58 protein-coding genes (2 of these 58 cut by a window edge) are annotated in these 115,343 nt (G+C 45.9%); 40 read left to right on the top strand and 18 right to left on the bottom strand.

Going from position 1 to position 115,343, the window contains the following annotated elements:
• Positions 1-938 carry the start of a PSD1 and planctomycete cytochrome C domain-containing protein gene (locus tag CLV59_RS23485; RefSeq protein ID WP_111594510.1) on the bottom strand. The gene continues 1,381 nt to the left of window position 1, outside the view, so only the first 938 of its 2,319 coding nucleotides appear in the window; it begins with the start codon at positions 936-938; the stop codon falls past the left edge of the window.
• A 1,393-nt stretch (positions 939-2,331) separates the two neighbouring features.
• Here CLV59_RS23485 and CLV59_RS23480 point away from each other — a divergent pair.
• The 15 genes from CLV59_RS23480 (at position 2,332) to CLV59_RS23410 (ending at position 59,469) form a co-directional block, all read left to right on the top strand.
• Positions 2,332-2,847: a UpxY family transcription antiterminator gene (locus tag CLV59_RS23480; protein WP_111594509.1), complete on the top strand. Its 516-nt coding sequence runs from the start codon at positions 2,332-2,334 to the stop codon at positions 2,845-2,847.
• Positions 2,848-2,910: 63 nt separating this feature from the next.
• The gene (locus CLV59_RS23475; protein ID WP_111594508.1) at positions 2,911-17,532 is read left to right on the top strand and encodes a non-ribosomal peptide synthetase; all 14,622 of its coding nucleotides are present in this window, start codon (positions 2,911-2,913) and stop codon (positions 17,530-17,532) included.
• A 3-nt stretch (positions 17,533-17,535) separates the two neighbouring features.
• Positions 17,536-20,907 (top strand): non-ribosomal peptide synthetase, encoded by a 3,372-nt coding sequence (locus CLV59_RS23470; protein WP_111594507.1) that lies wholly within the window; start codon positions 17,536-17,538, stop codon positions 20,905-20,907.
• A gap of 2 nt (positions 20,908-20,909) precedes the next feature.
• Entirely contained in the window at positions 20,910-25,379 is a 4,470-nt protein-coding gene (locus CLV59_RS23465) for a MupA/Atu3671 family FMN-dependent luciferase-like monooxygenase (RefSeq protein ID WP_111594506.1), read from the top strand.
• A gap of 14 nt (positions 25,380-25,393) precedes the next feature.
• Positions 25,394-29,698 carry a type I polyketide synthase gene (locus tag CLV59_RS23460; RefSeq protein ID WP_111594505.1) on the top strand — a complete coding sequence of 1,435 codons (4,305 nt, stop codon included), beginning with the start codon at positions 25,394-25,396 and terminating at the stop codon, positions 29,696-29,698.
• A 3-nt stretch (positions 29,699-29,701) separates the two neighbouring features.
• Entirely contained in the window at positions 29,702-33,082 is a 3,381-nt protein-coding gene (locus CLV59_RS23455) for a non-ribosomal peptide synthetase (protein WP_111594504.1), read from the top strand.
• 17 nt (positions 33,083-33,099) lie between these two features.
• Positions 33,100-33,816 (top strand): thioesterase II family protein, encoded by a 717-nt coding sequence (locus tag CLV59_RS23450; RefSeq protein ID WP_111594503.1) that lies wholly within the window; start codon positions 33,100-33,102, stop codon positions 33,814-33,816.
• A gap of 15 nt (positions 33,817-33,831) precedes the next feature.
• Positions 33,832-35,466 (top strand): cyclic peptide export ABC transporter, encoded by a 1,635-nt coding sequence (locus CLV59_RS23445; RefSeq protein WP_111594502.1) that lies wholly within the window; start codon positions 33,832-33,834, stop codon positions 35,464-35,466.
• 38 nt (positions 35,467-35,504) lie between these two features.
• Positions 35,505-39,887 (top strand): non-ribosomal peptide synthetase, encoded by a 4,383-nt coding sequence (locus CLV59_RS23440; protein ID WP_111594501.1) that lies wholly within the window; start codon positions 35,505-35,507, stop codon positions 39,885-39,887.
• 131 nt (positions 39,888-40,018) lie between these two features.
• Positions 40,019-42,415 carry an outer membrane beta-barrel family protein gene (locus CLV59_RS23435; protein ID WP_111594500.1) on the top strand — a complete coding sequence of 799 codons (2,397 nt, stop codon included), beginning with the start codon at positions 40,019-40,021 and terminating at the stop codon, positions 42,413-42,415.
• 118 nt (positions 42,416-42,533) lie between these two features.
• Positions 42,534-45,569, top strand: a complete 3,036-nt coding sequence (locus tag CLV59_RS23430; RefSeq protein ID WP_111594499.1) for a type I polyketide synthase — start codon at positions 42,534-42,536, stop codon at positions 45,567-45,569.
• A gap of 2 nt (positions 45,570-45,571) precedes the next feature.
• Positions 45,572-52,093, top strand: coding sequence for a non-ribosomal peptide synthetase (locus CLV59_RS23425; protein ID WP_111594498.1), 6,522 nt, complete (start codon positions 45,572-45,574; stop codon positions 52,091-52,093).
• 9 nt (positions 52,094-52,102) lie between these two features.
• Entirely contained in the window at positions 52,103-55,246 is a 3,144-nt protein-coding gene (locus CLV59_RS23420; RefSeq protein WP_111594497.1) for a non-ribosomal peptide synthetase, read from the top strand.
• 4 nt (positions 55,247-55,250) lie between these two features.
• On the top strand, positions 55,251-58,880 hold the full coding sequence (locus CLV59_RS23415) for a beta-ketoacyl synthase N-terminal-like domain-containing protein (protein ID WP_111594496.1): 3,630 nt from the start codon (positions 55,251-55,253) through the stop codon (positions 58,878-58,880).
• 19 nt (positions 58,881-58,899) lie between these two features.
• Positions 58,900-59,469: an NUDIX hydrolase gene (locus CLV59_RS23410; protein ID WP_111594495.1), complete on the top strand. Its 570-nt coding sequence runs from the start codon at positions 58,900-58,902 to the stop codon at positions 59,467-59,469.
• Between the two features lie 92 nt (positions 59,470-59,561).
• Here the strand turns inward: CLV59_RS23410 and CLV59_RS23405 are convergent, their stop codons facing one another.
• Together CLV59_RS23405 and CLV59_RS23400 are read right to left on the bottom strand one after the other, a co-directional pair.
• Positions 59,562-59,906, bottom strand: a complete 345-nt coding sequence (locus CLV59_RS23405; protein WP_111594494.1) for a YrdB family protein — start codon at positions 59,904-59,906, stop codon at positions 59,562-59,564.
• Positions 59,907-60,069: 163 nt separating this feature from the next.
• Complete coding sequence (locus tag CLV59_RS23400; protein ID WP_146616287.1) at positions 60,070-60,426, bottom strand: hypothetical protein; 357 nt, start codon at positions 60,424-60,426, stop codon at positions 60,070-60,072.
• Between the two features lie 283 nt (positions 60,427-60,709).
• Here CLV59_RS23400 and CLV59_RS23395 point away from each other — a divergent pair, with 283 nt between their 5' ends.
• Positions 60,710-61,006: a sigma factor-like helix-turn-helix DNA-binding protein gene (locus CLV59_RS23395; protein WP_111594492.1), complete on the top strand. Its 297-nt coding sequence runs from the start codon at positions 60,710-60,712 to the stop codon at positions 61,004-61,006.
• A gap of 165 nt (positions 61,007-61,171) precedes the next feature.
• Here CLV59_RS23395 and bglX read toward each other — a convergent pair whose 3' ends face one another.
• The 4 genes from bglX to CLV59_RS23375 form a co-directional block, all read right to left on the bottom strand.
• Complete coding sequence (bglX, locus tag CLV59_RS23390) at positions 61,172-63,454, bottom strand: beta-glucosidase BglX (RefSeq protein ID WP_111594491.1); 2,283 nt, start codon at positions 63,452-63,454, stop codon at positions 61,172-61,174.
• Between the two features lie 11 nt (positions 63,455-63,465).
• The gene (locus tag CLV59_RS23385; protein ID WP_111594490.1) at positions 63,466-64,911 is read right to left on the bottom strand and encodes an endonuclease/exonuclease/phosphatase family protein; all 1,446 of its coding nucleotides are present in this window, start codon (positions 64,909-64,911) and stop codon (positions 63,466-63,468) included.
• A 79-nt stretch (positions 64,912-64,990) separates the two neighbouring features.
• On the bottom strand, positions 64,991-66,073 hold the full coding sequence (locus tag CLV59_RS23380) for a FecR domain-containing protein (protein ID WP_111594489.1): 1,083 nt from the start codon (positions 66,071-66,073) through the stop codon (positions 64,991-64,993).
• A 58-nt stretch (positions 66,074-66,131) separates the two neighbouring features.
• Entirely contained in the window at positions 66,132-66,698 is a 567-nt protein-coding gene (locus CLV59_RS23375) for an RNA polymerase sigma factor (protein ID WP_111594488.1), read from the bottom strand.
• A gap of 333 nt (positions 66,699-67,031) precedes the next feature.
• On the opposite strand from CLV59_RS23375, the gene CLV59_RS23370 reads away from it, so the two are divergent.
• Together CLV59_RS23370 and CLV59_RS23365 are read left to right on the top strand one after the other, a co-directional pair.
• Positions 67,032-70,403, top strand: a complete 3,372-nt coding sequence (locus CLV59_RS23370) for a SusC/RagA family TonB-linked outer membrane protein (protein WP_111594487.1) — start codon at positions 67,032-67,034, stop codon at positions 70,401-70,403.
• Between the two features lie 11 nt (positions 70,404-70,414).
• Positions 70,415-71,956, top strand: coding sequence for a SusD/RagB family nutrient-binding outer membrane lipoprotein (locus CLV59_RS23365; RefSeq protein WP_111594486.1), 1,542 nt, complete (start codon positions 70,415-70,417; stop codon positions 71,954-71,956).
• Between the two features lie 159 nt (positions 71,957-72,115).
• Here CLV59_RS23365 and CLV59_RS23360 read toward each other — a convergent pair whose 3' ends face one another.
• Complete coding sequence (locus CLV59_RS23360) at positions 72,116-72,937, bottom strand: universal stress protein (protein ID WP_111594485.1); 822 nt, start codon at positions 72,935-72,937, stop codon at positions 72,116-72,118.
• Between the two features lie 192 nt (positions 72,938-73,129).
• Here CLV59_RS23360 and CLV59_RS23355 point away from each other — a divergent pair, with 192 nt between their 5' ends.
• A complete protein-coding gene (locus CLV59_RS23355; protein WP_111594484.1) occupies positions 73,130-74,071 on the top strand; it encodes a 1-phosphofructokinase family hexose kinase in 942 nt (313 codons plus the stop codon).
• Between the two features lie 10 nt (positions 74,072-74,081).
• On the opposite strand, the gene CLV59_RS23350 is transcribed toward CLV59_RS23355, so the two are convergent.
• Together CLV59_RS23350 and CLV59_RS23345 are read right to left on the bottom strand one after the other, a co-directional pair.
• A complete protein-coding gene (locus CLV59_RS23350) occupies positions 74,082-74,780 on the bottom strand; it encodes a LytR/AlgR family response regulator transcription factor (RefSeq protein WP_111594483.1) in 699 nt (232 codons plus the stop codon).
• Entirely contained in the window at positions 74,777-75,805 is a 1,029-nt protein-coding gene (locus CLV59_RS23345; RefSeq protein WP_111594555.1) for a sensor histidine kinase, read from the bottom strand. Before CLV59_RS23345 ends, CLV59_RS23350 begins: the two co-directional genes overlap by 4 nt.
• 138 nt (positions 75,806-75,943) lie before the next feature.
• On the opposite strand from CLV59_RS23345, the gene CLV59_RS23340 reads away from it, so the two are divergent.
• The 13 genes from CLV59_RS23340 to CLV59_RS23280 all read left to right on the top strand — a co-directional run bounded on the left by CLV59_RS23340 (position 75,944) and on the right by CLV59_RS23280 (position 95,904).
• Complete coding sequence (locus tag CLV59_RS23340) at positions 75,944-78,325, top strand: TonB-dependent receptor domain-containing protein (RefSeq protein ID WP_111594482.1); 2,382 nt, start codon at positions 75,944-75,946, stop codon at positions 78,323-78,325.
• Between the two features lie 97 nt (positions 78,326-78,422).
• Positions 78,423-79,838: an aldehyde dehydrogenase family protein gene (locus CLV59_RS23335; RefSeq protein ID WP_111594481.1), complete on the top strand. Its 1,416-nt coding sequence runs from the start codon at positions 78,423-78,425 to the stop codon at positions 79,836-79,838.
• Positions 79,839-79,919: 81 nt separating this feature from the next.
• Positions 79,920-80,720, top strand: coding sequence for a helix-turn-helix domain-containing protein (locus tag CLV59_RS23330; protein WP_111594480.1), 801 nt, complete (start codon positions 79,920-79,922; stop codon positions 80,718-80,720).
• A 114-nt stretch (positions 80,721-80,834) separates the two neighbouring features.
• Positions 80,835-81,413 (top strand): RNA polymerase sigma factor, encoded by a 579-nt coding sequence (locus CLV59_RS23325; RefSeq protein WP_170137898.1) that lies wholly within the window; start codon positions 80,835-80,837, stop codon positions 81,411-81,413.
• Positions 81,414-81,475: 62 nt separating this feature from the next.
• Positions 81,476-82,627: a FecR family protein gene (locus CLV59_RS23320; RefSeq protein WP_111594478.1), complete on the top strand. Its 1,152-nt coding sequence runs from the start codon at positions 81,476-81,478 to the stop codon at positions 82,625-82,627.
• 225 nt (positions 82,628-82,852) lie between these two features.
• Positions 82,853-86,215 (top strand): SusC/RagA family TonB-linked outer membrane protein, encoded by a 3,363-nt coding sequence (locus CLV59_RS23315; RefSeq protein ID WP_111594477.1) that lies wholly within the window; start codon positions 82,853-82,855, stop codon positions 86,213-86,215.
• An 11-nt stretch (positions 86,216-86,226) separates the two neighbouring features.
• A complete protein-coding gene (locus tag CLV59_RS23310; protein WP_170137897.1) occupies positions 86,227-87,723 on the top strand; it encodes a RagB/SusD family nutrient uptake outer membrane protein in 1,497 nt (498 codons plus the stop codon).
• Between the two features lies 1 nt (position 87,724).
• Complete coding sequence (locus tag CLV59_RS23305; RefSeq protein WP_111594475.1) at positions 87,725-88,480, top strand: DUF4397 domain-containing protein; 756 nt, start codon at positions 87,725-87,727, stop codon at positions 88,478-88,480.
• Between the two features lie 21 nt (positions 88,481-88,501).
• Positions 88,502-89,428: an ABC transporter ATP-binding protein gene (locus tag CLV59_RS23300; RefSeq protein WP_111594474.1), complete on the top strand. Its 927-nt coding sequence runs from the start codon at positions 88,502-88,504 to the stop codon at positions 89,426-89,428.
• A 9-nt stretch (positions 89,429-89,437) separates the two neighbouring features.
• Positions 89,438-91,765, top strand: a complete 2,328-nt coding sequence (locus CLV59_RS23295) for a Gldg family protein (protein ID WP_111594473.1) — start codon at positions 89,438-89,440, stop codon at positions 91,763-91,765.
• A gap of 1 nt (position 91,766) precedes the next feature.
• On the top strand, positions 91,767-93,071 hold the full coding sequence (locus CLV59_RS23290; protein ID WP_111594472.1) for a MutS-related protein: 1,305 nt from the start codon (positions 91,767-91,769) through the stop codon (positions 93,069-93,071).
• A gap of 10 nt (positions 93,072-93,081) precedes the next feature.
• Complete coding sequence (locus CLV59_RS23285) at positions 93,082-94,398, top strand: MutS-related protein (RefSeq protein WP_111594554.1); 1,317 nt, start codon at positions 93,082-93,084, stop codon at positions 94,396-94,398.
• Positions 94,399-94,428: 30 nt separating this feature from the next.
• Positions 94,429-95,904 (top strand): S41 family peptidase, encoded by a 1,476-nt coding sequence (locus tag CLV59_RS23280; protein ID WP_170137896.1) that lies wholly within the window; start codon positions 94,429-94,431, stop codon positions 95,902-95,904.
• A 72-nt stretch (positions 95,905-95,976) separates the two neighbouring features.
• Here the strand turns inward: CLV59_RS23280 and CLV59_RS23275 are convergent, their stop codons facing one another.
• The gene (locus CLV59_RS23275; RefSeq protein WP_146616286.1) at positions 95,977-96,384 is read right to left on the bottom strand and encodes a hypothetical protein; all 408 of its coding nucleotides are present in this window, start codon (positions 96,382-96,384) and stop codon (positions 95,977-95,979) included.
• Between the two features lie 167 nt (positions 96,385-96,551).
• On the opposite strand from CLV59_RS23275, the gene CLV59_RS23270 reads away from it, so the two are divergent.
• Entirely contained in the window at positions 96,552-96,896 is a 345-nt protein-coding gene (locus CLV59_RS23270) for a hypothetical protein (protein ID WP_111594469.1), read from the top strand.
• Between the two features lie 139 nt (positions 96,897-97,035).
• Here the strand turns inward: CLV59_RS23270 and CLV59_RS23265 are convergent, their stop codons facing one another.
• From CLV59_RS23265 to CLV59_RS23255, 3 genes are read right to left on the bottom strand one after another with little or no spacing between them, the layout of a single operon-like run.
• Positions 97,036-97,908: an alpha/beta fold hydrolase gene (locus CLV59_RS23265; RefSeq protein ID WP_111594468.1), complete on the bottom strand. Its 873-nt coding sequence runs from the start codon at positions 97,906-97,908 to the stop codon at positions 97,036-97,038.
• Positions 97,909-97,918: 10 nt separating this feature from the next.
• Entirely contained in the window at positions 97,919-98,398 is a 480-nt protein-coding gene (locus CLV59_RS23260; protein WP_111594467.1) for an SRPBCC family protein, read from the bottom strand.
• Positions 98,399-98,402: 4 nt separating this feature from the next.
• Positions 98,403-98,759, bottom strand: a complete 357-nt coding sequence (locus CLV59_RS23255; protein WP_170137895.1) for an ArsR/SmtB family transcription factor — start codon at positions 98,757-98,759, stop codon at positions 98,403-98,405.
• 153 nt (positions 98,760-98,912) lie between these two features.
• Between CLV59_RS23255 and CLV59_RS23250 the strand changes: the two genes are divergently transcribed.
• The 3 genes from CLV59_RS23250 (at position 98,913) to CLV59_RS29010 (ending at position 101,052) form a co-directional block, all read left to right on the top strand.
• A complete protein-coding gene (locus CLV59_RS23250; RefSeq protein WP_170137894.1) occupies positions 98,913-100,199 on the top strand; it encodes a M24 family metallopeptidase in 1,287 nt (428 codons plus the stop codon).
• Positions 100,200-100,212: 13 nt separating this feature from the next.
• On the top strand, positions 100,213-100,776 hold the full coding sequence (locus CLV59_RS23245) for a hypothetical protein (RefSeq protein ID WP_111594465.1): 564 nt from the start codon (positions 100,213-100,215) through the stop codon (positions 100,774-100,776).
• A 105-nt stretch (positions 100,777-100,881) separates the two neighbouring features.
• Positions 100,882-101,052, top strand: a complete 171-nt coding sequence (locus CLV59_RS29010; protein WP_170137893.1) for a class I lanthipeptide — start codon at positions 100,882-100,884, stop codon at positions 101,050-101,052.
• Positions 101,053-101,103: 51 nt separating this feature from the next.
• On the opposite strand, the gene CLV59_RS23240 is transcribed toward CLV59_RS29010, so the two are convergent.
• Positions 101,104-105,828, bottom strand: coding sequence for an MBG domain-containing protein (locus CLV59_RS23240; RefSeq protein WP_111594464.1), 4,725 nt, complete (start codon positions 105,826-105,828; stop codon positions 101,104-101,106).
• Between the two features lie 284 nt (positions 105,829-106,112).
• Between CLV59_RS23240 and CLV59_RS23235 the strand changes: the two genes are divergently transcribed.
• The 3 genes from CLV59_RS23235 (at position 106,113) to CLV59_RS23225 (ending at position 108,559) form a co-directional block, all read left to right on the top strand.
• A complete protein-coding gene (locus tag CLV59_RS23235; RefSeq protein WP_111594463.1) occupies positions 106,113-106,526 on the top strand; it encodes a (R)-mandelonitrile lyase in 414 nt (137 codons plus the stop codon).
• A gap of 127 nt (positions 106,527-106,653) precedes the next feature.
• Complete coding sequence (locus CLV59_RS23230; RefSeq protein WP_111594462.1) at positions 106,654-107,598, top strand: SDR family NAD(P)-dependent oxidoreductase; 945 nt, start codon at positions 106,654-106,656, stop codon at positions 107,596-107,598.
• A gap of 139 nt (positions 107,599-107,737) precedes the next feature.
• Entirely contained in the window at positions 107,738-108,559 is an 822-nt protein-coding gene (locus CLV59_RS23225) for an alpha/beta fold hydrolase (RefSeq protein WP_111594461.1), read from the top strand.
• 94 nt (positions 108,560-108,653) lie between these two features.
• Here CLV59_RS23225 and CLV59_RS23220 read toward each other — a convergent pair whose 3' ends face one another.
• On the bottom strand, positions 108,654-110,087 hold the full coding sequence (locus CLV59_RS23220; protein ID WP_245950938.1) for an RtcB family protein: 1,434 nt from the start codon (positions 110,085-110,087) through the stop codon (positions 108,654-108,656).
• A gap of 10 nt (positions 110,088-110,097) precedes the next feature.
• A complete protein-coding gene (locus tag CLV59_RS23215; RefSeq protein WP_111594460.1) occupies positions 110,098-112,320 on the bottom strand; it encodes a TerD family protein in 2,223 nt (740 codons plus the stop codon).
• A 489-nt stretch (positions 112,321-112,809) separates the two neighbouring features.
• Between CLV59_RS23215 and CLV59_RS23210 the strand changes: the two genes are divergently transcribed.
• The gene (locus tag CLV59_RS23210) at positions 112,810-115,116 is read left to right on the top strand and encodes a serine hydrolase (protein WP_111594459.1); all 2,307 of its coding nucleotides are present in this window, start codon (positions 112,810-112,812) and stop codon (positions 115,114-115,116) included.
• Positions 115,117-115,120: 4 nt separating this feature from the next.
• On the opposite strand, the gene CLV59_RS23205 is transcribed toward CLV59_RS23210, so the two are convergent.
• Positions 115,121-115,343 carry the 3' portion of an MGMT family protein gene (locus tag CLV59_RS23205; RefSeq protein ID WP_111594458.1) on the bottom strand. Its footprint extends 113 nt past the window's final position, so only the last 223 of its 336 coding nucleotides appear in the window; its start codon lies off the right edge, out of view; the stop codon is at positions 115,121-115,123.

Below are 115,343 nucleotides of genomic sequence, written 5' to 3'. Positions count from 1 at the left end.
ACGCCGCCTTCTTCGGTGATTTTGTGGTTACGGTTGAAGCCTGATGCCAGTAGTTGTTCACGGGTGGCGTTGGGGATCATGTCGCCGGCGATTTGCCAGGTTACAAAATCTTTATAGGAAAGGTTGGTGTTGAAAGCGTGAATGACCCAGTCGCGCCAGGGCCACATACTGCGGTAGTTATCGTCCTGGTATCCGTGGGAATCTGCATAGCGGGCTACATCCATCCAGTGAACGGCCATTTTCTCGCCATAGGCGCTGTCTTGCAGCAGTTCGTCTACCATTCGCTCATACCCTTTATCGCTGGTATCTTTAGCGAAGCGTTCCATTCGTTCAAGGGTAGGGGGCAGTCCGGTGAGATCAAGACTAAGACGTTTCAGTAGTCGTTCATGGTCTGCTACAGGATTGGGAGCAAGACCTTTCTCCGTCATTTTTGCCAGGGTGAAAAAGTCGATGGCATTACGTGTCCATTGGCGGTTTGTTACCGCAGGTATTGCGGGAGACACGGGTACAACGAAAGCCCAGTGTGGTTTATATTTCGCTCCCTGTTTAATCCATTTTTCAATGAGTTTAACTTCAAAATTGCTGAGGGCCAGGTTACTGGCGGGAGGCGGCATGCGCATGGAAGTATCCGTAGTGCTGATGCGTTGGTATACTGCTGATGCCATAGGATTTCCAGGCACGAGGGCGTGCATATTGGGCGCATCTTTCAATGCTTTGAGGGCGCTGTCGCCGATATCCAGGCGTAGTCCGGCCTCGCGTTTGTTGGCGTCGGGACCATGACAGGCAAAGCATTTGTCGGACAATATGGGCCGGATGTGGAAGTTATAGTCCACTATTTCCGGCATTTTTTCGGCCGACTGGTCCTGTGTATCCTGGTGGTTACAGGCCGTGAAAATGGTCAGGATGCACGCGGCAGTTTTTACATAACGTTGGAACATAATATAATTTCAGGTATACAATTGTTCACTTAAGTCCTGAGTGGCATTCGTCTCCCCATACTATACTACCATTGACACCCTTCGGTTGGGGGAATGCTTTTCTGATGCTGGCTGATGTTTTCTTTACTATTCTAGCTAACCAATAATATATCCATATGTATGAACATATTCAAATATACAGTTTCTATTTACAAATCCAGCGTAAGTGCCGTTTTTTTTGAAGAACGGTAAAAATGGAAGCGGGTATTGGGGCAAAACAGAATGACCTCCCATTGGGAGAGAGGATTTGTTGGCTGTGTTACAAAATTGAGATAACAGTAGAACTAAAATTGCAGTTTGAAATAGCACAACACTAAACAATATTATGTTTGTAATAATATGGTAATGATTGCTGCGAAAAAATCACAGTCATTGTATTTTATTATTAATAAGAAGACTTAAAAAAAATGAGTGCATCACGAATTTTGTGGGGCGGGTGTTGATGGATAATAATTCATGCAAGAAAACGTACAATGTGAACCGCTGGAAGAGATATTTTTATACTTGTTATTTTCAGGGGGCTATACATATTTTTATTTGGTATTTAAATGTCTCTTTAATACCACAAGGAGTTACAGGTTAACTAAAAGAGAATTTTCTTATTTAATTTTTTTAATTCTAAACAAAAAACTAATTTAGTTTCAAAGAACAACAGTTAGATGTTTGTTAGCGAATAGTAAAATGCCAGTGGATTCCCTACTTTAGTGTAGTTACCCAGTTTGGATTCCTAAAAGTGGATGTATAGCCCAACAATTTTTATTATTCCATTAAAACTTATGTTGTGATAAGCTTCATTTGTTAATGTATTTGTTGTAGTGTCCCTATTTTCCACCTAGCACAAGACAAATATGTGAGTGAAGGTAGCGATAGCTGTACCCGCGCGGGTTTCAGACTATGGCCATTAAAAGCATGCGATGTGCTGAATGAGTTGTGTTTAACCGGAAAACGCAAGAGTAAGACACCAAAATCTGTTTTAGTTGAAGCATTATAATTTTCAATTTATTACCATTTTATAGGCATTGTGGAATTACGTTTTGTACAATACAGAACGAATTTAACTGTCGCCAGTTACATAATACCGCAGGGAACCAGTATAAACTGTAGCATACTTGTTTGTCCGTCATGCCCCTTGGTGGATAAACATACTGATACCCTCTATTTACTTCGTTTTCAAAGAGCCCTTTGAAAATATTGCAGCGTTCCTGAAACTCATTTCAGTGAAATGCATTGATCGCTTTATTCAGAGCCGATCTGCGATATTTTTGTTTCCAGTTTTGATACATAATTACTATTAGCACTCAAATAACCAGTTATTAACACATATGTTACCTCATAATAAACCAAGCAGCAGCCTATGTCCCAGTTTTTACCTTCTTGGTACTTGATCTATACCAGGTCCAGGCAAGAAAGAAAAGTAGCTGAACAACTGTCCAGATGCAGTATAGTTAATTATTTGCCCCTCAAAAAAGAAAGACGTAAATGGAAGGACCGGGTTAAAACACTGGAAATGCCATTATTTCCTTCTTATGTTTTTGTATTCCTGGAAGATCCTCTGCAGTATACCATTAGTATGCAAGTAGAAGGCCTATGTCATTACGTAAAATTTAATAACAGAATTGCCCCCATTAGCCAACAGGAAATAGATAATATCCGTGTACTCACTGTTGCCGGTTCCGAACTGGAAGTTTGTTACGATCACATCAAACCAGGTGAAAAATACGCTATTCAGGAAGGCCCACTCAATGGCCTGTCTTGCGAAATTGTCCATTTTAAAGGTCATCATAAATTTCTTGTAAGGGTAGAAATCCTAAGAAGAGCTATCCTAATGGATGTTCCAGCGGTTTATATTGGAGAAGCATTGTCACATTAATCGGGTCATTACCTGATTCCCACCACCACACCACCAGCATTTTAGAATCAGTCAGTCATTGCTATGGAAACAATCAAGAGAAAACTCATTGATAACTACTGGCAGGAACTATTGAAAAACAGCAGCGCGACTAACCGTCTACAGTTAGCCTCCGTGGCCAGTTCCCGTATTACTATCAGTACCAGTTCAATTCCTTATTTCAGAAAAATTTCTGCCGGTAAACCATTAACAGAATTCACTGTTTTAATGACGGTGTATGCTGTGCTATTACACAGGTATTTTGGAGAACAACCTTTTATTTTCTCCAAAGGTTTACCGCAGCATGAACAGACCCCTTTATTATACAATATTACCTGCAAGCGCCAAACATTGCAGGAACAACTGCAATCTGCGAAAGCAGTAGTGCAGGACGCATTTCGCTATGCCGCGCATTCAATTGCCCCTGGCACTTTCGAGCGTCATGCAAACGCCGGTTTCTTCTTCTGCCAGGAAAGCGAAGGTGAAATATTTCCTTTTTCCCTCACGGTACTGCAAGAAACTAATGCATCCTGGACCCTACACGCGTCTTTCGATGAAAATTTTACTACGCCCGCTATTGCTACTCATTTTCTACATTGCTTCCATCACTGGTTGCAATCCCTGGAGAATTACCTGCCACTAACGGTAACGGATATATCCATCATCAATGATCTGGATCGCGAACTATTATTACGCATATATACTGCGGATCATAAAAGCTGGCAGCATAAAGGACTACTCGTATCACAGGTAGAAGATACAGTGCTTGCATACCCGGATAAAGTGGCCGTTATCTGCGAGCATACGCTGCTTACTTATACCCAACTTAATGAAGCTGCTAACCAACTGGCATGGTGGCTCATGAAGCGTCATCAGGCCGGCCCTGGAGATATCGTGGCTGTAAAACTGCCTCGCAATGAAAACCTCTTGATCGCCCTCCTGGCAGTGCTGAAATGCGGCGCCGCCTATGTGCCGGTAGATGTAAATTACCCGGAAGAAAGACAAGCCTATATTGAACAGGATTCCCGCGCCAGGTTAGTATTGGATACTGCGATGCTGCAATCATTTGCAGAAACGCAACACGAAATGCCGGCTACTAACCCGGAAACGCCCATCCAGCCTGAAAATCTGGCTTATATCATTTATACTTCCGGCTCAACGGGTCAGCCTAAAGGCGTGATGATCGCGCATAAAAATGCAGCAGCTTTCCTCGACTGGTGTGCCTCAGAATTCGCAACATCTCCCTTTGATATCGTATATGCGGCTACTTCTCATTGCTTCGATCTGTCCATCTTTGAGATGTTCTATACACTCATTGCCGGCAAAAAGATCAGGATCTTACAGAATGCATTGGAGAGCCCACAATACTTGCAAACAGATAGTAATATCCTGCTAAATACGGTGCCGTCAGTAATGCGCGCTTTATTGGACGAAGAACAGGATTTACGCAATGTATCCGTGATCAATCTCGCTGGAGAACCATTCCCTCCTGATGTGGCAAGGAAACTGGTACAACTGGATGTGGAAGTCAGAAACCTGTATGGTCCTTCTGAAGATACTACCTACAGTACCTGCTACCGCTTGCAGCAGCCAGAATACCGCAATGTACCCATCGGAAGACCGATTGCATATACACAGGTATATATCCTCGATGAGGCCCTGCAGTTGCTGCCTCCGGGCATTTATGGAAGGATATTCATTGCCGGCGACGGCCTGTCTCATGGATATCTCCATAAACCTGCACTCACGGCAGAAAAATTTATAGCCAACCCTTTCCATGAAGGGAAATTGATGTATGATACGGGAGACATAGGTCGCTGGCTGCCGGACGGTAACCTTGAATACTACGGACGTAAAGACCAGCAAGTGAAATTGAACGGCTTCCGTATTGAACTGGGAGAGATAGAACATAATATCTTACAATTCTCTGCGGATATACAACGTGCGGTGGCAGATGTGAGGAATGCCGGAAATGATAAGATGCTGGTTGGCTATTATGTTGCTGAAACAGCAATAGATACTGCATCTTTGAAACAATATCTGGCCGAAAGGTTACCTGCATATATGGTGCCGGTACAGTTTTTTCCACTCTCTGAAATTCCTTTAAACATAAATGGTAAGGTCGACAGAAAAGCACTGGCTGCCTTGTCTTTAGATGATATACAGGAACGCGCATTTGTGGCGCCACGTACTGTTACAGAAACCCGCCTGACTGCTTTGTGGTCCAGGCTATTGAACAGAGACGCCATCAGTGTGATGGATAACTTCTTTGAACAAGGTGGGCATAGTTTGAAATTATCCCGCCTCGCTGCACAACTCCACCAGGAGTTTGATGTACGCATTCCATTGAGAGATTTGTTCAGTCATCCGGTACTGGAAGACCAGGCCAGACTGATTGAAAGCTTTGATAAATCGGACTACAAAGGCATCCCTTTATTAGCTTTGCAGGAAGACTATGCACTGTCATCGTCGCAGCGTCGTATGTGGTTGTTAAGTCAGCTAGAAGAAGGCAGTGCGGCCTATCACATGTCCGCTTTCCTTCAGTTGGAAGGGAAGATCGATACCGCTTTGCTGGAGAACAGTTTCCGGCAACTTATCGCACGACATGAAATACTGCGTACTGTATTTATAGAAAACAACAGCGGAGATGTGCGGCAGGTGATCCTTTCATCTGAGCAACAAACATTCCGCCTGGAAATACGACATACTGATTCATTGCAACAGGCATTGCAGCAGGATATGTCGGCCCCCTTTGATCTATCTGCCGGCCCATTATTGAGGGCTGTGCTTTATACCCAGGATACAGACAATTACATCCTGAGTTTTGTGATGCACCATATCATCAGTGATGGTTGGTCTGTAGACATGCTGGTGAGAGAGGTATTAGCTCATTACAATGGTCATTCGCAGCAGTTATTACCGCTTACTGTTCAATATAAGGATTATGCTGCCTGGCAGCAGCAGGAGCTGCAATCTCCTGAAATGCTGGATAGCAGGAAGTATTGGATGGAGCAATTGTCGGGCGAGTTGCCTGTGCTGGAAATGCCGCTGGATGCGGTACGTCCGGCAGTGAAAACTTTCCGCGGTAATGCCATCACCCTGGATCTGCCTTCGGCAGCTTTCAAACAGTTGTTGCGGCAACATGATGCTACATTATTTATGGGCGTGTTGTCGCTCGTGAAAATATTACTGCACCGATACAGCGGCCAGGAGGATATTATTGTAGGAAGTCCCGTGGCAGGCCGTGTGCATGCAGATCTTGCACAGCAGATAGGCTTTTATGTAAATACCCTGGCTTTGCGTAGCCGCGTGAATGCCAGACACAGTTTTTTACAATTGCTGGCGCATGTGAAATCAGTGGCGATGGGTGCTTATGAGCATCAGGCATACCCATTTGATGAACTGGTGGAATCGCTGGAACTATCCCGCGATCTCGGACGTAATGCGCTCTTCGATGTGCTGGTGGTATTACAGAATAACGATAGTACGGCTATCTCCACAGATCATTTTTCTGCCACTCCTTATGAAGGCGTAGATAGCGCTATCAGCAAATTTGATCTCTCGTTTAACTTCACTGAACTGACGGAGGAGGTTATCCGCCTTCGATTGGAATATAATACAGATTTGTATCGGGGAGACACGGCCACTCGTATGGCGGCACATCTGAAAGGGATTTTACTGGCAACTGTTGCTGATGCTGGCATTCCTGTCGGGCGACTGGCATTTATGGCAGCAGAAGAAAGACAACAAATACTGGAAGTCTTCAACCATACATTCCGTCCGTTCCCATTGGATAAAACGCTTACTGATCTTTGGTCGGCACAGGTGAAGCGTACTCCCGCTCATACTGCGCTGGTATTCGGCGACCAACTACTCACATATGAAAAGCTGGATCAACGCTCCAGTCAGTTATCGCATTTCCTCCGGGAACAATATGACGTTCAGGCCCGGACTATTGTAGGGCTGAAGTTAGAGCGTAGTGAATGGATGATCATTACACTACTGGCTATTTGGAAAGCTGGTGCGGCCTATCTGCCCATAGATCCTGGATATCCGGAAGAACGTGTCCAGTATATGATTGCGGACAGCGGTTGTAAAGTGGTAGTAGATGAGAACACAATCGCTGCGTTCCTGCAAGTACAAAAGGATTACCTGGCCAGCTGGCCGATTAATCACCATGAGCCGGAAGATCTGGCCTATGTTATTTATACCTCCGGTTCTACCGGTAAACCTAAAGGGGTGATGGTTTCGCATGGCAATCTGGTCAATTATCTCTTTGCTATCAATGAACACTATCAGGTAGATGAACAGGATCGTATTATACAGATTTCCAATATCGCTTTTGATGCTTCTGCCGAGCAGGTATTGCTGGGATTATTACTGGGGGCTTCTCTGCATATTATCAGCAGGGAAGACGCATTAGATCCTGTATTGCTGAATCAGTTCCTCCAGGAGCATCGTATCACGCATATACATACGGTGCCAGCCTTGTTGGAGGGGGTAGATAGCAGGGCCGACTTACCTCTGAAAAGAATGGTTTCTGCCGGAGAAGCTTGTCCGCCTGCACTGGCTAACAGATGGTCGGGACGACTGAAATTCTATAATAAGTATGGCCCTACAGAAGCCACTATTTCCAGTAATATTTACCTGGTATCAGGAGTGGAAGAAAGTAGCATTCCGGTAGGACGCCCGTTGAATAACACACAGGTATATATCCTGGATGGACAGATGCAATTACTGCCTGTAGGCGTGGATGGAGAGTTGTGCATTGCAGGGGCAGGACTAGCCCGCGGCTATTTGAATAATCCCGCACTCACAGCGGAACGATTCATCCCGCATCCTTTCGCTCCGGGTGAAAAGTTATATCGCACAGGAGATGTAGCCAGGTGGCTGCCGGATGGGAATGTGGTGGTATCAGGCCGTGCGGATGACCAGGTGAAAGTACGTGGTTACAGGATAGAATTAGGAGAAATTACCCATGCCATTCAGGGGTATGAAGGTATACAGCAGGCAGTGGTCATCGCTGCTGCAATACAACCTGGAGAAAAAGAATTAATCGCTTACACTGTAAGCGCCACGGAAATTGATATTGCCTTACTCCGTAACTGGCTAGCAGCGCGAATTCCGAGCTACATGGTACCGGGTTATTTCGTGGCATTGGATAGCTTACCATTAACTGCCAATGGTAAAGTAGACAAACGTCGTTTGCCATTGCCTGCTGATAACGGACAAAGGCAAACTACTGTTATTGCGCCACGAAATACTACAGAAGCACGGTTGGCAGACTTATGGCAGCAACTTCTTTCGCGGGAAGTAAGCGTGACAGATAATTTCTTTGAACTGGGAGGTCATAGTTTAAAGTTATCGCGACTGGCAACCGCTATCCATCAACAGTTTGGAGTGCGTGCGCCATTGAAGGAACTCTTTCTGCGGCCTGTACTGGAAGAACAAGCGGCATGGATTACAGGATTAGAACAGCATACCTATCAACGTATACCCGTACTCGACATACAGGAAGACTATGCGCTGTCTTCCTCTCAGCGCCGTATGTGGCTGCTGAGTCAATTAGGCGATGCTAGTGCGGCTTATCATATGCCGGCAGTACTGGAGCTGGAAGGTGCACTGGATAGAGATTTGCTGGAAAACAGCTTCCGTGAAGTTATCCGTCGGCATGAAATATTAAGAACCGTATTTAAAGAGAATATGGCTGGAGAGGTGAGACAACATATTCTTCCGTCACAAGCAATACACTTCGAATTATTGACAGGTGACGATCTTTATACCGATCTCTCCGCACCATTTGATTTATCCACTGGGCCGCTGTTGCGGGCTAACTTGTATAACATCAGTGGAAACCGCTATCTGCTGGGGTTTGTAATGCATCACATCATCAGCGATGGTTGGTCCATAGACGTGCTTATTAAGGAAGTCCTGCATCACTATAACGGTCAGGGGCAAACGCAGTTGCCGGCATTGCCTATACAATATAAGGACTATGCGGCTTGGCAGCAATCCCGTTTGTTGTCGCCGGAAATGGCTGCCAGTAAAGCTTACTGGCTGGAACAGTTCTCTGGATCATTGCCAGTGTTGGAGCTACCCACAGATGGTCTTCGTCCGGCGATAAAAACTTACAAAGGAGATTTTGTGACGATGGAATTGCCAGCGGCTGCATTTAAGTCGCTACTGCGCTCGCAGGATGCTACTTTATTCATGGGCTTATTATCACTGGTAAATATCCTGTTGTATCGTTACAGCAGTCAGGAAGATATCATCATAGGCAGTCCTGTGGCTGGTCGTGACCATTCGGATCTGACAGATCAGTTGGGTTTCTATGTGAATACGCTGGCATTACGCACACAATTGGGTGATGGACACAGTTTCATGGAATTGTTGAAACAAGTGAAAACTGTGTCCATGGGTGCTTATGAGCATCAGGCTTATCCATTTGATGAGCTGATAGAGGCACTCGACTTACCTCGGGATCTGAGTCGCAGCGCTCTTTTTGACGTGATGGTAGTGTTGCAGAACAATGACCGGTCGGCGATAGACAGTCAGGGATTGCATATACAACCATATGCGGGAGCTGAGGGAGGGATTAGTAAATTTGATCTGCTGTTTAACTTTAGTGAGGGCGCGGCGGACACGATCAGCATGCGTCTGGAATACAATACAGACCTGTATCATCGAGATACGGTGGTACGCATGGCTACTCATCTGGAAGGTTTATTACAGGCCGTAGTGGCCACTCCTAATACATCGCTAAGTCGTTTAGCTTATCTCTCCGTAACAGAACAAAATACTTTACTACATACATTTAATGACACCGCGGTAGCCTATCCTTCGGATAAGTCGCTGGCGGCCCTATTCGTAGAACAGGCAAAACGTACGCCCGATAAGATTGCCTTGGTGTATGAAGATGTACGCCTGAGTTACGAAGCGCTGGATCTGCTGTCGAATCGGCTGGCGCAATATTTACGTCAGCGTTACCAGGTGCAGCGTGATGAGCTGGTAGGTATACAACTGGAACGAAGTGAATGGACCGTTATCACGTTAATGGCTATACTGAAATCCGGCGGCGCTTATTTACCGCTGGATAGCAGCTATCCGCAGGAACGTATCGATTATATGATCGCCGACAGCGGATGCCGCGTAGTGATTACCTCAGCGGAATTGGCCTACTTCCAGGAACATATCACTGCTTATAGCGATCAGTTGCCCGAACAGGTAAATCAATCGACAGACCTGGCCTATGTGATGTATACCTCTGGTTCCACTGGTCGGCCTAAAGGCGTGATGATTGAGCAACGCGGTGTTGTGAGACTGGTGATGGGATGTAATTATGTGCAGCTGAAAGGAGATGAAGTGCTGTTGTCGACAGGCGCGGTATCCTTTGATGCTACCACATTTGAATACTGGAGTATGTTGCTGCATGGCGGTACCCTGGTGATGAGCTCACTGGATGTGTTGCTGGACGATGAACAATTATTACGACTGATCAACCGGGAACGTGTAACGATGATGTGGTTTACTGCCGGATGGTTCCATCAGTTGATAGATAAATCGCCGAATATCTTTGCATCACTGCGAACCGTACTAGCGGGTGGGGACAAACTATCAGCAACGCATATACGTTTACTACAGTCATCTTATCCACAGCTAACTATCGTTAACGGTTACGGACCTACGGAAAATACTACTTTCTCTCTCTGCCATGTGGTGGAGGCTTCTGCTGAAGAAATTCCTATTGGAATACCTGTTAGTAATAGCACCGCTTTTGTGTTGGATAAGGAAGGGCAACTTTGCCCTGTTGGAGTGATGGGGGAAATCTGTGTAGGAGGTGATGGACTGGCGCGTGGCTACCTGAATAACCCCGATCTGACAGCCAGTAAATTTATCGCACATCCGTTTATCCCAGGAGAACGCCTGTATAAAACCGGCGATCTGGGCCGATGGACAGCAACAGGTACTTTATTGTTTGGTGGTCGTGCGGATGATCAGGTGAAAGTGCGTGGTTACAGAATAGAGCTAGGAGAGATTACCCATACGATTCAAGGGTATGAAGGTATACAACAGGCGGTGGTAATCGCTGCTGAAATACAACCTGGAGAAAAGGAGTTAGTCGCTTATACGGTAGGCGCTACTGATGTGGATGTTGCCTTACTCCGCAACTGGCTCTCTGCACAACTTCCGGGCTACATGGTGCCGGGCTATTTCGTGGCATTGGAGAGCTTACCATTAACGGCCAATGGTAAAGTGGACAAACGTCGTTTGCCATTGCCTGCTGTTAGCGGACAAAGACATGGGGCTGTTATTGCGCCACGGAATACTACAGAGGCGCGGTTGGCAGACTTATGGCAGCAACTTCTTTCGCGGGAAGTAAGTGTGACAGATAATTTCTTTGAGCTGGGAGGTCATAGTTTAAAATTATCGCGACTGGCAGCATCTATCCATCAACAGCTTGGGGTGCGTGCGCCATTGAAGGAATTATTTCTGCGGCCTGTGCTGGAAGAACAAGCAATGTGGATTGCTGGATTAGAACAGCATACTTATCAACGTATACCCGTACTCGATATACAAGAAGACTATGCGCTGTCTTCCTCTCAACGCCGTATGTGGCTGCTGAGTCAGTTAGGCGACGCAAGTGCGGCTTATCATATGCCAGCAGTGCTGGAGCTGATAGGTACACTGGACAGCGCCTTGCTGGAAGAGAGTTTTCAAGCAGTGATTGAAAGACATGAAATATTAAGAACCGTATTTAAAGAGAATATAGCAGGAGAGGTGAGACAAGTTGTTCTCCCGATAGCAGATGTACGCTTTGCATTGTTGAAAGGCGAAGATCTTTACACGGATTTATCTGCTCCATTTGATTTATCTGCGGGACCACTGCTGCGGGCTCACTTATATGAGATCAGTGAAAACCATTGCCTGCTGGGGTTTGTAATGCATCATATCATCAGTGATGGTTGGTCAGTGGAGGTGCTCATCAAAGAGGTATTGCATTACTATAACAGTAAGGGACAAACGCCGTTGCCAGTATTGTCTTTGCAATACAAAGATTATGCAGCCTGGCAGCAATCTCATTTATTATCGCCAGAAATGGCTACCAGCAAAGCCTATTGGCTGGAACAGTTCTCCGGATCATTGCCAGTGTTGGAACTGCCCACAGATAGTGTTCGTCCGGCAGTGAAAACCTACAAAGGCGATTTTGTGACGATAGAAGTGCCATCGGGAGCATTTAAATCGCTGCTGCTGACCCAGGACGCTACCTTGTTCATGGGCTTATTATCGCTGGTAAATATTCTTTTGTATCGTTACAGCGGTCAGGAAGATATAATTATCGGTAGTCCGGTTGCGGGTCGGGAACATGCAGATCTGGCGGACCAGCTGGGCTTCTATGTGAATACGCTGGCATTACGTACGCAACTGGTGGATGGACACAGTTTCCTGCAATTATTGGAACTAGTGAAAACTGTGTCCATGGGTGCTTATGAGCATCAATCCTATCCCTTTGATGAACTGGTGGATGCCCTCAGCCTGCCGCGGGATCTGAGTCGCAGCGCCCTTTTTGACGTAATGGTTGTATTGCAGAACAATGACCGTACGGCCATAGCCAGCCATGGACTAGAGGTACGGCCTTATGCAGGCGCTAATGGCGGCATCAGTAAATTTGACCTGTTGTTTAACTTTAGTGAAAGCACGGCGGATACGATGAGCCTGCGTCTGGAATACAATACAGACCTATATCAGCGAGAAACGGCGATGCGTATGGCTACTCATCTGGAAGGTTTATTACAGGCGGTAGTTGCTACTCCTGATACATCGCTAAGTCATTTATCTTATCTCTCTGCAACAGAACAACACACCTTACTACAGACTTTCAATGATACGGCAGTAGCCTATCCTGTAGATAAATCGCTGGCAACGTTGTTCGTAGAGCAGGTACAGCGTACCCCAGGCAATATAGCCCTGCTGTATGAGGAAGTGCGTCTGAGTTACGAACAAGTAGATCATCTCTCTAATCGTCTGGCGCAGTATTTACGTAATCGTTACCAGATTCAGCGGGATGAACTGGTAGGCATACAGCTAGAGCGCGGCGAATGGATGTTTATCACCTTAATGGCTATACTGAAATCCGGAGGAGCTTATCTGCCGCTGGACCTCAACTATCCGCAAGAACGTATCGATTACATGATAGCCGACAGTGGCTGCCGTGTAGTCATCACTGCCGCAGAATTGGCCTACTTCCAGGAACATGCCGCTGCATACAGCGATGAGCTGCCGGAGCAAATCCATTCATCCACTGATCTCGCTTATGTAATTTATACTTCTGGTTCTACAGGTAAGCCTAAAGGTGTGATGATTGAGCAGCACAGCGTTGTGAACCTGATTGCCAGTCAAACTAAAAGCTTCCAGGTACAGGCTACAGATAAGATACTACAGTTCTCTGCATTGAGTTTTGATGCCTCCGTAGAACAGATCTTCCTGGCCTTATTTAATGGGGCCACCTTGGTGATAGCGCCAGAAGCTACCCGCCAGGACCCCGCTGCAATGATGCAATTACTATCTGGAGCAGAGATCACCCACTTCCATGCAACGCCGAGTTACCTGGAAATGATTACCCCTGGTGCCTATAAAGGCTTGCAACGGGTGATCGCCGGAGGAGAGCCATGCAAGCAGGAACTGGCGGAATCCTGGAGTGGCTACGCGGCTTTCTATAACGAATACGGGCCTACGGAAACTACGGTAACGAATACACTCTTGCGGTATACGGGTCGGATGAACATTGGCCGTCCGTTGGAGAATACACGGATCTATATATTGGATGCGCAGCAACAATTGCAGCCAGTAGGGGTAGATGGAGAGTTGTGTATCGCGGGTGCAGGACTGGCTCGCGGTTATTTGAATAACCCGGTACTCACCGCAGAACGCTTCGTTCCGCATCCATACTGTGCGGGTGAAAAACTGTACCGCACCGGCGATGTGGCCAGATGGCTGCCGGATGGAAACATTGCTGTATCCGGCCGTGCGGACGACCAGGTGAAAGTGCGTGGTTACAGAATAGAGCTAGGCGAAATTACCCATGCCATTCAAGGGTACGAAGGTATACAGCAGGCGGTGGTAATCGCGGCTGAATTACAACCTGGAGAAAAAGAGTTAGTCGCTTATACGGTAAGCGCTACTGATATGGATGTTGCCTCACTCCGCAACTGGCTCTCTGCACAACTTCCGGGCTACATGGTGCCGGGCTATTTCGTGGCATTGGAGAGCTTACCATTAACGGCCAATGGTAAAGTAGACAAACGTCGTTTGCCATTGCCTGCTGCTAGCGAACAAAGACATACGGCTGTTATTGCGCCACGTAATACTACAGAGGCGCGGTTGGCAGACTTATGGCAGCAGCTGCTATCACGGGAAGTAAGTGTGACCGATAATTTCTTTGAGCTGGGAGGTCATAGTTTAAAGTTATCGCGACTGGCAGCATCTATCCATCAACAGTTTGGAGTGCGTGCGCCATTGAAGGAACTCTTTATACGGCCTGTACTGGAAGAACAAGCGAGATGGATTGCCGGATTAGAACAGCATACTTATCAACGTATACCCGTACTCGATATACAAGAAGACTATGCGCTGTCTTCCTCTCAACGCCGTATGTGGCTGCTGAGTCAGTTAGGCGATGCAAGTGCCGCTTATCATATGCCAGCAGTGCTGGAGCTGGAAGGTACACTGGATATAACCTTGCTGGAAGCGAGTTTTCAGGTAGTGATTGAAAGACATGAAATATTAAGAACCGTATTTAAAGAGAATATAGCAGGAGAAGTGAGACAAGTTGTTCTCCCGATAGCAGATGTTCACTTTGCATTGTTGAAAGGCGAAGATCTTTACACGGATCTCTCTGCTCCATTTGATTTATCTGCGGGGCCACTGCTGCGAGCTCACTTATATGAGATCAGTGAAAACCGTTGCCTGCTGGGTTTTGTAATGCATCATATCATCAGTGACGGTTGGTCAGTGGAGGTGCTCATCAAAGAAGTATTGCATTACTATAACAGTAAGGGACAAACGCCGTTGCCTGCATTGCCTTTACAATACAAAGATTATGCAGCCTGGCAGCAATCTCATTTATTATCGCCAGAAATGGCTGCCAGCAAAGCCTATTGGTTGGACCAGTTCTCCGGATCATTGCCAGTGCTGGAACTACCCACAGATAGTGTTCGTCCGGCAGTGAAAACCTACAAAGGAGATTTTGTGACGATAGAAGTGCCATCAGGGGCATTTAAATCGCTGCTGCTGACCCAGGACGCTACCTTGTTCATGGGCTTATTATCGCTGGTAAATATTCTTTTGTATCGTTACAGCGGTCAGGAAGATATAATTATTGGTAGTCCGGTTGCTGGTCGGGAACATGCAGATCTGGCGGACCAACTGGGCTTCTATGTGAATACGCTGGCATTACGTACGCAACTGGTGGATGGACACAGTTTCCTGCAATTGTTGGAACAAGTGAAAACTGTGTCCATGGGTGCTTATGAGCATCAATCCTATCCCTTTGATGAACTGGTGGATGCCCTCAACCTGCCGCGGGATCTGAGTCGCAGCGCCCTTTTTGACGTAATGGTTGTATTGCAGAACAATGATCGTACAGCCATTGACAGCCAGGGACTAGAGGTACGGCCTTATGCTGGCGCTAATGGCGGCATCAGTAAATTTGACCTGTTGTTTAACTTTAGTGAAAGCACGGCGGAAACGATGAGCCTGCGTCTGGAATACAATACAGACCTATATCAGCGAGAAACGGCGATGCGCATGGCTACTCATCTGGAAGGTTTATTACAGGCAGTAGTTGCCACTCCTGATACATCGTTAAGTCATTTATCTTATCTCTCTGCAACAGAGCAACACACCTTACTACATACTTTCAATGATACGGCAGTAGCCTATCGAGTAGATAAATCGCTGGCAACGCTGTTCGTAGAGCAGGCGCAGCGTACCCCAGGCAATATAGCCCTGGTGTATGAGGAAGTGCGTCTGAGCTACGAAGAAGTGGATCATCTCTCCAATCATCTGGCGCAGTATTTACGTAATCGTTACCAGATTCAGCGGGATGAACTGGTAGGCATACAGTTGGAACGCAGCGAATGGATGTTTATCACGTTAATGGCTATACTGAAATCCGGAGGAGCTTATCTGCCGCTGGACCTCAACTATCCGCAAGAACGTATCGATTACATGATAGCCGACAGTGGCTGCCGCGTAGTGATCACTGCTACAGAATTGGCCTACTTCCAGGAACATGCTACTGCATACAGCGACCAGTTGCCGGAACAAATCCATTCATCCACTGATCTCGCTTATGTAATCTATACCTCCGGTTCTACAGGTAAGCCTAAAGGCGTGATGATTGAACAACACAGCGTTGTGAACCTGATTGCCAGTCAGACTAAAAGCTTCCAGGTACAGGCTACAGATAAGATATTACAGTTCTCTGCATTGAGTTTTGATGCCTCCGTAGAGCAGATCTTCCTGGCCTTATTGAATGGGGCCACCTTGGTGATAGCGCCAGAAGCTACCCGCCAGGACCCCGCTGCAATGATGCAGTTACTATCTGCTGCAGAAATCACCCACTTCCATGCAACGCCGAGTTACCTGGAAATGATTACCCCTGGCGCCTATAAAGGCTTGCAACGGGTGATCGCCGGAGGAGAGCCATGTAAGCAAGAACTGGCGGAATCCTGGAGTGGCTACGCGGCTTTCTATAACGAATACGGGCCTACGGAAACTACGGTAACGAATACACTCTTGCAGTATACCGATCAGATGAACATTGGCCGTCCGCTGGAGAATACACGGATCTATATATTGGATACGCAGCAAAAATTGCAGCCAGTTGGAGTGGATGGAGAGTTATGTATTGCAGGTGCAGGACTGGCTCGCGGTTATTTGAATAACCCGGTACTCACCGCAGAACGCTTCGTTCCGCATCCCTACTGTGCGGGTGAAAAACTGTACCGCACCGGCGATGTGGCCAGATGGTTGCCGGATGGAAACATTGCTGTATCCGGCCGTGCAGATGACCAGGTGAAAGTACGCGGATACAGAATAGAGCTAGGAGAGATCGAACAAGCAATCCTAAAACAACCATCAGTTAAGCAGGTGGCAGTAGTAGTACAGCAACTGGATGGCGATAAAATCATTGCCGCCTTTGTGGTAGCCTCTTCCGTAATAGATAAGCAACAACTGAAAGACAGCCTGACACAGGTGTTACCCGCCTATATGGTGCCGTCTCATTATGTGCAGCTAGAGCATATCCCACTTAGCTCCAATGGTAAAACAGACAGGCGTTTGCTGCCTGCGGTAACAACAGCGGATATCATCCGGAATGAATACTGTCCGCCAACAAATGAAACAGAATCAAGATTAGCGGAGATATGGCAGGAAGTGCTAGGTATCGATAAGATCGGTATAAGAGATAACTTTTTTGAACTGGGAGGACATAGTCTGAAAGCGACTGCCATGCTATCCCGCGTGTTGAAAGAGTTTGATGTATCGCTCGATCTGCAATTGCTCTTCCAGCAACCCACCATCATGTACCTCGCTGAAAATATTAACAATGCACAATGGCTGCGTCAACAGGATGCAGACAGATTTGCTGATAAGATAATTATTTGATCCATGGAAATCGTATCTGTTATTAAAGCAATCAGGGAAAAAGGAATTGCAATCCGACTAGTAGAAGGCCAACTGGAGGTAGATATTCCTGTGGCTCATCGTAACGAAGAAACTATCAGTCTCCTGAAAAATAACAAGCCGGAGATTGTCGCCTATCTGCAAGCAATAGCCGGCAAAGAGAAGTATACGCCAATTCCCCGTATACCAGACGCGGCGTATTATCCGGTGTCTGGCGCTCAATTGCGATTATGGCTGGAATCCCAGCAGGAAGAGGCTTCACGCGCTTACTATACCGGATTTCAAATGCTGTTACCTGATGTAACACCTGATATACTGGAAAAAACTATTGATGATATTGTAGGGAGACACGAAGTCCTCCGTACTGTTTTTGTATCAGATGAGCAGCAGGATATTTTTCAGCGGGTAGTGTCTGCGAACGATTTCAAAGTAACACTACGCACGGTGGATTGCACGAGTGCTAATAATTTACAGGAAGAGGTAAAAGCGCTGATCAGAGAAGATGCACAATTACTCTTTGATCTGGAACAGGGTCCTTTGTTCCGTGTGATCATCTTTCAATTACCGGAGAACCGGTTACTATTGCATTGGGCGATGCATCATATTATTTCGGATGCCTGGTCGCTGCCTATATTACAACAGGAGATCGCAGCTATATTGCAGGCATACCAAGCGGGTACCACATCCGGCTTACAGCCGCTTAGAATACAATACCGTGATTATACTGCCTGGGCCCTTCAGCAGCTGGAAAACGGGCAGTTGGCTGCACAGCAACAATATTGGTTGCAGCAATTACATGGAGAACTTCCCGTACTGGCATTCCCTTTAAAAGGAGTCCGCCCTCCTGTGAAAACCTATCAGGGTGAAACGATCACCACGCATATATCGGAACAAGTAGGCAGGATGATGACCCAATACGCGCTTAGCCACAACAGCACCCTCTTTACTGTTGTACTAGCGTCGCTCCATATTATCCTCAACAAATATACTGGCGCTAATGATATCATTATTGGTAGCCCTTTTGCAGCAAGAGAACATCCGGATCTGAAGGAACAGATCGGATTTTATACGAATACAGTTGCGTTGCGTAATGAAATGAAAGACACGGATACTTTCCATACGTTTTTTAGTCAGGTAAAACAGACGGTAGAAGCAGCCCACCAGCATCAGCAATATCCGTTTGAAGAAGTAGTGAAAGCGCTGCGACTGAAAAAGGACGCTTCCCGGAATCCTGTTTTTGATGTGATGCTGGTAGTATTGCCAGACAATCATCCCGCCCCGTCTACATCTAACAATTATGAATTGACGGAGCATACAGGCAGTAAATTCGACCTGCTCATCAGTGTGTCGGGCAACAAAGGCCCACTTACGCTGAGCGCAGAATATAATACAGACCTGTACGACAGACAACTGATACTACAATTCCTGCAACACTTCCAACAGTTGCTGGAAGCCGTTTTCAGCCAGCCGGGAATACCTCTCGCTGGTATCGGCTATTTGTCGGCCGCAGATTATGCTTTCACTGCGGGTGAAGTAAAACCTGCCTATGTAACGGAAAGTGTAATTTCCCTGATGGAATCACAAGTGGAGAAAACGCCTGATGATATTGCACTTGTATTTAAAGAAGAATCGCTCACTTACCGCCAACTCAATGACCAGACAAACCAGCTGGCCGACTACCTGCGAAAGGTACATGGGGCAAAGCCTGGAGTGAATATTGGGGTACTGTTGGAACGCTCTCATCTCAGTGCCCTGGCCATGATTGCCATCATCAAATCAGGCGCTTGTTATGTGCCGGTTGATCATAAATATCAGAAAGACCGTATCCGCTACATCATGGAGGATGCTGATCTTGCCCTGGTGTTGGGTAGTAAAGATATTGTGGAAGAATCGATACTGGAAGGAATCGAATTCATAGATCTCGAAGGTTTCAATTATTCCGATTGGAGCAGCCAGCATCTGGTACTGACCAACCAACCTTCGGATGCTGCTTTCCTGATTTATACATCTGGTTCTACCGGCAAACCCAAAGGCGTGCTGCAAACGCATAGTATGCTCAATAATCTCATCCATTGGAATATTAATGAATCTGGTGTAGACGCGGGTTTACGGTTCCTGCAATACAATTCTTTCAGCTTCGATGTATCGGTACAGGATTGCTGGTTCGTGTTTAGCAGCGGCGGTACGATCTATATAACGCCGGAAGAGATGAAAGCGGATTTTGAGTCTTTGTCTGACTACATCATCAAAAATAGCATCGAAACGCTGTGTTTCCCTTTTTCTGCCTTGTCTAACTTCTTCGACAAGCTGGAACCTTCCTTCATCGAACAACAGCAGATTAAACATATTCTATGTGCAGGCGAGCAGCTGACGGTGAACAAGACGCTGGAGAATTTCTTACATCAGTATCCATCATTACGATTGCATAATCACTATGGTCCTTCAGAAACCCACGTGGTGACGAGTTATACCATGAGTGCCGCACTACAGAATTACCGGGCATATGTGCCTATTGGCAAGCCATTGCCTAATACGGATGTTTATTTGCTGGATTCGCACCGCCAACCGGTGCCGCTGTATGTTACCGGCGAAGTGTATATCGGAGGAGCCAATGTGGCTGCGGGTTATCAGCATCTGCCTGAACTCACGTCAGAAAGATTCCGGCAATTGCCCTGGTCTGATACGGTTACCTATAAAACCGGGGATCTCGCTTACCTCGCAAAAGATGGTAACCTGGTATACCTCGGTAGGAATGATAATCAAGTGAAAATTCGCGGTTACAGGATAGAACTGGGGGAAATCAAAAGTCACCTGCTTGGATCAGACAGCATTTTACAGGCACATGTAGATGTAGTGATGAAGAATGGAGAAAAACAATTAGTTGCCTATGTGGTGCCTGATGGGAATGTAACAGCAACGGATATACGTCGTAAACTTGCCAGCGTGCTGCCAGACTATATGGTGCCTGCACATGTGGTAATCATGGAAACATTGCCTGTAACGCTGAATGGTAAGATAGACAAAACTGCATTGCCGGATATCAGCCAGTATGCAGCCTTGCATACTGCCTATGTGGCGCCGGAAACACCTGTTGAAAAGCGTCTGGCCGAGTTATGGATGCAGGTGCTAGCATTGGATAAAGTAGGTACTACGGATAATTTCTTTGAATTAGGAGGACATAGTCTCAGTATGTACAAAATGCTGAATCTTGTTAAGAAAGAGTACAGTATTGATTTCCGGCTGGACCTGTTTATCACAGATCCGTGCATTTCCGTTTTTGCGCTTCACATAGAACAACTCCTGACACAGCAATTGCAACCGCAGGTATCTGTAAATCAGAAAAAAATCCTCATCTAAGTATGAATATCCCATTTTTGTTAAAACAGCTTCGGGAGCAGGGTATATTGGTCACTCTCTCCGGAGCCAACCTCGAACTGTCTTTTGAAAAGGAAGAAATTCCAGCGGCCCTGTTGGCATCTCTTAAAGAACATAAGCAGGATATCATTGCATACTTGTCTTCGCTCCAGCAGGGTAATGGTACTGTGCATATTCCGGTGGCAGCATCGGCGGACACTTACCCGATTACTACGGCGCAATGGCGGTTCTGGATATTATGCCAGATGGAGGAGATCAACAGCGCTTATAATCTGCCTGTGATATTGCAACTGGAAGGCGACCTGCAGGTGCCGGCTTTACAGGAGGCGTTGGCAAGGTTGGTAACCAGACACGAAATACTCCGTACACATTTTACAGAATCAGAGAATGGCGAGATCGTACATCGTATACTGGAGCCTGCTGCCAGTCTCCCGGATCTCCACCTGATCGTCCTGGACGACGAACAGGCCGTGAAAGAGGCCGTGACTACTTTTAGCAATACGCCGTTTCTGCTCAAAGATAATTTCCTATGGCGGGTATGTCTGATCCGTCAGTCGGCCACCCATCATATACTGGGACTGAATATCCATCATATCATTGCGGATGCAGCCTCCCTGGAAATTATTGTACAGGAGCTGATGCAGTTCTATAATGCGATCGTCAGCGATGTAGATGCCACTTTACCTGCATTGAGCATTCAGTTCAAGGATTATGCTGTATGGGAATCTTCGGGGTACGATCGGTCCGCAGAAGAAAAATACTGGTTATCGCATTTTGAAGGAGAGCTGCCGGTACTTAATATGCCAACATATCAAACGCGTCCTGCCCTTAAAACATATGCAGGGGCGGCCTTTGTACATCATTATCCGGCAGACCTGGTAAAAAAGCTCAAAGCATTTTCAAGAGAGCAGAAAGGCACCACCTTCACTACACTGATGGCGGCTTTGAATGGTTTGCTGTATCGCTATACTGGTCAAACAGATATTATCCTTGGTACGCCGGTTTCAGGCAGAAACACGCCGGACCTGCAAGGGCAGGTGGGTTTATACATTAATACATTGCCGGTACGCCTGCAATTTCAGGCGGAAGACAACTTCCGGAAAATATACGAATTACAAAAGTCGGTATTGGATGGGGCATACGCACATGCCAGTTACTCTTTCGGAGATCTGGTGAATAAGCTGAACATTGCCAGAGATGTGAGTCGTTCTCCATTGTTTGACGTACTGGTAGCGCACCAATGGAATGCTGCAGGCAACGCTGCCAGCGGCGGATTTCAGTCATTGAAAACATCGTTTTATAATGAGCTCACTGCTAAAGTGAGTAAATATGATCTGACGTTTACCTTCTCTGAAGATGAGGAACGTTTGTCTGCTGTGATTGACTACAACACAGATCTTTTTCAACCGGAATTTGTGGCGCAGATGGCCGCCAATTTTGAATCCTTCCTTCGCGAGGCCATTACTGCCCCGGAGAAGGAAGTGCAACGCATCGCCTACCTGGATGCGGCGCAAATAGCGCAACTGGTATCCGGTTTCAACGATACAGCGCATCCTTACGATACCGCTACTACGTTTGTAGCGCTCTTTGAAAAACAGGCTGCTGCAACGCCGGAAGCTATTGCACTGGTGTGCGAAGAAAAGACACTGAGCTATGCCGCATTGAATGCACAGTCTGCCGCACTTGCTGCCTACCTTTCCAATGCCGGCATTGGCGTAGGCGAATGCGTAGGGGTATGTATGAGCAGATCTGTAGATCTGGTAGTAGCTATCCTTGCGGTGCTCCGAACAGGAGCGGCCTATCTGCCAATAGATCCGTTCTATCCGCTGGACAGAATCGACTACGTGGCTACTTATAGTCGGACGCAATTTATGCTGGCAGATAATGACACTAGCGCTATCATCGCTGCAGGGTTTACTGTCATCAATGTTTCCAATCATGCATTATGGCAGGATACTGCCGCCCGGCAAATGCCATACCCCGACAGCGCTTCGGCTGCATATGTGATATTCACTTCAGGGTCTTCCGGAAAGCCCAAAGGGGTGCAGGTTTCGCATCGTAACCTGGTGAATTTCATGGAAGGAATGGCGTTGCATTTTCCCCAGGAGCAACAAGCGAGTACCTGGTTGGCTGTAACGAGCATCAGCTTTGATATCTCTATACTGGAACTCTTATGGACGATCACGAGAGGAGATAAGGTAGTCATACAGCTGGAAACGCCCGTAGCCGTACAACAAAGGCCGCATCTCGATTTCAGTCTTTTCTATTTTCCTACCGGCTCACAATCTGATACCAATAAATATCGGCTATTACTGGAAGGGGCCACCTTCGCGGACCAGAACGGGTTCAAAGCGATCTGGGTGCCGGAGCGACATTTCCATAATTTCGGAGACCAGTTCCCGAATCCTTCTGTAGCCGCTGCCGCGGTATCTACGATCACCCGCAACATTACCATTCGTTCTGGTAGTGTGGTACTGCCATTGCACGATCCTGTGAGAGTAGCGGAAGAATGGTCGATGATTGATAATTTATCCAACGGAAGAGTGGAGCTCTCTATCGCTTCTGGTTGGCATCCAAACGATTTTGTGCTGGCGCCCACAGAATACCAGAACAGACATCAGTCGATGCGCGATAAAATTACTACGCTCACCCATCTCTGGGAGGGTCAGTCGCTCACCCGTAAAAATGGCGTAGGGAAAGATTTTGAATTCTGGCTGCATCCCAAGCCAGTACAGGAAAAGCTGCAGCTCTGGATCACCGCTGCCGGCAGCCCGGAAACCTTCCGCTATGCAGGAAGCATCGGCGCAAATGTATTGACGCACCTGCTGGGCCAAAGCATAGAAGATCTGGCAGATAAAGTACGTATCTACCAGGAGGCATTAAAAGAACATGGCTTCCACCCCTCACAGGGAAAAGTGGCGCTGATGGTACACACATTTGTAGATGCCGACGCAGCAAATATCAGAGCTACTGTAGAAGAGCCATTTAAAAATTATCTCCGGAATTCGCTGGGCTTACTGAAACCTATCGCGGAAGAAAATGGCCTGGATGTAGAACAGGATATGGATACGCTCCTGGAAATGGGATTCCTGCGATTTTATAGTACCAGCGGACTTTTTGGTACTCCTGAAGATTGCCTGGATATCATCAACAGAATATATGCATCTGGCGTCAATGAGATTGCCTGTCTGATTGATTTCGGTATTCCGGATGATCAGGTGATCAATAGTCTGCAACATCTGCACCGATTGAAAGAGCTGGTGGCGAGAAAGAAAGCCCAGGCAGACCTGGTAGTGCAAAGGATGGAAAGACTGACCGGCGATCAGGAAACGGCCGCTTTGATAACGCGTTATCATGTAACGCATATGCAGTCGACCCCTTCCCTCTATGAAGAATTGTTACTGCATCCTCGTAGCTATGAAGCCTTACAGCAGATCAATACGTTGTTGGTAGGAGGAGAGGCATTGAAGAGATCCCTGGCGGAAAAACTTTCCACACATACAGGACGGAATATATTCAATATGTACGGTCCTACGGAAACTACCATCTGGTCTGCTGTAAAGGAGTTGAATGCCACTGGCGCTGTTACAATAGGTAAACCTATTGCCAATACCAGCATATACATTTTGGATCATCTGCAACAGCTTTGCCCGGTTGGGGTAAATGGAGAAATATGCATCGGTGGAGATGGTGTGGCCCTGGGTTATCTTTTTAACCAGGAGTTGACTGATAGTTGCTTCCTTCCTGATCCGTACAAGCCGGGCGCCCGTATCTACAGAACCGGAGATTTAGGTCGCTGGCTGCCTAACGGAGAATTGGAATGCCTTGGTCGCCTCGACAGGCAAGTGAAGCTGAAAGGTTATCGGATAGAGCTGGAAGAGATAGAAAGCGTACTGTTATCGCACCCTGCAGTGCAGCAATGTGTGGTAGCGGCGATGAAAGTAAAAGATCAACCTCAGTTGGTGGCTTATTTCCGTGGAGACGCGGATGCACATGCACTCACTGCATTTGTGAAGCAACAGTTGCCAGCCTTTATGGTGCCAGCGTTTATGGTAAGAGTGGAAGAATTCCCGCACACTGCTAATGGTAAAATTGATCATCTGCGGCTGCCAATGCCCGATAACAGCGGCGTAGTGGCAAGGGTAGCAGCACCTCCGCGTACCCCGCTACAGAAACAACTGGTAGTACTCTGGGGAGAATATCTTAAAACAGAAGACCTGGGTATAGATGATAACTTCTTTGAGATCGGTGGCAACTCTATGAAAGCATTCCAGCTTTTAAACATCATGAACAATGCCCTGCAACGGGAATTAAAGATCATCGTATTATTCCAGTATCCTACCGTGCGCGCATTGTCTGATTACCTGGAGCAACATAAGACCGAGAAAATGCAGGTGCAGGAAAATGAATTGGAGGATGTGGATGATCTGCTGGATTTTATGAATAATGTTTAATACCCCCATTCAATATGAAGAAAGATATTGCCATCATCGGCATGTCCGGCAGGTTCCCGAAATCAGCTTCCATCAAGGAGTTGTGGGATAACTTGTATAACGGCGAGGAATTGATCCACTTCTTCACAGAGAAGGAACTGGAAGAAAAAGGCGTGTCTTTAAGCGACCGTCAGCAGCCCAATTTCGTAGGTGCGGGATCGTTTGTATCGGATACCGAAAAATTTGATTATCCATTATTCCGTTACACCGTGCATGAAGCAGGTATTATGGACCCGCAAACAAGGCTGATGCACCAGTTGGTATGGGAAGCATTGGAAGATGCGGGTTGTACGCCTGAAACCTATCACAAAAAAACGGGCATCTTCATGGGAGCCAATAAAAACCTGCCATGGAGTGTATACGCTACCGTTACACCTGTTCCGCATGTGGATGACATGACCAAAAGGAAGCTCTCCAATCCTAATTTCATGGCGTCCCTGATTGCTTATAAATTCAATTTCAAAGGGCCTTGTTATTTTATTGATACCGCCTGCTCCACTTCTCTCAGTACAGCGCATCTGGCTTGCAGAAGTCTGCTCCTGAATGAATGCGGCATTGCAGTGGTAGGAGGGGCGCGCCTTTCCAGCGATGAAGAAAAAGGGTACTTTCACCAGGAAGGCGGTATTACTTCCCGGGATGGTCACAATAAAACATTCGACAGCACTTCCTCCGGCACTATTGCCTGCGATGCCGCAGGGGTAGTAATCCTGAAGCGACTGGAAGATGCGCTGCTGGATGGAGATGATATCTACGCCGTCATCAAAGGCTCTGCCATGAATAATGATGGCAGTGAAAAAGGCGGATATACCATGCCCAGCATACAAGGGCAGGCAGAATGTATCCGACTGGCACATAAAATCTCCGGCGTATCTCCCACAGATGTTACCTATGTGGAAGCACATGGAACGGCTACCAGGATCGGCGATCCCATCGAAGTAGAGGCGCTTAATATCGCTTTCAATAACGATACTACACATAAATGCGCATTGAGTACCATCAAATCCAATATGGGCCATGCGGACGAAGCAGCCGGCGTATCTGGATTGATTAAGACCGCACTTGCCATACATCATCGGACTATACCAGGAAGTCTGCATTTTAATCAGGCTAATCCTGCTGTGAACTTCTCTGGTGGACCTTTTTATGTAAATGCCAGCACTGCTCCCTGGAAGGGAACGTTGCTGACAGCGGGGGTGAGCTCTTTTGGAATAGGTGGCACAAATGTACACATGGTGTTACAGGAAGTACCCACGGTAAGTACTAAGGCGTTGGACAGAGGACACCAGGTATTTCGTATATCCGCCGCCTCACCGGAGGCATTGGAACGTTATGAAATTCGCTTACAGGATTTTCTACGGGAAAACCCTGCTGCGGATATTAACAGTATCGCCTGCACGCTGCAAACGGGGCGTCGGTCATTGGATTACCGCAAGTGCCTGGTGGCCGCATCTGTGGAAGGGTTGATCCAACAGCTGACAGCCAGTACTCCAACACATACTGTGATGCCTGGTCATCATATGGTGTTTATGTTTTCTGGTCAGGGAGCGCAATATGTAAATATGGGCCGCGAACTGTATGAAAAATATCCGGGTTTCCGGGAGCAGTTGGATAAAGGCCTTGCGTTATTGCAACAGCATAATAATATTGATTTTAAATCGATCCTTTTTAACGAGTCGGATGACAAACGACTGCATGACACATTATATACCCAGCCTTTATTGTTTGTGCTGGAATATGCGCTGGCAATGTGGTTGATACAGTTGGGTATCCGCCCGGATTATATGATAGGTCATAGTCTGGGTGAATATGTTGCGGCTACTATCAGCGGTGTTTTCAGTTTTGAAGATGCGGTGCGGCTGATCAGTCAGCGTGCTGCGCTGATGTTCGCTGCGGAAACTGGAGAAATGCTGAGCGTGGCGGCGCCCCTTAGTAGATTGGATAAAGACTTGTTGACACAGGTAGCAGTAGCTGCGGTCAATACGCAAGACTCCTGTGTATTGAGCGGTACCCATAGCAATATGGCGCTTGTAAAAGAAAAGCTGGCCCAGCTGGGTATTTCAGCGATCAGCTTACAAACCTCCCACGCATTTCATTCGCCGATGATGGAGCCGGTAATAGCTCCATTTAAAGCGGCTTTGTCACAGGTAAAGCTACATGCCCCTGCAATCCCGTTTGTTTCCAATGTTAGCGGAAAGCTTATCACCGCTGAACAAGCGCAGGCTCCGGATTATTGGTGCGAACATCTGCTGTCCACCGTTTATTTCGAGAAGGGGTTACAAACCTTACTGGAACTGGATCGCCCTGTATTTGTAGAGATTGGCCCTGGCCGTACGCTGGCTTCTTTTATCAACAGGGTGAAAGGACCGGCTAACGAAGCGGCGGTACTGACTACTATTCGCCATCAACGGGATCAGGTGGCAGATACGCAACATTTTGCCAGCTTCCTGGGCAATGTATGGGTAAACGGATATGATATTGACTGGAATGTTTTTTATGGAGACACGAAGCCGTCGAAATTGCATCTGCCTACTTATTCATTCGATCCATTGGTGATTACCGCTAAGGTAACCCTGTCGGATAGCCTGTTGCAGCATCAAAGTACTGCTACCAAAACATTGACGGAGGCATACTATATACCGGCCTGGAAACACAGTCCACTGCCCGTTTCCAGTGATACGTTAAAGAACATCCTGTTCTTTAACGATGGCTCTGCTGCTGCCAGTCAGTTGTTGGAAGCTTTGGTAGCCGCTGGGCATGAAGTCACTGAAGTACTGAAATCTACCAGTTTTGATACCAGCATACCGGGTCGCATATTCCTGGATACAGCCTCCGAATATTGCATGGACCGCCTGTTGGAGTGCCTGCAATCTACAACAACAGATACCGTACATATCGTATATGCCTGGGCGTTATCTTCCCATGCAGACAGTAGTGAGGATTACCAAATGCTGCTGGAATTACTGAAAGCATGCCGGGATGTAAACATGCGCTTTACCTTCCTCTGCGACCGGAACTTCCAGGTGAGCGGCAATGAGACCGCTGGGAGTCTGCAACAGCATACTGCGGCATTGTTACAGGTAGCCGCCCAGGAGAACGCTGCGTTTAATGCCACTGTACTTGATTTAGATACCACCACATTAACGGAGAAGGATATACGCCTTATTCAACAGGAAATAGCCCGTGGTACGCAGACCGACAAGGTAGCCATACGCTATGGCCGGAGATGGGAGCAGCGGTTTGATGTGCTGCAAAAAACTGCCAGTATGCTACCAATATTGCCACAGGAAGGCGTTTGCGTAATTACTGGTAACCTTGATGAACTAGTCTGGTCCCTCGCAGAGATGCTCCAAAAGGATTATGCAGCGAAAGTGGTGATTTGTACAGACAGTCATACCAGCATCCCGAAATCGTTTGATCAACTCGGCCTCTTGCCCGGTATTTCACAGATCAGGCAATTCGATCTCACAGATACAGATAGTTGGTTGTCTGCAATTGAAGCGATAGAAAGCGAGTTCGGCACTATCAATGGCGTTATTCATGCTGCAAAGTATAACGGCGATATAGCGTTGATAAACGATATTACGCTGACGGCCATGGTGCATCATTTTGAAGCAAGGGTAGATGTGTTGCAAACATTGCTGCACGTTTTTGCAAACAGAGGTCTTGATTTCTTCCGGGTGTTCTCTACGCTCTCTGCGTTTGTAGGAGGTATTTCCTACGGCCTATATGCTTCTGCTGCCGCTTTGATGGATGCCCTGGCACTTCGGGAATATCCTGGATTGCCGCAACCGGTAGTCATCAATCCGGACCGCCTCCACAAAGATGCGCCATGGATACAGTATACAGACCTGCGGGAGATATTGCATCTTTCTTTTGCCTATCCTGAAATTCGCCAGATAGTAGTGTCGAAAAGGGAGGTGAATCACCTGGCTTCAAAACCGGTGGAAGAAACAACACCAAAGGTACATACTGAGATCAACCGGCGTCATCTGGCAAACGGTTTCAAAGCGCCAGAGTCGCCCACTGAATTGAAGATCGCAGGAATGATGGAGGATATCTTCGGGGCCAAGGGAATAGGGGCAGACGACGATTTCTTCGAGATGGGCGGCGATAGCCTCAAAGCGCTGATGCTGATCAATCGTATCCGCAAAGAAACAGGGGCCGATATTGCTATCCAGGAGATGTTTGAAAATAAAACCACAGCCAAACTGGCATTTCTCACAGACGAACGCCTCTGGCTGACCCAGGAAAATAACGCTATTAATGAATTAATCATCTGACCTATGGAGATAAGAGAACTATTGAAAGAACTGAGAGACAACGGTATCCATATCGGCTTGGACGGAAGTAACCTCAAACTCGGATTTGATCAGCCGGAAGTGCCACAGGGATTGCTTTCCAGGCTGCGGCTACAAAAAGCAGACATCATAGAGTACCTGCGGAATGTTACTGCCACCGCAACAGAAGATACTTTAATTCCGGTGTTACCAACCAGCGATGAAGGTTATCCTTTGTCCAGCTCTCAATATCGCCTCTGGATGATGGATCAGCTGGAAAACGGACTGGCGGCCTATAACATCCACCGGCAGGTAGAACTGAATGGAGACTACGACGTAAAAGCGTTTACCCGCGCTGTATATGCGTTGCTGGAAAGACATGAGATATTACGTACTTCTTTTCGCAAAGATGCCACGCATCAGGTGAGGCAATGGATTACCCCTACGGAGGAACTGGATTTTCATATCATGACCACAGATCTTCGTGGAGAAAGTGATCCTATGGCTGCTGCCCGCGCATTGATTGCGGCAGACGTAAACCAGCCCTTCAACCTGGAAGCCGCGCCACTACTGCGTACGGCACTGCTGCAAATAGAAGATCATCGTTACATCTTCCATTACAATATGCATCACATCATTAGCGACGGCTGGTCGCTGGGAGTGATTGCAAATGATGTGAATACTTTTTACCAGGCATTTGTCCGGGGCGTTGAAGCGGAATTAAAACCCTTGCGTGTACAGTACCGCGATTACGCTTCCTGGCAACTGGGAGAGTTAGATAGCAGCAAAGCCGCCACAGCACAAATGTACTGGAAATCCTTGCTGCAAGGGGAACTGCCATTGGTGGATTTTCCCACATCTCTGACAAGACCCGCTATCAAAGCGCAACGCGGACATACGATAGAATGTTATCTCCCTGCTGCTCTCACACAACAGCTGAAATCTTTTGCGAGAGAACATGACGGCAGCCTTTTCATTGTGCTCCTGGCCTTATGGGAAACGCTGGTGTATCGCTACACCGGGCAGGAAGATATTATCACCGGGTCTGCAGTTTCCGGCCGCAACCATGCGGATATGGAAGATCAGATCGGGTTCTTCGTGAATACCATCGTATTCAGAAATCAAGTGGATACGCATGCCGGCTTTCTCCATCACTTCCGGCAGGTAAAGGCGCAGGCGCTGCAAAGCTATGCGCACCAGTCGTATCCATTCGACAGACTGGTAGAGGATATCCATCCGAAAAGACATCTGAACAGAAATGCCATCTTCGATACGTTGCTTGTATTGCAGAATACAGGAAAGAAACAAGAACTGTCCCAATTTGTACCAGATACGGAACAGTTTTACGACAGAGGGAATACTCCGGCCAAACTGGATATGGAATTGAATTTCGGAGAGATAGGCGACTATCTGTCCTTCAGTATCAACTATCATCCGGATGTTTATGATGCAACCCTGATACAAGGCATCATGCGCCATTTCAGCGTACTCGCCGCGTCCTGCCTGCAAATGCCGGAATTGCCTGTAGGACAGCTACCGATGATCACTCCGGCTGAAACAACTTTGCTGGAAAGCTTTAACAATACTGCTGTAGCTTATCCTCAGACTGGTGACGTAGTAGAACTGTTCCTGCAACAGGTGCAGCGTCTCCCCGAAAATATAGCGGTACGTTTTAAAGATCATGCACTCACATATCAACAGCTGGATCAATATAGCAACCAATTTGCGACCTGTTTACAGAAATATTTTCAGGTGCAGCGGGGCGATTTGATTGGATTATGTCTGCATAGAAGCGAATGGATGCTGGTGGCCATTTTAGGCATACTAAAAGCAGGAGGCGCCTATGTGCCTTTTGATCCGGATCAGCCGGCAGAGCGACTGGCATTTCTGAAAGAGGACAGCGGTATCAAAGTATGCATCGATCAGCAGCAACTGGAGCTTTTCCAAAGTTTGCTGGATGAGCTGTCGATAACGTTTACGTATACACGTGCGGGAGATAACGATAACGCCTATGCGATTTATACTTCTGGTTCTACCGGCCAACCCAAAGGAGTGGTGAATCATCACGGCGGCCTTCGGAACAGACTGTTATGGATGCAGGAAAACCTGCAATTAACGCCTGCTGACGTGATTCTTCAAAAGACGCCTTATACCTTTGATGTGTCTGTATGGGAACTATTGCTACCCGTTATTTCAGGGGCTACGTTGGTATTTGCCATACCGGATGGGCATAAAGACCCTTACTATTTGCAGGAGACCATTGGGCAATACGGTATTACCGTCCTGCATTTTGTACCGTCCATGTTACATCTGTTTGTGGCGAGCCTTGGCGACCGTCCGCTGCCTTCTGTCAAGCATGTCGTTTGCAGTGGAGAAGCCTTGCCAGGTAAGGTGGTAGCTGAATTCAAAAAGAAGGTAAATGCGCGCATTCATAACTATTACGGCCCTACGGAAGCTGCTATTGATGTAACGGCGATCGATCTTACGGCCATAGATACCACAAACCAGGTGTCTATTGGTTTTCCAATTGCGAATACCCGCATTTATATCGTGAATGAAGCGATGCAGCAACAAGCGCCGGGCATCGCCGGAGAGCTGTTGATAGGCGGCGTACAAGTAGCTAAAGGCTATCTCAACAGGCCGGAGCTAACCGCAGCCAGATTCATCGATGATCCGTTTGTACCTGGCGGACGCCTCTACAAAACCGGCGATATCGCCCGCTGGAACAACGATGGCAGCATCGCCTACCTCGGAAGGGCAGACGGACAAGTTAAAATTCGCGGCCATCGTATTGAGCTGGGTGAAATCACAGCGCAGTTGCTGAATAATCCATCCATTACAGACGCTATCGTTAGCGTATATACGAAAGATGGAATGGAAAAAGAACTCGTAGCATATGTGGTATCGCCTGAAGAACAGAATGCTACTGCCTTGCGGAAATATCTTCAGTCAAAATTACCGGAGTACGAAATACCCGCCTGGTTCATACAACTGGATGCACTGCCATTATCAGCCAATGGAAAGATTGATTTTAAACAACTGCCACCACCCGTTCATACTTTAAAAACGGCTACTGCCTATGTGGCTCCGGAGAATGAAACGGAAAGTCGCCTCGTAGAAATATTCGCAGCAGTGCTGGACCGTCCTGTGGGCGAGATCGGTACGCACGACAACTTCTTCGACCTCGGTGCGAATTCCATGAAACTCATTCGTATCCTGGAACGCATCCGGCAAGAGATGAACGTTGATATCAAACCAGTATACCTCTTTCAATACACCACTATTCACGACCTGGTAACCAGTTTGTTCCAGGACACTACAGCTGCTGATGAGATGGAGGACGCTCTGATCTCCGACGACATTGACAGCATGATAGACCTCATGTAAAATAAAAGGCTTTGGATATGATGCAGGTTTTTATGTTACACTTTGCAGGAGGCAATTGTTACTCCTATGATTTTTTAAGACGCTTGCTACCGGCAGGATACCAGGGAATTACCCTGGAACTGCCAGGCAGAGGAAGACGGATTGGAGAAAGACTACTCCGCTCCAGAGCCGCTGCAGTAGCAGATTATATCCGTCAGATCACCGCATTGCGAAATCCGGGGTGCGACTATATGATTTACGGACATAGCATGGGCGCAGGTCTTGGCCTCCATGTGGCCCGCCATTTTGAATTACAGAACGATCCGCCAGCGGCATTGGTAGTAACCGGTAACGCTGGCCCGCGGATAATAGAAGAGGAACCAGCAGCCCCTAAAAGATACCTGCTGGGATACGAAGAATTTAAAGAAGAACTGCGACAACTCGGAGGCGTGTCGGAAGAATTAATGACCCACAAAGAACTGTACGATTTCTTTGAACCCATTATCAGAGCGGATTTCCAGATTGTAGAAGAGGAAGATGATCCCGATGAAGATTTGACCGTACACCTTCCGCTGATCGCCGCTATGGGCAGTGAGGAAAAGAATGCCGATCAGATCGATAACTGGAAGAACTACGCCCATGGCTATTTTAATAGTAAGATATTTTCTGGGAATCATTTCTTTATCTATGATCACGCACCGGAACTAAAGAATACCATTGTTAACTCCAGCAAGTTTTTACTCCACGGCTTTTAAACATTATCAAGGACTATGTTGCAACTTAAAACAAGAAATGCCCTGTTTCTTTTGATGTACGCTATTCCCAATACGATCCTGAGTTTTGGTATTGTATACATCATCAACAATGCCCTGGCGGGAAAGAAAGGATTGCTGGGGGCAGATACCGGATGGTTGTTCCTTGGACTGATCATCTGCACCTATGCATTGAACATTTTCTTTCAACGGCAGCTAAACCGTTATTCTTTCCATTTATTATATGAAAATGAAAAGCGTGTTTTTGGGAAGATCCTGCAAAGTTCACTTCCGAAGCTGGAGAAATTTGGCGCTAAGCGCTTTTTTACTGCAGTAGAGGATTTGCGTACTTTCTCTTTTTTACCTTATGCAGTAACGCATACAGTGAACTCGCTGCTGATGCTGGTACTGTGTATTATTTATATGTTTTCCTTATCGCTGATTGCCGCTATGGTAGTCATTCTAATGATCTCTGCACTTGCCGGCGCTTATCTGTACGTCATCCGGACGATGTCGAAAAAGGTGAGCATCCTGCGTGGCTACAATGAACAGTATTTCCAGTATGTAGATGATGTAATGAAAGGATTCAAAGAATTGAAACTTAGTTTTTTCAGAAGAGAAAATCTGATGAATAAATTTCTGACACCCAACCGCAATAATGCGCGGGATCTGGATTTCAAGATCAACTACATTTTTCTGTCCATCGGACTAGTAAGTCAGTATGGTCTGTACTTTATTGTAGGGGTGGTGTTGTTTTTGCTACCGTTTACAGGATGGTTGTCGGCGGCAGATATCATCGCTTATGTAGTGATGATTCTGTTTATATCCGGCCCCATCAACAACCTGATCAACCTGCAACAGATATTCACCCGTTTTCGGGTCGCCAACGGAAGGATCAAAAAATTCGTGAGCGATTTTGATATGTTGGATGATGCCCCTCAACAGGCTACTGATGACGCTTCTGCCTTCAGCGATCTGACATTTAAGGACATTCATTTCAACTATCATAATGATGCAGGCGAAACTATGTTCTCTCTCGGCCCTGTTGATCTCCAGGTCAATAACAATGAAACCATCTTTATTATTGGTGGGAATGGCTCCGGAAAAAGTACGTTTATCAATCTGTTAACTGGCCTTTATAAACCAACAGCCGGGAAGATCGTACTCAATGGCGCAGACGGTCCGCACCGCATAGAGGAATTACAAAGTCTGATAGCGGCAGTGTTTACCGATAATCATCTCTTCTCGCAGAATTATGAAACTTTTAGTCTGGATGGTAACCCGGAATATAGTAGCCTGCTCCGGTTGATGCAATTGGATAAAGTAGTAGGGGAAGACACGGAGGCTGCTGCCCGCCGCAAATTCTCTAAAGGTCAGAGTAAGCGCATGTCGTTGATCTTTGCCCTGCTGGAGAAGAAGCCTGTCATTGTGCTGGATGAATGGGCGGCAGACCAGGACCCGCATTTCAGGAAATATTTTTATGAGACTTTGTTACCACAGTTAAAAGAGCAAGGTAAAACGGTGATCGCTGTTACGCATGATGATGCTTATTTTCATTTGGCCGACAGAATCGTAAAGTTCGATAAGGGCGTTATTGTAAAGGATATTCGTGTGAGCACAGAGGCGTTACACAGTGAAGCTATCTGGTCCTGATTTACAAAGAGGTCGATTGACCAGCAAATTATTTTCCCATGATGAAATTAACCCTTCCCCAACAAGATATATACTATGAACAATTATTGTTTCCCGATCTGCCCGTCAATAATATTGGCGCAAGGATTTGTATTAAGGGAGACATACAGTTGTCTGTGCTGAATGCGGCACTCACAGTAATGATTAATCATTCGGATGCCTGTCGTTCTGTAGTGGTGGAAACATCTGAAGGTCCACTGATGAGAGTGCTGCCGGAACAGGAACACCAGGTCACATTCCAGGATTTCTCACAGGAAACCGATGCCGCAGCACAAGCGGAAAACTTTATGCAGACAGCCTTTGCAGCGCCGTTTGATTTGTCGGGCACTAAATGGTTGTTTCGCTTTTCACTGGTGAAAGTCTCCGAACAATCTTATTATCTGCTGGCGGTCTATCATCACCTCATCACGGATGGGTGGGGATCTTCCCTGATGTTCGGCCAGTTGGTAGAGAATTATAATCACCTGCTGGAATCGGGTACGCAGCCGATTCAAGTACCACATACCTACCAGGCGTTTGTTAAAGAAGATGAAGCCTATCAGGGGAATGGTGTCTACCAGAAAGATCTGGCCTATTGGCAGGAACGTTTCTCTGCACTACCGCCAGCGGCATTTCCGCGCCTTTCCACTGCAATGACGGTGGATAATGGTCGGCAGGCTTTCGATATCCCTGCTGAAAAGTACCAGGAGTTGAAAGTCCTGGCCCAGGAATTAAATTGCTCTGTTTTTCATATTATGCTGGCAGCGCTGTATACGTATATACATCGCCGTTATCAACAACAGGATATCAGCTTTGGCTTACCCGTATTGAACCGCAGCAATGCCAGCTTTAAAAAAACGATTGGACTTTTCAGCGGTATTTCACCCTTACGCATGTACGTAGCGCCAGATGATAGCTTCCGCACACTGACAGAGAAAGTGAGAGCACAGCTGCGTAAAGACTATCGCCATCAGCGTTTCCCATTGGGGAAACTGGTGAAAGAACTGGGGATTTTTCATGAGCGGGAACGATTATTCAGTCTGACAGTTTCTTATGAAAAACAAGATTTTTCCTCGCAGTTCCTGCATACCCATACAAAGGTGCAACCACATCCGCATGGAGCAGATCGCACGGCCCTGGCCATTGCTATCCGAGAACATGCTGATGGCGGCGATGTGACGGTGCATTTCGACTATAACGGCGCCTACTTCAATACTGCCAGCATAGCGTTGCTGATATCGCATTTCCAGGAAATATTGCATGGCGTAATGGAGAACTCTGATGCGCCAGTTGGCAGCTACAGCTATCTGTCGTCTTCTGAGAAGTCAGACCTGCAAAAGTTTAATGATACTACTGCCGATTACGACCGAAATACCAGCTTTTTGTCTCATTTCCAGGAGCAGGTAAAATATTTTCCGGAGAAAGCGGCGGTAAAAGATGAGTATAACAGTTATACCTATACGGAGCTGGAGAAGATCTCTGGCAATATAGCCCGGCATATTACAGCCATTGCCGGCGATAATGTAGCGCCGGTGGCCGTGATGTTGCCTCGCTCTGCAAAGATGGTAGCGGTATTGCTGGGAGTGCTCCGCTCGGGAAGAGCCTATATTCCGGTAGATCCGGATTTCCCGGAAGCACGGATGCAATACATACTGGAAAACAGTCAGCCTGCTATCGTCATTGCTACAGCTGCAATGGCAGGGTATAATACCCTGCATCCGGATGATCTCCTGCAACCCGCTCCAGCGGTGCAATTACCAACCGTGACAGCTGCTACCAGCGCGTATATCATCTATACCTCCGGATCTACTGGCAACCCCAAAGGTGTGGAAATTGGTCATGGAGCGCTGTTGAATCTCTTGTTGAGTATTATTGCCCGTCCGGGTATAGGGGCGGAGGATGTATTCTTCTCCGTTACCACCCCTTCTTTTGATATCTCTGTATTGGAATTCTTCGGACCGCTCACTGTGGGAGCAACCCTATATGTGGCCGATCGGCAACTGTTGTATCAACCGGAGAAAATGATTGCGCAGTTGAATATCGTTGATCCTGATATTTTGCAGGGTACGCCTGGCTTTTACCAGATATTGTTTGATGCAGGATGGAAGGGCAACCGCAAGTTGAAACTGATCTGTGGCGGGGATCTCCTGAGCCAGTCTTTGGTATCCCAGCTATTGGAGAAATGCGGAGAAGTATGGAACCTTTACGGACCAACGGAAACAACGATTTATTCCACCTGCAAGCAACTAACGAGTCCTACGGATGCGGATGTCATTGGTGCGCCTATCAATAATACCCGCATATATATTCTGCATCCAGATTTTTCATTGACTGGTAAAGGTACGCCGGGAGCCATTTACATCGGTGGGGAAGGACTGGCTAAAGGATACTTCAATAATCCCGAATTAACCCGTCGCCGCTTCATTTCAGATCCTTATATGCCTGGAGAAATAGTATACGAAACCGGCGATCTGGGATACTGGACAGAGGAAGGAGAGATAAAGTTCCTCGGCAGAAATGATTTCCAGGTGAAAATTCGGGGCTATCGCATAGAGTTGGGAGAAATAGAAACACTGATACTGAAAAAGTCATTTATACGCAACGCCGTAGTCATAGCCCGTAAACAACAAGGACAGGAAGCATTTCTGGTAGCATATATCATCGCGGATCAAACCATTGATACCGGCGAGTTAATAGAAGCATTAAAAGATGAACTGCCGGAATATATGGTTCCCCGTGTGATCAGGCAGGCAGACACGTTTCCGCTCACCCCGAATAATAAAGTGGACAGAGGGCTGATGGCTACCTGGGAAGTGGCTCCTCTTCATGCCAGTAGTACCCGGAAAGCGGCGACTACATCTTTACAATATGAATTGTGCCGGATGTATAAAGAGATTTTGGCACTGAAACATATGCCTGGCATCAACGAGGATTTCTTTGCACTTGGCGGCCATTCCATCAATGCCATGCGACTGGTAAATCAGGTACATCAACTTGGATATCTGATTTCGATGCGGGAAGTATTCCATCATCCTACGGTGGAGGGCATGGCGCAGTACCTGGAAAAGCAGGTGGCGGTCCAGCCGGTGAACGTAATCCCACGAGCGTTGCAGGAGAAAGAGTTCCCGCTTACGCCTGGCCAGCAGGGCATCTGGTTATCGGCCCAGCAGCATCCTGCCGGCGCGGCCCCCTATAATGTGTTTGCAGTCTACGAGGTAGAAGGAGAACTACAACCAGCGCGCTTGCAGCAGGTATTCACCCGACTGATAGCGCAATATGAGATACTACGGACTAATTTCAGGGAGATAAATGGAGCGCCCTGCCAATTGGTAAAGGAGGCCGCCGATGTGAGCTTCAAGATAGACCATCTAACGGTAACGGCTAAATGGGAAGAGGAGCTGGAGGCATATGTTAATCATCCTTTCGATCTGGAAAACGATTTGTTGCTGCGTGTAGCACTGATGGAAGTAGGTAATCGCCAGTTCCTGGCCTTCTCAGGGCATCATATCATCCTGGATGGTTGGTCCATTGCAGTACTGATCAACAAATTAGATGATTTGTATCAAGACACGGATACGGTATCGGAAGAAGATTTTCAGTTTCGCGATTATGTTCCCTGGCTAGAGCAGCAATCAGCCTTGCAACAGCCTGGGTTCTGGGAGCAATACCTGGATGGATATCACTGGGAACCGCTGTTACCACCAGATTATTATGCTGGCGGAGGGGAGATGTCCGCAGTGGAATACACCTTCTCCTGGGATATGGCCACCCTGCTGGAACTGAAGCAAACCGCCCGTGAATTGAACAGTACCCTGCATATACTGATGTTGTCTGCCTTCCTGACACTGGTACATAAGCTGACCGGAAAAGAAGATATCTGTATTGGTACGCTCAACTCCGGCCGTACGAGTCATACGCTGCTTCATCAGCCAGGGATGTTTGTAAAAACGTTGCCTTTACGCTTACAGGATTTTACGGGTGATGTAGCCACGCTGCTGGATCACGTGCACGCCATGACCCTTGATCTGGATGCGCACCAGGATATTCCGGAAGCCGTAGCAGCCGATATACAACTGGATTGCCTTTTCGTGGTGCAGCCGCCTACCTTTGACTATGATGAAATATCCATAGGAACAGAGGCCACGCTGAAATACCAACATGTGCGATCCTTACATAGCCGCCTGCCTCTCCTGGTGAATTGCATGGAAACGGCCACCGGATTACAAGGCATAGTGACTGCGAATGCCGACTGGTACGATAAAGACAGTATTGCCTTGTTGTTCCTCCGTTACCAGAAACTATTACAAACTATTATTACCTCTCCGCAGCAGAATATCGCTGCAATGGATATCTCACTGGCCTTTGAAAATGAACAGGTGCCGGACATAGATTTTAATTTCTGATAATGAGCCGGAATTCCTTATTTTCAATTTTGGAACCCGAAGATGAGAACCCGTTTAGAGAGGTACTGACAGCATATAACCCTTTCCCGTATGGGAGCTTTGAGAATAAATGTTTAACCAACAGCAATTAGATGAAAGTCTCAGTATTAACCATTTTTATTTCGTTTGCCCTTTTTTGCTTTGTTGTGCCATCTAATGCCCAGCAGGTTACAACCGTCAAAGGGAAGATCGTCAATCCTGCCAATGAACCGCTAATTGGTAATGTGATTCTGCTATCGGCTCCGGACTCTGCCTTCGTAAAAGGAGCAGCTTTTACCGATGGAAATTTCGAACTGACAGGTATCAATCGTAAGGAGTTCTTCCTGAAGTTCAACTCCCTGCAATTTCCTGATACCATTATCAGGGTACAATACCAGGGAGAAGCCCAGTTGAATTTGGGAACTATCCTGGTAGCCAGGTCCAAATATCATCTGAATGAAGTGCAGGTGGTGGGAAATACGCCGCTGGTAAGATATTCCCCCAGTGGAACAGTGGAAGTAAACGTAGCCAATACGGCCCTTGCTTCCAGCAATTCCGTTACAGAGATACTTACTCGCTCCCCCAATGTATTGGAATCTGATGGACGTTTCAGCGTTTTCGGTAAAGGAGAAGCGATCATTTACCTGAACGGTAAACAAATTACCGCAGAAAGACTGGCATCTATCCCCACCTCACAAATTTCAAAGATTGAGATCATTGGAAATCCTTCTGCGAAATATGATGCAGAAGGAAAAGCGGTCATCAATATCGTTACAAAGGTGAAAACAGATGAAGGCCTGATGGGGACCTTTAACCAATTCCTTACACATAGTCCGTTTGGAGGTAATAATGCCAGCTCGGCACTTGATCTGAGCTACATGAAAGGAAGGCTGTCGCTCGTTGGTAACTACTCCATCCTGTGGGGAGAAACCAAAGAAAGACTGCATACTATCCGTACCCGGCCAGATGCAGACGATTACCTCAACTCCGATCTGTGGACCGACTGGAACAGGAAACTGAAAAACTACTCCAATTACGGTTTGGGCGCTCAATATAATTTCAGTGAAAAATCAAACTTATCACTGGCATATAGCGGTTATCTGGAAAAAATGGGAGGTACTACCAACAGCCGTAACTCCATTGACACAAAAACAGATAAGAGCTATTATACCAGTGGTATTAAAAAAGATGATCACCGCTGGAATAATTCCTTTACCCTGAACTATAATCTGAAAACAGATTCCCTGGGAAGTACATTGTTTGTAGGAACACAGTATTCGAAATTCAATTCCGATGTAAATGATTTTATTGAGGAAAACAGTGTCGTGAATACAACGCCTGGACTACGTTTTCTCAAAAATCTGGTAGGGCAGCGTATATGGATCTCCGCTACACAAGCTGATTATGCGAAAGTATTCGCTTCTGGCAATCGTTTGGAGCTGGGCGCTAAATTCAGTTATGTGGAAAATACCTCCGCCACTAACTTCTATACAGGCCCGGATGGCAGCAACTTCAAACAGGATAGTGGTCTTTCCAACAAGTTCAAATATGTAGAGAAAATCCCTGCTGCCTATATTAGTTACAGCGGTACTTTTGCTACGAAGATGAATTATACCCTTGGGGCCAGGGGAGAATGGACGAATTACGACCTCACCACCAGTGCTAATAGCGGCCAGTCGCTGTCCGACAGTTATTTCAATATCTTCCCGAATGCTTCCATCTCTACTTCCGTAAATAAATGGAAGCTCCGTGCGGCCTATTCTTCCAGGATTACCCGTCCGCGTTACCAATCGCTGAACCCGTTGGTGATTTACCAGGACCCTTTTACAACGATAGAAGGTAATCCTAACCTGATCCCGGAGAAAACGCATTCCTTCGAAGTAGGCGCCAACTATAGCGATTATGATTTGAAGATCGGATATAACTATACTATTGACCCTATTGATGCTGCTGCCCTGAGAGGAAGTTCGCCCAACAGTTATGTATTGAAAGCGATTAACCTCTACAGAGGACATCTATACTTTGCGACCCTGTCCAAATCCTTCAGCGTACGCAAATGGTGGAATTCTGTGAACAGCGTAAGTTTGAACTACCTCAAACAGGTAGATAATAAATATGATTTTCAGATGCTGACACCAAGGCCGCAGATCTACCTATACACCAGCAATACCTTTACTGTACCGGATCTCTTCAGGTTACAGTTGCTGGCATGGTATGCAGGGGATAAGTATTCCGGGCTGTATTATGATCAGCATCGTTCTACTGTTACGCTTGGCATTGAAAGAGATTTCCTGCGGAATAAACTCCGCCTGAAATTCATGGCCAATGATATCTTTCATAGTACTGCCTCCAGAGGAAATTATGATGTAGGTAAAACTTACATTTTCTTCGACAGAACCTATAGCACCAATTATTTCCGTTTTATTGTTACCTATAATTTTGGTAAGTTGACCAAAACGGATTTCAAAACCAAGACTACCGGCCAGTCTGAGAATAACAGGGCCAACTAATTTTAATTCATTTTGCTGAAAATATCTTACTGCCGTCCTTTCCCAGGGACGGCAGTTAAAGCCTTATTGTGTCGTTGTACCCCTTTCTCCTAATAACAGCGTAAAATATTTATTGTAAATGGAAAAGTCATCCAGGAAAAAGGATATTGCCATCATTGGCATGTCAGGGCGTTTTCCCCAGTCGAAAGACCTGTTGTCTTTCTGGAAGAACCTGACAGATGGAAAGGAACTGGTTCATTTCTTCTCCGAAGAAGAACTGACGGCGTTGCAAGTAGCGCCGGAAGTGCGTAGCAACCCTGCTTTTGTGCCGGCCGCCTCATTTTTAGAACAGTCGGGTAGTTTTGATTATAACTTCTTCGGATATACGAAAGAGGAGGCAGCTGTATTGGACCCTCAAATCCGCATCATGCATGAGCAGGTGTGGGCAGCCCTGGACGATGCCGGCTATGCTGCCGCAGAGCAGGAAACGATAGGACTTTATCTGGCGGCTTCTGATAACCTGAACTGGCGTGCATACCGGATGTTGCACCCTGTTGCCGGTGTGAATGCATTCCTGGCTAGTCGCATGGCCAACAAGGATTTTATCAGCACTTTGATTGCTTATAAACTGGGACTGAAAGGTCCTGGCTACTTGGTAGACACTGCGTGTTCCGGCTCTCTCAGTGCGGTGCACATTGCCTGTCGTAATCTGTTGCTGAAAGAATGTAGCATAGCGGTGGCAGGAGGTGTGAGTGTGGCCAGTTATGATCCCAAAGGCTATGTATTCCAGGAGGGCCTGATCGCCTCCTCTGATGGGCATTGCCGGGCTTTTGATGAAAAAGCTTCCGGAACGGTATGGGGGGAAGGCGCAGGCGTAGTTGTACTCAAGAGATTTGAGGATGCTATCCGCGACAATGATCATATTTACGCTGTCATCAAAGCAAGTGCAGTGAATAATGATGGTCGCCGTAAGGTAGGTTACACGGCGCCCAGTATTGATGGGCAGGCAGAATGTATTCGCCTGGCGCATCGTGTGGCCGAAGTGGCGGCGGACTCGATCAGTTACATTGAAACACATGGTACTGGTACGCGCCTCGGCGATCCTACTGAAATAGAAGCACTGAACAAGGCCTTTGGATACAATACCCAACATCGCTGTGCTATTGGCGCGGTGAAATCAAATATCGGACATCTGGATGCTGCGGCAGGCGTGGCTGGACTTATCAAAACTGCGCTGGCACTGAAATATAAGCAACTACCTCCTTCGCTGCACTATACAAAGCCGAATCCCGAAATCAATTTTGCCGGCGGACCATTTTTTGTAAACAATGCGCTGACCCATTGGCAGCATGCCCCGGCATTGCCACGCAGAGCGGGAGTGAGTAGCTTTGGTATCGGTGGAACGAATGCGCATATTGTCCTGGAAGAAACGCCGGAAACAATAAGTACTAGCTCTACTAATACGCCATTTTTGCTTTCTGCAAAAACCGCGGCCGCCTTAAAGGAGTATAAACTGCAACTGGCTGGTTTCCTGGAGAATAACCCACAAAGTAGTATGGCGGATATTGCTTACACACTGGCTACTGGTCGCCAGCATCACCGCTACCGCGAGAGTATTGCCGCTACAGATGTACCCGGTCTCTTATCAAAACTCAGAGACCCGATAGACAAACATATTGTTGCCACTAATGTAAAAACCGTTTTTATGTTCCCTGGCCAGGGAACGCAATATTTCCGCATGACGGCGGAATTATACAAAACCCAGCCCCGTTTCCGCGAAGTGATGGATAAAGGGTTTGCGGTGTTAAAACCACTAATTGGACTAAATCCAGCCACTATACTGGGTTACACCAACGAGGCATTAGCAGATGATACTGCTATTCATAAAACCGTATATACGCAACCGTTATTATTCCTGGTGGAATATGCTTTAGCCGATCTGTTATTACAATCAGGAATACAGCCTGCTGCCATGATTGGGCATAGTCTGGGTGAATATGTTGCCGCTTGTATCAGCGGTGTGTTTAGTTTGGAAGACGGGCTGCGCATCGTTACTGAAAGAGCCCGACTGATGAACGCATTGGCGCCTGGTACTATGTTAGCGGTACAGGCAAGCGAGGAGCAGGTTCGGCCTTTCCTCACTCCCGGATTATCAGTGGCTGCTATCAATACTCCCGGTACCTGTGTGCTGGCAGGCCCGGAACCGGAAATACAACAGATCGTAGCACAGCTGCAAGCAGGCGCTATTTCCACCGTAAGGTTAAATACCTCGCATGCATTTCATTCTGCCATGATGGACGACATGCTCCCTGCTTTCCGCAGCTTGCTTGCTACTTACCAATTCTCATCGCCTGTCATTCCTTATTACTCCAATCTCAGCGGGCAGCCAATCACAGCAGAACAAGCAACGTCGCCTGAATATTGGGTGTCGCATCTCAGACATACCGTATTATTCGCAGCGGGCCTGGAAGCAATGCTGCAAAAGCTTCCAAAGGAGACCATTTTCATAGAGGTAGGACCAGGAAAAACGCTCACCGGACTCTTAAAACATCAACAAGGTAATCTGGCATCTTTTATTCCTGTTACGACTGTTCATTCCGCAAAGGAAAAAGCAAACGATAACGACTTTATACAATCGGCATGGGCCACTTGTTGGAAACATGGCGTAAAGGTCAACTGGCAAACGATTTACAAGGATGCCGGATGTAAGAAGACAATGTTGCCCTTGTATTGCTTCCAACAAACATCATTGCCTGCAAGAGTAGATCCCTTCGGTCATATGCAGAACGGCGCCACTAGTATACAGCCGGAGGTAATAACAGTGGTGGAAGAAGATACCACTTTAACAGTAACGAATACACGTAACAGACCGGAGGAACTAGGCGATCCGGTGGCCCCACAGAATGAAATACAATCCCGCCTATGTGAATTGTGGCGTCAGTTCTTTGGTATTGATACCATCGGCATCACGGACGATTTCTTTTTGCTGGGAGGCGACTCTCTGAGGGCTATGTCTTTGCTGGGAAGGATACAGAAAGAATTCAGTGTAGAGATGAATATCCAGGATTTTTATACAGACGCCAACATACAACGCATCAGTCGCGAAATTGAAATTGTTACACGGTTAACAGCCACCAGGAAAGTTAGTGACCAAACCAAAAAAATTAAAATATAGTTATGGATATCCTTGATTTGTTAGCAGAGCTGGAAAGGAACAGTATCTATGTCACACTTGACGGAGACGATCTGCAAGTGAGTTTTGAACAGGATGAAATCGAAGACCGGCATATCGATCTGCTGCGCGCCCATAAGCCACAGATCATTTCCTATCTGAAGAAATATACCGCAGGACAGGCTTTTGTGGCAATATCTCCAGCGCCTGTGCAGGACAGCTATCCATTATCGCCCAGTCAGCAGCGCCTCTGGGTGCTCAGCCAACTGGATACTGGCAGTCTCGCCTATAACCTCCCGTTTTCCATGGAACTGGAAGGGGATTTTAATATCGATATTTTCTCTCGCGCGATAGATATCATCATCGATCGACATGAAATATTGCGCACGGTATTTCGGGAAGATGAATCTGGCATCCCCAGACAATTTATCCTGTCGCCAGCAGCGCTGCAGTTCCATATTGCCCGCCTGGACTTCCGCAACGCTATTGATCCTCAACAAGCGGCGCAGCAGTATATAGCTACTGACTCGGCTACTCTTTTCGATCTGCAACAGGGGCCATTACTGAGAATGGCGCTCTTACAGGTAGCTGAAGGTAAATACCTGTTTTACTATAACATGCATCATATCATCAGCGATGGTTGGTCTATGGATGTATTAGGGCGAGACGTTATTAACTGTTACCGTGCGTTGGCTGCGGGGCTTACGCCTGCCTTGACGCCGCTGGCCATCCAGTATAAAGACTATGCGGTTTGGCAGCACGAGCAATTACATACCGCTGCTGGTGCGGATGCAAAAGAATATTGGAAAGCATCACTGTCAGGCGAATTACCGGAGTTATCATTGCCCGGCAGTAAACCGCGTCCTGCGGTTAAAACTTTCTCAGGCAGACGATGCAGTACCTACCTATCACGGGATCTTACTACACAGCTCCGTGCCTTCACCCGCGCTGAAGGTGGTAGCCTCTTTATGACGCTGTTGGCTGTCTGGAAGGTGCTACTTTATCGATATACTGGAGAGCAGGATATCATTATTGGTACGCCTGCTGCCGGCAGAAACCATGCGGATCTTGAAAACCAGATCGGGTTCTATGTAAATACGTTACCGCTGCGCAATGAAGTGAATGGCGCATCTTCCTTCACGACATTTATACAACAGTTAATAAACAATACACTGCGCGCTTATACTCATCAAGCCTATCCATTTGATTATATCCTCCAGGAGGTGGGTGCCCGTCGAAATACCAGCAGAAATGCGCTCTTTGATGTGATGATAGCCTTGCAGAATATTGGCGACAGGAATGCTACTTCTTCCTCCACTGAGCCGCAGGATACTATTCTGGATATGGGCCAGTGCTATGCAAAGTTTGATATAGAGATAAATGTCTACGAAGCTGGAGAGGTATTAAACGTGGTAGCGGATTATAATACAGATATCTTTCATGAACAGCAGATAACCCAGCTCCTGCAACATTTTAAACAGTTGGCCACAGCCATTCTGGCGAGTCCAGATGAGGCTATTGATACCATTGATTTCCTTACTGTAGCAGAGAAAGAACAATTGGTTGATGGCTTCAATAATACGGCTGTCTCTTATGCGCCTGGAAAAAATATCCTGGACCTGTTCCGGGAAAGGGTACTAACATCGCCGGATAGTAAAGCCATTGTATATGAAAACCGTGTACTGAGCTATCAGCAAATGGATACGCTGAGTAATCAACTGGCGCATTATCTGCAAGGCCAGCATCAGTTGGAAAGTGGGGCATTGGCGGGTATCCTGTTGGAACGCAGCGAATGGCTGCCTGTAACGGTAATGGCTATACTGAAATGCGGCGCTGCCTATGTGCCGCTGGATGTGCATTATCCGCAGGAGCGTATCGATTATATCCGGGAGAATGGCAATATTGGTGTGATCGTAGATGAAGCGTTACTGAAGGATTTTCAGCATGCGCAATCGCAATACAGCGAGGAGTTATCCATGCCTGTGCTTACAGGATCTTCGCTGGCTTATTGTATCTATACTTCCGGTTCCACTGGTCATCCGAAAGGCGTGCTGAACATGCATGAAGGTTTATACAACCGACTGTTATGGATGAAGGAAGACCTGAACATCCAGCCGTCTGCTATTTTCCTACAAAAGACGCCTTATACATTCGATGTATCTGTATGGGAGTTGCTGTTACCTTTTATCAGCGGTAGCTGCCTGGTGATGGCGCGTCCGGAAGGACATAAAGATCCGCAGTACCTGCAACAGCTTATAGCGCAGGAAAGCGTGAGTATTATTCATTTTGTACCTTCCATGTTGGGGGCTTTCCTGGCCGATTATCAAACTGGCAATACCACATTGCAACAGGTAGTATGCAGTGGAGAAGAGCTGCCGGTAGCCATGGTACAACAATTCCGGGAATTGCTGCCGGGTGTGCGGATATATAACCTCTACGGCCCTACGGAGGCCTCCATTGATGTAACTGCAATAGATGTTACGGAGGTGTCGCTGAGTCATGGTGTGAGCATTGGTCGTCCAGTGGCCAATACGCAGATCTATATTGTGAACCCTGCCATGCAGTTACAACCCGCCGGTGTGGCGGGAGAGCTGATAATAGGAGGTATTCAGGTAGCTAAAGGTTATCTGAACCTGCCAGAGCAAACCGCCAGTCGCTTCATGCCTGATCCCTTTATTGCAGGTCAGCGTATTTATCGTACCGGAGACAGCGCCCGTTGGCTGCCTGATGGCACAATTCAATACCTCGGACGTTTGGATCACCAGGTAAAGATCCGTGGCAACAGAATAGAGCTGGGAGAAATAGAACAGGTGTTGTCTTCCTATACCCATATCCGACAAGCGGTGGTAACAGCACAGGAAGTACACGGCACTAAGGTACTCGTCGCCTACTTCGTGGTATCGACGCCTACTGATAAATCCGAACTGAAAACCTGGTTGCAGCAGAAGCTGCCGGAATACATGGTGCCGACTTACTTTGTAGAGATGGAAGATATTCCACTCACCAGCAGTGGTAAAGCTAATCGCAAAGCGCTGCCACTTGTGAGCGGAGAGGATATAATCAGAAGTGAATATCAGGCGCCATACACACCGATGGAATTCCAGCTGGCGGCCATCTGGCAAGAGGTGCTGGGTGTTGCAGGTATAGGCGTTACCGATAACTTTTTTGAATTAGGAGGTCATAGTCTGAAAGCTACACAGCTGATCTCTACTTACTATCGCACATTCAGGTTCCGCCCGAAATTGCAGGACCTGTTTGAACATACCACGATCCAGTCGCACATAGCACTGATCCATAACAATGCCGGGGAAGTGTATGAACGTATAGCCCCTGCCGTTACAAGTGATGGCTATCCTTTATCCAGCGCGCAGGAAATGGTATGGACGCTGAGCCAGGTGAGAGATGGACTGATAGCCTATAATATTCCTACGGTGAGTCCTGCTGAACCCGACTTTGATACGGCTGCCTTTAAAAGAGCCGTGGCGAGATTAATCGAACGGCATGAAATATTACGCACCGTATTTCGGGTGGGTGCGGACGGAATCCCGCGTCAGCATGTATTAGAGAGCAACGAGCTGAATTGTTTAGTGGATGAGACGGACATCCGCCAGGAAGCAGATCCGCATCAATTCATCTATCATGCGATATTCGATAATGACCTCTTTCAGACCTTTGATCTGGAAAATGGGCCGCTGTTTCGCGTCACTTTGTTCCATACTGCACAAGGGTATTATATCTACTATCTCGTACATCATATCATTACAGATGGTATTTCGGCGGAAGTGGCAGCCAGAGATATTCGTGCGTTATACCTGGAAGAATCCGAAGGAGCGAATATTCCGTTGCCGCAGTTGGATATACAATACAAAGATTTTGCAGTCTGGGAAAAAGAGCAATTACAGCAAGGACATTACGATGCACATAAGAAATACTGGATGCAGTATTTATCTGGGGAGATACCGACTGTCGACCTGCCATCCACCCGCAAACGGCCGGCTGTTAAAACCCATAATGGCCGCTATCTGAGTACTTATCTGCCGAAAACCCTCACTGCACAGTTGCATGAGTTTACAAAGAAGAATAACGGTAGTTTGTTTATGACATTGGTGGCGGCCTGGAATGCATTGCTGTACCGCTATACTGGTCAATCAGATATCACACTTGGAGCGCCTTATGCCGGCAGAATTCATCCTGATCTCGAAAATCAGATCGGCTGCTATATTAATACCCTGGCTATCAGGAATCAGGTGAGTGGAGAGGAATCCTTCCTGTCGTTGTATGATCAGGTGAAACAACATACCCTATCGGCGTTTCAATATCAAATGTATCCTTTCTCCCAATTGGTGCGAGACCTGAAGGTGCGAAAGGATATTAGCAGAAGTAATGTACTGTTTGATATCATGATTGCCTTGCAGAACTTCGAAGGAAAGGTAGAGGCCCCGGATAAATCGGAAGAAGAGTTGAATAGTATTGTAGACCTGGGCAGGCGTTATGCCAAATTTGATATAGAACTCGGTTTTTATGAAAGGGGAGGCCATATTATGTATCGTCTGAAATATAATACCGACGTATATGACTATGACCTGATCGCCGGGATGATGCAACACTTTAAACAGTTAACTGCCGCTATGCTGGCGAATCCGGGAGCAGCTATTGATACCATCGATTTCCTCACCGCAGCAGAAAAGGAACAATTGGTGCATGGTGTCAATGATACGGCTGTCTCTTATGCGCCTGGAAAAAATATCCTGGACTTGTTCCGGGAAAGGGTACTAACATCGCCGGATAATAAAGCCATTGTATATGAAAACCGTGTACTGAGCTATCAGCAAATGGATACGCTGAGTAATCAACTGGCGCATTACCTGCAAGTCCAGCATCAGTTGGAAAGCGGCGCATTGGCGGGTATCCTGCTGGAACGCAGCGAATGGCTGCCTGTAACGGTAATGGCTATACTGAAATGCGGCGCTGCCTATGTGCCGCTGGATGTACATTACCCGCAGGAGCGTATTGACTATATCCGGGAGAATGGCAATATTGGTGTGATCGTAGATGAGGCGTTGCTGAAGGATTTTCAGAACGAGCAATCACAATACAGCGAGGAATTATCATTGCCTATACTTACAGGATCTTCGCTGGCGTATTGTATCTATACTTCCGGTTCCACTGGCCATCCGAAAGGCGTGCTGAACATGCACGAAGGTTTGTATAATCGACTGTTATGGATGAAGGAAGACCTGAACCTCCAGCCATCTGCTATCTTCCTCCAAAAGACGCCTTATACATTTGATGTATCTGTATGGGAGTTGCTGCTACCTTTTATCAGCGGTAGCTGTCTGGTGATGGCCCGTCCGGAGGGACATAAAGATCCGCAGTACCTGCAACAACTCATAGCGCAGGAAAGCGTGAGTATTATTCACTTTGTGCCTTCCATGTTGGGGGCTTTCCTGGCAGATTATCAAACTGGCAATACCACATTGCAACAGGTGGTATGCAGTGGAGAAGAGTTACCGGCAGCCATGGTACAACAATTCCGGGAATTGCTGCCGGGTGTGCGTATATATAACCTCTACGGCCCTACGGAGGCATCCATTGATGTAACTGCAATAGATGTTACGGAGGTATCGCTGAGTCATGGTGTGAGCATTGGCCGACCAGTGGCCAATACGCAGATCTATATGGTGAACCCTGCTATGCAGTTACAACCTGCCGGTGTGGCGGGAGAGCTGATAATAGGAGGTATTCAGGTAGCGCAAGGTTATCTGAATCTGCCAGAGCAAACCGCCAGTCGCTTCATGCCTGATCCTTTTATTGCAGGTCAGCGTATCTATCGTACCGGAGACAGCGCCCGTTGGCTGCCTGATGGCACTATTCAATACCTCGGACGTTTGGATCATCAGGTAAAGATCCGTGGCAACAGAATAGAGCTGGGAGAAATAGAACAGGTGTTGTCTTCCTATACTCATATCCACCAGGCGGTGGTAACAGCACAGGAAGTACATGGCAGCAAAGCGCTGGTAGCCTATTATGTGGTATCGTCACCAACCGATAAATCAACGCTGAAAGCTTGGCTGCAACAGAAGCTGCCGGAATACATGGTGCCAACCTACTTTGTAGAAATGGAAGATATGCCACTCACCAGCAGTGGTAAGGCTAATCGTAAAGCGCTGCCACCTGTAAGTGGAAATGATGTTATCAGAAAGGAATATGTTGCCCCTGTTACCACCATGGAACTGCAACTGGTCGAAATCTGGGAATCGGTACTGGATATGGAAAAGATCGGCATAACAGATAACTTCTTTGACGCAGGCGGCGATTCAATCCTGGCCATCCGCCTGATCAGTCGCATCAATGCAGCTGCGGGCACTAATTACTCTCTTGCAGAATTATTCCAGTATGGCACTATTCAACGCCTTGCTGCCAAAATAGAGGAGGACCAGATAACAGCTCCTGCCGCCTCTTCAGAAGAAGAGGATATCATGGCCTCCTTCAATGAGCTCCGCAACGAAATTATTCAAAACAACTAATACATTCCCATGACCCAAAATACCGGACACATAGAAGACGTATATCCTATGAGCGATATACAGAAAGGAATGGTGGCATTATCGCTCCTGCACCCAGGGGAAGGGCTGTATCACGACCAGTTTACTTATCATATACCAAGGGTAGACAAGGATCATTTTGATAAAGCACTGCGACTCATGGTGCGCAAGCATGCCACACTTCGTACAGCCCTGGACGTTATCAATTATAGTCAGGAAGTACAGATCGTTTATAAAGAGGCTGCTGTTGACACAGAGATAATTGATCTCAGTGCAAGCAGTGCCCTGGAACAGGAAACTGCTATCCGCGATTATATCGGAGAAGAGCGTAAGCGTCCCTTCGATCTGCTGGCAGCTCCTCTTTGGCGCACAACTGTTTTTCACCTTGATGCCACACACAGTGTTTTCCTGTTCCAGTTCCACCACGCTATCCTGGATGGATGGAGCGTCGCATCTTTCAATACAGAACTGTTTAACCTCTACCGGCAATTGCTCGAAGAGCCTTCATTTACGCCAGTACCGCTGAAGAGCAGTAACAGAGAACACGTATTGCAGGAGATACTTGCCAAAAAAGATAAGAAGAACCGGGATTACTGGCAGCAGGAAATGCATGACTTCAAACGGCTGCATATATTTGGGAATACCATTGCAGAGCATACTTTTCAGCACATCATACATCCTGCTAAGGCAGAGCAGTTAAGGCAAGCGTGCAGAGAAGAAAAAATAACATTGAAGACAGTACTGCTCGGCGCTTTCGTGTATGCACTGAACCTGCTTACCTATGATTCCGATATTACGATAGGACTCGTTTCCAATAACCGCCCCTTAACAGAAGATGGCGATAAGATATTGGGATGCTATCTCAATACACTACCATGGCGCACGCAATTATCGAAATATAAGCAGAAGTCGTGGCTGCATTATTTTCAAACCCTGGAACGGAAACTACAGGAAGTAAATACAACAAGACTCACTCTGCTGGAAATATCCCGGCAACTGGGAGAAGATACCAGTTTCGGTAATCCGTTCTTTGATGTCATCTTCAACTACGTGGATTTCCACGTGTATAATAATGTGGCGACTACCACGAATGGCACAACAGGGTATGAAAATAATAAGATCCGACTGGCCTCTCACGAGAAAACCAATACCACGCTTGATTTGACAGTTGCTGCGAGAAACAACCATCTCGTTTTTAATTATCAGTATAATCGGTCACTGGTAGCAGATATTACGCCGGCGCAATTGCATGAATATGTAGAGAAAGTACTGGATATATTTTTGGGAGACACGGCCGCTCCCGTTGGCAACAGCGCCATTCTCGGCAATGATGCAGTGATAAACCAGTTGCAATCGTTCAATCAAACGCAGGTAGATTTTCCTGTAAATACAAACGTAGTGGATCTTTTTTGCCAACAGGCAACAGCGCATCCAGATTCGCCTGCTATTATTTACAAGGATAAGGTTATCACTTATGGGATGGCCGACCGACTGTCTAATCAGTTGGCACATTACCTGATCAATGAATACGCCCTTACAGCAGGCGATCTGGTAGGTTTGTCCCTGGAGCGCAGCGAATGGCTGCCTGTAACGGTGATGGCTATACTGAAAACCGGCGCAGCTTATGTACCGTTGGATACGGCCTTGCCAAAAGACAGACTAGACTTCATCGCGGCGGACGGTCAATTCAAAATTACTATTACCGACTCATGGCTGCAAGGTCTTGCATCGCTGGTGGATACGATGCCTGCTGATCGTCCGAACCGTGTTATTCATCCGGATCAGGTGATCTACAGCATCTATACTTCTGGTTCTACCGGGATGCCCAAAGGCGTGCTGATCGCTCATCGCAGCGTAACTAACCTGATTGCCTGGTTCACACAGCGTTATGGTATTACTGCCGATAGCAGGTTTATTCAACTCACGGCCGCCACCTTTGACCCTTTTATAGAAGATATCTTTGGCGCTTTCTCTAACGGCGCTGTGTTTCATATTATTTCCAGGGAATTGTTGTATGATCCTGAAAAGCTGCGGCAGTATATTATCGACAATGGTATTACCATTCTCAATTGTGTACCTCAGGTGATCAGCAATCTGCTGGCTTTCTCAGAAGAGAAGATCCCTTCCATATCGGCTGTTATTTCAGGAGGAGATAAATTACCTGTGAGTCTGCGCGACACTCTCCTGGCACTTGGTTACAATCTATATAACAACTACGGCCCTACGGAGATTACCGTAGATGCCCTCAGTGAACAAGTATCCGCCGAAGGACCTGTTACTATTGGGAAGCCGGTGGCCAACTGTAAAGCGTATATTCTTGACAGTGAGCAGGATCTCCTGGCAACAGGCGTGGCCGGAGAGCTTTGTATTGGTGGAGCTGGTGTAGCAATAGGCTATCTCAATAATCCCGAACTGACAGCGCAGAAATTTGTTCCGGACCCTTACGCTGGCGGACGTATGTACCGCACCGGAGACCTCGTACGATGGCTGCCATCCGGCACAGTAGAATATCTCAACAGAATGGATGAACAGGTGAAGGTGAGAGGTTACCGGGTAGAAACAGGAGAGATAGAATATTTCCTGATGCAGGCGGAAAATGTAAAAGAGGCGGTGGTGACCACCCATCAGACAGGCACAGGAGAAACAGAGCTGGCGGCTTATTACGTTGCCAGTACATCCATAGAATCGGCCACGCTGATAGCATTTCTTGCAAAATACCTGCCGCCATATATGATCCCCTCCTGGTTTGTACAGATGGATCAATTCCCGCTATCGCAGAATGGGAAGATAGACAGAAAAGCATTACCTGTTCCCTCAGGGGCTGGCGACGGGGAAGAAGAATTATTACAATTGCCTGCCGGTGAGCTGGAAGTGAAGCTGGCAGAGGTTTGGCAAAAAGTATTGGGCCGGGAACAGATAGGCGTGAATCAGAATTTCTTCCGCCTCGGAGGTAATTCGCTGAAAGTGGTGGCCTTACAACGTCAGATAAAAAAGGATATGGATGTGCTGGTAGAAATCGTAGACCTTTTCAGTCATAATACCATTGAACAGTTTGCTGCGCTGCTGGTGCAGAAAAAACTGGTAGAAGAACCGGCAGCAACAGAAGAAGTAAGTGTTAATACGTTAAATTTTTAGTCTTATGGAACAAGCAGTAGCAATTATTGGCGTTTCATTCGATCTCCCTGGAATAAAGACCTGGGAGGATCTCTATCAATCGCTTGCAGGCACTTCCTGCTTTATCGGCGATATCTCAGCGCAGCGGAAGAAAGATTTATTTGCAAGATTTGGGGAATTCCGATTGAAAGAGGGAGGATATCTTCCTGTTATCGACCAGTTCGATCCGAAATATTTTCAGCTTACCGAGAAGGAGTCTGTAAGAATGGCCCCTGAGCAGAGACTCATGCTGATGCATGCACTGCGCGCATTCTACGATGCCGGCTATACGGAAAAGCACCTTCAGGGATCAGATACGGGCCTGTATTATGTTTCACGCAGTAGTAGTTATGCCATGTTCTTCGATGAGCAGTTGGGTGAGTTTGATGCCCTGCATGGAATCGAAGGGGCCAGGATCGCCCATTACCTGGATCTGCATGGTCCGGTGATTGCCATCAATACTACCTGTTCTTCTTCGCTTACAGCCCTGCATCAGGCCTGTAACGCACTGATACAGGGAGATTGCCATATGGCGCTTGTGGGAGGAGCTATACTGGGCGTAGTGAGTAGTGAAACAGCGGATAGATCAGCCATCATTTCTCGTGTGGGACAATGCCGCCCGTTCGATAACGCGGCAGACGGTACTCTCAATGGAGAAGGCGTGATCTGTTTCGTACTGAAACTGTTGTCCAATGCCGTAAAAGATAATGATCCTATATACGCTGTTGTAGAAGGTATTGCTATGAATCACGGCGGCGCACGCATATCGAGTCTTACCGCTCCCAGTGCGGCTGCGCAAACAGAACTGCTGGTGAAAACATGGCAACGCGCAGGCGTAAACCCTGCTGCCATTCGTTTTATCGAAGCGCATGGTACAGGTACTATCCTCGGTGACCCTATCGAATTCAAAGGGATCACAGATGCTTTCAGGCAGGTAGACACTACAGATGGCATTTGTAGCATCAGCTCCGTTAAAGGACAGATAGGGCACCTGGATTCACTGGCGGGCATTGCCGGCTTACTTCGACTCACAGCGGCGCTACGGAGTAACACGCTTCCCTCACAGGCAGGTTTTGAAACCTTGAATGATCATATCAGCGAAGATAATACCATCGTGGAAGTGCAGCGAAAAGCAGCGCCATGGCCAGCGAAGGAAGGACGTAGAATAGGCGGTGTGAGCTCCTTTGGCCTCACGGGTAATAACGTACATGCTGTGGTATCCAGGCAGGAAAAGCTTTCCATTGTTTATAACGACTTGCCGGTGTATTTCCTGCAGCTGTCGGAACGCACGCCGGAAAGACTGCAACAACTGAAGAAGCAACTGGCCGCCATGCTACGTGTAACCGATCACGTTAACCTGGAACCTTGGTGTCAGCAGGTAAACAGATTATTTACGCAACGTCCGGCACAGCAAGGACTGTTGTTCAAGGATAAAAATGCTTTATTAGAGCAGCTGGAAGCACCCTTTCAGCCATCGTCCAGGAAGAAGAAATATTTCATTGCGAATATCGATATTCTTTCATTTGAAGAAGCACAGGTGAATGCCCTTTTAAAAGGTAACCTGTTATTACGCGAAGAATATGATAAGCTGGTTGCCGGTATGGTATTACCTGGTGCGGCAGCCAGGAATATTGCTTTCCAGACGGCCGTATGTAAATGGCTGATGGCGGTATTGGGCAAAGAGGTAACCCTGGTAAGCCCTAAAGAAGGAAATATAGTGCAACAGATCCTTTCCGGAAACATCCTTCCGGAGGAAGCATTTCGTATTGCGCAGATAGCTCCTGGCGCGGATTTTAACAGTATCAACTTTTTTAAATACCTGCAACAGCTTCCTGCAACAGAAGATATAGTCATCTTCGATTTCAGCCATGACAGCTTTGCGGCACCATTTAAGAAAGAGTTGCATCATCTGGAAGTGATCAATGGGAAGTTATGTTACGAAGATAGATGTCTCGCTTACTATACCATGGTAAACGATGGTAAATTGCCATTGGAGCCTGCCAACCTCCATACGCATGCCACGCTTCCGCTGCCGTTTTTTGATTTGAAAAGATATTGGCCGGAGAAGGTGAGAAGTCTTGCTGTAGCTCCTGTAACAACAGCAGCGCCGGCAGTAGCGGAAGTAACAAGTACCTGGACACTCGCCGCTATCCAATCAGAAATTGCTAGTATCTGGCAACAGCTGCTGGAAATAACAACGCCTATACAACCAGCGGATGATTTTTTCCAATTGGGTGGCGATTCTTTACTCGGCCTGGATATGATTGATCAGTTGAAAAAATCTTTTAGTATCACGGTTACCTACCAGGATATGTTCAGTCATCCTTCATTGGAGAGCATGGCAACCCTGGTGGCGGCACGTATGGGAGAGCCGGTGAAAGATGCAGTCGTGGCACAGGTAAATACAGAAATAATCCATCTGGATGGAGAGGCCCGTCAGCAAGCCTATACATCGCTACTGGAAAACATTCAACGAATGGGGCCATTGCAAAGGCTGCAACCGAAGGCCATCCTCGTAACTGGCACCACTGGCTTTGCTGGAGGTTTTATTACCCGCTATCTGCTGGATCATACCGATGCAAGGATATATTGTCTGGTAAGAGGAGAAGATCAGCAGTCGGCCGAAACGCATTTCTGGAACCGTTTTTCAGCAATTTCCGGTCTGACTACTCATCTCCGCATACAAGTGATCAGAGGAGATGTTACCCTCGAAGATGCCGGAATCAGCACTACATTGCCTGATGTAAGTATGGTATTTCATTGCGCCGGTTCCCCTGCATATGTAGGACAAACGGAGAAGCTGCGGGACCTGAATATCAATGGTACCATCAATGTATTTAACTGGGCTGTAAAACAGGGTATTAGCTACTTCCAGCATATCTCCACTGTGGGTATTGCTGGTAGCAGTGTGCCACAGGAAGAACCGGTTGCATTCTATGAAACAGATCTGAACATCGGACAGGATAATACAGGATATATTCATGCGGTAACGCGACTGGAAGCAGAAGAATATCTGCGTTCAAATACCCCGGACTTTATGCAGGTGAATATATTCCGAATGCAGAATATTGGCGGTAGTTTGGAAGACGGCATATTCCTCCACCCAATTGAAAGCAATCTTATTTACCTGCGATTGCTGACTCTTCTGAAACTGGGTTGCTATACAGAACAACTCCGTGCTGTTAATCTCAAAATGGCCCCGGTGGATGTAATGGCGCGGGTAATAGGGGAGCTGGCTTTACATCATCATACATTGATGCATACTTTCCATCTCACTTTAGAAAGTGGTATGGGACTTCCGCAGGTGATTGCGGCGTTTGAAAGCAATGGGGTAACGCTGCAGGAAGTAAGCGCAGCAGCATTCGGTGAAAGAGTGGATCAATTGCTGCAACAGGACAGAACCACCGCGGGAAATCTCCTGCTGGTGCTGGAAAAGCAGAAGGAGCAGGAGAATGAGATTAAACCATCCGCCCCGCGCAATGTACCGCAGTTAACAAGTGATGCCACCCATTTATATTTAAAACAGCTGAAAATTGACACAGATTACGATAGGAATCAGTATCTTCAAAAAGTTGTAAAATTTGGTCTGGAGAATGCATTGTTCCTGACTGAATAGCCCGCTAAAATCTTGTCTTATGAAGAAATCCTTATTTGTCTTTCTGTTTTTGTTACCTGTTATGCTGTTCGCCCAATCTACGCCTGACAAGGCCGTTAAAGCAGATAACTATACGATTTTGCGACTGGTGCTGATTAATCAGCGGGAAGAAATTTTACTTGTGAAATATAAAACCGGCTGGCTGACACCTTCCTTGCGTTATAATGAGAACCAGAGCATAAAAGGCGCTTTGGATAGTCTGGCGAGGGAATTCGGCTATGCAATTACGGTTCCGCAATTGCGTGCCATGGTGACCTTCCAGTTTGATTTCAAACCTGTTGTCTCCATCCGTACGCATTACGCGGCGCATGTTTCCAGTGGGAGTTTGAAGTCGCCCAAAGATGTAGCCGAAGTAAAATGGGTATCGCGGAAAGAAGCAGAAAAGTTAATGTCGCTACCAGAAACCCAGGCGGTAGATGCCATCAGAATTACTACTATGCAAATACTGAATCACCCGGAGACCATCTGGGGCGGTTCTTTCCTGGTACCGGAAACGGGTACTGCGTGTAAGGTGTTGGAGCCTTTTTATGCGGTGGGTAGGAGTAAGTAAAACGAAATATCAGAAAATATAGCATTTGAAAAAAGTAAAACCTGCGCTGGTCGCAGGTTTTACTTTTTTGTGCCTGTCAGTATTATTCCATCTCAATTATATTCATGAAACAATAAGGCTACTATCTCATTGATTACCACCAGTGCATACAATATCCCGGCATAATTCTTCATTCCCATTTTATACAACAGGAAGGTGGGTAAGAGGTAGATCAGGAATTTGAAAATAACCAGGTAGGGTAGTTTTAACCTGGAGGCAGAAGAAGGGGCAGCCCAAATACCCCACAGCACAATAATAAACACCAGCAATCCCGCTGCCACAGCATATTTTATCCATGGTGTAACAATTAGCTTAATCGGAGCATATACTGCAATAATCAGCATCATTATTTCCAGGGAAAATGCCAGTAAACGATTTGACCACTTGAGAAAATACATTAAGTAATAGGTTTGATGAATAAACTCCTTTGACTGGCAAAATTAGTACGAGTTTACCATCTATAATCAGTTAATGGTGAAAATACAGATTAGTTAATACTCCTCCTATGGCCTGGACATCATCGTCGCATAGCCGGTACCGTTAGGGGAGCGGAAATCTCTCTTAAGCCCTGTTTGCCTGGAGGGAACCGGGTGTATGCCCACTGGCTTCCTTGTTTTTCTCGTCTTTGAATTTCAGGAACATCACAAATTGAACAAACTCCAGAAATTGGTACTCTTCCACCAGCGTTTCCAGGGTCGGGCCTTCTGAAAAGTCGGCTCCGAGGGTACGGGTGGAACTATACTGATCCAGTTTCTCTTGTAAGGCATTTGTAAGGGATTTGATTAAATCCGGAAACGCTTGAAATGCCTCCTGCATAATACGTTGGCCCTTAGGGGTTTGTTTTAACTCCTGTACTCGTTGATGGGTTAATGGGGGCAGGGATAAGTTCGACTGTCTTAAATTTTGTACTGTAATCATGCTTCGATTTGCGCTTTTAGGTCATTCAGGTTAGTGATCCGGGCTAGTATAGCCGCTTATATTGATTAGAGAACAAATTTTAGCTAAGGTTACAAAAAAGTTGAAAATTTTTGTAACCATTTTTCTCATTCGGTATCTAATTATTATCAACACGCTACAGGACCTGGAAATATTCATTCAAACAATTGAATTAAAAGATTGAAATCCAATCGTAATGAAAAGTTTCGCTATGATTTTTCAATAATGAAGCGTCTGACTACTCTGAAACCCTAAGCAATACCCTGTGGAAGCATTTAGTAACAAAGAACCTGGTAACATACTGGAACAGGCACTCTTAAGTATTCCGGAAGATTACCGGGCCGTTTTTATACTACGTGAAATAGAACAACTTTCCGTATTAGATACCAGCAAAGTACTAAGTATCTCGCCAGTAAATGTAAAAGTCCGGCAAATCCGGGCTAAAATATTGCTGCATGAACACCTTTCGAAAGACTACAAAAAGGAAATGATTTTTCCATTTCATCCCAGTAGATGCGACAGGATTGTTAATCGGGTACTCGGTAAACTGGGGATTGATTAATACGTCCATACATTTCCTTTAATGGGAAAATGGGTATAATTGGCAGTTTTAGCATAATATCAGCAAAAAACAACTGCCAAATGGGAGTAGGCGCTGGAGGAAGGTTTGGGGAGAAACTGCATAAAAATAAAAACGGACCCGACTTAGTCGAGCCCGTTTTTTGAATTATAATAACTTAAATCCTTCTTCTTTCACATCTCTGCTGTTTCCGCCTATAAAGATTTTGAAGTCTCCCGGCTCAGCCACATATTTCAACTCGCTATTATAGAATTTCAGGTCGTTTTCTGAAATGGTAAAAGTTACTTCTTTCGATTCGCCCGCTTTGATGGCTACCCGTTGGAATCCTTTCAGTTCTTTCACTGGTCGGGTAATACTGCCTACCAGGTCTCTTGTATACAGCTGTACGATTTCTATGCCGTCCTGATGACTGGTATTCGTAACGGTTACGGTAGCAGTGATATGACTGCCTGGTTTGAATTGTTTGGCCGACAAACGGATATCGCTATACGAAAAACTGGAGTAGCTCAGTCCGTAGCCGAAAGGATATAATGGTTCATTGGATACATCCAGGTAGTTGGAGTGGAATTTGGTAAACCATTTATCGTTGGCTGTCAGTGGACGGCCTGTATTTTTATGGCTGTAATAGAGTGGTAGCTGTCCTACGTTTTGTGGGAAGCTGGTGGTCAGTTTACCAGATGGGTTTACATCTCCGAATAATACATCGGCGATGGCGGCACCTGCTTCGCATCCGCCAAACCAGACATTCAGGATGGCAGGAACATGCTCGTTTTCCCAGGTGAGCGTCATAGGACGACCCGCGAAAAGTACCAACACTACTGGTTTGCCGGTAGCTACCAACGCAGCTAATAATTCTTTTTGCGTATCAGGAATACCGATATCTGTTCTACTGGCGGCTTCGCCGGTCATTTCAGAAGATTCTCCCAATGCCGCCACAATGATATCTGATTGGCTGGCGATTGCTAATGCTTCTTTTTTCAGTTCAGCAGCAGTGCGGGCATCTCTGTGGAGAGAACGTCCAAACATGGTGCTGTTGATTTCCAGCATGGAATCTGTAGTCAGGTTGGAACCTTTGGCATAATTGATTTTAACCTGGTTGCCTACTGTTTGCTGAAGCGCTTCCAATAAAGATGGATGTTTGGTGATTTCCGCAGAAACGGACCATGTTCCTGTCATATTTACGCGGGAATTAGCCAGTGGGCCTATCAATGCAATGCTGCCTTGTTTTTTTAGAGGGAGGAGTTGTTGTTGATTTTTTAGCAAGACGAATGTCTCCGTAGCTGCTTTGCGCGCTTCCTGTCGCTTCTCTGGCGTGTAGATCTCTGTGCTGCGGTCACCTTTACAGTTGCGGTAAGGGTCTTTAAAGAGGCCCAGTTTGTATTTAGCTTCCAGGATACGTCTGCAGGCGGTATTAATGGTATTGATGTCTACTTTACCTTCTTTCAGGGATTGGGCAATGGTACCGGTGAAGCCTTCGCCTACCATGTCCATATCCGTGCCTGCATTCAGGGCCAGCGCGGAGACGGTTTTCAGATCCCCCATACCATGCGCTATCATTTCATTGATAGCAGTATAATCTGTTACCACGAAGCCTTTGAAACCCCATTGTTGGCGGAGTACGTCTGTCATCAGCCATTTATTGGCGGTGGCAGGAATGCCGTCTACTTCGTTGAAGGAAGTCATGACAGTAGCTGCGCCAGCTTCCACAGCGGCTTTGTAAGGAGGGAAGTATTCGTTATACATTCTCACCCGGCTCATATCAGTCGTATTGTAATCTCTTCCAGCTTCTGCCGCGCCATAGAGTGCAAAGTGCTTCACACAGGCGAGGATGTTGCTGTTCTCGGAGAAGTTGTTCCCCTGATAACCACGTACCATAGCGGCCGCAATTTGGGACCCCAGGTACGGGTCTTCCCCTGATCCTTCTGCAATTCTTCCCCAACGGGCATCACGGGCAATATCCACCATAGGAGAGAAGGTCCAGTTAATACCGTCGGCGCTGGCCTCGAGGGCTGCTACCCGTGCACTTCTTTCTATCATTGTCATATCCCAGGAGCAGGATAATGCCAATGGAATAGGGAAGGTGGTTTTATATCCATGTACAACATCCAGTCCGAAGAGTAAAGGAATCTTCAGTCGGGATTGCTCTACGGCCATCTGCTGCGCTTTACGGATGTCGTCCACTTTTGTCATGTTCAGCAATGCGCCTACCTGACCGGCTTTAATTTTGGCTTCTACGCCAGTACTTACAGCTGATCCGGTTACCACCTCTCCGGAAGTGAGGAGATTTAACTGGCCCAGCTTTTCTTCCAGTGTCATCTTTTTGAGGAGTGCATCTACAAAAGTTTTCATTTGCAGATCTTGTTGTTGGGCAACCGCTATATGGCTCATAAAGCTGAAAGCCAATAGCATGGTGAGTTTTAAATATCTCATATCAGTATAGATTAAAAGCGAATGGTAGAAACTACAGGGAAATGATCTGATGGGAAACGGAGGTCTTTTGCATCAGTGAGTACGCCGTAGTTCAGTACTTCTATGTTTTTATTGATGAAGATGAAATCTATTCTCCCTTCTTTCACCACTTTTGTCCAGTTATGATATTTGAAATCCTGGAAAGTGCTGTCCGGCCCATAGGGCTTGGTGTGAGAAACCAGTTTGGCATCATTGAATTGCTGCACGATGGCGCCGTAAGCGCTGGTAGCAGGGTTTGAGTTGAAATCGCCGGTAATGATAACGGGCGTATTGTTATCGGATAACTGATGGATTTTTTCCAGGATCATTTTGGCGGAATTTTCCCTGGCTTGCACGCCTTCATTATCGAAGTGAGTATTGAAGAAATAGAATGCATTGCCAGTGGTTTTTTCTACCAAGTGGGCCCAGGTGCAAATCCGGATGTAGGCGGCATCCCAGCCTTTGGAAGGTATTTCCGGCGTAGGTGATAACCAGAAGTTACCGGATTTTATCAGGTCATATTTTTCCTTGTTATAGAAGATAGCAGAAAATTCGCCCCCTTCTTTTCCATCGTTTCTGCCTACGCCTACATGAGCATGCGTACCCATGGCATCCAGATCTTTCATCTGATCGATGAGGGCTTCCTGTACGCCAAATACATCAAATTGGTGGTATTGGATAAGGTCCCGCACCATTTCCTTGCGATGAGGCCATGCATTGGCGCTGTCCCATGCTATATTGAGGCGAAGATTGAAGGTGGCCACTTTCATAGTGGTGAGAGATTGATCCACCAGGTGCGGCGCTATGGCCTTTTGCCAGATACGGTAACCAACCGGCTTCATATGCAGTTGATCTTCTTTAAAGAGTTCCGCTTTAATGGCGCCGTTGGACTGGAGCATTTTACTGTATACGTCTACAAAAGAAGTATGGGACTGTTTGGCGAGAAATTGCTGAATGGCTTTATTGCTCTTTACCATTTCAGGAAGGAGCCGGCTTCTGCTGGGACTTGGTTTTATGGAGATGAACGTTACGGGAACTTCCGGCATTTTACTCCTGATCATGGAGAACAGTGTCTGGAAGCGTTTTAGCAGCATGGGCGCTTTCACCGTATCCGAAGCCAGGTCATTTTCTCCGCAATAGATTACGATTTGCTTAGGATGATAAGCAAAGATGACATCATTGGCATAATGAATAACATCCAGGAGATTGGAGCCGCCAAAGCCGCGATTGATAATCCGATGGCCCGGGAAGTAGTTATTTACATCCTGCCAGTAGGTAAAGGAGGAACTACCAATAAAGAGGATCTCCTTACCTGTGGGAGGAGTCTGCGAGTCCTGATGTTTGAACGCCTGAATATCGCTATGGTAAGGATATTGTTGCTGGGCATAGAGGGTGCTGTAACAGCAGATGCAAATTACGGCAGCTAAAATTTTTCTCATGGAACGTAGATTTATAGCTTCACTTTGATGTATAGTGTAGCTATGTGCTCTTCTTACCCCATGGAACCTGGAAAAAATTTTATCTGGAGGAGCGGGAACGCAAAATAATAGTGTTGCTGTCCTGTTTCTCTACTTCTGTATTCAGTACAGTGGATAGTACAAACAGTGCGTCGTCCAGAGAGGAAATAAGAATAGGGCCACTTACCGTTCTGTTGTTCATTGCCGGGTCTTGCATGATGATTTTTTTGCCGAAGTTATCTTCCAGGTAAAGGAGTATATCATTGACTGTAGGGTCTTGTAATATCAATTTCTGATTCTTCCAGGCACTGTACTTTTCAGCAGAGGTGGTGGAAGTGATGAGTTTATTTTCTGCATTGTTATAGGATACAATCTGGCCGGGCGACATAATAATATCCTGGTCTTTGCCATTGGCAAAGGAGAGTTTTATTTTTCCGCTTTCGAGTACCACTTCCGTTTTCTGGCGGCGTTGTCTTACGTCAAACATCGTTCCCAGTACAGTAACAGTAAGGTCTTTCGTATGTACGAGGAATTTTTCTTCGGCCTTGATCTGATTGGTATCTTTATTAATATGAATGACATGGAAGAGGGCTTCGCCTTCCAGCCATACTTCCCTGTTATTGCCTTTGCTCCAGTTCTTACTGTAAGTGATTTTTGAATTAGCATTCAGTTCTATCTGTGATCCATCTGGGAGCGTCACATGGCGTATTTCACCAAATGTAGTGCTGGCAATCACTTGCTCGTTACGCGTACGATTTAACAAGAAGTACGTACCACCTATAATGATAAGACCGGAAATGACAGCTGCTGCGCGGAACATAGTGCGGCGGGAAAGAAAATGTACTTTGGGCGGATTTTCTTTTTCTGCTTCCAGTTGTGCGTTCAGTAACTGCAAATGCCTTGCCCAGGAGGCTTCTACTTCTGCATCAGTGGGGGTATGGGTAACGAATGCGATACTTTTAAGATATATGCGGGCATTTTCAATGGCTTCCTGTTGCTGGGGTAGATGCGTTAGTACCATCTGCCAGAAGGTGTCATGGTCGGCGGATGGCTGGTACACCCACTCCTGGAAATAGGCGTCCGTAAGAAAATCGCTTTCCTTATAGTGAATATATTTATTATATGCGGTAGCTCCTTTTTTCATTCTATTATATAGTTCCCTGTTCTGCTGTTTTTACCCCAAGCTATTTTGTAAAAAATATTTAAAATAGTTCGGACAGCAAATATTGGCATAATAACAATAAGATCATAACCTTTTCTTTCAACGCTAACAGGCTCCTTGCCATGATCTTATATGTTGCTTTTACTGAGATGTTAAGAATAGATGCCACTTCCTGATAAGAAAGATTCTCATAAAATTTCAGGAAAATTGCTTCGAGCTGTCGGCCAGTCAACGTTTTAATTGCTTTTTGTAGTTTAACTTGCAGCTCCTCATTCAGCTCTTTGCTAACGATTACATTCTCGATAGACATTTCATAATCTTCCTCCGCAGACGGATTTAATACCAATTTATCGTGCTGCCTGATTTTTTTTATGAGAACGTAACGGAATGATGAATAGAGATAGAAATTAGGTGAATCTACATGCGATAATTTTTCACGTCTGTTCCACAAATCCAGGAATACCTCCTGAATACTGTCTTCAATCAGATGAGTGTTAGTGGTGAACTTTCTGCCATAATTATAGAATCGCTTGTAATATTCTTTATACAATCCGGAATAGGCTTCAATATCGCCATTCATAATATGTTGGAATACCGGATTGTCCATTTTTAGGTCAGAGATTGATTGAAACAGATCGCAAAATTATTGAAAAAAGGATACCGTCAACCTTTAGTCGCTCCTTTCACAGGGGCTTATTATGTTAACTAATTGTTATTGGAAAATGTACGTATCCACGGTAAAGGTAAATGTATTTATAATAAATTGTTGATTATTAAATTGTTATGTGAGTCATTCTGCTACTAGGTTAGCTATAATTATTAATACGCCAAGGGAGTCTGGAAAAAAAATAAAAAATGGATGGGGTAATTTTTTCCATTTCTAACACTTACTCCTAAACGGAACAAATTCCACTTTAACTAAACGAAAAATTCGCCAACTATGACGCTGCGCTATTTTAAGCGGTTGCTTGTGGTACTATTGCTGGCAGCCACAAGTACGGTGTATGCACAGAAAACTGTCCCTGTAATTGATGCCTTGAAAGCTATTACCCGCGTGTACAAAGCAGATTTTGTGTATGATCCGCAGGTAGTAAAGACCAAAACAACTACCTACAACATCACGAACTTCTCCGGAAAATCACTGGAAGATGTGTTGAAAGGTGTACTCTATCCAAATGATCTCGTATTCCTGTACGTGAAACCTAACTACTATACGATCGTAGAAAAGGACAGAGTGGGAGAGTATCAGTCGTCTCCCAAAAAATTAACGGATGATAACAGCCAGGCTACTGTACAAGCTAATCAGAAAGTAAAAGTTTCCGGCGTAGTAACCGATGCGGTACAACCTATTCCTAACGTAATGATTATGGAAAAAGGTACCGGCACCGGTACTATGACCAAACCTGATGGCAGCTACACCATTGCTGTTGCTGGTCCGCAGGCTATCCTGGTATTCTCCTCTATTGGCTATGGCAGCCGGGAAGAACTGGTGGGCGACCGCACTTCCATAGATGTGAAATTACAGGAAGCTACCAAGGAGCTGGGAGAAGTAGTGGTAACGGCGTTAGGCGTGAAACGTGAAGAAAAAGCGCTGGGGTATGCGGTACAATCTGTAAAAGGTACCAATATGCAAACCGTTAAGGGAGTAGACCTCGGTACTTCCCTCACTGGCCAGGTATCTGGTCTGACAGTGAAAAACTCTACGGAATTCAATGGTACTCCCAAACTGGAAATGCGCGGTGAAACCCCATTGCTGGTAATTGATGGGGTGCCTTATGGTAATATGACCCTCCGCGATATCCCAACAGATGATATCGAAAGCATTAACATGCTGAAAGGTCCTACTGCTGCTGCATTGTATGGCGCCCGTGGCGCAGCCGGCGCAGTGATGATCAGCACCAAACGCAGTAAGGAAGATCGCCTCACCGTAGATGTAAACAGCAATACCATGTTTAATCTCGGTTACCTGGCCCTCCCGAAAGTGCAATCTTCCTACGGCCATGGCCTGGATGGTAAAATTGCGACCGACTATGTATGGGGGCCTAAACTGGATATCGGTCAAACCGCTGTGCAATGGAATCCCATCACAAAACAAAATGAGGATATGCCACTGGTATCCAGCGGAAAGAACAACCTCAAGAACTTCCTGCAAACAGGGCTGATCACCAACAATAGCATCAGCGTTACCAAAGGTGGCAAGAATGGCTTCTTCAGAGCAGGTCTCAATCATATCTATAATAAAGGTCAGTTCCCTAATCAGAAACTGAATATCATTAACTATACCATGAGCGGCGATCTGAAAGCTGGCGAAAAATTCAGCCTGGAAAGCCATATGGGATACACCCGCACCACTGCTCCTCAACTCTGGGGTAGCGCCTATGACCAACAAGGTTATATCTACCAGATCCTGATGTGGACCGGCCCGGAGTACGATATCCGTCAGTATAAAGATTATTGGGTGACACCAAACCTGAAACAGAACTGGCTGTACAATGCCTGGTATGATAACCCATACCTGATTGCTTATGAAAAACTAAGAGGCACTGAACAGAATAAACTGAATGCCAGTCTGATCATGAACTACAACTTCACAAAAGACCTGAAGCTGATGTTCAGAAATGGATACGACTATTATAAAAATGAAGATGTGATCCAAAACCCTGCTGGTATTTATTCTACCAGAGGTATGACCATCGGTAATACCTTCGCATTCGACTTCAGCGGTAAAGGTATGTATGGCCAAAATCAAAGCTGGGGAAACAGTATCAACAGCGACCTGCTGCTGACCTACAATAAACAAATCGGTAAATGGAATATCGATGCGTTGGGCGGCGCCAGTATCTTCTATTATAAACAAAGAGAACAAGGTGCAAGAACAAGAAACGGTCTTGCGGTGCCAGGCTGGTATTCCCTTGCGAATGCAGTGCCTTCCACTACTGCCGGCGTAGACGGTATCATCACCAACTACGGTACCTGGGCCAAACAAACCAATTCTGTTTATGGGAAAGCAACGCTCTCCTGGAACAGCGCCGTATTCCTGGATGTAACCGGCAGAAATGACTGGAGCTCTACTCAGGAAGAAAATGCAAGATCCTATTTCTATCCTTCTGTTGCCACCAGTGTGCTGATGTCTGAATTTATCAAACTACCAAACTGGCTCGACATGTGGAAAGTAAGAGGTTCCTGGACCATGACTAAAACGCCACTGGATGTATATGCTAACAATCTCGCCTATACGATCAATAACAGTTGGGGTACTATCAGTGCCACTACGCCTAATAACCTGGCGGGAAGCAATTTACTGCCTGCCACTACCCGTACCTGGGAATTTGGTACTGCTGCATACCTGTTCAACAAACGCCTGCACGTAGATCTGGCTTACTATACAAAACTATACTACAATACCCAGATCCAGCAAACACTGGCGCCTTCTTCCGGTTATGCCACTACGCTGATCAATACCAACGAAACTACTGCCCGTCGTGGTATAGAAATCACTTTGGATGGTACTGTGATGAAGAAAGGCAAGTTCCAATGGAATTCCATGCTGAACTTCACGACACAGCATAAGTATTATGTAGACATTGATTCCGTGTATTCTGCTAAAAACCTCTGGACAAAATCCGGCGGACGCACAGACGTTGTCGCCTATACGCAGAAAGCGCTGAGAGATCCTCAGGGCAACGTGATTCACCAGAACGGTATGCCGCTCCTCAGTACTTATACCCAGCAGTTTGGTTTGTCTGATCCCGACTTCGTATTCGGCTTCATCAACAACTTCGCTTATGGTAACTGGAACCTGGGTATCACCATCGATGGCCGTATTGGTGGCGTAATGTACGATTACATCTACGCGAAAATGTTTGATACCGGTTCTAACCCGGAAACAGATAACCAATGGCGCTATGACGAAGTAGTGAAAGGACTGAAAAACTATGTAGGAAAAGGAGTGAAGGTTGTCAGCGGAGATGTTACCTATGATAAAAACGGTATGATCCTCACAGATACCCGTCAGTATGCACCAAATGATGTTCCGGTAAGCTATCAGGCGTATACCCGCAAATGGGGTAACTCCTATGAAACCGGCGTAATGAAAAAGAGCTTTGTGAAAGTGCGTGAAATCTCTCTTGGATACAGACTGCCACAAGCTTGGTTCGGTAAATCCGGTATCAAAAATGCTTCTGTAGCATTGACTGGACAGAACCTGTTCCTCTTCACGAATTTCAAATTCTCCGATCCGGATGTTGATTCCGAAAACATGAACGCTCCTGCGCAGAGAATGGTAGGTTTTAACGTTAAGGTGGGCTTCTAAAATAGACTAACATGACTAAGCATATTTCAAAAAAAGCTGTAATTGCCACACTGATAGCCGGTTTGGGCTTCAGTAGCTGTACCAAAAAGTTTGATAAAATCAATACCAATCCCGATAAGCCTTCCACAGCTGCATCGGAATGGCTGGCTACCAATATCCTCACTTCCGTTACGTCCAAAGATATCTCTCAAGGTACCGGATTCCGTCAGCCATTTACATTGGGTAAATATATCAGTTGGACAGAGTTGATGAGCGAATACCAGTACAATAAACTGACAAGAGTCGATTTTGCGAGATTACTGGTACTCCGCGATGTAGATCCAATGATCAAAAATGCCAGTACCGCCGATCTTAAAAATACCTTTGAAGGTTTTGGTCACTTTATCCGCGCGTGGCAGTTCTTCCAAACCACCATGCAGGTAGGAGATATCCCTTACAGCCAGGCTATTCAGGGCTCATCAGGCGTTATCAAAGCAAAGTATGATACCCAGAAAGATGTATTCCTCGGTATCCTGAATGAACTGGATCAGGCAGATCAACTATTGTCTAAAGGCGTAAACTTTACGGGCGATTTCATTTACCAGGGAAATGTAGACAAATGGAGAAGACTGGCCAACAGCTTCCAGTTGTATGTACTGATTAATCTTTATAAGAAAACAACCGATAAAGACCTGGATGTAATCAACCGGTTCAAAGCGGTAGCGGCGCGTCCGTTGATGAGGGATTTCAACGATAACTTTGCAGTAACCTATACGGCTTCTGCTGGTTATTGCTATCCATGGAGCAGTACTCCTGCGCAGATCAACTCTTTCCTGGATTATCCGGTGCTGTCCAGCTACCTGCTCGATCCTATGAAAGCTTCTCAGGATAAGCGTTTGTTCTATATGGCAGAACCTTCTCCTGCTCAGATTTCTGCTGGCAAAACTGCTTCAGATTACAATGCTTATCTCGGTATTGATCCTGCGGATGAATTGGGAACGATTGTTACCAATAAGAAAGCGGGTAATTCCTGTGCCGTAAATAAACGTTATGAAGAGTTGTTTAATGCGGAACCAGTAGGCTTACTGAACTATTGGGATGTGCAGTTCATCCTCGCTGAAGCAGCGGTACGTGGCTGGATTACAGGCACAGATGCACAGACTTACTATGCAAATGGTATCAAAAGTCATATGAATTTCCTGGTGAAATATACGCCTGCATCCTATGCACACGGAATGGTAATGGATGATGCCTATATTAATGCGTTTCCTGCTACGGTGACACTCGCCGGTACTGCGGAAAATCAGATCAAACAGATCATTACACAGAAATATATTGCCGGTTTCTTCCAGAACTCCGACTTCAACGCCTGGTATGAAAACAGACGTACCGGTTATCCTGCATTTACGCTGAAAGCGGCTACCAACATGAATACGCCCGCTAACGCCATGCCGGTAAGATGGATGTATCCACAGAAAGAGCTGGATTACAACTCAGATAATGTAAACAGTGCGGTGAATGCACAGTATGGCGGATTTGATGACGCCAATCAAATAATGTGGTTGCTTAAGTAGATGCCTGTCCTTATATGAATCGTCAAGCCCCATCTCTTTTCGAGATGGGGCTTTTTTGTGCAAGCCTTTGTGAAATTAAAGAAGACGCGCGCTTGGAAAATACCGTCATCTAACTTAACCGCATACACGAAATGTAGGCGACTTTTTTATTCTCTGTCCTCAACTGTGCGATATGAACACCGGCTGGTTAGTCATTCGGATGATCGGTGTGGCATGGCTGGATTTCAGCATGTTGGAAATAGTACTTCTACCATAAGATCCCATCACTAGAAAAGCGTTCTTCTTATTTAATACATATTCCAGTAATTCCGTCTTAATGACGCCCTCCCTTTCTGTAAATACAATATTGTTGTAATGGTCCAGTAACCATTCTTTCAATCTGTTCTTTTCTCCTGCCGAGATGCGGTGCTCACTGTTTACAGTAATTACATTAACAGGTTGCTGAGATAATTGTGGAAACAGATGCGTAAATTGTTTCATCGCCAACATGGAGGAAGGATGCCCATCATACGCGAAAATAATTTGCTCAATCCCTTCGAAGCCAACTGGTGTGATAATGACGGGGCAAGCTGCATCTGTCAGTATATCTCTTACAAATCGTGTGGGTATGGGCTCCGGTTGACTGGCAAAGGATAAGGCAGCATCCACCAGCAGTAGATCTGCATATTTGCTCTCCCTGATAATCTCATCCATTGGGAGACCTCTGTCGCGGTGAACAACAGCAGGTATTCCTCTGCTTGCACATGCGGTTCTGAATTGTTGGATACCTTCTTCACAGCAGTTACTTTTTATATCATCAATGGAATTAGCGGGCGAGTTTGCTTCCGCTTGTAGCATCGTTAAAGGTCTGCCTTCATACTCAAGATTTTCCAGAAAGATACCTGTTAGTTTTGAGTGGGTAAGATTACAAAGGAACATGGCAAAGTCAAGCGCCTGGGGGTTTATAGCCATTGCATCTGTAATGAATAGAATCTTTTCCATAATAGCAATTCTTTGATGTAAAATTAGACCGGCAGTCGCTAATTGACTATGATAATTGTCAGTTGAATGGCTGATAAACAGAGGTGAAATACCTGATAATAATCATAGAAGGTAATGACGGAAGACACCACCCATGCGGCGCCTCATTAGTACCTTTGAGCTAAGTTTTACCACATCTTAACATTCGCTGCCATGTCACTTATCACTACAGTCACCTTTAACCCGGCTATTGATAAAAGCGTTATCATTCCTGCTTTGGCCCCGGAGAAAAAATTAAGCTGTTCTATGCCTGTTTTTGAGCCTGGCGGTGGTGGGGTGAATGTTGCAAGAGCAATCAAAAAGTTGCAAGGAGAGGCTACGGCTGTTTATCTAGCAGGAGGATATTCCGGGAATTTTTTTAATTCCTTACTGGATATGGAAGCAATCCCCTTTATCATGGTCCCTATTTCCTCTCATACACGGGAAAACCTGATTGTATTGGATAAGTCTACGGGCTTACAATATCGTTTTGGTATGCCAGGGCCGATGGTTAGTCCACAGGAATTTGACCAATGCCTGGAGGTCATTCGTCATATGGAGACAACCTGGCTGGTGGTAAGTGGAAGCCTTCCTGCTGGCGCGCCAGCTTCTATTTACGGTACAGCAGCCGCTATTGCAAAAGGGCGGGGAATAAAATGTATCGTAGATACTTCAGGAGCGGCTTTGAAAGCTGCTGTGGATACAGGTGTCTACCTGATAAAGCCTAACTTGTCGGAGTTGAGTTACCTGGTTGGAAAGGAATCATTATGCGGAAATGAAGTGGTAGCGGCGGCTAAGGAAGTCATTAACAGTGGGAAATGTGAGATAGTAGTGGTCTCTTTAGGGGCAGCAGGCGCTTTGGTTGTTACGGATAAAATTGTACATACCATTGCAGCCCCTACAGTCAGATGCAACAGTACTGTGGGGGCAGGGGATTGTATGGTGGCAGGAATTGTATACCAACTTTCGCAGGGAGAAGACATCGTGGCGGCTGTCCGGTTTGGCGTGGCTTGTGGAACGGCCGCTACATTGAATCCAGGTACTGCCCTGTTCAAACCGGAAGATGTCCGGTTCTTGTATAAGAATATGCGCCAGGCCGATCCCGGGAAATGTTAAATCAAACTATTTATTTCCTGTCCACCCATTCATTTACCAGCTTACGATACGTTTCTCCAATTGGTAAATAGGTGCCATCAGTGAGCTGGATCTGATTGCCTTCTATCACTTTTATCTTATCCAGAGGGATAATGTAAGAACGATGGATACGTACAAACTGTTTCTGCGGCAGCTTTTCCAGGATATCTTTCATATTCTCCAACACCATTATTTTCTCTTCCTGGGTATGTATACGAATATAGTCTTTCAAGCCTTCTATATACAGAATGGAATCTGGCGCTATTTTATAATGTTTGCGGTCTGCTTTTACAAACAGGAAATCATTCGTGTCGTTGGACTGAAAAGTTTGCTGCCAGCGGTTATACTTTTCAATACTCTGAAAAAACCGATTAAAAGTGACTGGTTTCAGCAAAAAATCAATCACATGAAACTGGTATGCATCCAGTGCATATTGCGGATAAGCAGAAGTGATGATGAAATTATGTTGCTGATTGAATAGCTGCATCAGTTCAATACCTGTCAGTTGAGGCATTTGAATATCCAGGAAGATGAGATCTACTGATTCGCGCTTCAGTACCTCGATGGCTTTGAATACATCGCTGTCGGCATACAATACCTGTAGCTGCGGAACTTTGGAGGCATAGTCGGCTATTAGTTTCACTGCAAAAGGCTCATCGTCCAGTATGATACAATTTATTTTATTCTTCATGACAGGTGTATTAAAAGTTCAGCGGTGAAATGGTTTTGTGCCTGGGTGAGCTGTAGTTGATGCCCATTGGGATAATGGATTTCCAGTCGTCTTTTCAGATTATCTAATCCGATTCCTCCCAGTTTATCCTTCTTCTGTGTGCCAATTTCATTTTTTATTTTGAAAGTAAGCTGTTGCTTATTGGCGGTCAGTCGGATGTCTATAGGATTTTCCCTGGAAGTGGCGCCATGTTTCAATGCGTTCTCCACCAGCGGGGAAAGCACATAGGGCGGGATTTCTATGAAGTCATTCTCTACTTCGCTGATGAAATTGACGAACTCCGTTTCCTGGTGTCTTAGCTGCTCCAGTTCAATATAAGCTTTGATATAATTGATTTCATCTGAAAGGTAAATCTTTTCTTTCTGTGACTCATAGGTGGTGAATCGCATGACCTGGCTCAGTTTTTCAATCGCCGGTAAGGATTTATCAGATTGAAAATAAACCATGGAATAGATATTATTCAGGGTATTAAAGACGAAATGCGGATTAATCTGCGCCTTCAGGAATTTAATCTCCGTATTCTTGTTTTCTTCCAGGATGGCTTTATTATACTCCAACAAACGAATAAAATAAATGCCCCACCAGAGAAAGGAACTGAAAATGATGGGCGTACTGCTGTATTGCAGGTTGTCGAACATATAGTTGAGGAAGGTGGGATAGGTATAGTTTATTCTTCCAAACAGGAGGTCCGTAATGACCTGCTCTGTAAGCCATCGCATGGCGGTGAAGAACAAATAGGAAATGAAGATCCCTGCCACCAGCTTCTTCCATTGGAAAGACGACTTGAATACCTGTTTCATTACGATTAAATAATGAAAATAGAAGGTCGCAATAAATACCACCACATAGGTGCTGTAAAACAGGTCAGGCTTAGAAAACTGGGTCTGCATCGGGTTCTTCACAAAAGTAAAATAGGCGCTGAGCAGCCAGAATATCCCATGGATGATCACCTCTTTTTTCCTTGATAACGTCCCCTTATAAAGCATTGCATCATTTTTTACAAAGCTATTCATTTTCAAAAAGATGTTGATCCGGGTTCGTAGAAAAACGGCGGGGGTTTGTCGATAAAAGTGGTAAAAGGTATTTATTCCATAGAGTTTTGTGGTCTACTTAATTCACGAAATATGAAGCGAATCACCTTGTTACTGCTGGCAATCTTATCTGTTACCTATGTATTTGGCCAACAATACTCCATTAAAGGACTTATCCTGAATCAGCGTAAAGAGCCTATGGCATTTATGTATGTGGGTTTAATGAAGCAGGATAGTATCCCTGTACAGCAAATGCTGACAGATACCCTGGGCCGCTTTGCTATTAAAGCGGAGAAAGGGCAGTACCGACTGCTGATGAAGCAATTCGGGAAGGAATGCCTGAGCAGGGAAGTGGTACTGAACAAGGACCTGGATCTGGGCCTCATTGAAATCAAGGAGGAAACCACGTTGCAGGGTGTAACCGTTGCTTCCCGGAAGAAGCTGGTGGAGCAGCGGGTAGACCGACTGGTATTTAATGTGGAAAATGCAGTGATGCCTACAGGCGGTACCGCTTTAGATGCGCTGAAGGCCACTCCTGGGGTGAGAGTACAACAAGAAAATATCTCCATTGTGGGAAAAGGAGAAGTGCTGGTAATGATAGATGACCGACTGCAAAGGATGTCGCAGGAAGACCTGGCCACTTTCCTGAAAACCATTCCTGCGGATAATATCAAGAGTATTGAGGTGATCACGGCGCCCCCTGCCCAATACGATGCAGAAGGCAACAGTGGCCTGATCAATATTAAGCTGAAACGCGCAAAAGCTAATACCTGGGATGCCACCATCGGCACTACCTATAACCAGAGAACCTATGCTAGCGGCAGTGTACAAGGTTTGTTCAATTATAATCATTCCCGCCTCGCGCTACAGGTATCCGTGAATAAAGGGAAAGAAAAATTATTGACCACCTCTGATGGACAGATATTCTATACCCATGAACAATGGAACCAACAGGTGAAAAATAAATCGCAAAGCGATGTGCTGAGTACCGGTTTAGGTATCGATTATAAGATTTCCGATAAATGGTCTACCGGTGTGAAATACCTGGGAAGCTTTACTGACAAGAACTTCAGTAATCAACCTTTTACGAGCCGTATTGGTCAGGATAACACAAGTTATATTGCTTCGGATGTAAATGGCGCTAATAAACCAGCTATGAATGCGGTAAACTGGCATCATGCCATTGCGCTGGATTCCATGGACCGGAAAGTGACGATCGACTTCGACTACTTCAGTTATCAGAAGAAAGATTTTCGCTTATATTCCGGAAATGAACTGGATCAGCATAAAGGCGTGATCCCTGGTAGTTACTTCGCTGCCACGAATTCCAATATCAATAAAATACATAACCTCTCCGGTAAAGCGGATATCTCCCTGCCTTATAAATGGGCCAATGTGAATGTAGGCGCTAAAGCCTCATACACCAATACCAATAATGATTTGGTGGTATATGACCTTCAAACAGGTGGCCCCGTTTTGAATACAGGTCAGTCGAATGTATTCAATTACAAAGAGTACAACGAAGCAATTTACTTTTCTGCAGGTAAGAAAATAAATAATTATTGGGAGACACAAGTCGGTCTGCGTATAGAAGCCACACAAACAAAAGGTTACAGCCTCAATTTGAATCAGACTAACGCAAATGACTATATTAAACTGTTCCCGACGGCATATATCACCTATGAGCCGGATGCGAATAATACGTTCTCTTTTAACTACAGCCGCAGAATACGCAGACCAGATTTTGATTACCTGAATCCATTTGTGATCCGCACCAGTCCTTATTTCTATTCAGAAGGGAATCCATTCTTAAAACCTTCCTACATTGATAACCTGGAGCTCTCTTACGTGAAAAATCAAAACTGGGTGAATTCAGTATACTATTCCAGGGTAACCGATTTCGGTCAGGCATTATCCATCGTGGATAGCGTCACCAATGTTACCAGACAAACGCCGATGAACTATGCCAATACTTACCAGATAGGATTTTCCACGTATTACAATTTTAATAAATTGTCATGGTGGAATAGTGCTACAGGTTTCAATGTAAACTACCAGCATGTAACCTCGAAAACAGGCATCATTCAATCTACTGATGGCTATAACGGCTACTGCTACACCAATAACGATTTCACCCTCAACTCCTCCAAAACTGTTTTCCTCGGTATCAATTATGCGTTACAATTACCTGGCCGTTATCAGATCTTCCAGATCTCTACATTGCATATCCTGGATGTTTCTATGAAGTTCCTACTGGCCAATAAAAAATTCTCTGTAACGCTGACAGGAGAAGATCTTCTCAATGCACAGCGCCCACTGATCTCTTACTATTCCAATGGTATTAAAAATACCGTACGCAGTTACGGAGATTCCAGAGGCTTCCGTGTTGCCCTGAGTTATAAGCTGGGTAAGAATATCAAGACCTTTAAACAGAGAGCGTTCGGGAACGAAGAGGAAAGAAGCAGAGCCAATTAGGGGAAATGGCTGAGCCATACAACAAAACAACTTTGAGCTATGCAGCAAAGAGGAAGTGAAGATGTTGCCGGACATTTGTACTGTAAAAACAAAGTATATGAAAAGTATCAATAAAGGTTATATCAACGGCGAATTTGTTACGTTGCATGGCTCAGCCACTTTCGATCTGATCAATCCCACCAATCATGAGCAATTAGGGGTTGTAACGCTGGGAGATGAAACAGACGTACAACAGGCAGTTGCCGCTGCGAAGCAGGCTTTCAAATCGTTTTCCAGGTCCAGTATAGCAGATCGCGTACAGTTATTGGAAAATTTGCAGGCGGCTGTAAGTAAAAAGGAGAAAGAGCTGACAGAGGTAATGATCCAGGAATATGGCGGTACCCGTCAATTTTGTGCTATGAGCGTACAGATGGCGATCTCTTCTTTCAGCAGTATGATAGAAACATTGCAGGCATTTGAGTTCCAGCGTAAAGCGGGCCATACGTTAGTGCAACTGACGCCGGTAGGAGTTGTAGGCATTATCACTCCCTGGAATGCCAGCAACAATCTCATATGTAATAAGGTGGCAACGGCTATCGCCGCCGGTTGTACGGTAGTGGTGAAGCCCAGTGAAATGAGCGCATTGCAGACACAAGTACTGGTGGAATGTTTTCATGAGGCAGGGTTGCCTAAAGGTTTATTTAATGTGGTAAACGGATTAGGTAATGTAGTAGGAAGTGCCATTACGAACCATCCTGATATTGCCAAGATATCTTTTACTGGTTCTACTGTAACTGGTAAATTGATTGCTAAATCGGCTGTGGATACCGTTAAACGGGTAACATTGGAACTGGGAGGTAAATCGCCCAACATCATCCTGGATGATGCTGATTTTGAAAAAGCCATCCCAATGGCAATATTTGGCGCTTATATGAACAGTGGTCAGGCATGTGTGGCGCCTACGCGTTTACTGGTACCAAAGTCTCGCCTGGAGGAGGTAAACCAACTGGCTAAAGCGGCTGCTGAACAGGTAGTAGTAGGCAACCCCGGTAACGATTCTACCAATGTAGGCCCTATGGTTTCCGGAAAACAATTCGACCGCGTACAGCAATACATACAAGTGGGTTTGGAAGAGGGCGCCACCTTGTTAACCGGCGGTCTGGGAAAACCAGCAGGATTGGAAGATGGCAACTTTGTCAAAGCGACCGTGTTTACTGATGTAAAAAACAACATGCGCATTGCACAAGAGGAAATATTCGGTCCTGTATTATCTATCATTCCATATGAAAATGAGGAGGAAGCTATTAGCATTGCTAACGATACTACATATGGACTGGCAGCCTATATTACTGCTGCGGATGAGGGTCGCGCTATACGCCTCGCATCACAGATTGAAGCCGGCAGAGTATGTGTAAACGGCTTTAAGCATGATCCGCTTGCGCCATTCGGAGGATTTAAGCAATCTGGTATTGGACGGGAGTTTGGAGCCTATGGCCTGGAAGAATACCTGGAACCTAAATCCATCCTCGTCTAATTTATAATGTAATATGTTTTATATTTATGAACCCTGTCTGCGTGCGAATCGGACAGGGTTTATATAGTGATAGAGCGACATATGTCTACCGATACTAATTATATCAATTATTCCTGTCATCTTACTACCTATAGGGAAGGGGAACAGTTTGTGCCATATCATAATCTGTTGATGATAATTTCTGGAGAAATGGAACTGTATGATGGTAATAATCGCCAGACTTTCGGGCCGGGAGATGTAGTACTGATCAGGAAAAATCAGTTACTGAAGTTTATAAAAAGAGTCTCCACTGCATTAGAGTTCAAGTCCCTCTCCATCCGGATAGATGATGCCATGTTGCAGCAAATGAGTGCGCAGGAAGCCTTCCAGGCAGAAGAGAAGGTACAAACCGCCACGTTTATACCTTTGCCAGAGGCGCAGCATCTCCGTTATTTCATGGAGTCGCTGTTACAATATAAAGATTTACTGGAAAATAAAGCCCCTGAGCTGTTGGAGCTGAAAGTAAAAGAGGCGCTGGTATTACTCTTTGCCTATGATAAAAACCTGAAGAAGGTATTGTTTGATTTTGCAGACCCTTACAAAATTAACCTCGAAGAGTTCATGCAGAAAAATTTCCACTTCAATGTAAAGCTGGACCGCTTCGCCTATTTAACAGGACGTAGCCTGGCTACATTCAAACGGGATTTTCAAAAGATCTTCCAGACTTCTCCGCGCAACTGGTTGCAGCATCGCAGGCTACAGGAAGCCTACTTTCTGATTACGCAGAAGCACCTGCGCCCCACCGAGATTTATATGGATTTAGGATTTGAAGACCTGTCTCATTTTTCCTTTGCTTTTAAGAAACAATACGGGCAAGCACCTACGGAGTTGTTGAAAGGGTAAGGTGCATGCTGCCTCGTTCTTCTCCCCACTCATCCTTCTCCCCACTATAATTTCTCCCAATTAATATTAAATTTACCGTTGCATCAGGGGATGGGAGCTGATGAGACTATGTTAATGAATGACCAGGACTTACTGCAACAACTAGCCCTCGGCAATCGGGAGGCGTTTACAACGATATACCAGCAATATCATGGCGGTATCTATAATTATCTGCTGAAATTCACCAGGAATCCGGCTTTTACGGAAGACCTGGTCCATGACGTATTCCTTAAAATATGGGAAGTACGAACGCAACTGGATATTAAAAAATCTTTTGATGCCTACCTTTACCGCCTCGCCCGTAATACGGCCATTACACAGTTGAACCGCATCTCCCTATATGATACCATTCGCGATGAAATCATGCATCGCCTCTCCACAGGTATCAACGACCAGTCGCTCATGAATGCGGTGGAAGCTAAACAATACGAGGAACTGCTGCAAAAAGCAATAGACCAACTGCCCCCGCAACGCCGGGAAGCCTTCATCCTCTGCCGCCAACAGGGAATGAGCTATGAGGAAGCTGCTGCTCAGATGAATATTTCCCGTAATACATTCAAACAGCACCTGTCGCTCGCCGTAAAGGCCATCCGCGACTACCTCCTGGAGCACGGTAGTATCTCCCTGTTAATACTGCTGGTATCCCTGAAATAAAAAATTTCAGATTTTTTTTCGATGTCATCCACCCATTTGTTTTATTCGTTAGTCTTATTATTATGGAGCCAAATAATTTTCCTGTTACAGACCTGCTTCAAAAGTTTCTCGACGGTACCATCTCGGATACTGAAAGTGAAACTTTATTCGCCTGGTTGAAGGAAAATCCTGCCGCTGATCATCCGGAGCTGGAATCCGTGCTGGAGAAGAATTACCGGCGCTCTTTTGAAGAGCCGCCTGCGCTTACAGCCGCCGCTGGTAACCGTATTCTACAGCGACTGATAGAAAGCACGGCTGCTCCGGTAGTGCCTATACGCCGTCGTTGGATGCCATATGCCGCTGCTGTGGCGCTATTATTGATAACGGCTACCGCTACAATGATAATATGGCGTCCTAAGGATGTGACGCCAATAGTCAATAATACCAACGCTGTTAAACCAGGAAACCATGCTTTTTTAACCCTGGCAGATGGCAAACAAATACAGCTCGACAGCGCCTATGGCAACATTGTACAACAGCAGGGGCTGCAAGTAGCTAATAATAAAGGGGAACTGGACTACAAAGGAAAAGCCGGAAGTGTGGAAATGCATACCTTGTCCACCCCTAAAGGAGGCCAGTACAGATTGCTGCTGCCAGATGGAACCGCTGTATGGCTAAATGCAGAATCCAGTATCACTTTCCCGACGGCCTTCCATAGTAATTCCAGGGAAGTGAAGATGTCCGGCGAAGTCTATTTTGAGGTGAAACCAGCCGCCAATCAACCATTCAAGGTAAATATTGACGGTAAGAATACAATAGAGGTGTTAGGTACGGAATTTAACGTAAACGCCTATACGAATGAACCAGCTATTCGTGCCACCTTAATTCAAGGTAGTGTCAGGATATTACATGACCATACCTCCGCAGTGCTGAAGCCAGGCCAACAGGGCGTTGTCAGCCAAGACCAACTGGATGTGAACAATAATGTAGATATCGAAATGGTAGTGGCCTGGAAAGAAGGATTGTTCCGCTTTGACCGTACGCCATTGGAAACGGTATTACGACAGCTTTCCCGCTGGTACGATGTGGATGTGATATACGAGAAGGGCATACCTAATATTCTTTTCAGCGGCGAAATAAAACGGGACCTTGACTTGAACCAGGCGCTCACCGTGCTGAGCACCATGGGCGTTCATTATAAAATTGACGGTAGAAAGCTAGTGATTATGCCATAATAGGGCATTCGGTATACCAACTTAAACTTTAATCATCTGATTCATGGACATATCCTGAATGCAAGCTGTAATGCTATTGGCGGAGCTATGCCAGTAAAAATCGTAACAGGGGCTATACCTGCTATTCCAATCATCTGATGGCAAGCGATTCAGATAAAAGCTGTGAAGCTATTGGGAATGCTATACCCATACTGAAACCAATTATTTTAATCAACCAGAATTATTATGATTCAAACATCCAGTATTCGCAAATGGTCCACTAAGCCAAACCGCCTTTTTAAAAGGCTGACCATGGTGCTGCTGATGGTAGGCTGTCTGACAGTATCCCTGTCTGCAACAGCACAAACTATCACCTACAGCAGTAAGAAAGCTACGCTGCAACAGGTGTTTGCCGAAATCAAAAAACAAGTCAACTATGTCGTGATATTCAATCCGGATTTAATAGATGTCTCTGTTTCCGTTTCTGTAAATGCCCAAAAACAGCCATTAGAAGCTTTTCTAAAGACTATCTTCTCAGGCATGCCGGTGAAGTACAATATCGTGGGTACCACAATTGTACTGTTCCGGAAGTCGGATAGTCCGCAGACCGCAATGCCCGAAGACAACGTGCCCACGCGCGAAGTCTCGGGCATCGTGTCTGACGAAAAAAATCGCACTCCACTGATAGGTGTAAACGTTGTTATTGCAGGAACCAACAGAGGAACGCAAACCAACGAGAAAGGATTATTTACCTTAAAAAACGTGGAAGAAAACGATGTCCTGGTGTTCTCCAGTATCGGTTTTCAGAAAGTATCCGTAACTGTTTCCCGCCTGAGGGTACTCTTTAATGTGGCATTACCTCCCGCTACCAGTGAGCTGGACCAGGCAGTGGTACAGGCATACGGGATTACCAGCAAACGTTTGACCACCGGTAATATCACAAAGATTACCGCCAAAGATATAGAGAGACAGCCTGTCCTCAACCCACTACTGGCCCTTCAGGGCCATGCGCCGGGGCTCCTCGTCACACAAACCAGCGGTTATGCCAATGCTCCTGTAAAAGTGGAAATCAGAGGCCGTAATTCTATAGGGACTAATTTTCTCTCAGATCCCCTCTACGTGATCGATGGAGTGCCTATGACGGTATTAGACCTTCCTGGCGTTTGGCGCAATGGGGGCGTTTCTACAGGATTTGTGCAAGGTGGACTCTCCGCCACCGGCGGTCAGAGCCCCTTGTTTAGCATGAACCCTCGCGATATCGAAAGCATCGAAGTATTGAAAGATGCGGACGCTACAGCCATCTATGGCTCCCGCGCGGCAAATGGGGTGATCCTGATTACCACTAAGAAAGGAAAACCCGGCAAAACGAATTTCTCCCTGGATGTCAACCAAGGCTATATCGATGTGCCGCATCGCCGGCAGATGCTGAATACCCAGCAATACCTCCAAATGCGCCGCGAAGCATTCAAAAATGATGGTATCACACCTACCAAAGCCACTGCTCCGGATCTCGTGGCATGGGATACTACCCGGTATACCGACTGGCAGAAAGAAATTTTAGGGACCGGCAGTCAGACTACCATCAATACTAGTCTTTCCGGTGGCGATGCACAAAATACTTTCCGCATCAGTGGTAACTATGGCAAACAAGTAGATGTATTGAGTAAGAGTGGCGCCAGTCAGCAAGCTACGCTGGGCGCTAATATTGGCCACAAAAGCCAGAATCAGAAACTAAGTGTGAACCTCGGTACACAGTTCTCCTATACGCACGTGAATGCTATTTATGCATTATCTAGTGTCTTCCAGTTGCCACCTAATGCGCCGCCCATCTATAACAGCAAAGGAGAATTAAACTGGGACGAATGGAATGCCGTTGGTAAAGGAAATGACTTTCCTTTCGGCTACCTGTTAAAGACAAATGTTCTGGAAACAAATCAGTTCAGCAGCAACCTTGGTATCAGCTATGAACTGTTGAAAGGACTGACAGTATCTACTTCCGCAGGTTATACCAGCATGACTGGCTCCAGCAATTTCTTCATACCTATTGCATCTCAAAATCCAATAGACAATCCAATGGGTTCCACCAGTTTCGGAACTACAAAGAATACCAACTGGATCATAGAACCACAAATTGCGTATAGCCGGTACGTTGGTAAAGGCGATCTGAAAGTACAACTAGGAGGTTCCCTTCAATCCACCATCACCGACGGCGTTACCACATTCGGATTAGGTTATACGGACGACAATATGCTCAGCAGCATTAACAATGCGATGGTGCAACAAACAACCGAAAATTATGCCCGTTATAAATATGCCGGTATGTTCGGACGTATCAATTATAACTGGAACAATAAATATATCATCAACCTGAATGCCAGAAGAGACGGATCTTCCCGTTTTGCTGCGGGTAGTCAGTTTGGCAATTTCGGTTCTGTGGGGCTGGCCTGGAATGCTTCGGAAGAACCCTGGATGAAACAGCTGCTGCCTAACTGGGTCAGCTTCATGAAACTGCGTACCAGTTATGGTATTACAGGTGGTGATGGTTCTATTGGCGACTATCAGTACTTGTCGCAGTGGTCTACCAAAATATCCAATGTACCACTGAACCAATATGGCGGCCTGCAACCACTGGTACCCATACACGCAGTAAACCAGCAATATCATTGGGAATCAAATAAGAAGTACGAAGCGGCATTAAGCGTCAGTTTCCTGGAAGATCGTATCAACCTGGAAGGAGCTTATTATATGAACCGTTCCGGAAACCAGGTAACGAGCATACCTACACCTAGATATACCGGCTTCAGTTCCATTGTAGGCAACTGGAATGCGGTGATTGAAAACGCTGGCTGGGAAGGAGATATCCGTGCTACCCTGGTACAGAAGAAAGACCTCCGTTGGTCTGTGACATTCAATATTTCCACTAATAAGAACCGACTCATATCCTATCCTGGTATTGAGCAGTCGCCCTACTATACCATTTATAGAGTGGGAGAGTCGCTCAGCGCTGTATACCTGACACATTACCTGGGTATAGATCCGCAAACAGGGAGATATAGTTTCGTAGACCGTAATAAAGACGGGCAGATCATCATCAATAGCAATGTGCCAGCCGGTACTGCAAATGACGACCGCTATATCGTGAAAGATCTGAATCCTAAATACTATGGCGGTATTGGGACCGCTTTGACCTATAAAGGCTGGAACCTGGATCTGTTCTTTGATTACAAACGTCAGCTGGGCATGAATCCTTTCCTCGAAATACCAGGAGGCTTCTCTAATCTGCCAGTAAGCGCGATTCGTGATCATTGGCAGAAGCCGGGAGATATCGCTGCTTATCCGGGATATTCTACCAGCCTCGGTACTTCCATCAGCTCTTCAGACGCCATGTATGTGAATGCCTCGTATCTGCGATTCCGTACCCTGGCCCTCAGTTACGGACTGCCGGATAATCTGCTGAAAAGAATGCACATGACCGCATGTCGCGCCTTTATCAGGGCACAGAACCTTTTCACTATCACCAACTATCCAGGGATAGACCCGGAAATACAGGACCTGTCTAGTGTTCCTCCTTCCAGAACTATCACTGGCGGCTTATCCTTTAACTTCTAAATCCAATGGCTATGCAGAGATTTCAGCAAAATATAGTAATCGTTTCCGGATTTTTATTGCTGGGAATGTTGTGCGCCTGCAAGAAACTGGTGACAATACCTGATCCTATCAATACTATTTCCACCGGTCAGGTGTTCAGTAGTGAAAAGCAGGCCAATAGCGCCATGGTTGGCGTTTATAGCAAAATGATCAATGGGTCCGACTATCTATCAATCGGCAGCGTAGGCCAGAGAAGCTTTGCTGCAGGACTTTCCACCATACTGGGAGGATTATCTTCTGATGAACTATTCAGCTATTACGGTACCGATCAGCAATCCTACTATGGCGTTAATATCAATAAACTAACCATCTATAACAGCGACCGTCCTTGGGAAATCTGGTATTCCGCATATGATGCGATCTACGGCGCCAATTCTGTCATAGAAGGTATTGCCGATTCCAGATCGGTAACGTTGAAAGACAGTGTGCGTAAGGCATTAACGGGAGAAGCAAAGTTTGTGCGTGCATTTAGTTATTTCTACCTCGTCAATTTCTTTGGAGATGTGCCCCTGGCATTAACGGTAGATTTCAATAAAACGGCGCATTTATCCCGTGCCCCTCAAAGTGAAGTATACCAGCAGATATTGCAGGATCTGAAAGATGCAGCCGCTGGACTACCAGCCGCTTACCCTACTGCAACCGGCGAACGTACCAGACCAAATAAATACGCAGCACTCGCCTTATTAGCCAGGGTATACCTCTATACCGACGACTATAATAATGCGGCGGCAACGGCCACTATGGTGATAGATAACGTGGCCGACTATACGCTGGAAACTGACTTGGACAACGTTTTCCGTACCAATAGTAAGGAAGCCATCTGGCAATTGCAACAAGCGCTGACAGACTTCACCATTAAAGATGGTACTCCGGAAGGGTTTGTAATGCAGCCGAATACGCTGAAAATAGGCCTGGCTGCTTATTGCCTGACACCTTCCATGCTAGCCACATTCGAGCCCGGAGACCAGCGTCTTCCTAAATGGGTAGACAGCACAGATAACTCCCTGGGGACCGGTACTTCAACGGGTGTAACCTACTTCCCTGCGAAATATAAAATAGGTAAAGCGAATGGCACACCAGGTATGCCACCACGTGAATACTATATGGCACTCCGCCTGGCAGAAGTATACCTCATCCGCGCGGAGGCCGCCGCCAACGGCGCTGCAGGTGGTACTGCCACCGCAATTGCGGACCTGAATATCATTCGTAACAGGGCAGGAGTACCCGCATTACCTGCCTCCCTGAACAAAGAGCAAACACTGGCTGCTGTGGCAAAAGAAAGAAAAACAGAACTTTTTGCAGAATGGGGACACCGCTGGTTTGATCTCAAACGTACCAAACAAATGCATGACGTATTAAGTGCTATACCGCTGAAACAGCCGTGGATAGGCGATTTTCAGGCCCTGTATCCACTCCCCGTGCCAGAAATTAATACCAACCATTTCCTGATCCAAAATACTGGTTACTAAGATGAAAAAACAATCTTTCATATATGCGTGCCTGTTAGCCATGATGCTGTTCTCTTGTGGTAAAGCGACCATAATGCCTAAAGACGCGGCCGCACTAAACATCATGAATGCCGTAGTAGGCAGCGAACTGCTGGCTACCAATTTCAAAGGCGGCACGCCCTATGATTATTACCGCACCATGTACGTGCAATATGCTGATCCTAGTTTGCCAACAAGGCATTACAGCTCCTATAACGGGGAACAACCCTTGTGGATTTATAACTTTCCCGATACCACAGAGAAAGATTTACCATTACTTAAGCTCAATCTGCAATTGCCGGCAGGCTCCATTCATTCGCTGTATGTCACTGGTACGCTGGCACAACCGGATACGATGTTCGTAGAAGAACATTTGCCGAATCATTCGCTGGGAGATAGTACTACCAGTATCAGGTTTATTAACCTGTCGCCAGGCAGCCAGTCGGTGAAAGTGACGATTCAGGGAAAGAGCAGCCCGGAAGCGGGCAATATAGCCTATAAGACAATGTCCAACTTCATAACCTATCCTGTGAATGTTCCCCAGGCGGATGATGTGTTTGAATTTAGGGATGCAGCCTCGGATGCGGTGATCGCCACGTTTACGGCAACAGGTATACATTATACCGGGCCATCTGTGCAGCCGCATCCCTGGTTGTTTAAGAACAAAGCGCTGGCGCTGATTGGTATTCGCGGCGGAACAGGCGCGCAACGGCAACAGGTGGTAGTGATAAATTATTAACAGAACATTTGAACAATAGTCATGAGTACTATACTGAAAATCGAACGACTCTCGCATCGCTATAGCAGTGCATGGGCAATACGGGATATCAACCTGGAGATTACAGAAACAGGGGTAGTAGGCTTACTGGGCTCCAACGGAGCCGGTAAGTCGACCACCATGAATATCCTCTGCGGAGTACTGAATCAGACGGAAGGAGATGTATATATCAACGGTATCAGTATGCGGGAACAACCGGAAGCAGCGAAAAAAGAAATTGGTTTCTTGCCGCAGTATCCTCCCGTATACACAGATCTCACGGTAGATGAATACCTCACTTTTTGCGCTCAATTGCGCAAAATGGAAAAAGGAACCGTCAAGAAAGCAGTAGAAGAGGCAAAGGAACGATGTGGGATCGGACATTTCAGCTCCCGACTCATCGGCAACCTCTCTGGTGGCTATCGGCAGCGGGTAGGCATTGCACAAGCGATCATCCATAAGCCCCGGTTAGTAGTCATGGATGAACCTACCAATGGCCTGGACCCTAACCAATTGATAGAGGCCCGTAAACTGATCCGGGAAATAGGCCAGGATCATACCGTACTGTTGTCTTCCCATATACTCAACGAAGTACATCTCTTATGCCGGGAAGTGGTGATGATTGAAGGTGGCAGAGTAATCTTCGCTGATACGATGGACGCCTTTAACAACTATGTACAACCACATAGCGTACTGGTACGCATGGAAAATGCGCCTTCCGCCCCGGAGTTACTGAAGATTCCAGGCGCCACAAAAGTAGAGTTCCTGAGCGATCGCCAGATCCGTATCTACTTCGATGGCGATCAGGATATCACCGAAAGAATTATTACAGCCAGCGTACAGCAAGGATGGAGGCTGCGGGAGATAAACCTCGACAAAGGCCTGCTGGACGATATTTTCAAGCAACTATCTATTCAATCTCTCCAATAATATTCCTACATGAAGATGATATTCAAGATCGCGAGAACAGAATTGCGCAACCTTTTCTATTCTCCGGTAGCCTGGTTTCTGACAATTGCTTTTATGGTGCAATGCGGCGTGTATTATACTTCCGCATTGTATCCGGTGGCCAAATGGCAGGAAGTGCTGTTGCAGAACACGCCTACATTTAAAGATTTCGGGGTGGCCATGACAGCGGGTATTTTCCTGGCGCCGGATGGCATTTTTATGAATGTACTCCAAAACCTCTACCTGTTTGTGCCGCTGTTAACCATGGGCTTAATCAGTCGCGAAATCAACAGTGGTACTATAAAATTGCTCTATTCCTCTCCGGTGAAAATACGGGAGATTGTATTGGGAAAATACCTGGCGGTAATGATCTATAACCTGCTGCTGGTAGGTGTTGTAGGCGTATTTATTGTCACGGGAATTATCAATATACACCATGCGGATTATGGATGGTTGTTGTCTGCACTGCTAGGCTTTTATCTCCTGGTATGCGCTTACACGGCCGTCGGACTTTTTATGTCCAGTCTGACTACCTACCAGATCGTTTCCGCGATAGGTAGCTTTATCATCATTTTTATATTGAGTCGTATAGGTACCTTATGGCAGAAGTATGACCTGGTAAGGGATCTGACCTACTTTTTGTCGCTCTCCGGCCGTACCACCAAGATGTTGAAAGGACTGATCACCACCAAAGATCTGATCTATTTCATCCTGATTGTATATATGTTCGTGGGTTTCACTTTGATCAAACTCAAGGCTGGAAGGGAATCCAAGCCATGGTATGTGAAAACCGGCAGGTATATGCTGATCGCTATTTCCGTACTGGTGCTGGGTTATTTCAGCTCTCGTCCGGGATACATAGGCTATTGGGATACTACTGCCAATAACAATAACACCTTGCATGTGAACACGCAGCAGGTGATCAAAGAAATGAAAGACGGACCACTGGAAGTAACCTTGTACTGCAATCTCTTCGGAGGTGGCGTGGGGCGCGGACTTCCAGAGAACCGAAATGATTATCTCTGGAATCTTTGGGAGCCTTATCTGCGTTTTAAACCAGATATCAAATTCAATTACGTTTACTATTACGATGTGCCAGACAGCGATAGCACACTATATATCACCTGGGGAAGAAAAAGCTACCAGGAGATAGCAGCGAAGATGTGTGAAGGTTATGAGATCAAACCATCTTTGTTCAAACCAGGTGCGGAAGTACGTAAGCTGATTGATTTAAGTCCGGAAAACTATCGCATGGTGATGCAGTTGCAGTATAAAGGAAAAACTACCTTCCTCCGCACCTTCGATGATGCCACATTCTGGCCGGAAGAACCACAGGTAGGAGCTGCCTTCAAACGTTTGCTGCAGCCGGTTATGCCGAAAGAATTATTCCTGACAGGCAACCTGGAAAGAGATATCTATAAAAAAGGAGAAAGAGAATACAATTACCATTCCTTATCAAAAGATAACCGCTATTCCCTGATTAACATTGGTTTTGATGCAGATACCATTGCTGAAACGCAGGAGATTCCGGAAGACGTCACTACGCTGGTAATCGCAGATCCCAAAACGGCATTGAGTGAAGCTACCATGCTCCATTTAAAGCGTTATATCGATAAGGGAGGAAATATGTTCATTCTGGGAGAACCCGGTAAACAGCAGGTGCTAAACCCATTACTGGCGCAGTTAGGCGTGAAAATGATGGATGGCACGCTGATAGAACTTTCCAAAGATGAGATGCCGCACATGGTAAAACCGTATCTCACGATACAATCCCTGGATTTATCCGGAGAGCCGCTCCTGCAACTGTTGAAAGAAGGCATGAAGAAAGGCGAGGATAGTCTGCCCCTGCTGATGCCTGGCGTCGCCGGACTGGAATGGACTAACGATAGCGGCTATACGGTACAGCCGTTGTTGCAAACCGGCTTCAATAGAGCATGGCTGAAAGCGGGCACACTGGTAACAGATTCCGTGCCGCCTGTATTCAATCCAGCAGATGGAGATAGTAAAATTCCACGTTATACAACCGCTGTTTCCCTTTCCCGGAAACTGGCGCAAAAGGAGCAACGCATCATTATCTCTGCGGATGCTGATTTTATGAGTAACCTGCGCCAGGGAGGCGGGTTTTTGAGTCGCACTTTCTATTCCTGGCTGGATGATGGAAAATTCCCCATCTATACGCCGCGACCTAAACCACAGGATACCTTGTTGAACATCGGTACCACTGGCGCAGGCATACTCAAAATCGTATATGTGTGGGTGTTACCAGGATTAGTGTTGCTATTGGGAACCGTTTTACTGATCAGGAGAAAAAGAAAATAATATGATGTTGCATACAGATGACCAGACTATTGAAGATCTGCGGATCTTCGGCAAGCGCGATACGCAGGGCATCTATGACCTGTATAACCATACCAGCACACGAGGGGGAGAGGCTATACTGAGCGAGATGTTTCGCCAACCATTATCAAACAGAGAAGAAATCAACAGGAGAAGCAGCATCATAGCGCTCTTCGCCCAAAACAAAGTAAGCTTCCCCTTCAACGCGGCCCTTTTTGATATGGCAGAGAAATATCTTGCCAACGCCAACGCACAAACGAAAAATGCCACCCGTAATGCTGCATTGAGCGAAAAGGACGTTAATAACGGCGTTGCCGCAGTGATAGAACTGATTCAACAGGTGACCGTCTTTATTAGCGCAGATAACGTTAAACAAATCTCCGCATTCGATACCGAAAGGCTTGCCATCAGCGAATTACTGATGGACTCCGCACTGGACCCTGTTCGCCAGGAGAAAAACAAAAGATTGTCGTTTGCCGCTGTAACAGCCTATGATCTGCTGTTTCGTACCCGTGAACGCAGCAGGATAGAGAAACTGATGCGCCATGTATACCAATTGGATGTATATATATCAGTTGCCAATGTAGCAACGGAACATCAGTTTGTATTTCCTAAAGCGCTGGAGAAAGGAAACGACCTCTTATTGTTGGAAGGAGTATATCATCCCGGATTGAAAAATGCCATCGGCAATAATGTACGCCTGCATACCGAAGAACATGTGATCTTCCTGACAGGCGCTAATATGGCGGGAAAATCCACCTTTCTGCGCTCGCTTAGCACCGCTGTATACCTGGCGCATATGGGGTTTCCTGTAGCGGCTAAGAAGATGGAGTTTGTAGTGCTGGACGGCATCTATACCACCATCAACCTGCCAGATAACCTGGGAATGGGCGCCAGCCACTTCTATGCAGAGGTACTACGGGTGAAAAAGATCGCCGCAGAACTCCATGCCGGCAAATCCCTGTTAGTGATTTTCGATGAACTGTTCCGCGGAACAAATGTGAAAGATGCCCATGAGGCTACGGTGGCCATTACCGGCGCTTTCACAGCAAAGAAGAACAGTTTGTTTGTGATCTCCTCACATATCGTGGAGGCAGGGGAAGACCTGAAACGATATGCCGGTACCGGATTTTTGTACCTGCCTACCCGTATGAACGGCCATCAACCGGAATATACGTATAAGCTTGAACGTGGTATTACAGATGATCGTCATGGTATGATTATCATCCGGAATGAAGGAATACTGGATATTCTGAAGAATGGGCGTAAACGTGCGCTGGAACAATAAAAGAACAGTTATGAGCTTCAATATAGATAAACAGACAGCTGATGAACTGAACCTGATGGGTAAATACCGCAACGGTTCTGTATTTCACCTGTTCAACCAGGTAAAAACAGCCGGTGGACAGCAAGTGCTGGATGAGGCCTTTCGCCATCCGCTGGAAGATGCTGCAGCTATCAATGAAAGAGCGGCTATCTTTCAGGGTTTCCAACAGGCCGGCTTGTCCTTCCCATTCGACGTATCGCAGTTAAGCATGATGCGCGAATACCTGGACGGTAATATCGTCGGCAATACGGCTGTAACGCTGATAGATACGCTGATTAAAAAAGGACTCTCTTCGCTGACCCGCGATGAACGCTATCGTAAGAAAATACAAGGATTACAGGCTACCATCGTTACGCTGAAACGGTGTTACCTGTTTCTCCAAACCCTCACGCCGGCAACGGAGCAATATGCCGCAAAAGTGGCTGCTATCCGCCAAATACTACTGGATAAAGAGGTGGATCAACTAATGAACATAGATATCTATCAGTCGTTATCTGTGAAAACCCTTGCTTTTTATGACCACCTGCTGAAAGGCCGCCTCCAGGAATCAATGGAACAGGTGCTGTCCTTTATTTATGAATTGGATATGTACGTTGCCGTTAGTGAGGTGGCCGGCGCAAAAGGATTCTCCTATGCACAGGCGCTGCCTAAAAACAAAAATATTTTTACTGTAAAAGGACTCCGTCATCCATGCCTGAAAAGCGCAGTAGGTAATGATCTGCACATGCAGGAAGGAAGTAATGTGCTGTTCCTGACCGGAGCAAACATGGCCGGAAAATCCACCCTAATGAAATCGGTAGGTATCTGTACGTACCTGGCGCATATGGGTTTCCCGGTGCCAGCAGACGCCATGACCTTTTCTGTGAGAGAAGGTATTTGTTCCTCCATCAACGTAGCAGATAATATTCATCTGGGATACAGCCATTTTTATGCGGAGGTGGTACGCGTGAAACAAGCCGCCGAAGCCGCCGCCAGCGGAAAGCGATTATTGCTCATGTTTGATGAATTGTTTAAAGGGACAAACGTTAAAGATGCCTATGATGGCACACTGGCGGTAACAGAGGCCTTCGCAGCGTACCAGGACTGCCTGTTTATCGTATCCACACATATCATAGAAGTAGGAGAAGCACTACGAGCCAACAACAATATCCGTTTTGCATTCCTCCCTACCGTGATGGAAGGCTCCCGCCCCCGTTACACGTATCGCTTGCAGGAAGGTATTACGGAAGACAGACAGGGGATGATGATTATTCGCAATGAAGGTATCCTGGAACTGATACGTTCCTGATACCTGTTTAAAATGTCAAAAACAGACCATATGAAAAGATGGATCATTTCCAGTACCGCGCTCCTGATGACACTTTGTAGTGCCCAGGCGCAGGAGAAAAAACTGGCGAACCTGACAAAGGAAGATTTTATCGCCGACTTCAAACTGGCGACCGAAATATTGAAACAACAACATCCGAATCCATATAAATGGATCGACTCTGTCAGCTTCCAACGCAAGGCGGATTCCCTCATGGCAAAGGCTGCGGGCGCCCCGGATGTTATTTCCTGCCTGCAATATTCTCCTATCTACCTGGTAAAAGATGTGCATACAAACCTGAGTGTAAGCAATGATAATACGAAGGAACTGTATAGCATGATTCATCTTTTCCCTTTCCCGGTAGTGATAGAGAAAGGAAAAATATTCGTCAATATAAAAGGGGCAGCTATTCCCTTCGGCGCGGAAATTACCAGCATCAATAATATGCCGGTGAAAGATATCATACAGGCATTGTCGACCCCAGCCTACAGCGATGGCTACATCGCCAGCGGCATGGACCGCCTGTATCCGAATTTCCAGGTGATGTACAGCCTGCTGTCGCCACATGAATCCACTTTTCAAGTGAGTTACATCGCGCCAGGAATTGCGGCTGTGAAAAAAGAAACATTGCCTTTTGCCGCTACTACACAGGCTTTTCATGATAGTCGCATGGCAGTGTTGCCCATCAATCAGCTACAACGCTCCTATGTCATCTACAATGACTACTATGATGAAACGAAAACCGGCGTATTGACGGTGAATACTTTCGGTATTAATGAATCGGATGCTTATAAAGAGTTCAGTGAGTTTTTCCGGGAATTAAACAAACGGAAATATAAGCAGGTGATCATTGATGTGCGTAGCAATGGTGGTGGAAATCCTGCAATATCTGCACTCTTGTATTCTTTTCTGGCAGATAAGCCTTTCCGGAATGTCTACAATTATCGCACGCGTACTATCGGTATCGCCTATCCGGAGTATGCGGTAGCGGATAATGGCAGAAGATTATCAGATGAGGATATTCAGACGCAAAAGAATTTCCTGTACCAGCGCTTTGATAAAGACAGCAATGGTATCTATGTGGGTAATGCCCGGCTGCGTGATGGTTTACTGGAAAACTTTCCGCCGGATAAAGACGCCTTTCATGGCAAAGTGTATGTACTGACGGGCGGAGGAACCGTGTCTGCCGCAACTTATTTTGCTTCGCTGGTACAACAAAATAAACGAGGGATGATTGTAGGTCATGAAACGGGTAGTGGAGAAGCGGCTACTACAGCGGCTTGGTTTATGAAGTATTTATTGCCGCGTACGAAGAGCGTACTTTCTGTGCCTATGTCGGAGTTATATTTCTTCAATGCCACCACTGATAAAGGACATGGCGTGATGCCCGACAATCAGGTGCCTGTCAATAAATTTATTTCGTACATGCAGGCAGGTAAAGATCCGGAAATGAGCTACACCATGGAGCTCATCAGCAATGAGAAATAATTTTAGTGGTCCCGTATAGTTTGACAGGCCATGCAGTTAACTGCATGGCCCTTTTTATATAGACTACTGTTATCAATATGGACAATAGACAATCAGGTATATATTATTGGAAGTAAAGGTTCCATCTGGCATGTAATAATAGGACCATGTTCTGCAGCCAGTTCCGGTACAATTTGGATCAATGTTGGAATTCAACCAGTAAAAGCGACAGTCTGCACTACCAGCCAGAATAGAATATTGTGGATTGTTTATCATTAATGTGGCTACACCGGTTGATCTGTTCAGCATATAAGAGCTAAACATAAATTGTTGATCTGCGGGTAGTACAGGAACGCCTTTCCAGGTGCTGGGGTAGGAGGTATAGGTTTTGGCTTTTTCCTTTGTTAACGGAGCTGCAGCGGGTTGAGACTTATTAGTGTTAACATCCATCCCATAAGTAGTTACAGCGAGCATTACTACCATTAAGAGTTTACTTAGCATAAGGTGGGTTTTTAGCGTGAATTACTAATGTAAAAACTGCCACTGCGGTGATCAGGACAGTTAGGATATTAAATGATGTCCTGTGGTATTATTGCCGTGAAGGAAATTATATTGTCAGGAAGACAACAGGTAATCTGCCTGCATCATTTAACCCAATCTCTAAACGTATGAAAAAGTTATTGATCCTTCTCTTCCTCCTGGTAGCTGCTGTAAGCGTGAAGGCGCAATCCGAATTTTTTTGCAGAACTACCGTGCAAACATCTGTAGACTCCTGGAACTACCGTGTTTGGAAAGAATCTTTCTGGAATGCTCCCGGAACTATTCAGATTAATGTGACCCAGAATTATACTGGTGGAGGTTCTTCCAGTACAGGCTGGCAGCCATTTACAAATGGTATGACTGCCGGCACTGTTGGTTTGGGTACTAGTGCCGTCATTGAAATCAGGATCCTGCATCTGTTGACAGGCGCCGTTCTGTATCAGTTCCCGGTAACAAACGTTTGTTTGCATTGAGAGCAGGGACTGTCAAACGCTTGTTTTGCACGCTTTTCACCTGATTGTTGCCCCTGCCCAGGCGGGCAGGGCAACAAAAAAATCAATAGCAAAATACGGAGGTTGCGGACCTCCGTATTTTGCTATTGATACAATTCCCTTAATTGGTTTTATTAAGGAATTTCTCCATCATAGGAACCACATAAGCGGCTTCTTTCCCATCAGAAGTGGGAGATATTTTTATACCTAAGTATTCCCCATGTCCGCACGGAATAATGGCTAATTCCGAATTTTTGATGAGTCTTTGCATGTAAACGGCATGCTCCGGTGTGATCAGGTCTTTATCCCCGATAATAATGAGTGTAGGGGCTGTAATTGATTTTATCTGTTCATCTGGAATGTCTTTGAAATGCACCATTCTGCTGGCATCTTTGTCATGCATTCTTTTGAGTCCTGCCGGATCTGGATTTACTTTGAGATAAGCCGTTTTCAATTCCTGCGGCATATTATCCAGGGTGGCATGTTCCATAAAGCCCCAAAATGGAGGGGGGACGCCATCCCGTTTGCAGAGTGCTGATCCCAGAATGATCTTATTGACAATTTCAGGATGACGAATAGCTATCTGCATGGTAGTGGTTCCACCATTACTGAAACCCAGGAAATCGGCCTTCTCTATTTTCAGGTTTTTCAGCAATGCGGCTACGTCATCTGCATCCTGTTCAAAGGTGAGTTCTTTTGGTCTGTCACCTGTTCTGCCATGGGATTCCAGTTCCACTGCTATTATTTTTCGACTTTGGGCCAGCATGGGGATGATGGTTTCGAAATTGCTTTGTATGGTAGAACCGCCGCCATGTACCAATACGAGAGGTTGTCCTTCTCCATAAATTTCGTAGTACATATTGATCCCATTGACTTTCGAATAGCCATGTTGTGCGGGTATGGTATCTGTTGTGGTTGGTGTTGCTGATAAGGCGGTCGGGTGAGTGGTGGTGATCATGAGTGTGGCGATTAAATGGATGATTATATTTTTCATGTGATGAATATTAAAGGGTGTTCCGCATTTTTTCCAGCGCTTGGAGCCAGCTAGGGTAGGCGCCTGTACGCTTAGCAATTACCTCGGCAACGGTTTGATGCAAGGTCAATCTGGTTTTCCCATTCTCCTCTTTAAATGTGATGGTTACTACCGTAGCCGCTGGCCATTCGGGATCAAAGCCAATCGTGACAGGGTCTATCTGGTGGCCGTTTTCATCTGCATTAGCGAGGGTGAAAACAAGTTTCTGAAGGGGGATTATCTCCAGATATTCTCCAACGCTCCAGCAATCGCCCATTTTTTCATTATGGATACAGCAATGAAAACGCCCGCCAGGTTTTATATCCAGTTGCTTGAATCGAATGGTACAACCTTCCGGAGCATACCATTTCATTAGTTTTTCGGGGTCTGTCCAGGCGCTGAATACCTTTTCCACGCTGGCGTTGAAGGTTTCCTCAATGAAAACTTCCGATGTACTTACTTGGTTTTCCATATTGTTATTTTTTAGTTTTTTTATGCTTCTTCGGACTTTTAGGCAACAACTCTTCCTGCTCTACAAACTGTTTGAGGGCCGCCATTCTGCCTGTCCATAATTTGTGATATTGTGCCACCCATTCATGCACCTCATTTAGTTTGTCCAGTCTGGCCTCACAGAAGCGCTCTCTGCCCTGTTGCTGAATATTTAAAAGACCGCATTCAGAAAGGATTTTGAGATGTAATGAGATCGCCTGTCTGCTTACATCAAATTTCTCCGCGATGGTGTTCACATTCACTGGCTGTTGTGCGATCATACCAATGATGGCTCTCCTGGTAGGATCGGCTATGGCCTGAAATACGTCTCTGCGTGCTTCCATAATATGCAATCATTTGCTTGCAAATATATGTGCAAGTATTTGCTTGCGCAAATTTATTTTTAAAGGAACTCATCTTTACTTTCAGCGAACTATGCTAAATTCGATGATTGAATGCTTGTTGCTATTACAACAAGGCACATAAAATTATACACCATGTACTTTTCAAAACAAGATATAGATAACAGAAGAGCGCGACTCGCTCCCAAATGGAACGAAGTATTAACCAAAGGGGAAGCGGTGCTGGTATATGCCGGTGCGCCTATTCAGAAGCCGGGCGGACTTGATAATACTTATACTTATTTGCCGCATCCGTCCTACTATTGGCTTACAGGCAGACGCAGAGAGGAAGAAGTTATCTTATATAGTGTTGATACCGGTTGGATAGAATTTCAAAAGGTATTGGGTAAGGAAACCGCTTTCTGGGAAGGAGAGAAACAGGATGTATTAGTGGATACTCCCGGCAAATCTCTCGTGGACCTGGACGCTTTCCTTAAACAATTTACGACCGTTTATAAATTAGGACAGACATCGGATTACAAAAAGGAAGGAAAGGCTTTCACGCTGAACACCTTACTGGATCAGACACGCAGAGTGAAAGATGATGCGGAGATCAAATTGATCCGCCACATTGCAGACATTGCGGTACATGGTTATAAGAAGATCGCTGAAGTACTCCGTCCGGGAATAACAGAAAGGGACATTCAAATTGCATATGAAGCGGAAATCTTCCGTAATGGCGCGCATACAACTCCTTATGATTCTATCGTAGGCTCCGGACCAAACGCCGCTATCCTGCATTTCGCGCCGTCTCAGCGCGTGGTAGGAGAGCAGGAGCTTGTGTTGGTAGATGCGGGAGCCGATATATACGATTACTGCGTAGATATTACCAGAACATTTATTTCTTCCGGTGAGATGGAGAGTCGTCAGAAAGCATTGTACCAACTGGTGAAATTAGTACAGGACTCCTGCACGAAGATGACCAAACCCGGCGTTTACTGGCGGGATGTTCACAATAAAGCCGCAGCCCTGTTTACCGAAGGGTTACTCCATTTAGGAATTCTGAAAGGAAATCTCAGTGATCTGATTGCACAGGAAGTGGTCTATATGTTCTTCCCGCATGGACTGGGTCACCTGGTAGGCCTACGTGTACGCGATACCGGACAGGAAGAAAATCTACATCCTAAAACTTATTTCGGCGCGCGCCTGCGCGTGGATATACAACTGGAACCAGGACATCTGATCACCATGGAACCAGGTATGTATTTCATCAAACCATTACTGGAAGATGAAGACAATAAAAAGAAATTCAAAGAATGTATTAACTGGGAGGAGCTGAACCACTGGATGAATATTGGTGGGGTACGCATTGAAGATAATCTCCTGCTCACCGATTCCGGCAATGATAATCTGACAGCCGCTATCCCTAAAATAAGCATATAACGTATATCTTGCTATGAACGAAAAATTGGAACAGTTTACCAGTATTCTGAATGCCTACAATACAATCTATAAAAACTCCGCCGGTGCAGATGATTGGTTTTCGAAGCAAAAAACCGTAGCGGAGAAGGTGAAAAAAGACCTGGAATGGAATCTGTTAAATGATGAACAGAAGCGGGAATTCCGACTACAGAAGGTCATGCACCTGCTCAATTTTATGGAAAAGCATAATGAAGACCTGGATAGACTGAAGTATGAACAACTGCTCTGTATTTGGGATGAGCAGTTATATGCTACCATCGATAAACTGGCGGCGCTCCTTCAGTCAGAAACCGATCCTGCCGAACAGGAATCGTTATTCAGACTACATGCGATGTTCCTCGTAGAGAAGCATTTGATAAATGCAGAAAGAGAGTTTGTGCTGAAGCCCATACACAATGATTATTATGTCATGATGGACGTCATGGATTGGTTCCAGAAAAGTAAATATGCAGAAAAATTAGGCGTGGCTAACCTCCGCCAATTATTTCATGATATGTACCGTCATTGGGAAAGACGTCCATATAAGGAAATTGAATAGGAGTTACGGTATGCGCTATAAATCCCATTTTTACGGGATAACTCGTACCTGCAATTAGTGGTAATTTAACAGGGACATTGATTTTTAACTTTCAACAGCACGACTATGAAAAAGAAAATTCAATTACCTAAACTGGCGCTAAACAAGAAGATTGTGGCTCGCCTGACCGCTGGACCATCTTTAATGCAAGGCGGCAAATTTATCACTGATCCAACAACAGAGAATCCTTGTGATCCTGTTCCCAGCATGGTGCTTTGCACGCGTAAATCTTGTTAGTTTACAAAAGAAAAGGCCTTAAAAATATTTCATTTTTAAGGCCTTTTCTTTTTATCTTACTAGTGTTACCGTTCCGGATTGTTGTATTGTTTTTCCTTCCCTGGAAACTGCTTCCGCAATCCATATATAAGTCGCCAACGGTTGAATTAATCCTTTGAAACGACCGTCCCATCCCACTCTTTCGTTATTCGTTTCAAATAGCAACTGCCCCGATCTGCTGTAGATCCTAAAATATTTAAGCTGCTGCATCCCTCTGAGATTGACATGGAGGATGTCATTCTTACCATCGCCATTAGGAGTAAACGCATTCCCTACAAGAATGGCTGTATAAGGAATAGCTACCACTGTTAGCGTATCCACTGTGACGCAACCAGCTGCCGTTTCCATTTTAATGAGGTATTCCAGGCTTCGCTCCGGGGTTACAACAGGTTGCTGACTGGTCCAGTTATCCAAATTGCTGGATGGCGACCAGTTGTAGCGTACACCTGCAATCCTACGTGCTTTTAATGGTGTAGGGTAACCAATCGGCGTAGTTACTTTCGGTAGCCTTTCATTGGGAACGGTAGGTTTGATATCCACCTGCTTCGTAATGGTAGTGGCTAGTTCCGGACAGGTTTCCGGAATGATCGTTAAGGATACGTCATAGATGCCTGTCTGCGGGTACGAGAAGGACGCATCTGTCCCATTACTTTGCATGCCTGTTCCGGCATCCCAGGTATAAGAGACATTCCCGCTTTGGGATATATCCGATCTATTGGTATAGAATACCGGTTTTTCCAGACAGGACATATTATAAATGAAATCAGGTTTGGGCGCCAGTAACCGGCTAAGCGTGATACTATTGGATACGGGCGCTATACAGCCATTCAAATCTGTGGCGATTGCAGTATAAACTCCTGGCTCATCGGCTTGCAGGTTAGTACCGTTTATGCCAGGAATAACCTTGTTGTCTAATGTCCATTCCATATGATAATTCCCACTGGCTATCAGTAAAGAGCTGGCATCAGGGCCGCATAATGTAGTAGCAGATGCGGAGATCGTTGCTACCGGAGATGGATATACGGTGAGCGTACCATTTTTATATGTGATTTGATAGTTGGAGGAACCAGCTCCGGATACCTGGATAGGATAAGCGCCGGCAGCAGATGTTTGTCCGGCACTCGTACTGATGTTTGCACCAGGTGTTAATACCAGCGCTGTCTCTCCGTTTACAAACCCGGTATAATTCAATGTCAGTGCTGGATTGGCGAGGCCTTCACATTTGTGGGCATTATCTGCTTCAATCGTGAGCGGAGCCGGAGAAATAGTGAGAATACCATTTTGATAACTGATCGTATAGTCGTTACTGTTTAATCCGGAAGGCGTGATGGTATACCCTGTTCCCGCATTGATAGCGCCCTGAGAAGATCCGCCATAGGAAAGGATACCCGATAATACAGCAGCAGATTCTCCATTTACAAGCCCGGTATACGTAACATTATTGCCGCCCGTATAGGCTAAACCGTTATATGTTTTAGTTGCATTTATGGCAGTAATTATTAGAGGCGCTTTATTGATATTCAGTGTGCCGTTTTTATAATCGATGTCGTAATTAGTAGCAGTAAGATTACCGGGTGTAATGACATAACTGCCTGCATGGATGGCCCCTTGAGCGGTTCCGGTAAAAGAAAGTGTTCCGCCCAGTTGGGTTTTATCTTCATGGTTGACAAAACCCGCATATGTTACATCATTTCCTCCTGTATAGGCAATACCATCATAGGTTTTGCTGGCATCATTGGCAGTGATGGTAAGTCCAGCTTTATGGATGGTCAGGTTGCCATTGGCAAATGCAATATCGTAATTGTTGGAAGTCAGTCCGGCAGGAGTGATATTGTAACCATTACCGGCCGTAACAGCCAATTGTGCGGAGCCGGTATAACTTAAAGTACCGGAGAGTACAGACTCGTCTTCACCGGCAACAAATGGGGAATAGGTGATGCCATTACCGCCATTGTAAGGGATACCATCATATGTTTTTACATCATCGTTGGCAGTTATTTTTAATGCAGCCTTTTGGATGGTCAGGGTACCGTTTTTATAATCCATCGTATAGTTGTCAGCGCTAAGACCTGCTGGGATGATGGGATATGTTCCTGCATTCATGGCTGCTATGGCGGCTCCACTAAATGTAGGCGTACCACTGATCACCGATTCATCTTCTCCATTGACAAAACTACCATAGCCCACAGTATACCCGCCACTGTAGCTGGTTTTATCGTATGTTTTGCTGGCGTCAGCGGCAGTAACTGTTAATATTGCTTTGTTAATAGTGAGCTCCCCGGGATCATAAGCAATAGTATAGTTGTTGGAACTGAGTCCTGCCGGAATAATGGTGTATAATCCGGCATTTACTGCTCCTGGCGCTGTACCTCCAAAGGTGAGCGTACCGGTAAGTGCAGTTGGATCATCACTGCCGGCGAAAGTGCTATAAGTTACGTCGAAATTGCTGTATGGGCTACCATCATAAGTTTTGCTGGCATTTTTCGCTGTGATGGTTAATGCTGCTTTGGTGATACTCAGCGTTCCTGTGACATACTGAATAGTGTAGTTGCTGGCGGCCAATCCTCCTGGTGCAATGGGGTATCCTCCTGCGTTGACAGCGCCTTGTGAAGTACCTGCATAGGTCAATGTTCCTGTCAGCAGGCTTTCATCTTCCCCTCCAACGAAGCCGCTGTAGTCTACGCCACCGCCACCGCTATAGGCACTGCCATTGTAAGGGGTAGTAACATCTTTGGCTGTAATGCTCAGCACTTTTTTCTTAATGGTGAGTGTACCGTTGGAGTAACTGATCGTGTAGTTATCTGAACTGAGTCCTGATGGTACAATATTATAGGTACCCACATTTACAGCTAGTATAGCATTTCCGCCGAAAGTGAGGGTCCCTGTAAGTGCCGTTTCGTTCTCGCCCGTCGCGAACCCGCTATAGGTAACGCTATAACCTCCACTGTAGACAGCTCCGTCGTATGTTTTGTTGGCATCGTCCGCCACAACGGTAAGCGGGGCTTGATTGATGGTGAGGGTAATGGTGCTGGATGTCCCGATATAGGTGCCATTTCCTGCTTGGGAAATAGTGATCTGTACAGTTCCTGCTTTCTTAATTTTTATCTTCCACTTATTATCTGTGGCATCCAAAAATCCTTCTGCGATAGTATTGTCGGCAGATGAATATGTGAGTGGTAGCCCGGAACTGGCAGTAGCTCCCGATTCAAAGGCTGCATCTCCATATGTTTTGGTGATGTTGCTGGCGGTAATAGTCTGTGATTGCAGCGGAACTTCATAAGCGCCAATATCTATAGTGCCGCCATTTGCAAATCCTGATACCCTGCTGTTGCCTGCCAAATCTATGCTGGAACCATTCAGATTGGGGAAGAAGGTGTTGTTTCCTTTATTGATGAGTGGACTGGCATTATTCACCTGGAAGTTGCCCGCAGTAGTAGGAGCAAGCGAAGTACTAGGTACGGATATGAACTGGGGAAAAGTAGCGCCATCCAGGTTATTGTTTGCCGGGTCAGCAGGTCTGCCCTGAATGAGCGAGTGCTTAATATCCAGTGAGAGTCCCGTTCCTGTTTGGAAGCCATAATCGTTTCCCCACATTACGGTGTTATAAATAGCCCCAATAGTACCATTACTATTTCCAATAGTGAATCCGCCATTTTGTCCATTAGCTACTATCGTATTATTGATGAGTTGATAATTACCGGTAAGGAAATAATAGGCGGCCGCTGAACCTGTTGCGAAATTTCCAGTGACAAGTATATTAGTAAATTGCTGTTTACCAAGTAAAAAATAAGCGCCAGCCCCAAGCCCGCCGACCATATTACCCTGTATTTTCAGGTTGCTGGCAGTAGTATTTGAATTGATAGCATAGATTCCGCCTCCGTTAACATTGGAGGTATTTTCACTGATCGAGCCACCAGTAATATTGAGCGAAACGACCGCGTTTGCATAGATACCGGCTCCACTTGAATTACTCTTATTTCTTGAAACTATCAGGTTTTTATTTGTACTGTTACTCAGATAAATGCACATGCCGCCTCCCAAGTTAGCAGTATTATTGCTAATGATACAATCTTCTGTATATAGATCGCTATCGTAAATAGACATGATACCACCTCCATATTGGGAACTTTTATTATTTGTAATGGAAACGTTTCTGCAGATAAGGTGAGTATTGTTCTGGATTTCAATACCTCCGCCATAGGAACTATTAACATAGAAACCATCTACTATTATCGAAGTGGTTTGATTGGCATTTCCCTCTGTAATAGTGAGGCCATCCAGGGTTGTATTGCCATTTAAATTCACTCCCAGCATAACATGATAGGCATTATCTGCATCTGTGGTGATATTGCCAATATTTCCGCTTAAAGTTGTTGTATTGGCGACAATACTCAAATCTCTGCCAGCCAAACTGGTTTCAGTACCGGCAAACCCTCCATATATCGCAACATCTTTAACTAATGAGAACGTGAAGGTGCGCGGATCTGAGCTGTTGTCTGCACTAAACAACGGGTAATAAGTACCGCCAGCTACCCAGATTTCTTTCACTCCACTGCCAGTTACAGCCGCCGTCTGGAGGGCATACGCTAGCTCGCCTAAGGCATCGTTCCATCCACTTCCTGATCCGGATGAACCCTTCTTAACATATAAAACACCATTTCCATCCGGTCCATATGCATACAGAGATGAATGGTTAGTAAGTAGGACAATTGCAAAAAATAATAAAAATCGTTTCATTGAATTAGGTAAGGGATCTGTACTGGGATTAATTGACTTCCGCAACAAATTGCTATGTTATTCATTATGAATGAATAAGTATATCTCAGATGGAAGCATCGGTATAGGTATTCTAATTTAGAGATCTTCAGGCCACTGTCCAGGCCCAGGCAATTACGCGCGCAAATATATGAAATTTGTTGGATGTATAATAATGCGCTTTTCATCATAAGGATGTTTTGCTGATTAGAACCTAATGCAGTTCACGGCTGTTTATTAGTTACATCAATTAAAAATTTATTGCAATGACGACGCTACATCCTACCTCTATTTTCACCAAAGGAGAAAAATTAAGCAGCGACTATTTCACCGGGAATGCTTTCCTGACCTCACTTTTGGCCAGGGATAAGAACAACAATTTTGCGATGGGAAGCGTCACCTTTGAGCCTAAGGCCAGAACCCACTGGCATACCCATCCTAAAGGCCAGATCCTGGTGGTAATAGAAGGGGAGGGCCTATATCAGGAAAAAGGGCAGCCAGCCCGGTCCATCAAAAAAGGAGATGTAATCAGTATCCCTGAAAAAGTGGAACACTGGCATGGCGCCTCCGCCTACAACAAAATGATACATATCGCTATCACCAATTATGAAGGAGAACAGAACGTCGTATGGCTGGAGCCGGTATCTGAGGCTGATTATAATGCAGCGAATAAAAAATAACGAACAATAAATAATTCTCTAACTTTCAAGCGTATATGAAATACCTTATTTCATCGTATACTCCTTTGCGTTATAAATAATGCGATCTCGTTTTTGTTAGATAGACACACCTTAACTTTGCTTCCATATGAAAACTATGCAAGCCCCCATTTCTTCCCCATTCAATGCCCATAGTACCACTACCGAAATAGCTGCAGAACATGACCTTCATGGGAAAACGGTCGTTGTTACCGGCGGTAATTCCGGTATCGGCTTTGAAACCGTTAAAACATTGGCGGGTATTGGCGCTAAAGTAATCGTTGGCGCAAGGGATATCTCCAAAGTACAAGATAAATTATCCGCGCTCCCGAATGTATCCTTCATTCCCCTCGACCTGGCCGATCCAGCTTCCGTAGATAGTTTCGCAGAACAGTTCTTCCTCGAACAGGATACGTTACACCTGCTCTTCAATAACGCCGGCATTTTCCGGCCACCTCAGTTTCTAACAGATAAACGCGGTTATGAAATCCAGTTCGGCGTTAATCATCTCGGACATTTCCAGTTGACAGGCCTCCTATGGCCGGCCTTGAAGAAAGCAGGGAAAGCAAGAGTGATTGTACTTTCATCCGTTGGACATCGCCGCATGGATGTGCAATTGGATGATTTGAATTTTGAGAGACAAGGATTCGATACCATGAAAGCCTACGGTCAGTCGAAAACTGCGAATATTCTATTTGCCGTTGAACTGAACCGGCTCGGCAATCCTTTTGGCATCAGCGCTTTTGCGGTCCATCCCGGCGCGATTCAAACAGATATCTTTCGCTATATGTCGGCTGCAGAAGTGAAAGCATGGTCGGATCAGGTGAAACAGTTCAAGACGCCGGAACAAGGCGCCGCTACCGCTGTTTGGTGTGCCCTCAGCGAACAACTGGAGGATATGGGTGGCGTCTATTGTGAGGACTGCAATATAGCGGAATTGCTACCGGATGATTCCCCTGCGCCCTATGGCGTGCGTGCATTCGCACTGGATACTGAAAAAGCAAGATCATTATGGGTGCTAAGTGAGCAAATCACCGGACACCAATGGCCATAATCCAGTCTGTATGCCTGTTTTCCGGTGAATGAACAAGATCAACAGATGGCGTGTTAAAATGATCCCATGAACGCACACTGCTAAATGGCGAAAGTGCGGTCGTTTATTTTCGCTTCATTCACACATAAACTCCTGGAAAATGAGCACAATCAAACTAAAGGATGGTACCGAAATCTATTATAAAGACTGGGGTACCGGTAAACCGTTATTCTTTCATCATGGCTGGCCCTTATCCAGCGACGACTGGGATGCACAAATGTCCTTCTTCCTCCAGCAAGGCTACAGAGTTATTGCGCACGACAGACGGGGACATGGCAGATCCAGTCAAACGGCTTCCGGTCATGATATGGATACCTACGCCGCAGATGTAGCTGAACTGACAGCGGCATTGGATTTGAAAGACGCAGTGCATATAGGACATTCTACAGGTGGTGGAGAAGTAATCCGTTACGCCGCCAAATATGGCAAAGGCAGAGTAGCCAAGGCGGTGTTAATTAGTGCTGTGACACCCATAATGGTACAGAGTCCTTCCAATCCGGATGGCGTACCCATGTCGATATTTGATGATATTCGTAAAGGAACCGCCTATAATCGCTCCCAGTACTTCCAGGATTTTACGATTCCTTTTTATGGCTACAACCGCGATGGTGCAAAAGTATCCCAGGGGGTAAGAGATAATTGGTGGAGACAAGGAATGATGGGTGCTGTGAAAGCCCATTATGACTGTATCAAAGCCTTCTCTGAAACGGATTTCACAGGAGATTTAAAAAGTGTGGAAATGCCTGTATTGGTGCTGCATGGAGAAGATGACCAAATTGTTCCATTTCCTATTACCGGACAAAAAGCAGTAAAACTGCTAAAGAATGGAAAATTGATTTCCTATCCAGGCTTCCCTCATGGCATGCCTACTACGGAAGCTGAAACAATTAACGAAGACTTGCTGGCATTCATCCAATCCTGACTGATGCGTTGTGAAACGCTGTTGACTGGATTAGTACGCATCTCCCGAAATAACTATAAAAACAAATATCCCACCTACCAGGTGGGATATTTGTTTAATCTTCTCTACTTCCATCATCTGCCATTCGCACCATTTTAGGTGAAAACTGCGCAACGATGTCTACCAGATCAGTTTGTGCCTGCATTACGGCGAAGATATCTTTATAAGCGATGGGCGCTTCATCTCGGCCTCCGCCCAGCAAAGTCACGTCTGCTTTATCCAGCAATGCCTGAAACCCTTTGGTATCAATGGATTTCGTCGCCTGTGTTCTACTCATTTGTCGGCCTGCACCATGTGAGGCAGAGTTTATGGCAGCCGTAGCGCCGTTACCACGTACCAGGAAACCTGCTGCTGTCATAGATCCCGGAATAATCCCCATCACGCCTTTCCCAGCAGGAGTGGCTCCTTTACGGTGTACAATCACCTCTTCGCCATTCAGTTGTTCTTTCCAGGCGAAGTTATGGTGGTTCTCCACCCGTGCCAATACCTGTGCGCCTAAGGCAACAGTGATTTTTTGGTGTATCACCTCATGACATGCCGAGGCATAGTCGCCCGCCAGATTCATGGCCAGCCAGTAATCATTCCCTTCCTGTGTATTCAGGTCCAGGTAAGCCAAGTTGCTGGCTTCATATGGCAGCTTACAAATATTTTTGGCCAACTGCGTATAGTGACCGGCAATAGTGGCGCCAAAGCCTCGGGAACCGGAATGTGTCAGTAATGCGAGGTAGGCGCCTTTGGCAATACCCAATGGAGCATCGTTTTCGGCGAATTCCAATATCCCGAATTCCACGAAGTGGTTTCCACCTCCGGAACTTCCCAACTGCTGCCATGCTTTATCTTTCAGGTCTGCAATGAAGGCATTCTCCTGGAACAGTTTATTTTCCAATACGGCGTGGTCTGTTCTGTCCAATAATCTGAATCCATGGCCTGCGCCGAATACAGAGTTGTTCATGATGACATCTTTGTACAGTTCCTTGTTTTGCTCGAAATGAGCGACAGGAATATCAAATACGGTCAATGCCATTCTACACCCAATATCCACGCCTACGCCATAAGGGATAATCGCATTTTTCGTAGCCAGTACGCCGCCAATGGGCAGTCCGTAACCCTGATGCGCATCCGGCATCAAAGCGCCTGCCACAGTTACCGGCAATTGCATCGCGATATTCATCTGCTTTAATGCGCCAGCTTCAATCTGCTCTTTTCCGTAAATAGCGTAAGGCTCCGCTTTTTTCTTTAACGGAATGGTGTTGTTCAATGCGCGTTCTTCCGCATCTTCTATCAGGGATTTCGCCAGTTTAGCGAAAATTTTATGATCCAGGTAAGCAGTAGGGTCTTGCAACACTGCGGCATAAAAGGTCATCATTTCGTTACGGTTCAAACCATGACGTTTTTGGTTTATTCGCAAAGCTACGCCTAATGCCGGGCTGGGAATATATCCTATTGCTATTAAGTCGTCGCCATTTATTCTCATTGCTTTTGTTTCCATTTCTTTGAAGTTAATCAATTAACAATTGGGTTACTTTTGCTGTATCCATGGCCCATTGGGCGGTGTAGGATTCATCAGCAAGGTTCGGATCATTTGTTGGTACCAGGTTTTGTGCCCGGACTTTCAAATCCAGTAATGTACCGATACTGATTTTTGCATTCAGTTTCGCGATCATTCTTTCCAGGCCCTGCAAATCCAGCGACATGGTTGTTTGTCCATCGAAAGCCATTTCCAGCCAGATGATTTCACGCGCAGCTACATTCAATACGCCAAATAATAATCCTTTGTTCAGGTTTTGCGTAACGCGTACCCGATGTTGCACACAGGATGGATCATAGGCTACGCCTGTTCTTGCATTTACTTTCATTTTATGTTGACTGTTCATCCATCCCAACACAAGGTTAGGAGTGATGGCGCCATTAGAATAAGCGTTACAAGTGAACGCCACATAACGGGCATTCGCCTTTTGTAATTGTGCCAGGTCCAGTTCAATATATTCGGCAGTTCCTGTTTTATTCGGAATAGAACGAATATCCCCACTATGCTTGGCGCCGATGGCATCCAGCTGAAAGTAACTACAGAACTGTTTGGTATCATCATAAATGATCTGACAGCTCAGGTCCATGTCCAGGTGCTGCTGTGGTAAGCCAACGCCCCACTGCATGAACAAACGAACGGTATCTCCTTCCACTGGGAAACGTGTTCCCATCAGGGCTGCGGGCAGGTCCTGCACAGAAGTGGCTCTGTCGCCAACAGGCAGTGGCATTGTGTACAAAGACGGATCAATGAAGACCGTTTTGTTACCATTTTGCGCCTTAGTGAATCGTACAGTCAGCATATCCAGGCAGCAATTGGTGACCTCGTCTGCCATTAATTGCAACTGTTCCTGATCATACAAGGCCAGGTATTTATTCGCTTTAATCAATTTATCTGTTCCTCCCAGCGGTTTCACGATACGATCATTGTCGGCATCGAAGTAATTCGTAGCATAGCTGGCAAGCGTTATCAGTAATCGCGCAGGGATCTGACCCTCAATTTCTTTGAATTGCGCCAGCGTGATCTCATGACCGAACCATACCATATTGGCAAACAGAGAGCGGGCGAATAATCCGGGGCGCTGTTTCAACAATGCAAACGTTTTGTCTAAATCGAATTTTAATCTGGACTGCTCTAACTGTGCCGCATATACGGTATATTTTTCGTTATAGAAGACATCCAGTAATCTGGCCAATGGCCCCATTCCTGGCTTATGGCTGTACTCTGGGAGTCGCAGTGCACGAATGAACCGTACCCACATACCGCGTTTAGGGTGCATCAATTCCGCTGCCGCTTCAGCCGACATAGGCAAATTATTCAGCCAGGTAGCTATCATTTTGGACGTGCTTCTGTTGTATTTCAACTTCAGCGATTCCCTCGACAGAATAGCCATTGCGGCGGATTGATTCAACACTGGCAACATATGTCGCTGATTCTTTGCATGTCTTTTGATCAGCACGGATGGCGCAATGATTTGCAGAAACCCGGTATGTTTATACCAGAGGTAGCGCATGATATCCACAGGAGAAGACATCAAAGTACTTGCTATGGCAGCTTTTCCGTTTTCTACCAAGGTATCGGTCACCAGCATCTGGGTTTCCTTCATGGTAATAGTCACCGCTGGCAGATCAAAGATTTGCAGCAAGGTCTTGAGCGTATCTACCTGAGTGGCATCCAGGGCTGTTTTGGACTGTAACAAATTGCTGTAAAGTTCCTGCACGTGCGTATTGGTCCATAATGATAATTCTTTCTTTTTAGAGCCTTGTCCGGTAAGGATTTCATTGCTGAGGATAAACGGCATACCACAGAATGGGCACCCATTGTAACTATTCAACGGGAACGTTTTATCAGGAATGCTATGTCCGCAATCCAGTAAGGTACCCGAAGTAAATTGAAAGAAAGTACCGAGGCGACTTCCCTTCTCTTCCGTAGATTTATCCCAGTTGCTCACTAAGGGCGCCCAGTTATTTTTTACTTGCAGTACTTCCGCAAAAGCCTCGTAAATAGCCTGCAGCGTATGTTCAGGCAATTCATTCAGCTGGTGTAATAAGTCTTCTTTTACTACATATCCCAGCCGACGTATATTTTTAATGAAATTAGCAGATACAGGCGTCATTTCCTTTGATGGGAATGCAATTGCTTCTGGTAAATAAATCGCGTTGAAGCGGATGCCGATTTTCTGTAATGCTGTATACATATATTTAAAGTTTAAGCAGATAATTTTACCACTGTTACCATAGATGTGAAGTAAGTGATAGTTGACCTGCTGGTGATTTACCGATAATCTTGCAAGATGTCATTTAAAGAATGAATAAGTAGTATCTAACAATTGACCGGTAAAATGTTTTTATGTAAAGATCGTGTTTGTCGCTGTTGACATTACAAAGATGGCCCAGCATCTGCGCAGTCTTTCTGCGCAGATGAAAAAAGTTTTGAAATATTTTATAAGTTATTGTTATTTAATTAGTTATGAAGATGTGTTTTTGTCTTAACGGCGATGGGTATATGAAAAATGGGAATAGATAATGGTAAATAGAGGAAGTGGTATGCTTTGTAGTTATTTGCATCTATTAATGATCTGCTAAAATTTTCTCTTGTCAGAAGCATCATGATAACCATTAACAACTTCTAACAAATCCTTTAACATATGATCTAATACCTTCCGCCTTTCAAATAAGCCCTCTTCATGACCCGATTTTTACTACGTATATTCTTTGGTGTGATTGGCTGCTGGAATGTAGCCGTGCAGGCGCAATCAGATACTGCGGTGACTGGTAAAGTGCTGGATGCGCAGACGCATGAACCTATTCCCGGCGCCAACATTACTATTCGGCAAAGAGGTACTGTATCCAATAGTACCGGAAATTTTCGTCTAAATATCCTTGTATCGGCATTACCAGATAGCTTGAGTATTTCCTGCCTGGGTTACCAGGGGGGCCGCGTATCGGTAGCCGCACAGTTAAAACATGCTGGAGAACCTATCCTGCTATATCCAGGGAAGCTGGAATTAGGGACAGTAACGGTTACGGCCAGGGATGCCTTGAAATTAATCCGGGCCGCTATTGATAGGATACCAGATAATTATTTGGTGCAGCCTTACAGGGCGAGAGGGTTTTATCGTAATACCACCATTAAAGATCGGGATTATATGCAGCTGTCGGAAGCAGTGTTTGATATTTGCAGTAAAGGATATACGAATGATGCCGGCAATGACCTATACCTCCTTCAACAAAGGCATATCATGGATGAAAAGGGCGCACATGGACTGGATTTGGGCCTGAAACCTGTTACCCTGTTTGATTTCGACGTGGTGAAAACTATTACTCGCCATCCGGTATTCAGTGAAGAAGGACTAAAGCAGCATCGGTTTTATGTAAAGGGGGTAGTAGATTATAATGGTATACCTGCATTTGAAATACAATTCGATCAGAGAGCTGCATTAAAAAAATCCCTGTATCGGGGTCGGCTTTTCCTGGATACCACTCATCTCGTATTTTTGGAAACGGATTACGAATTGAGTCCCAAAGGCTTGCCCTATAACAGTTACGGAGACCTTGCCACCAAAGCATTAATGAACATCTTCGATATCCATATCCGTATACGCCATGATGGAGCCAAGGTCATTTACAGGAAAATTGGGGAGCGATGGACTTTATCCAACGTAGTAAGTAATACCGGCTTACAGCTATACAGTAACCGAAATCATTATCGTTTCAATACCAATAGTAAGGTCGATTATATCATTACCCAGGTGGATACTACTACAGATAAGCCCTCTGTGGAAGCTCGTTTCGTAGGCCGCAACAAGATCATAGAATTTCAGAACACGCCCCAGGAGCCAGCCTTCTGGCGAAAGCATACCATCATTCTTCCTGAGGTGGATGCAGAAGCCATTGCTAGTTTACTGAAGGCGAGGAATGAGAGTATCCATTTGAAACGCCGATTAGAGAAAAATTGGCAGCGGCTTCCCCAATCCCCGGCGGAGAAGATCGATTCCATTCTTACTTTTTATAATAGGGAAAAGCAATTCAATGGCAGTGCCCTCATTAAAACAAAAGCGGGTATCCTGTTGTCAAAAAGCTATGGCTTTGCTGATTCATCCAAACAACTCGCTGCGGATGCCAATACCCAATATCGTATCGGCTCCCTTTCTAAACCTTTCACAGCGATACTAATATTGCAACTGGAAAAGGAAGGTAAGTTATCTGTGAAGGATACTATTGGTCAATATTTACCTGATTACCCACATGGAGGCATTACGATTGAACAATTACTAACGCATCAGTCGGGGATACCTAATTTCACAACGAATGCGACATCCCTTTCTGCTATATTTCAAAAAGCATTGTCGCTCGATGAGGTAGTGAGGAAATATTGTAGCGATTCCCTGGAATTTGAGCCTGGAACGCAATTCCAATATAGTAATTCCGGATATATAGTATTAGCGTTGCTGGCAGAAAAGATCAGTGGAATGCCATTCCCCAAGTTGTTAAAGGAAAGGATATTCGTACCCGCAGGCATGCAGGATTCTTATGTAAGTATCGATACGTTCACCGGACAAAAACTAGCCACAGGTTATTTGTATGGTAAGCCGGAACCTGCATACCCTGGCGCCAATCTGATGGGGGCGGGAAATATTGTTGCTACAACAGCAGATTTATGCCGATGGCATCAGGCATTATCGGATAACCGGTTCCTGGACGAGCAGCAGATGGCCGCAATGTTCAAGCCGAGGGCGGAGTATACCGATTGGAATGCATGGTATGATTATGGGTGGATGACTGATCAGCGATTATTCAAAGTTTCTTTAACAGGTCATACGGTGCAGTATCATGGAGGAACAGACCTGGGTTTTTATAGTATGTTGGCCCGTCAGCCAGCGGAGGGGAACCTCGTCATTTTATTGAATAATACCGGCGATTTTCCAAGGTTTGATATAACAGATCTGATATTGAACGTACTCCAGGAAACCGCCGATACAACAAACAAATAAATATTTACAGTTCGATTTCGTTTACCGGGTCCCAGAACAACTTTTTAAAGTCCACGATTTTTCCGTTTTTCACCTGGATGCCTTCCGCTTCCAGTTTTTTCTGTCGGGTACCATTATCCCCACTCAAATGCCCGGAACTGTTCACGACACGCTGTACAGGCACCGGCGGCTTTTCTCCGCCTACAAATCCCATTGCCCTGCCTACCATGCGGGCGCCGGATTTCAGG

Source organism: Chitinophaga dinghuensis, assembly GCF_003259435.1.
GTDB classification, from domain to species: domain Bacteria; phylum Bacteroidota; class Bacteroidia; order Chitinophagales; family Chitinophagaceae; genus Chitinophaga; species Chitinophaga dinghuensis.
This window is presented reverse-complemented; position numbering and strand designations above follow the sequence as displayed.

What these genes read in the sequence shown, in the direction of transcription:
- CLV59_RS23480 (WP_111594509.1), top strand. Translation starts at nt 2,332, where the DNA reads ATGTCCCAGTTTTTACCTTCTTGGTACTTGATCTATACCAGGTCCAGG.
- CLV59_RS23475 (WP_111594508.1), top strand. Translation starts at nt 2,911, where the DNA reads ATGGAAACAATCAAGAGAAAACTCATTGATAACTACTGGCAGGAACTA.
- CLV59_RS23470 (WP_111594507.1), top strand. Translation starts at nt 17,536, where the DNA reads ATGGAAATCGTATCTGTTATTAAAGCAATCAGGGAAAAAGGAATTGCA.
- CLV59_RS23465 (WP_111594506.1), top strand. Translation starts at nt 20,910, where the DNA reads ATGAATATCCCATTTTTGTTAAAACAGCTTCGGGAGCAGGGTATATTG.
- CLV59_RS23460 (WP_111594505.1), top strand. Translation starts at nt 25,394, where the DNA reads ATGAAGAAAGATATTGCCATCATCGGCATGTCCGGCAGGTTCCCGAAA.
- CLV59_RS23455 (WP_111594504.1), top strand. Translation starts at nt 29,702, where the DNA reads ATGGAGATAAGAGAACTATTGAAAGAACTGAGAGACAACGGTATCCAT.
- CLV59_RS23450 (WP_111594503.1), top strand. Translation starts at nt 33,100, where the DNA reads ATGATGCAGGTTTTTATGTTACACTTTGCAGGAGGCAATTGTTACTCC.
- CLV59_RS23445 (WP_111594502.1), top strand. Translation starts at nt 33,832, where the DNA reads ATGTTGCAACTTAAAACAAGAAATGCCCTGTTTCTTTTGATGTACGCT.
- CLV59_RS23440 (WP_111594501.1), top strand. Translation starts at nt 35,505, where the DNA reads ATGATGAAATTAACCCTTCCCCAACAAGATATATACTATGAACAATTA.
- CLV59_RS23435 (WP_111594500.1), top strand. Translation starts at nt 40,019, where the DNA reads ATGAAAGTCTCAGTATTAACCATTTTTATTTCGTTTGCCCTTTTTTGC.
- CLV59_RS23430 (WP_111594499.1), top strand. Translation starts at nt 42,534, where the DNA reads ATGGAAAAGTCATCCAGGAAAAAGGATATTGCCATCATTGGCATGTCA.
- CLV59_RS23425 (WP_111594498.1), top strand. Translation starts at nt 45,572, where the DNA reads ATGGATATCCTTGATTTGTTAGCAGAGCTGGAAAGGAACAGTATCTAT.
- CLV59_RS23420 (WP_111594497.1), top strand. Translation starts at nt 52,103, where the DNA reads ATGACCCAAAATACCGGACACATAGAAGACGTATATCCTATGAGCGAT.
- CLV59_RS23415 (WP_111594496.1), top strand. Translation starts at nt 55,251, where the DNA reads ATGGAACAAGCAGTAGCAATTATTGGCGTTTCATTCGATCTCCCTGGA.
- CLV59_RS23410 (WP_111594495.1), top strand. Translation starts at nt 58,900, where the DNA reads ATGAAGAAATCCTTATTTGTCTTTCTGTTTTTGTTACCTGTTATGCTG.
- CLV59_RS23405 (WP_111594494.1), bottom strand. Translation starts at nt 59,906, where the DNA reads ATGTATTTTCTCAAGTGGTCAAATCGTTTACTGGCATTTTCCCTGGAA.
- CLV59_RS23400 (WP_146616287.1), bottom strand. Translation starts at nt 60,426, where the DNA reads ATGATTACAGTACAAAATTTAAGACAGTCGAACTTATCCCTGCCCCCA.
- bglX (WP_111594491.1), bottom strand. Translation starts at nt 63,454, where the DNA reads ATGAGATATTTAAAACTCACCATGCTATTGGCTTTCAGCTTTATGAGC.
- CLV59_RS23385 (WP_111594490.1), bottom strand. Translation starts at nt 64,911, where the DNA reads ATGAGAAAAATTTTAGCTGCCGTAATTTGCATCTGCTGTTACAGCACC.
- CLV59_RS23380 (WP_111594489.1), bottom strand. Translation starts at nt 66,073, where the DNA reads ATGAAAAAAGGAGCTACCGCATATAATAAATATATTCACTATAAGGAA.
- CLV59_RS23375 (WP_111594488.1), bottom strand. Translation starts at nt 66,698, where the DNA reads ATGGACAATCCGGTATTCCAACATATTATGAATGGCGATATTGAAGCC.
- CLV59_RS23370 (WP_111594487.1), top strand. Translation starts at nt 67,032, where the DNA reads ATGACGCTGCGCTATTTTAAGCGGTTGCTTGTGGTACTATTGCTGGCA.
- CLV59_RS23365 (WP_111594486.1), top strand. Translation starts at nt 70,415, where the DNA reads ATGACTAAGCATATTTCAAAAAAAGCTGTAATTGCCACACTGATAGCC.
- CLV59_RS23360 (WP_111594485.1), bottom strand. Translation starts at nt 72,937, where the DNA reads ATGGAAAAGATTCTATTCATTACAGATGCAATGGCTATAAACCCCCAG.
- CLV59_RS23355 (WP_111594484.1), top strand. Translation starts at nt 73,130, where the DNA reads ATGTCACTTATCACTACAGTCACCTTTAACCCGGCTATTGATAAAAGC.
- CLV59_RS23350 (WP_111594483.1), bottom strand. Translation starts at nt 74,780, where the DNA reads ATGAAGAATAAAATAAATTGTATCATACTGGACGATGAGCCTTTTGCA.
- CLV59_RS23345 (WP_111594555.1), bottom strand. Translation starts at nt 75,805, where the DNA reads ATGCTTTATAAGGGGACGTTATCAAGGAAAAAAGAGGTGATCATCCAT.
- CLV59_RS23340 (WP_111594482.1), top strand. Translation starts at nt 75,944, where the DNA reads ATGAAGCGAATCACCTTGTTACTGCTGGCAATCTTATCTGTTACCTAT.
- CLV59_RS23335 (WP_111594481.1), top strand. Translation starts at nt 78,423, where the DNA reads ATGAAAAGTATCAATAAAGGTTATATCAACGGCGAATTTGTTACGTTG.
- CLV59_RS23330 (WP_111594480.1), top strand. Translation starts at nt 79,920, where the DNA reads ATGTCTACCGATACTAATTATATCAATTATTCCTGTCATCTTACTACC.
- CLV59_RS23325 (WP_170137898.1), top strand. Translation starts at nt 80,835, where the DNA reads ATGAATGACCAGGACTTACTGCAACAACTAGCCCTCGGCAATCGGGAG.
- CLV59_RS23320 (WP_111594478.1), top strand. Translation starts at nt 81,476, where the DNA reads ATGGAGCCAAATAATTTTCCTGTTACAGACCTGCTTCAAAAGTTTCTC.
- CLV59_RS23315 (WP_111594477.1), top strand. Translation starts at nt 82,853, where the DNA reads ATGATTCAAACATCCAGTATTCGCAAATGGTCCACTAAGCCAAACCGC.
- CLV59_RS23310 (WP_170137897.1), top strand. Translation starts at nt 86,227, where the DNA reads ATGCAGAGATTTCAGCAAAATATAGTAATCGTTTCCGGATTTTTATTG.
- CLV59_RS23305 (WP_111594475.1), top strand. Translation starts at nt 87,725, where the DNA reads ATGAAAAAACAATCTTTCATATATGCGTGCCTGTTAGCCATGATGCTG.
- CLV59_RS23300 (WP_111594474.1), top strand. Translation starts at nt 88,502, where the DNA reads ATGAGTACTATACTGAAAATCGAACGACTCTCGCATCGCTATAGCAGT.
- CLV59_RS23295 (WP_111594473.1), top strand. Translation starts at nt 89,438, where the DNA reads ATGAAGATGATATTCAAGATCGCGAGAACAGAATTGCGCAACCTTTTC.
- CLV59_RS23290 (WP_111594472.1), top strand. Translation starts at nt 91,767, where the DNA reads ATGATGTTGCATACAGATGACCAGACTATTGAAGATCTGCGGATCTTC.
- CLV59_RS23285 (WP_111594554.1), top strand. Translation starts at nt 93,082, where the DNA reads ATGAGCTTCAATATAGATAAACAGACAGCTGATGAACTGAACCTGATG.
- CLV59_RS23280 (WP_170137896.1), top strand. Translation starts at nt 94,429, where the DNA reads ATGAAAAGATGGATCATTTCCAGTACCGCGCTCCTGATGACACTTTGT.
- CLV59_RS23275 (WP_146616286.1), bottom strand. Translation starts at nt 96,384, where the DNA reads ATGCTAAGTAAACTCTTAATGGTAGTAATGCTCGCTGTAACTACTTAT.
- CLV59_RS23270 (WP_111594469.1), top strand. Translation starts at nt 96,552, where the DNA reads ATGAAAAAGTTATTGATCCTTCTCTTCCTCCTGGTAGCTGCTGTAAGC.
- CLV59_RS23265 (WP_111594468.1), bottom strand. Translation starts at nt 97,908, where the DNA reads ATGAAAAATATAATCATCCATTTAATCGCCACACTCATGATCACCACC.
- CLV59_RS23260 (WP_111594467.1), bottom strand. Translation starts at nt 98,398, where the DNA reads ATGGAAAACCAAGTAAGTACATCGGAAGTTTTCATTGAGGAAACCTTC.
- CLV59_RS23255 (WP_170137895.1), bottom strand. Translation starts at nt 98,759, where the DNA reads ATGGAAGCACGCAGAGACGTATTTCAGGCCATAGCCGATCCTACCAGG.
- CLV59_RS23250 (WP_170137894.1), top strand. Translation starts at nt 98,913, where the DNA reads ATGTACTTTTCAAAACAAGATATAGATAACAGAAGAGCGCGACTCGCT.
- CLV59_RS23245 (WP_111594465.1), top strand. Translation starts at nt 100,213, where the DNA reads ATGAACGAAAAATTGGAACAGTTTACCAGTATTCTGAATGCCTACAAT.
- CLV59_RS29010 (WP_170137893.1), top strand. Translation starts at nt 100,882, where the DNA reads ATGAAAAAGAAAATTCAATTACCTAAACTGGCGCTAAACAAGAAGATT.
- CLV59_RS23240 (WP_111594464.1), bottom strand. Translation starts at nt 105,828, where the DNA reads ATGAAACGATTTTTATTATTTTTTGCAATTGTCCTACTTACTAACCAT.
- CLV59_RS23235 (WP_111594463.1), top strand. Translation starts at nt 106,113, where the DNA reads ATGACGACGCTACATCCTACCTCTATTTTCACCAAAGGAGAAAAATTA.
- CLV59_RS23230 (WP_111594462.1), top strand. Translation starts at nt 106,654, where the DNA reads ATGAAAACTATGCAAGCCCCCATTTCTTCCCCATTCAATGCCCATAGT.
- CLV59_RS23225 (WP_111594461.1), top strand. Translation starts at nt 107,738, where the DNA reads ATGAGCACAATCAAACTAAAGGATGGTACCGAAATCTATTATAAAGAC.
- CLV59_RS23220 (WP_245950938.1), bottom strand. Translation starts at nt 110,087, where the DNA reads ATGGAAACAAAAGCAATGAGAATAAATGGCGACGACTTAATAGCAATA.
- CLV59_RS23215 (WP_111594460.1), bottom strand. Translation starts at nt 112,320, where the DNA reads ATGTATACAGCATTACAGAAAATCGGCATCCGCTTCAACGCGATTTAT.
- CLV59_RS23210 (WP_111594459.1), top strand. Translation starts at nt 112,810, where the DNA reads ATGACCCGATTTTTACTACGTATATTCTTTGGTGTGATTGGCTGCTGG.